The sequence below is a fragment of the Brevibacterium sp. genome, from assembly GCF_031179145.1.
Taxonomy (GTDB): domain Bacteria; phylum Actinomycetota; class Actinomycetes; order Actinomycetales; family Brevibacteriaceae; genus Brevibacterium.
In genome coordinates, this window is sequence record NZ_JAPSIB010000001.1 from 114,631 (window position 1) to 229,973 (window position 115,343).

General features: G+C 67.4%; 97 protein-coding genes and 6 tRNA genes (2 of these 103 only partly in view). 88 read left to right on the forward strand and 15 right to left on the reverse strand.

The features are described from left to right. From RIT73_RS00490 to zapE, 6 genes are all read left to right on the forward strand, one after another. Window positions 1-737 carry the 3' portion of a 16S rRNA (uracil(1498)-N(3))-methyltransferase gene (locus RIT73_RS00490; protein WP_309130089.1) on the forward strand. Its footprint begins 79 nt before the window's first position, so 737 of the gene's 816 nt are visible here — the last part of the coding sequence; its start codon lies off the left edge, out of view; its stop codon occupies window positions 735-737. A gap of 58 nt (window positions 738-795) precedes the next feature. After that, window positions 796-1,851, forward strand: coding sequence for a PhoH family protein (locus RIT73_RS00495; protein ID WP_309130090.1), 1,056 nt, complete (start codon window positions 796-798; stop codon window positions 1,849-1,851). Beyond that, entirely contained in the window at window positions 1,848-2,336 is a 489-nt protein-coding gene (ybeY, locus tag RIT73_RS00500; protein WP_309130091.1) for an rRNA maturation RNase YbeY, read from the forward strand. The genes RIT73_RS00495 and ybeY overlap by 4 nt, the downstream gene beginning before the upstream one ends. Before the next feature lie 3 nt (window positions 2,337-2,339). Next, complete coding sequence (locus RIT73_RS00505; RefSeq protein ID WP_309130092.1) at window positions 2,340-3,593, forward strand: hemolysin family protein; 1,254 nt, start codon at window positions 2,340-2,342, stop codon at window positions 3,591-3,593. 1 nt (window position 3,594) lies between these two features. Then, complete coding sequence (gene era / locus RIT73_RS00510; RefSeq protein ID WP_309130093.1) at window positions 3,595-4,530, forward strand: GTPase Era; 936 nt, start codon at window positions 3,595-3,597, stop codon at window positions 4,528-4,530. A gap of 103 nt (window positions 4,531-4,633) precedes the next feature. Then, window positions 4,634-5,647, forward strand: a complete 1,014-nt coding sequence (gene zapE, locus RIT73_RS00515; protein ID WP_309130094.1) for a cell division protein ZapE — start codon at window positions 4,634-4,636, stop codon at window positions 5,645-5,647. 116 nt (window positions 5,648-5,763) lie between these two features. Here zapE and RIT73_RS00520 read toward each other — a convergent pair whose 3' ends face one another. Then, window positions 5,764-6,123, reverse strand: a complete 360-nt coding sequence (locus RIT73_RS00520) for a PGPGW domain-containing protein (protein ID WP_309130095.1) — start codon at window positions 6,121-6,123, stop codon at window positions 5,764-5,766. A gap of 251 nt (window positions 6,124-6,374) precedes the next feature. On the opposite strand from RIT73_RS00520, the gene RIT73_RS00525 reads away from it, so the two are divergent. The 19 genes from RIT73_RS00525 to RIT73_RS00615 all read left to right on the forward strand — a co-directional run bounded on the left by RIT73_RS00525 (window position 6,375) and on the right by RIT73_RS00615 (window position 26,579). Beyond that, window positions 6,375-6,447: transfer RNA gene (locus RIT73_RS00525), tRNA-Gly, on the forward strand. Between the two features lie 26 nt (window positions 6,448-6,473). After that, window positions 6,474-6,544: transfer RNA gene (locus RIT73_RS00530), tRNA-Cys, on the forward strand. A 32-nt stretch (window positions 6,545-6,576) separates the two neighbouring features. Further along, window positions 6,577-6,648: transfer RNA gene (locus RIT73_RS00535), tRNA-Val, on the forward strand. A gap of 38 nt (window positions 6,649-6,686) precedes the next feature. Further along, a tRNA-Val gene (locus RIT73_RS00540) sits at window positions 6,687-6,758 on the forward strand. Between the two features lie 199 nt (window positions 6,759-6,957). Further along, entirely contained in the window at window positions 6,958-8,205 is a 1,248-nt protein-coding gene (locus RIT73_RS00545; RefSeq protein WP_309130096.1) for a hypothetical protein, read from the forward strand. A 123-nt stretch (window positions 8,206-8,328) separates the two neighbouring features. Further along, window positions 8,329-10,335: a threonine--tRNA ligase gene (thrS, locus tag RIT73_RS00550; protein ID WP_309130097.1), complete on the forward strand. Its 2,007-nt coding sequence runs from the start codon at window positions 8,329-8,331 to the stop codon at window positions 10,333-10,335. After that, on the forward strand, window positions 10,332-10,934 hold the full coding sequence (locus RIT73_RS00555) for an HIT domain-containing protein (protein WP_309130098.1): 603 nt from the start codon (window positions 10,332-10,334) through the stop codon (window positions 10,932-10,934). The genes thrS and RIT73_RS00555 overlap by 4 nt, the downstream gene beginning before the upstream one ends. Beyond that, a complete protein-coding gene (locus tag RIT73_RS00560; RefSeq protein ID WP_309130099.1) occupies window positions 10,922-13,108 on the forward strand; it encodes a S9 family peptidase in 2,187 nt (728 codons plus the stop codon). The genes RIT73_RS00555 and RIT73_RS00560 overlap by 13 nt, the downstream gene beginning before the upstream one ends. Window positions 13,109-13,112: 4 nt before the next feature. Beyond that, on the forward strand, window positions 13,113-13,733 hold the full coding sequence (pgsA, locus tag RIT73_RS00565) for a phosphatidylinositol phosphate synthase (protein ID WP_309130100.1): 621 nt from the start codon (window positions 13,113-13,115) through the stop codon (window positions 13,731-13,733). Next, window positions 13,720-14,199, forward strand: coding sequence for an NUDIX domain-containing protein (locus tag RIT73_RS00570; protein WP_309130101.1), 480 nt, complete (start codon window positions 13,720-13,722; stop codon window positions 14,197-14,199). Before pgsA ends, RIT73_RS00570 begins: the two co-directional genes overlap by 14 nt. 210 nt (window positions 14,200-14,409) lie before the next feature. Beyond that, window positions 14,410-15,162, forward strand: coding sequence for a YebC/PmpR family DNA-binding transcriptional regulator (locus RIT73_RS00575; protein ID WP_309130102.1), 753 nt, complete (start codon window positions 14,410-14,412; stop codon window positions 15,160-15,162). Beyond that, a complete protein-coding gene (gene ruvC / locus RIT73_RS00580; protein ID WP_309130103.1) occupies window positions 15,162-15,758 on the forward strand; it encodes a crossover junction endodeoxyribonuclease RuvC in 597 nt (198 codons plus the stop codon). Before RIT73_RS00575 ends, ruvC begins: the two co-directional genes overlap by 1 nt. Window positions 15,759-16,709: 951 nt before the next feature. After that, the gene (locus tag RIT73_RS00585; protein ID WP_309130104.1) at window positions 16,710-18,317 is read left to right on the forward strand and encodes a DUF222 domain-containing protein; all 1,608 of its coding nucleotides are present in this window, start codon (window positions 16,710-16,712) and stop codon (window positions 18,315-18,317) included. 215 nt (window positions 18,318-18,532) lie between these two features. Beyond that, the gene (gene ruvA, locus RIT73_RS00590) at window positions 18,533-19,129 is read left to right on the forward strand and encodes a Holliday junction branch migration protein RuvA (RefSeq protein ID WP_309130105.1); all 597 of its coding nucleotides are present in this window, start codon (window positions 18,533-18,535) and stop codon (window positions 19,127-19,129) included. A 59-nt stretch (window positions 19,130-19,188) separates the two neighbouring features. Beyond that, entirely contained in the window at window positions 19,189-20,244 is a 1,056-nt protein-coding gene (gene ruvB / locus RIT73_RS00595) for a Holliday junction branch migration DNA helicase RuvB (RefSeq protein WP_309130106.1), read from the forward strand. Between the two features lie 82 nt (window positions 20,245-20,326). Next, window positions 20,327-20,992: a preprotein translocase subunit YajC gene (gene yajC / locus RIT73_RS00600; RefSeq protein WP_309130107.1), complete on the forward strand. Its 666-nt coding sequence runs from the start codon at window positions 20,327-20,329 to the stop codon at window positions 20,990-20,992. An 88-nt stretch (window positions 20,993-21,080) separates the two neighbouring features. Beyond that, window positions 21,081-23,249: a protein translocase subunit SecD gene (secD, locus tag RIT73_RS00605; protein WP_309130367.1), complete on the forward strand. Its 2,169-nt coding sequence runs from the start codon at window positions 21,081-21,083 to the stop codon at window positions 23,247-23,249. Then, window positions 23,246-24,262 carry a protein translocase subunit SecF gene (gene secF / locus RIT73_RS00610; protein ID WP_309130108.1) on the forward strand — a complete coding sequence of 339 codons (1,017 nt, stop codon included), beginning with the start codon at window positions 23,246-23,248 and terminating at the stop codon, window positions 24,260-24,262. Before secD ends, secF begins: the two co-directional genes overlap by 4 nt. A 19-nt stretch (window positions 24,263-24,281) precedes the next feature. Then, on the forward strand, window positions 24,282-26,579 hold the full coding sequence (locus tag RIT73_RS00615) for a bifunctional (p)ppGpp synthetase/guanosine-3',5'-bis(diphosphate) 3'-pyrophosphohydrolase (RefSeq protein WP_309130109.1): 2,298 nt from the start codon (window positions 24,282-24,284) through the stop codon (window positions 26,577-26,579). A gap of 166 nt (window positions 26,580-26,745) precedes the next feature. Here the strand turns inward: RIT73_RS00615 and RIT73_RS00620 are convergent, their stop codons facing one another. Next, complete coding sequence (locus RIT73_RS00620; protein ID WP_309130110.1) at window positions 26,746-27,312, reverse strand: hypothetical protein; 567 nt, start codon at window positions 27,310-27,312, stop codon at window positions 26,746-26,748. A 191-nt stretch (window positions 27,313-27,503) separates the two neighbouring features. Continuing rightward, entirely contained in the window at window positions 27,504-28,853 is a 1,350-nt protein-coding gene (locus RIT73_RS00625) for a DUF349 domain-containing protein (protein ID WP_309130111.1), read from the reverse strand. A 115-nt stretch (window positions 28,854-28,968) separates the two neighbouring features. Here RIT73_RS00625 and RIT73_RS00630 point away from each other — a divergent pair, with 115 nt between their 5' ends. Together RIT73_RS00630 and hisS are read left to right on the forward strand one after the other, a co-directional pair. After that, on the forward strand, window positions 28,969-29,613 hold the full coding sequence (locus RIT73_RS00630; protein ID WP_309130112.1) for an MBL fold metallo-hydrolase: 645 nt from the start codon (window positions 28,969-28,971) through the stop codon (window positions 29,611-29,613). Between the two features lie 112 nt (window positions 29,614-29,725). Continuing rightward, entirely contained in the window at window positions 29,726-31,060 is a 1,335-nt protein-coding gene (gene hisS, locus RIT73_RS00635; protein WP_309130113.1) for a histidine--tRNA ligase, read from the forward strand. 58 nt (window positions 31,061-31,118) lie between these two features. Here hisS and RIT73_RS00640 read toward each other — a convergent pair whose 3' ends face one another. Further along, on the reverse strand, window positions 31,119-31,466 hold the full coding sequence (locus tag RIT73_RS00640; protein WP_309130114.1) for a metalloregulator ArsR/SmtB family transcription factor: 348 nt from the start codon (window positions 31,464-31,466) through the stop codon (window positions 31,119-31,121). 144 nt (window positions 31,467-31,610) lie between these two features. On the opposite strand from RIT73_RS00640, the gene aspS reads away from it, so the two are divergent. Next, window positions 31,611-33,392 carry an aspartate--tRNA ligase gene (gene aspS / locus RIT73_RS00645; protein WP_309130115.1) on the forward strand — a complete coding sequence of 594 codons (1,782 nt, stop codon included), beginning with the start codon at window positions 31,611-31,613 and terminating at the stop codon, window positions 33,390-33,392. 37 nt (window positions 33,393-33,429) lie between these two features. Next, window positions 33,430-35,166, forward strand: coding sequence for a replication-associated recombination protein A (locus RIT73_RS00650; RefSeq protein WP_309130116.1), 1,737 nt, complete (start codon window positions 33,430-33,432; stop codon window positions 35,164-35,166). A 52-nt stretch (window positions 35,167-35,218) separates the two neighbouring features. Here RIT73_RS00650 and RIT73_RS00655 read toward each other — a convergent pair whose 3' ends face one another. Genes RIT73_RS00655 through RIT73_RS00665 form a run of 3 tightly spaced genes read right to left on the reverse strand, consistent with a single transcriptional unit; the run spans window position 35,219 to window position 36,914 of the window. Then, complete coding sequence (locus RIT73_RS00655) at window positions 35,219-36,043, reverse strand: DUF899 family protein (protein WP_309130117.1); 825 nt, start codon at window positions 36,041-36,043, stop codon at window positions 35,219-35,221. Between the two features lie 35 nt (window positions 36,044-36,078). After that, entirely contained in the window at window positions 36,079-36,396 is a 318-nt protein-coding gene (locus tag RIT73_RS00660; protein WP_309130118.1) for a metalloregulator ArsR/SmtB family transcription factor, read from the reverse strand. Continuing rightward, on the reverse strand, window positions 36,393-36,914 hold the full coding sequence (locus RIT73_RS00665; RefSeq protein WP_309130119.1) for an SRPBCC domain-containing protein: 522 nt from the start codon (window positions 36,912-36,914) through the stop codon (window positions 36,393-36,395). The genes RIT73_RS00660 and RIT73_RS00665 overlap by 4 nt, the downstream gene beginning before the upstream one ends. 348 nt (window positions 36,915-37,262) lie before the next feature. On the opposite strand from RIT73_RS00665, the gene rpsD reads away from it, so the two are divergent. From rpsD to RIT73_RS00895, 46 genes are all read left to right on the forward strand, one after another. Next, window positions 37,263-37,862 carry a 30S ribosomal protein S4 gene (gene rpsD / locus RIT73_RS00670; protein ID WP_375294961.1) on the forward strand — a complete coding sequence of 200 codons (600 nt, stop codon included), beginning with the start codon at window positions 37,263-37,265 and terminating at the stop codon, window positions 37,860-37,862. A gap of 282 nt (window positions 37,863-38,144) precedes the next feature. After that, window positions 38,145-40,799 (forward strand): alanine--tRNA ligase, encoded by a 2,655-nt coding sequence (gene alaS / locus RIT73_RS00675; RefSeq protein ID WP_309130121.1) that lies wholly within the window; start codon window positions 38,145-38,147, stop codon window positions 40,797-40,799. After that, window positions 40,796-41,272, forward strand: coding sequence for a Holliday junction resolvase RuvX (gene ruvX / locus RIT73_RS00680; protein ID WP_309130122.1), 477 nt, complete (start codon window positions 40,796-40,798; stop codon window positions 41,270-41,272). Before alaS ends, ruvX begins: the two co-directional genes overlap by 4 nt. Beyond that, window positions 41,269-42,489, forward strand: a complete 1,221-nt coding sequence (mltG, locus tag RIT73_RS00685; protein WP_309130123.1) for an endolytic transglycosylase MltG — start codon at window positions 41,269-41,271, stop codon at window positions 42,487-42,489. Before ruvX ends, mltG begins: the two co-directional genes overlap by 4 nt. Continuing rightward, window positions 42,486-43,427 carry a shikimate dehydrogenase gene (locus RIT73_RS00690; protein WP_309130124.1) on the forward strand — a complete coding sequence of 314 codons (942 nt, stop codon included), beginning with the start codon at window positions 42,486-42,488 and terminating at the stop codon, window positions 43,425-43,427. The genes mltG and RIT73_RS00690 overlap by 4 nt, the downstream gene beginning before the upstream one ends. Window positions 43,428-43,434: 7 nt before the next feature. Then, window positions 43,435-44,136, forward strand: a complete 702-nt coding sequence (locus tag RIT73_RS00695; protein ID WP_309130125.1) for an A24 family peptidase — start codon at window positions 43,435-43,437, stop codon at window positions 44,134-44,136. 10 nt (window positions 44,137-44,146) lie between these two features. Beyond that, window positions 44,147-45,340, forward strand: a complete 1,194-nt coding sequence (gene aroC / locus RIT73_RS00700) for a chorismate synthase (RefSeq protein WP_309130126.1) — start codon at window positions 44,147-44,149, stop codon at window positions 45,338-45,340. Further along, entirely contained in the window at window positions 45,337-45,957 is a 621-nt protein-coding gene (locus RIT73_RS00705; protein WP_309130127.1) for a shikimate kinase, read from the forward strand. The genes aroC and RIT73_RS00705 overlap by 4 nt, the downstream gene beginning before the upstream one ends. Before the next feature lie 182 nt (window positions 45,958-46,139). Continuing rightward, complete coding sequence (gene aroB / locus RIT73_RS00710) at window positions 46,140-47,267, forward strand: 3-dehydroquinate synthase (protein ID WP_309130128.1); 1,128 nt, start codon at window positions 46,140-46,142, stop codon at window positions 47,265-47,267. A gap of 148 nt (window positions 47,268-47,415) precedes the next feature. Then, on the forward strand, window positions 47,416-47,976 hold the full coding sequence (gene efp / locus RIT73_RS00715; RefSeq protein WP_309130129.1) for an elongation factor P: 561 nt from the start codon (window positions 47,416-47,418) through the stop codon (window positions 47,974-47,976). Then, window positions 47,977-48,384 (forward strand): transcription antitermination factor NusB, encoded by a 408-nt coding sequence (gene nusB / locus RIT73_RS00720; RefSeq protein WP_309130130.1) that lies wholly within the window; start codon window positions 47,977-47,979, stop codon window positions 48,382-48,384. Window positions 48,385-48,519: 135 nt separating this feature from the next. Then, a complete protein-coding gene (pyrR, locus tag RIT73_RS00725) occupies window positions 48,520-49,071 on the forward strand; it encodes a bifunctional pyr operon transcriptional regulator/uracil phosphoribosyltransferase PyrR (RefSeq protein WP_309130131.1) in 552 nt (183 codons plus the stop codon). Then, window positions 49,068-50,048 (forward strand): aspartate carbamoyltransferase catalytic subunit, encoded by a 981-nt coding sequence (locus tag RIT73_RS00730; protein ID WP_309130132.1) that lies wholly within the window; start codon window positions 49,068-49,070, stop codon window positions 50,046-50,048. Before pyrR ends, RIT73_RS00730 begins: the two co-directional genes overlap by 4 nt. Next, entirely contained in the window at window positions 50,041-51,357 is a 1,317-nt protein-coding gene (locus tag RIT73_RS00735; RefSeq protein ID WP_309130133.1) for a dihydroorotase, read from the forward strand. Before RIT73_RS00730 ends, RIT73_RS00735 begins: the two co-directional genes overlap by 8 nt. Then, on the forward strand, window positions 51,342-51,836 hold the full coding sequence (locus RIT73_RS00740; RefSeq protein WP_309130134.1) for a hypothetical protein: 495 nt from the start codon (window positions 51,342-51,344) through the stop codon (window positions 51,834-51,836). The genes RIT73_RS00735 and RIT73_RS00740 overlap by 16 nt, the downstream gene beginning before the upstream one ends. Then, window positions 51,833-52,972: a glutamine-hydrolyzing carbamoyl-phosphate synthase small subunit gene (carA, locus tag RIT73_RS00745; RefSeq protein WP_309130135.1), complete on the forward strand. Its 1,140-nt coding sequence runs from the start codon at window positions 51,833-51,835 to the stop codon at window positions 52,970-52,972. The genes RIT73_RS00740 and carA overlap by 4 nt, the downstream gene beginning before the upstream one ends. Window positions 52,973-52,981: 9 nt before the next feature. Next, entirely contained in the window at window positions 52,982-56,257 is a 3,276-nt protein-coding gene (gene carB, locus RIT73_RS00750) for a carbamoyl-phosphate synthase large subunit (protein ID WP_309130136.1), read from the forward strand. After that, window positions 56,257-57,195: an orotidine-5'-phosphate decarboxylase gene (gene pyrF, locus RIT73_RS00755; protein WP_309130137.1), complete on the forward strand. Its 939-nt coding sequence runs from the start codon at window positions 56,257-56,259 to the stop codon at window positions 57,193-57,195. Before carB ends, pyrF begins: the two co-directional genes overlap by 1 nt. A 106-nt stretch (window positions 57,196-57,301) precedes the next feature. After that, window positions 57,302-57,628 carry an integration host factor, actinobacterial type gene (mihF, locus tag RIT73_RS00760; protein WP_309130138.1) on the forward strand — a complete coding sequence of 109 codons (327 nt, stop codon included), beginning with the start codon at window positions 57,302-57,304 and terminating at the stop codon, window positions 57,626-57,628. Between the two features lie 4 nt (window positions 57,629-57,632). Next, window positions 57,633-58,196 carry a guanylate kinase gene (gene gmk, locus RIT73_RS00765; protein ID WP_309130139.1) on the forward strand — a complete coding sequence of 188 codons (564 nt, stop codon included), beginning with the start codon at window positions 57,633-57,635 and terminating at the stop codon, window positions 58,194-58,196. Between the two features lie 13 nt (window positions 58,197-58,209). Continuing rightward, window positions 58,210-58,542, forward strand: coding sequence for a DNA-directed RNA polymerase subunit omega (gene rpoZ, locus RIT73_RS00770; RefSeq protein ID WP_309130140.1), 333 nt, complete (start codon window positions 58,210-58,212; stop codon window positions 58,540-58,542). After that, window positions 58,539-59,783 (forward strand): bifunctional phosphopantothenoylcysteine decarboxylase/phosphopantothenate--cysteine ligase CoaBC, encoded by a 1,245-nt coding sequence (gene coaBC, locus RIT73_RS00775; protein ID WP_309130141.1) that lies wholly within the window; start codon window positions 58,539-58,541, stop codon window positions 59,781-59,783. Before rpoZ ends, coaBC begins: the two co-directional genes overlap by 4 nt. Continuing rightward, window positions 59,780-60,982, forward strand: coding sequence for a methionine adenosyltransferase (gene metK / locus RIT73_RS00780; protein WP_309130142.1), 1,203 nt, complete (start codon window positions 59,780-59,782; stop codon window positions 60,980-60,982). The genes coaBC and metK overlap by 4 nt, the downstream gene beginning before the upstream one ends. Before the next feature lie 22 nt (window positions 60,983-61,004). Continuing rightward, a complete protein-coding gene (locus RIT73_RS00785; protein WP_309130143.1) occupies window positions 61,005-63,179 on the forward strand; it encodes a primosomal protein N' in 2,175 nt (724 codons plus the stop codon). Between the two features lie 65 nt (window positions 63,180-63,244). Further along, window positions 63,245-64,186, forward strand: a complete 942-nt coding sequence (locus tag RIT73_RS00790) for a methionyl-tRNA formyltransferase (RefSeq protein ID WP_309130144.1) — start codon at window positions 63,245-63,247, stop codon at window positions 64,184-64,186. Between the two features lie 3 nt (window positions 64,187-64,189). Continuing rightward, window positions 64,190-65,542, forward strand: a complete 1,353-nt coding sequence (locus RIT73_RS00795; RefSeq protein ID WP_309130145.1) for a transcription antitermination factor NusB — start codon at window positions 64,190-64,192, stop codon at window positions 65,540-65,542. After that, window positions 65,542-66,201: a ribulose-phosphate 3-epimerase gene (gene rpe, locus RIT73_RS00800; protein ID WP_375294955.1), complete on the forward strand. Its 660-nt coding sequence runs from the start codon at window positions 65,542-65,544 to the stop codon at window positions 66,199-66,201. Before RIT73_RS00795 ends, rpe begins: the two co-directional genes overlap by 1 nt. Before the next feature lie 126 nt (window positions 66,202-66,327). Further along, window positions 66,328-66,993, forward strand: a complete 666-nt coding sequence (locus RIT73_RS00805; protein WP_309130146.1) for a nicotinamide mononucleotide transporter family protein — start codon at window positions 66,328-66,330, stop codon at window positions 66,991-66,993. 46 nt (window positions 66,994-67,039) lie between these two features. Next, window positions 67,040-67,303 carry a phosphoribosyl-ATP diphosphatase gene (locus RIT73_RS00810; RefSeq protein WP_309130147.1) on the forward strand — a complete coding sequence of 88 codons (264 nt, stop codon included), beginning with the start codon at window positions 67,040-67,042 and terminating at the stop codon, window positions 67,301-67,303. A 32-nt stretch (window positions 67,304-67,335) separates the two neighbouring features. Beyond that, the gene (hisG, locus tag RIT73_RS00815; protein WP_309130148.1) at window positions 67,336-68,175 is read left to right on the forward strand and encodes an ATP phosphoribosyltransferase; all 840 of its coding nucleotides are present in this window, start codon (window positions 67,336-67,338) and stop codon (window positions 68,173-68,175) included. Beyond that, complete coding sequence (locus RIT73_RS00820; protein ID WP_309130149.1) at window positions 68,156-68,623, forward strand: PH domain-containing protein; 468 nt, start codon at window positions 68,156-68,158, stop codon at window positions 68,621-68,623. The genes hisG and RIT73_RS00820 overlap by 20 nt, the downstream gene beginning before the upstream one ends. 2 nt (window positions 68,624-68,625) lie before the next feature. After that, complete coding sequence (locus RIT73_RS00825; RefSeq protein ID WP_309130150.1) at window positions 68,626-69,822, forward strand: CaiB/BaiF CoA-transferase family protein; 1,197 nt, start codon at window positions 68,626-68,628, stop codon at window positions 69,820-69,822. A 36-nt stretch (window positions 69,823-69,858) separates the two neighbouring features. After that, window positions 69,859-71,376, forward strand: a complete 1,518-nt coding sequence (locus RIT73_RS00830) for a carboxyl transferase domain-containing protein (RefSeq protein WP_309130151.1) — start codon at window positions 69,859-69,861, stop codon at window positions 71,374-71,376. Further along, window positions 71,377-72,135, forward strand: coding sequence for an imidazole glycerol phosphate synthase subunit HisF (gene hisF / locus RIT73_RS00835; protein WP_309130152.1), 759 nt, complete (start codon window positions 71,377-71,379; stop codon window positions 72,133-72,135). After that, window positions 72,132-72,515: a phosphoribosyl-AMP cyclohydrolase gene (gene hisI / locus RIT73_RS00840; RefSeq protein WP_309130153.1), complete on the forward strand. Its 384-nt coding sequence runs from the start codon at window positions 72,132-72,134 to the stop codon at window positions 72,513-72,515. The genes hisF and hisI overlap by 4 nt, the downstream gene beginning before the upstream one ends. Further along, window positions 72,512-74,086: an anthranilate synthase component I gene (trpE, locus tag RIT73_RS00845; RefSeq protein WP_309130154.1), complete on the forward strand. Its 1,575-nt coding sequence runs from the start codon at window positions 72,512-72,514 to the stop codon at window positions 74,084-74,086. Before hisI ends, trpE begins: the two co-directional genes overlap by 4 nt. Beyond that, window positions 74,083-74,640: a Trp biosynthesis-associated membrane protein gene (locus RIT73_RS00850; RefSeq protein ID WP_309130155.1), complete on the forward strand. Its 558-nt coding sequence runs from the start codon at window positions 74,083-74,085 to the stop codon at window positions 74,638-74,640. Before trpE ends, RIT73_RS00850 begins: the two co-directional genes overlap by 4 nt. A 124-nt stretch (window positions 74,641-74,764) precedes the next feature. Next, complete coding sequence (locus RIT73_RS00855; protein WP_309130156.1) at window positions 74,765-75,055, forward strand: HGxxPAAW family protein; 291 nt, start codon at window positions 74,765-74,767, stop codon at window positions 75,053-75,055. Next, complete coding sequence (gene trpC, locus RIT73_RS00860; protein ID WP_309130157.1) at window positions 75,052-75,852, forward strand: indole-3-glycerol phosphate synthase TrpC; 801 nt, start codon at window positions 75,052-75,054, stop codon at window positions 75,850-75,852. Before RIT73_RS00855 ends, trpC begins: the two co-directional genes overlap by 4 nt. A 33-nt stretch (window positions 75,853-75,885) precedes the next feature. Then, complete coding sequence (trpB, locus tag RIT73_RS00865) at window positions 75,886-77,100, forward strand: tryptophan synthase subunit beta (protein ID WP_309130158.1); 1,215 nt, start codon at window positions 75,886-75,888, stop codon at window positions 77,098-77,100. Continuing rightward, a complete protein-coding gene (gene trpA / locus RIT73_RS00870) occupies window positions 77,097-77,888 on the forward strand; it encodes a tryptophan synthase subunit alpha (RefSeq protein WP_309130159.1) in 792 nt (263 codons plus the stop codon). Before trpB ends, trpA begins: the two co-directional genes overlap by 4 nt. Continuing rightward, the gene (gene lgt, locus RIT73_RS00875) at window positions 77,885-79,009 is read left to right on the forward strand and encodes a prolipoprotein diacylglyceryl transferase (protein ID WP_309130160.1); all 1,125 of its coding nucleotides are present in this window, start codon (window positions 77,885-77,887) and stop codon (window positions 79,007-79,009) included. The genes trpA and lgt overlap by 4 nt, the downstream gene beginning before the upstream one ends. Window positions 79,010-79,349: 340 nt before the next feature. Further along, window positions 79,350-83,966, forward strand: a complete 4,617-nt coding sequence (gene gltB / locus RIT73_RS00880; protein ID WP_309130161.1) for a glutamate synthase large subunit — start codon at window positions 79,350-79,352, stop codon at window positions 83,964-83,966. Beyond that, the gene (locus RIT73_RS00885; RefSeq protein ID WP_309130162.1) at window positions 83,959-85,398 is read left to right on the forward strand and encodes a glutamate synthase subunit beta; all 1,440 of its coding nucleotides are present in this window, start codon (window positions 83,959-83,961) and stop codon (window positions 85,396-85,398) included. Before gltB ends, RIT73_RS00885 begins: the two co-directional genes overlap by 8 nt. Before the next feature lie 112 nt (window positions 85,399-85,510). Further along, on the forward strand, window positions 85,511-87,049 hold the full coding sequence (pyk, locus tag RIT73_RS00890) for a pyruvate kinase (protein ID WP_309130163.1): 1,539 nt from the start codon (window positions 85,511-85,513) through the stop codon (window positions 87,047-87,049). Between the two features lie 185 nt (window positions 87,050-87,234). Continuing rightward, window positions 87,235-88,668 (forward strand): dicarboxylate/amino acid:cation symporter, encoded by a 1,434-nt coding sequence (locus tag RIT73_RS00895; protein ID WP_309130164.1) that lies wholly within the window; start codon window positions 87,235-87,237, stop codon window positions 88,666-88,668. A gap of 183 nt (window positions 88,669-88,851) precedes the next feature. On the opposite strand, the gene RIT73_RS00900 is transcribed toward RIT73_RS00895, so the two are convergent. From RIT73_RS00900 to RIT73_RS00915, 4 genes are read right to left on the reverse strand one after another with little or no spacing between them, the layout of a single operon-like run. Next, window positions 88,852-89,517 (reverse strand): response regulator transcription factor, encoded by a 666-nt coding sequence (locus tag RIT73_RS00900; protein ID WP_375294956.1) that lies wholly within the window; start codon window positions 89,515-89,517, stop codon window positions 88,852-88,854. Then, window positions 89,459-90,673 (reverse strand): histidine kinase, encoded by a 1,215-nt coding sequence (locus RIT73_RS00905; RefSeq protein WP_309130166.1) that lies wholly within the window; start codon window positions 90,671-90,673, stop codon window positions 89,459-89,461. Before RIT73_RS00905 ends, RIT73_RS00900 begins: the two co-directional genes overlap by 59 nt. Window positions 90,674-90,727: 54 nt before the next feature. Next, window positions 90,728-91,543, reverse strand: coding sequence for an ABC transporter permease (locus RIT73_RS00910; protein ID WP_309130167.1), 816 nt, complete (start codon window positions 91,541-91,543; stop codon window positions 90,728-90,730). Beyond that, complete coding sequence (locus tag RIT73_RS00915) at window positions 91,540-92,508, reverse strand: ABC transporter ATP-binding protein (protein WP_309130168.1); 969 nt, start codon at window positions 92,506-92,508, stop codon at window positions 91,540-91,542. Before RIT73_RS00915 ends, RIT73_RS00910 begins: the two co-directional genes overlap by 4 nt. Window positions 92,509-92,630: 122 nt before the next feature. Between RIT73_RS00915 and RIT73_RS00920 the strand changes: the two genes are divergently transcribed. Then, window positions 92,631-92,701: transfer RNA gene (locus RIT73_RS00920), tRNA-Gly, on the forward strand. A gap of 64 nt (window positions 92,702-92,765) precedes the next feature. Here the strand turns inward: RIT73_RS00920 and RIT73_RS00925 are convergent. Further along, window positions 92,766-92,847 (reverse strand) — tRNA-Leu (locus tag RIT73_RS00925). 184 nt (window positions 92,848-93,031) lie between these two features. On the opposite strand from RIT73_RS00925, the gene RIT73_RS00930 reads away from it, so the two are divergent. After that, a complete protein-coding gene (locus RIT73_RS00930) occupies window positions 93,032-93,613 on the forward strand; it encodes a response regulator (protein WP_309130169.1) in 582 nt (193 codons plus the stop codon). A gap of 103 nt (window positions 93,614-93,716) precedes the next feature. On the opposite strand, the gene RIT73_RS00935 is transcribed toward RIT73_RS00930, so the two are convergent. After that, the gene (locus tag RIT73_RS00935) at window positions 93,717-94,175 is read right to left on the reverse strand and encodes a hotdog fold thioesterase (protein ID WP_309130170.1); all 459 of its coding nucleotides are present in this window, start codon (window positions 94,173-94,175) and stop codon (window positions 93,717-93,719) included. Between the two features lie 41 nt (window positions 94,176-94,216). Between RIT73_RS00935 and polA the strand changes: the two genes are divergently transcribed. Beyond that, complete coding sequence (gene polA, locus RIT73_RS00940; protein ID WP_309130171.1) at window positions 94,217-96,880, forward strand: DNA polymerase I; 2,664 nt, start codon at window positions 94,217-94,219, stop codon at window positions 96,878-96,880. 59 nt (window positions 96,881-96,939) lie between these two features. Here the strand turns inward: polA and RIT73_RS00945 are convergent, their stop codons facing one another. Further along, entirely contained in the window at window positions 96,940-97,779 is an 840-nt protein-coding gene (locus RIT73_RS00945) for a class I SAM-dependent methyltransferase (protein WP_309130172.1), read from the reverse strand. Window positions 97,780-97,988: 209 nt separating this feature from the next. Here RIT73_RS00945 and rpsA point away from each other — a divergent pair, with 209 nt between their 5' ends. The 5 genes from rpsA to RIT73_RS00970 all read left to right on the forward strand — a co-directional run bounded on the left by rpsA (window position 97,989) and on the right by RIT73_RS00970 (window position 106,062). Further along, entirely contained in the window at window positions 97,989-99,467 is a 1,479-nt protein-coding gene (gene rpsA, locus RIT73_RS00950) for a 30S ribosomal protein S1 (protein ID WP_309130173.1), read from the forward strand. After that, a complete protein-coding gene (locus RIT73_RS00955) occupies window positions 99,445-101,325 on the forward strand; it encodes a hypothetical protein (protein ID WP_309130174.1) in 1,881 nt (626 codons plus the stop codon). The genes rpsA and RIT73_RS00955 overlap by 23 nt, the downstream gene beginning before the upstream one ends. Window positions 101,326-101,357: 32 nt before the next feature. Next, the gene (gene coaE, locus RIT73_RS00960) at window positions 101,358-102,515 is read left to right on the forward strand and encodes a dephospho-CoA kinase (protein ID WP_309130175.1); all 1,158 of its coding nucleotides are present in this window, start codon (window positions 101,358-101,360) and stop codon (window positions 102,513-102,515) included. Between the two features lie 158 nt (window positions 102,516-102,673). Beyond that, window positions 102,674-104,806, forward strand: a complete 2,133-nt coding sequence (gene uvrB, locus RIT73_RS00965; RefSeq protein WP_309130176.1) for an excinuclease ABC subunit UvrB — start codon at window positions 102,674-102,676, stop codon at window positions 104,804-104,806. A 200-nt stretch (window positions 104,807-105,006) separates the two neighbouring features. After that, complete coding sequence (locus tag RIT73_RS00970) at window positions 105,007-106,062, forward strand: TerC/Alx family metal homeostasis membrane protein (RefSeq protein ID WP_309130177.1); 1,056 nt, start codon at window positions 105,007-105,009, stop codon at window positions 106,060-106,062. A 139-nt stretch (window positions 106,063-106,201) separates the two neighbouring features. On the opposite strand, the gene RIT73_RS00975 is transcribed toward RIT73_RS00970, so the two are convergent. Beyond that, window positions 106,202-106,492, reverse strand: a complete 291-nt coding sequence (locus RIT73_RS00975; RefSeq protein ID WP_309130178.1) for a YciI family protein — start codon at window positions 106,490-106,492, stop codon at window positions 106,202-106,204. A gap of 67 nt (window positions 106,493-106,559) precedes the next feature. Between RIT73_RS00975 and RIT73_RS00980 the strand changes: the two genes are divergently transcribed. From RIT73_RS00980 to yvcK, 5 genes are all read left to right on the forward strand, one after another. After that, entirely contained in the window at window positions 106,560-109,052 is a 2,493-nt protein-coding gene (locus tag RIT73_RS00980) for a DUF3516 domain-containing protein (RefSeq protein WP_309130179.1), read from the forward strand. Between the two features lie 77 nt (window positions 109,053-109,129). Beyond that, on the forward strand, window positions 109,130-112,015 hold the full coding sequence (gene uvrA / locus RIT73_RS00985) for an excinuclease ABC subunit UvrA (protein WP_309130180.1): 2,886 nt from the start codon (window positions 109,130-109,132) through the stop codon (window positions 112,013-112,015). Further along, a complete protein-coding gene (gene uvrC, locus RIT73_RS00990) occupies window positions 112,008-113,864 on the forward strand; it encodes an excinuclease ABC subunit UvrC (protein ID WP_309130181.1) in 1,857 nt (618 codons plus the stop codon). Before uvrA ends, uvrC begins: the two co-directional genes overlap by 8 nt. A 130-nt stretch (window positions 113,865-113,994) precedes the next feature. Further along, window positions 113,995-114,891 (forward strand): RNase adapter RapZ, encoded by an 897-nt coding sequence (gene rapZ, locus RIT73_RS00995; protein ID WP_309130182.1) that lies wholly within the window; start codon window positions 113,995-113,997, stop codon window positions 114,889-114,891. Window position 114,892: 1 nt separating this feature from the next. Beyond that, window positions 114,893-115,343, forward strand: partial view of a uridine diphosphate-N-acetylglucosamine-binding protein YvcK gene (gene yvcK / locus RIT73_RS01000; RefSeq protein ID WP_309130183.1) — the 5' end (the start) only. Its footprint extends 545 nt past the window's final position; the window shows 451 of its 996 coding nt (coding positions 1-451); its start codon is at window positions 114,893-114,895; the stop codon falls past the right edge of the window.

Below are 115,343 nucleotides of genomic sequence, written 5' to 3' on the forward strand. Positions count from 1 at the left end.
CCGGCCACGCTGTGCGCGTGCGCAGGATCGGCCCCGGCGAGGAGCTCGAACTCGTCGACGGTGAGGGCACCCGAGTGCGCGCGACGGTGACCTCCGCCTCGGCGCACGAACTGCGCGTCGACGTCGCCTCTGTCAGCCGGTCGGAGGCGACTTCGCCCCGGCTGGTGCTCGTCCAGGCTCTGGCCAAGGGCGACCGTGATCTGCAGGCCATCGAACAGGCCACGGAGATCGGCGTCGACGAGGTGGTGCCCTGGGCCGCGGCACGCTCGATCGCGGATTGGCCCGAGAAGAAGCGGCACAAGATGGCCGCGAAGTGGGAGAACCTGCTCAGGGCAGCATCCCTCCAGGCCCGCCGGTCCCGTTTCCCCCTCCTGCACGACCTCGCGCGGGGCACCCGCCTCACCTCGTTCCTGACCGAGACCGACCGCGTGTTCGTCCTCCACGAGACCGCCGCACTCAGGCTCTCGCAGGCACTCGCCGCGGCGGACCTGCCACTCGCTTCGCCCGGCGCCGAGACCGCTTCGGCCAGGGCCGAGACCGCTTCGCCTGCTGCTGAGTCGGTCATCGAGCGCATCGTGCTCGTGGTCGGGCCCGAAGGCGGCATCTCCGACGCCGAACTGGAGGCACTGAGCTCAGCCGGCGCCACTCCGGTGCTGCTGGGGCCGACGATCCTGCGATCCTCCTCGGCGGGCCCGGCCGGGCTCGTCATGGCGCAGTGCGCACTCGGGCGGTGGTGACCGCGTTTCCCTCACATCTGCCGGTGACGAAGTACGATAGTGGCAGAGTGCAACCCATATGCAAAGGATCATCCTGAACACCTCCTCCCACCCCACGAACTCCGAGACCCCTGAGACCGAATCCTCGGACCGGGCGACACCGGCGGCCGATGCCGTTGCGGCCGACGACACCGTGCGTCTCGTCATCCCCGACTCGATCGACCTGGTCGAATTCTTCGGGCCCGGCGAGTCGAATGTGCGGAAGCTCGAACGGGTGTTCCCGAGCCTGGATCTGCACGTGCGGGCCAACCAGGTGCAGGTCAGCGGAGACCCGACCGAGGTCGCCCGTTTCGTCAGCCTCATCGGTGAGCTGAAGAAGCTGCACGGCTCCGGCCACCGCATCGACGAGGAGACGATCGACCGGGTGTCGTCGTTCTCCACCGAGGGCAAGGCCGCCTCGGCGGTGCTCGGAACGAACATCCTCTCCACCCGGGGCAAGTCGATCCGGCCCAAGACCATGGGCCAGCACGACTACGTCAAGGCGATCCGCAATCACACGATCACCTTCGGAATCGGACCCGCGGGAACGGGCAAGACGTACCTGGCGATGGCCATGGCCGTCAACGCCCTCCAGCACAAAGAGGTCTCGCGGATCATCCTCACCCGCCCCGCCGTCGAAGCCGGCGAGCGATTGGGCTTCCTCCCGGGGACGCTGAACGAGAAGATCGACCCCTACGTCCGGCCGCTCTACGACGCCCTGCACGACATGGTCGACCCCGAATCCATCCCGATGCTGATCGAGACCGGCACGATCGAGGTCGCTCCCTTGGCGTACATGCGCGGACGGACCCTCAACGACGCCTTCATCATCCTCGACGAGGCGCAGAACACCACGGGTGAGCAGATGAAGATGTTCCTCACCCGGCTCGGCTTCGGTTCGCGGATGGTCGTCACCGGAGACGTCTCGCAGATCGATCTGCCCGGCAACACCCGCAGCGGGCTCAAGGTCGTCCAGGAGATCCTCGACGGCATCGACGATCTCCAGTTCTGCTACCTCGGCAGCAAGGACGTGGTCCGGCACTCGCTGGTGACGAAGATCGTCGACGCCTACGACCTCTGGGGAGCTGCGAAATGAACACCGAGATCTCGAACGAGACCGACGCCGTGATCGACCTCGACGAGGTGGTCGCACTGACGGAGTACCTCGGCGACGCCCTGCACATGCACCCGGGCGCCGAACTCGCGGTGACGATGGTCGATGCGAAGGCGATGGAGGAGCTGCACATCAAGTGGATGGACCTCGACGGTCCCACCGATGTCATGTCCTTCCCCATGGACCAGCTGAGCCAGGGGCGTGAGGACGCTCCGACGGAGGGTCAGATGGGTGACATCATCATCTGCCCCGAGGTGGCCGCCAAGCAGGCCGCCACTGCCGGACATTCGACGATGGACGAGATCCTCCTGCTCACGGTCCACGGCTTCCTCCACCTGCTCGGTTACGACCATGGAGAGCCCGAGGAGCGCGCGGAGATGTTCGCACTCCAGCGGCACCTGCTGCTGACGTTCTTCGCCGCCCGCTACGACGGGCGCACCGACATCCCCGCACCCACCGAGGTCTGAGGCGTGCTCTGGCTGTTCCTCGGCGCGGGCCTCTGCCTCGTCGTCGCGGCGGCCCTGGCCGCCGTCGACTCAGCGCTGCTCAACGTCTCCCACAATGCGATCGAGGAGGCGAAGGAGGAGGGCCGCAAGTCGGCGCTGCGGGTCGAGCGGATCCTGGCCGACCTGCCGACGAACATCAATGTCGTCATCTTCGTCCGGCTCTTCCTCGAAGCCCTGGCCACTGTGCTCATCGTCCTCGCCTACGGGTCGATCCACACGGTGGGACCGGCTTTGGTGATCCTCGCGGTCCTCACTTCGTCGATCGCCGTGTTCATCGTCGCCGGCGTCTCTCCGCGCACGATCGGGCGGAGGCGATCCCTGGCGGTGTGCCTCAACCTCGGCTGGTTCGTGTCCATCCTGCTCGTCGTGCTCAAACCGCTGACGACGGTCCTCGTCTGGCTGGGAAACCTCCTCACCCCGGACCGGGTTTACAAGGACGGGCCGTTCGTCACTTCGGATCAGCTGCGCGACCTCGTCGAGAGGGCGAGCGAGTCCGATGTCATCGAGGACGGCGAACGCGAGATGATCCAATCCGTGTTCAACCTGTCCGAGACCTCGGCCAAGCAGGTGATGGTTCCCCGCACCGACCTCGTCACCGTGATCTCGGGGACCCCGCTGCACAAGGTGATGAACCTGTTTCTCCGCTCCGGCTTCTCCCGGATCCCGATCAGCGGTGAGGACCTCGACGACATCGAGGGAGTGGCGTACCTCAAGGACGTCGCCCGCCGGCTCCACGTCCACCCCGAGGACGCCGAGCGCCCCGTCGACATCCTCGCCAGGAGCGTGCTGTTCGTGCCCGAGACGAAACCCGTTGACGAGCTGCTCGCCCAGATGCAGGTCGACTCGACCCACCTGGCGATCCTCGTCGACGAGTACGGCGGGACCGCCGGCCTCGTCACGATCGAGGACATCGTCGAGGAGATCGTCGGGGAGATCGAGGACGAGTACGACACCAGCGACGATGAGCTCGCCGAAGCCGAGGACGGCAGTTTCATCATCAGCACGAGGATGTCGATCCAGGACTTCGCCGAGCACTTCGACGTCCGCATCGACTTCGACGACGTCAACAGCGTCGGCGGGCTGCTCACGAAGCTCATCGGCCGCGTGCCCATCGCCGGCTCGACCGCCCGCCTGGAGGGCCTGCGCATCGAGGCCCTGGAGGGCCAGGGCCGTCGCCACCGCATCACCCACGTTCGCGTCACCAAGGAAGAGGACTGAGATGGAATTTCGCACGGACTACCCCGAGGACTTCCGGGCCGGCTTCGCCTGCTTCGTGGGTCGCCCCAACACCGGCAAGTCGACGCTGACGAACGCTCTGGTCGGGGAGAAGGTGGCGATCACCTCGGCGAAGCCCCAGACCACCCGGCACACCATCCGCGGGATCGTCCACCGCGACGACCACCAGCTGATCGTCGTCGACACCCCGGGCCTGCACCGTCCTCGGACCCTGCTCGGGTCACGGCTCAACGACCTCGTGGCAGCGACCCTGAGCGAAGTCGACGTGATCGGCTTCTGCCTGCCGGCTGATGAGCCGATCGGCCCCGGCGACAAGTACATCGCCTCCCAGCTCGAGTTGCTCGACGGGCGGACCCCGATCGTCGCCATCGTCACGAAGGTCGACAAAGTGTCCCAGGAGCAGGTCGCCGAGGCGCTGCTGGCCGTCGGTCAGCTCGCGAACTTCGCCGACGTGGTTCCGGTCTCCGCCGTCGACGGGTTCCAGGTCGAGACGGTCGACACCGTGCTGACCTCGTACCTGCCGAAGTCGCCCCCGCTCTATCCCGAAGGAGAGCTCACCGACGAACCCGAAGAGGTGATGATCGCCGAGCTCGTCCGCGAAGCCGCCCTCGAAGGCGTCCGGGACGAACTTCCGCACTCCCTGGCCGTGCAGGTCGAGGAGATGTACCCGCGGGAGGGCCGCAGCGAGGACAATCCGCTGTGGAACATCCACGTCAACCTCTACGTGGAGCGGTCCAGCCAGAAGGCGATCATCATCGGCAAGGGAGGCAGCCGGCTCAAGGAGATCGGCTCGGAGTCCCGGCGCGGGATCGAGGCGCTGCTGGGCACCAAGGTGTTCCTTGATCTGCACGTCAAGATCGCCAAGGACTGGCAGCGCGATCCGAAGCAGCTCGGTCGGCTGGGCTTCGACTTCAGCTGAGGCGGTTCCCGGGCCACTGGGACGCGGCTTGCCCGGTGCGGTTCCCGGGACACTGGGACCCGCGGTTCTCGGGCCTGCCGGCTCCTGCAATAGACTTGGGCGAGTGAATGCCCAGCAGACTCTGATCGCACTCAGCGAACGCCATCCGCAGGTTGCGCCCGACGAACTCATCGCGGGCCTCGTACCGCCCCCGCAGTTCCACGACGTGTCCTTCGCGGGCTACCGCACCGATGATTCGGAGCCGTCCCAAGCGCGGGCGCGCAACAAGCTCGAGGAGTTCGTGGCGGACTCCCGCTCGGGAGGGTTCTTCTCGAAGCTGTTCGGGAAGGGCCAGGACGGGCCCAAGGGCGTCTACCTCGACGGGGGCTACGGAGTGGGTAAGACCCACCTGCTCGCCTCGGCGTGGCATGCAAATGAGAAGCCCGCGACCTTCGGAACGTTCGTCGAGTACACGAACCTCGTCGGGGCGCTCGGCTTCGCGCGTGCCCGCGATGACCTGTCAGGGATGAAGCTCGTGTGCATCGACGAGTTCGAACTCGACGATCCGGGCGACACAGTCCTCATGTCGCGGCTGATGCGTGAGCTCACCGACGCCGGGGTCAAGATCATCGCGACCTCCAACACTCTGCCGGGGGCGCTGGGGGAGGGCCGATTCGCCGCTCAGGACTTCCTGCGGGAGATCCAGGCCCTGGCGGACCAGTTCGAGGTCTTCCGCATCGACGGCCAGGACTACCGACAGCGGGCGCAGAGCGAGCCGGCGCCGCCGGTCCCCGCGGACGAGCTCGACGAGAGGACGGCGGAACTCGACGGCGTCGTGGCCCGCGACGACTTCGCGACCCTGCTCGCCCATCTGGCGACGGTCCATCCCTCCCGCTACGGGCGAATGGTCGACGGGGTCGACGCCGCGATCTGGGAGAACGTCGAGACCATCGAGGGGGAGAACGTGGCCCTGCGGTTCGTCGCCCTCGTGGACCGGCTGTACGACCGGGATGTGCGGATCGTCAACTCCGGCCAGGCTCTCGACAAGATCTTCACCCCCGAGGCGATCTCGGGCGGGTACCGGAAGAAGTACCTGCGCTGCCTCTCGCGCCTGACCGCGCTGTCGTCGAAGGACTGACCGCGCTGCCGCCCGCACCGGACGAGTGTCGTCGCAGCACGTGCGAGACGGCAGTGTGCCGAACCGAAGCACCGATCGCCCCGGCGGTCGGTTCTTCGCATCAGAGGTCGCTTCGCCTATTGCAGTTCGAGGCGGCGCAGGACTTCGAGCTGCGGAACCCAGTGCGGCAGGCCGAAGATGCTGATCGCGGCCCAGACGAGAACCGCGATGAAGACGGCGGTGACCCCACCCATCGTCCAGCGCACCCACACCGGCTGGGCCACGACCCAGTGGGACCATTTCTCCACATTGGTGCGCACGAAGTGCAGCACGTGCCTGGCCCAATGGAACTCTGTCGAGATGATGAACAGCCCGATGATGACGGTCAGCCAACCCGGACCCGGCAGGGGGACGAGTGCGAGTCCGATGAGAACGACGAAGGCGCCGAGGAGGGCGACGCAGAACCGGTAGGCCAGCGCCGTGTGCGGCTTCGACATGATGAGCCCCCTCCACCTCAGGAACGCGAGGCGGAGCTGTCTCCACGACCGACGGCCGTGCTTGTGATGGCGCGAGAGCCACCCCTTCGGCCGCTTGTTCTGAGGACTTCCGTTCACCTGACCAATATAGGTCGATCCACCTGAAAGCTTGATTTCAACGTGTGAGCACGATCACCCCGTTCTGATTTTGCGTCAGCGCCGACCTCCGTATAGAGTTATATCTCGTTGCCAGGGAAACCAGGCAGCGAAACGCGGATGTGGCTCAGTTGGTAGAGCATCACCTTGCCAAGGTGAGGGTCGCGGGTTCGAGTCCCGTCATCCGCTCGGAGGCGTCATGGCACTGCCTTGGCGGTGGCGTGGCCGAGAGGCGAGGCAGCGGCCTGCAAAGCCGTTTACACGGGTTCGAATCCCGTCGCCACCTCAGATCTTCCAGCGGAACACTGTTGGGAGTCAGCGCGATTGGCGCAGCGGTAGCGCGCTTCCTTCACACGGAAGAGGTCACTGGTTCGATCCCAGTATCGCGCACAGGGACCCTTGTGGTTCCGGTGCAACAAATGAATAGAGCGCGATTGGCGCAGCGGTAGCGCGCTTCCCTGACACGGAAGAGGTCACTGGTTCGATCCCAGTATCGCGCACAGTGGAAACCCCGGGCTTCGGCTCGGGGTTTCGTGCATTCACGCAATCCACGGCACAGGGCGTTCACTTCGCAAGGCGCATTCCCGCCCGGGCGCGGCCCGACCTGTGTCAGAACTGCAACGTGGACAGCATGCGATAACGAGCGAACTTGATAGTACGCTGGGAACAGCAATCGTCACCATAGACTTCGGAGCCCTCATGTCAACTCCTCAGAATCCCTATGAGCCGAATCGCGGCTCGGGGGATCAGAACTCCAACGATCAGCCTTCGAGTTCTCCTTCGCACTCGGACGGCAACCAGGGCAACGGCCAGACCGGTGGCTCGCAGCCGCAGTACGGGGGCTCGGACCAGCCGACTCGCTCGTACGATTCGAATCAGCACCAGGAGCCGACCCAGCAGTACGGTTCGCAGCCGCAGTACGGCTCCGCTTCCCCCTACGGTTCGCAGCCGAACTACGGCGGGGGCCAGAATGATTCGCAGGGGTACGGCCAGAACTCCTATGGTCAGAATCAGTACGACCCCAACCAGTACGGCGGGAGCTATGACCCGAATCAGGGTGGCTACGACCAGAACCAGTACGCTCAGCAGCCTGCCTACGCAGGAGCGGGAGGGTCCTCCGACCAGTTCGTCCCGGCCAACCCCAATGCGGCGTACGGCTCCTACCCTCCCGGAAGCATGGGCGGGAACACCTCGAAGAACATCTGGGGGATCCTCGCGCTCATCGCCGGCATCATCGGCATCGTCCTGTCGTGGGCTGTCTTCGGTGCGCTCTTCGGCATCGCCGGCCTGATCTTCGGTTTCATCGGCCTCGGCGCCGTGAAGAAGGGTCTCGCCACCAACCGGGGCATGAACATCTGGGGAATCATCCTCAGCGCGGTGGCGCTCCTCCTCTCGATCATCTTCCTCATCGGTTACATCGTCTTCGGCGCCTGGGTGTTCAATGAGGGATCGAAGGCCATCGAGAGCAGTTCGCCCTCGGCCCCGGCACCTGTCGACCCGTCCCAGCCGGGATTCGAATCGCCTCCGGGCTCCGAAGCCGCTCCTGCTCCCGTCGAAGGCGGCGAGGTCGAGATCGGCACCGACATCACGGCCGCTGTCAGTGTGAAGTCCGGCAAGGCCGGTCAGTACGCGGCGGGTGCCGAGGCGACGAACGGCGAGATCGCGATCGTCACGATGACGATCAAGAACAACAGCAGCACCGAGCTCGATCTGATCCTGGCGAATCTCACTGCCGAGAACGGCAGCGGGGCGACCTACCCGGACGTCTTCGATGAGAAGTACTCCGGCACCCTGGCGTTCGCTGACCCGGTGCCGGCGGGCGGAGAGGCGACCTATGAACTCGCCTACGCTGTCCCGACTTCCGAGATCGACCAGATCCACCTCAAGTTCTCCCTGCTCGACGACCTCGGCAAGGGCACGGAGTTCGAGTTCAGTAAAGCAGCCTGAACCCCGCAGGACCGGCTTGATGCATCACACCTTCTGGGTGGCAGTCGTGAGACTGCCACCCATTTGGTTTGGTACTAGACTCTAAGAGCGACTAACACCAACGTGAACGATCGGAGAGAATCAGTGGCAGACGGCATTGACTGCGCGGGCGAGAACATCCCCTGGAAACAGGGCCTGACCGGGACAGAAGTCTTCTCCGCGGACCGCACGGTCATTGCCATGTGGCTCAACGGCGAGCAGGCCGATCTCAGCCGGGAACTGTCTCCCGGTGACTCGATCTCTCCCATCACCATCGATTCCCCCGCAGGCCTCGACATTCTCCGTCACTCCGCGGCGCACGTGACGGCGCAGGCCGTGCAGGAACTGTTCCCCGGCAGCAAGCTCGGCATCGGTCCGTACATCACCGACGGCTACTACTTCGACTTCGACGTCGCCGAGCCCTTCACCCCCGAGGATCTCAAGGCCATCCAGAAGAAGGCCGCACAGATCGTCAAGTCGGGACAGACCTTCAACCGCGTCGTCGTCACCGAGGACGAAGCCCGCGAACGCATGGCGGATGAGCCCTATAAACTCGAGCTCATCGCGGACAAGGGCGCCGGCGAGGACGAATCGGCCGCCGTCGAGGTCGGCGCCGGCGATCTCACCGTCTACGAGAACGTCGACCGCAAGGGCGAGGTCGTGTGGCAGGACCTCTGCCGCGGGCCCCACCTGCCCAATACGAAGCTCATCGGCAACGGATTCGCCGTCACCCGCTCCTCGGCGGCGTATTGGCGCGGCGACCAGGCCAACGCCAGCCTGCAGCGTGTCTACGGCACCGCCTGGGCCTCGAAGGATGACCTCAAGGCCTACCAGGACCGTATCGCCGAGGCGGAGCGCCGCGACCACCGCAAGCTCGGTGCGGAACTCGACCTGTTCTCGTTCCCCGAGGAGCTCGGTTCCGGCCTGCCCGTGTTCCACCCCAAAGGCGGTGTGATCAAGCGCGAGATGGAGGACTACGTCCGCGCCCGCCACATCGAAGAGGGCTTCGAATACGTCGGCACCCCGCACATCTCCAAGGAGTCGCTCTACTACACCTCGGGCCACCTGCCGTACTACGGCGACAGCATGTTCCCGGCGCTGGCCGTCGACGAGGTGCGCGACGAATCCGGTGAGATCGTCAAGGAGGGTACGGCCTACCGTCTCAAGGCGATGAACTGCCCCATGCACAACCTCATCTACCGGTCACGGGGGCGGTCCTACCGCGAACTGCCGCTGCGGCTCTTCGAGTTCGGCACCGTCTACCGCAACGAGGCGTCGGGAGTCGTGCACGGCCTGACCCGTGTGCGCGCACTGACCCAGGACGACTCCCATTCGTACGTGACTCAGGAGGACGCCCCGAACGAGATCCGGCACCTGCTGGGCTTCGTGCTCAGCCTGCTCCGGGACTTCGGGCTCGACGACTTCTACCTCGAACTGTCCACCCGCGACGAGGACGGGAAGAAGAAGGACAAGTTCATCGGCTCCGACGAACAGTGGGCCGAGGCGACCCAGGTGCTCGAGGACGTTGCCAAGGAGACCGGGCTCGAGCTCGTCCCGGACCCCGGTGGTGCCGCATTCTACGGCCCCAAGGTCTCGGTGCAGGCCCGGGACGCCATCGGTCGGACCTGGCAGATGTCGACCGTGCAGCTCGACTTCAACCAGCCCGAGCGCTTCGGCCTGGAATACCAGGCCTCGGATGGCACCCGGAAGCAGCCGGTGATGATCCACTCGGCGAAGTTCGGTTCCATCGAGCGTTTCCTCGGCGTCCTCACCGAACACTACGCCGGGGCGTTCCCGGTCTGGCTCTCGCCGGTCCAGGTCACCTGCATTCCCGTGGCCGAGGAGTTCAACGACTACCTCGCCGAGGTGGCCGGCAAGCTCAAGGACGCCGGTGTCCGGGTCGAGGTCGACGACAGTGACGATCGATTCCCGAAGAAGATCCGCAACGCCTCGAAGTCGAAGGTGCCCTTCACCCTCATCGCCGGAGGCGACGACCGTGACGCCGGTGCCGTGTCGTTCCGCTTCCGCAACGGCGAACAGGACAACGGGGTGCCCGTCGACGAGGCCATCTCCCGCATTCTCAAAGCAATCGAGACGAAGGCCCAGGTATGACCGAGGGGGCAGACGCCGAAGCCGGTGCTGCCTGGGATCTGCGGGATGACCTCGACGAGGTCGACGTCGAGGCCGCAACGGGGTTCCCGGGTGAGCCCGACGGGTTCCAACGGCTGTGGACCCCGCACCGGATGGTCTACATCGGAGGGCAGGACAAGCCGAAGGACTCCGGCATCGCCGAGTGTCCCTTCTGCGATTCGCCGTCGAAGTCCGACGCCGAAGGGCTCATCGTGGCGCGCGGCGAAGAGGTGTACGCCGTTCTCAACCTCTACCCGTACAACCCCGGTCACCTGCTCATCTGCCCGTACCGGCACGTCGCCGACTACACGGATCTGACCGAGACCGAGACCACGGAGCTCGCACGATTCACGCAGAAGGCGATGCGGGTGATCCGCGCTGTCTCCTCACCCCACGGCTTCAACTTGGGGATGAACCAAGGGGGAGTGGCCGGAGCGGGCATCGCCGCACACCTCCATCAGCACGTGGTGCCGCGGTGGGGTGGCGATGCGAACTTCCTTCCCATCGTGGCGCAGACCAAAGCGCTGCCGCAGGTGCATGCAGATGTGCAGGCGGCACTGTCCAAGGAATGGAACAGATGATCCCCGACCAGCTCGACTCCCTCGCCGAGTACTCATCCCCAGTGGTGCGCGACACCGACGTCGTCATCGCCATCGCCCGTCCCGATCTCGAGACGAACAGCTACCTGTCCCAGCTGTACGCATTCTCGGGGGAGAAGCCGATCCGGATCAGCCACAACTGGCACGATTCCGCCCCAGTCGTCACCTCGGGGTGGTCGGGCTTCCTCAGTGCTCCTCGGAAGGAGGCCGCGCAGCTCTATGCGGGGCCGACACTCGAGACGACGCATCGGATCACCGACCACCACCTCGGCGTGAGCGAATTCGCCATCGACGAACAGGGAGCCCGGGCGGTCTATGTCGCGCGCATCGGCGAACCCGAGCGCTATGGCGCCGACGAGGACGTCTCCGCAGCCGAAGAGCCTCCCCGCCGGATCACCTCGGCGACCTATCTGAGCAATGGGATCGGCTACATCAGGGACCGTCCGGCGCGCGCATTCGTGGTCGACCTCGTCGACCCGGGACTGGGGAAGACCGGTGTCGAAGGCTCGGGAGAGGTGCACCAGTCGGCTCTCCTCGCCAACCCGGAGTCCGACGTCCACGACCCGCAGTTCTCTCCCGGAGGACACCGGATCAGTGTGATCTCCGCCGTCGAGCCCGATCGCGGCCACCCCGATCTCAGGACCACCGTGTGGCTGCTCGGCACCGACGCCCCGCAGGCGGTGGAGCTGCCGCGGCTGAGCGTGCAGCTGCACCGGTGGATCGACGACGACACCCTGCTGCTGATCGCCGCTGATCTCACCGCGCACGAACTCGACTTCGTCGCGCAGATGCCCGGCCTCTACGTCCACTCACTCGCCACCGGCGAGACGCGGAGGCTGACCGACCCCGAAACGGTGGCGGTCGCACAGATCCCGCCGGTGATCGTCGGCAGGGCTCAGCACGGCAGCGGGGCGGGCGGCAGTCGCCGGAACGGAGGCGCCGATCGTGACTCGGTCGTGGCCGTGATCGAGACCGACGGTGCGGCGCGACTCGCGCGGATTCCGCTGGCGGCGGAGAACCTTCCACTCGACGATCTCGAATACCTCACCGATGCCACCACGGTGGTCAACGGATTCGATCTGGACGGCGACGCGGTGGTGTTCACGGCCGTGACTCCGCAGTCGCCGGCCGTTGCAGCCCGGATCCCGCTGTCGGCGGGGACCGCCGCACCTGCGATCCTGCAGGACCATCCGGCGCCGAGCGGTTTCGTGCTGCCCGAGGTCGTCAGGGTCGAGGGCGAAGGCGGAACGGTCACCGGATGCCTCGCGAAGCCGGCAGGGGAGGGACCGTTCCCCGTCGTGCTCAACATTCATGGCGGGCCCTTCTCCCAGTACACCCACGGGTGGTTCGACGAAACGCAGGTGCTCACCTCGGCGGGCTATGCCGTCGTCTACGCGAACCCGCGCGGATCGAACGGTCGCACCCGGGCATGGGGCAAGGCAGTCCAAGGGAACATGGCAGAGCCCGCGATGCGCGACGTTCTCGCGGTCCTCGATCATGTGCTGGCCGCGAACCCGGACCTCGACGGCACCCGCCTCGGCGTCCAGGGCGGTTCCTACGGCGGTTTCCTCACTGCGATGATCATCGCGCACGAGCACCGCTTCCGGGCAGCGATCGTCGAACGAGGGTTCCTGGATCCGCGCAGCTTCATCGGCACCTCGGACATCGGGCGCTACTTCGCCGAGGAGTACACCTCACGTGACGCCGCCGCCATCGAGCGCCAATCGCCGCTCGCTCACACCGCCAAGGTTCGGACCCCGACTCTGGTGATGCATTCGGAGCTCGACTTCCGATGCCCGCTGGAACAGGCGCAGCAGTACTACGCCGCGCTGCAGCGGGCCGGGGTGAAGACGGAGCTGCTGGTCTTCCCGGGGGAGAACCACGAGCTCTCACGGTCCGGCCAGCCGCGACACCGGAAGCAGCGTTTCGACGCCATCCTCGAGTGGTGGGAGCGACACCTCGGCGGGTCGCGGTCCCCGGCTCCGGCCACAGTGGTGGAGGAGCTGGGGGAAGAGCTCGATGAGCTCGATCCCGAGCTGCTTCCGGAGGCTGCCGTGCCAACAGGTGTGGCTCTCGGGGCGCGAAGCTCTGACCCGGACGTCGCGCCGGGAGTGGAAGCGGCCGGGGCCGGGTCCGCGACTCCGACGGTTCGCTGATCCCATGCTCAATTCCATTGCCCGTGCGGCATTCACCCGACTCTTCCGACCGCTGGCGAAGCTGCTGCTGCGTGCCGGGCTGACTCCCGATGCGGTGACTGTCATCGGCACTCTCGGGGTGAGCGCGGGCGCATTGATCTTCTACCCGCTCGGGCACCTGTTCGTCGGCACCCTCGTGATCACCGTGTTCGTCTTCGGTGACATGCTCGACGGCATCATGGCGCGAGAATCCGGTCGGAACAGCCGCTGGGGAGCTTTCCTCGACTCGACGCTCGACCGGCTCGCCGACTCAGCCGTGTTCGTCGGCCTGGCGCTGTGGTACTTCCTCGGCGCCCAGGACGCGGTCACTGCGCTGCTGGCCCTGGGCTGCCTCGTCACAGGTTCGCTTGTGTCCTATGTGCGGGCTCGAGCCGAGGGTCTGGGCGTCCACGCCTCCGGCGGGATCGCCGAGCGCGCCGACCGCTTATTGGTCACATTGGTCGTCACCGGCTTGGTTGGGCTGGGACTTCCCGATATTGTTCTGTCGGTCGCCCTTGCCATTCTGATGATCGCCTGCTGCATCACCATCCTGCAGCGCATCACCTCTGTTCGTCGTCAACTCCTGGAGAACTATGAAGCCTCGTAAAGCCTCAAGGGTCGTGCTGCTCAATGAGCGTGACGAGGTTCTGCTGATTCGTGCTCAGGACCTCCTCACACCCACGCACCAGTGGTGGATGACCTGCGGCGGCGGCTCGGAGATGGGCGAGAGCCCGGCGCAGACGGCTGCGAGGGAACTGGCGGAGGAGACCGGCCTGGAATGCGAACCGAGCGAACTCATCGGACCACTGGCGATTCGCGATGAGATCTTCGAGTTCACCGAGAAGACCCTTCACCAGCACGAGACCTATTTCGCGTTCCGAACCACCGAGGACATCGAACTCGAGGATGCGGTGTGGACCGACATCGAGAAGCGCAGCCTGCTGGAATTCCGGTGGTGGTCCCGTGCGGACCTGCTCACGACGACGGAGACCGTCTATCCCAAGAATCTCGTCAGCCTGCTGGACATGGCCAAGGAAGGTTTGGTCCCCGAAGTTCCCGTGGTGATCGACTGAACTTCCGACGTCCGGGTTCGGCCCGGGCCGGGTTCTGTCCTCGCAGCCACCGCCTCGGCGCGATTCGGACTTCTGGGTACGGCCATGGCCGGATTCTGCCCTCGGAGCCACGCCTCGGCGCGCTTCCGACGTTCCTGCGTGCGCGCTTCGAACGTGGGGAAGTGGGGAGAGTATAGAATCGAAGGGCTTTATCTAGAGGAAGGAACACCAGTGTCAGGTCATTCCAAGTGGGCAACGACTAAACACAAGAAAGCTGCCATCGATGCCAAGCGCGGCAAACTCTTCGCCAAGCTGATCAAGAACATCGAGGTTGCCGCCCGAAACGGTGGACCTGATCCCGATGGCAACCCGACCCTCTTCGACGCGATCCAGAAGGCGAAGAAGAACTCGGTTCCCGCTGACAACATCACTCGCGCGGTCAAGCGCGGTGGCGGACTCGACGGTGGCGGAGTCAATTACGAGACCATCATGTACGAAGGCTATGCCGCCGGCGGCGTCGCTCTGCTCATCGAGTGCCTGACCGACAACCGCAATCGTGCTGCGTCCGAGGTTCGCGTGGCGGTCACCCGCAACGGCGGCTCGATGGCCGATCCCGGATCCGTGTCCTACAACTTCAACCGCAAGGGCGTCATCGTGGTGCCTGCTGAGGGCACCGACGAGGATGCGATCCTCGAGGCGACCCTGGACGCCGGTGCGGAAGAGGTCAAGGATCACAGCGAGACCTTCGAGGTCATCTGCGAGGCGACGGACCTGGTTGCCGTCCGCACCGCGTTGGTCGAAGCCGGAATCGACTATGACTCCGCCGACGCGTCGTTCGTCCCCGGACTCGAGGTGAGCCTCGATGCGGATACTGCTGTGAAGGTCTTCAGGCTCATCGACGCGCTCGAAGACAGCGACGAGGTTCAGAACGTGTACACCAACGCGGACGTCAGCGACGAGGTTCTGGCCGAGATCGACGCTTGATGCGCATCCTCGGTGTCGATCCCGGTCTGACCCGGTGCGGGTTGGGCATCATCGACACGCTGCCCGCGCGCAAAGCGAAGATCGTTGCGGTCGACGTCCTGCGGACGCCGTCTGCGGATTCCGTTGACTTGCGTCTGGGCAACCTCGCCGAGGCGTTCGATACCTGGTTGGACACGTATCGCCCCGATGTGGTGGCCATCGAGCGGGTGTTCGCCCGCAACGATGTGTCCACCATCATGGGAACGGCTCAGGTGTCCGGATTGACGATGGGGCTGGCCGCGAGGCGAGGGATCCCGGTGGCGATGCACACCCCGTCGGAGGTCAAGGCGGCGATCACCGGCTCAGGCCGGGCCGACAAGAAGCAGGTCACCAACATGGTGACGCGCATCCTCGGCCTCGACGCGCCCCCGAAGCCGGCCGACGCAGCCGACGCCCTGGCGATTGCGATCTGTCACTCATGGCGAGGAGCGATGAGTGCGCAGTCGACTCCCGGCACCAACAAGGACCTGACCGAGCGGAAGAGCGGCGGCAGGCAGGGCTCCGGACTGACCAAGGCGCAGGAGCAGTGGGCGCAGGCTCTGCGCCGGACGAAGTAGGCTCACGTCTGAACGAGAGTGAGAATCGGTAGTCGCGCGTAGGAAGCGGCGGGCGCACAGGAGGCGGCGGGCGTGGGCATCTTGTGCTCGGGTTCGATCAGGGGTCCTTAACCGGAGGGTTGAGGACCCCTTTGGCGTATCTGCCTGGGATGGGTGGGGGAGTGGATCCTGGGGGTGGGTCAGACCAGGGATCCGTTGCCGGCATCCGCGTCAGTGGCGGTTGCTAGCCTGATCTCATCGACAACAAATCGAGGACTGATGACGGTGAGGATAGGCGGAAGTGCACAGAAATGATTCTCCTCGCTCAAGAGCAACCACCTTGAATCAGACGCGCAATAAGACGAATTATCTTCGAAAAACGTTCTAGACAGATTCGATTCACAGGCCTTATAATTGACGTAAGCGGGCAACACAGACGTTGGCGAACGGAACGAGACCATGACTCTCACCCCCGACCGGAAGAAGCGGAGCAAGCGCTGTACCAGCGCGGCTCAAGGCTTCGATCCGGCCGGCGCCGACAGTGAAGAGTCGCCCGCTATCAAGTCCTTCGCTGCCCAGCCGAAGCGTGCTCCTCGGTCGCTGCGCGACCAACTCGAGGCGGCCGGTCTCGACCTGTCAGAACACCCCCTGGCCGACCGTTTCGACGCGATCCCGGCCATCCCTGCCGACGATGACGCGCACCCTGCAGAACCGGCGACTAGCGGAGGCACCGAAGGCCGGTCTGCCGGTCCCGCGCCCGTGTGCGACCCCGCGGCTGTCGAGGACGGTGCGTCACTCACGCCTCCTTCACCCCTCGCCGATTCGCCGGTTCTTTCTGGCACTGAAGGTCAGATCGCTGGCACTGAAGGTCAGATCGCTGGCTCCGCTTCCGAGGTCCCGGCGACCGGCCCCGCTCCCGATGCCCTGGCCACCACTGACCCGGACCTACGGTCTGAGTCTGATTCTGGACCGGTGGCGCATCCTCTCCTCACCGATCAGGCGTGGAGGGATCTGGCCCGCACCGCTCCGGAACTGACGGCGAGCATCGAATGCCTCGAGCATCTCAAGAACGAGTTACGGTCCTTCGACCGTCCGATGGGACCCGAGGAGGCGCTGCTGGTCATCGATGGAGTCGAAACCGCCACCCGCGTCCTTGAAGGCGTCTCCGCCCTGGCGTTGTCGGTCTTCGACCGGTGCGGGACCCCGACTGATCTCGGGGCGAAGACCACGAAAGCTCTCGTGCAGAATCGTCACCAGCTCACCGGTGCCGAAGCCACCCGCCGGACTGAGTTGGCCAAGAATATCGGCGGTCAGGTGTCGATGTCGGGGCAGGCAGTCGAACCGTTGTGTCCGGTCGTGGCTGAGAGTGTGCATGCCGGGGTGCTCTCGGCGGGGCAGGCGGGCGTCATCGGGGAGTGTTTGCAGAAGCTGCCGACCTGGGTCAGCCCCCAGGTCCGAGCAGAGACCGAGAAAACTCTGGTTGAGCATGCTCCGCAGGTGCGGGTGACGGACCTGCGAGTGATCTTCACCCGCCTCCTCGAGGAGATCGACCCGGACGGTCAGGAACCGGCCGATGCCGTGGATCGGTCGCGGTATCGGGTGAATTTGCGGGCTCGCCGGAATGGGGACTGGGACCTGTCCGGGTTGTTGGATGCGATCACCGGGGGAGTGCTCCATGGTCTGCTGACCTCACGGATCCAGACGGCCGAGAAGACGAACGACAGCAACGGTGCCGACGGTTCGCCGAGTGAGTGTGCAGCCGTCGGGGGCGCTGCAGACGCGGAGTCGGCTGGGCAGGAGATGTTGGAGATCTTCGATGCCGTCCTCAGCGGCGACCGGTATGACGCACCCCTGCTGCCAGCAGGATCGCCCGATGCCACCGATGCCACCGATGCCGCGGGTCGGGCGGGTTCCACCCTCGCGGATGACTCTGCTGGTGTTCCGGGTGGGGTGGGTGTGCGGGCGGATGGGACCCTGGTTGATGTTCGTGCCGAGCAGGGATCGGTGAAGAACCAGATCTATGAACGGTTCGCGACACTGATGTCACGTATCGATATGACCCGGGTCGCTGCTGGGGCCCCCTACGCTCTGGTGGTCACGGCGAAAGCCGAAGACCTCGCAAACCAGAAGGGTGCTGGTGTCACCGGGGTGGAGACTCCGGTGCCGATCAGTGAGTTGGTCGCGGGTGGTCTCAACGGGGCGGTGTTCTTCCACCTGATGAGCCGGCAGGCGAAGACAGTGCAGGTGGCGACGGAGAAACGGTTCGCCAATGCCAGGCAGATCGCGATCCTCACCGCTAGGGATCAGGGGTGTACGTTCCCGGGTTGTGAGACTCCGCCGGGGTGGTGCGATGTGCACCATATTGTGCCCTGGTCAGAAGGCGGGCTGACTGATGTCAATAATCTGACGTTGGCGTGTGGTCGGCATCATCACCTGATCGATAAGTCGGATTGGTATGCGGTGATGCTGGTCGATGGGCGGCCTGCGTGGGTGCCACCGGCGTCGGTTGATCCGGCCAGGGAGCCGATCCTGCATGCCCGGTTCATCGCCCGAGAGATCATCGACACCCTCTTCGATTGACGAGGAACCCCTGCGGGTGGGGGACAACTCCGCCCACAACTGCGCCCACAACTGCGCCCACAACTCAGCTTCGGCATTCAGGCGGTCAGTTCAACGGGGTCAGTCGAACGAAGAGTGGATGCCGTTGCCTGATACCGTCGGAATGTCGGACCGGGCGGCGGAAGGCATCCTGCTAACCTGGATTCGTACACGTGTTCCCACTCGAAAGGCAGTCCGTGATCAGTTTCCTCCGCGGTACGGTTCATCGCATCGCAGCTGACCACCTCGTCGTTCTCACGTACGGGGTCGGACGCAAAGTCCACGTGACACCGGACACCTTGTCCAAGACCCGTCACGGGGCGGACATCGAGCTGGTCACCACTCTCGTCGTCCGCGAGGACTCGATGACTCTGTTCGGGTTCGCCACCGAAGATGAGAATCACACTTTCGAAGTGCTCCTGTCGATCTCGGGAATCGGTCCCAGGCTGGCCATGGCGATCCTCGCGGTGATGGGACCCGATGAGCTGGCAGCCGCCATCTCGAATCAGGATGCCAATGCACTCACCCGAGTGCCCGGCATCGGCAAGAAGGGCGCTTCGCGCATCATCCTCGAACTCGAGAACAAACTGCCCAAGCTGGCTGCAACGTCGCCCGGCCCCCAGTTGTCGTTCGGTGGCAGCAATCAGCAGGTCGTCGATGCTCTCGTCGGCCTCGGCTGGAAGGAACCGCAGGCCGCCGAGGTGGTGCAGGAGGTCACCGATGACATCGGGACCGATGCCGGCACCTCGGTGATCCTCAAGGCCGCGCTGAAGATTCTCGGTGCACGGAAATGACACCGGCGGATCATCGGCGCCTCGGTGGTGCGGAGGATGTCATGGAAGGCGAAGAAGCCATGTCATACGAAATGGACTTCGGGGACCAAAGGCTGACCGGTGCGGAGGAGGAGCGCCTCGTCTCCGGTCAGGCCGAGTTCGCCGAGCAGGACGCGGAGGCCGCGCTGCGCCCCAAGGGTCTGCAGGACTTCATCGGCCAGCCGCAGGTTCGTGAACAGCTCTCACTCGTCCTCGACGCGGCGAAGGCACGGAACAAGGCTCCTGACCACGTGCTGCTCTCCGGGCCTCCTGGGCTGGGAAAGACAACCCTCGCCATGATCATCGCGCACGAGATGCAGACGAGTCTGCGAGTCACCTCGGGGCCGGCCGTCCAGCACGCCGGCGATCTCGCCGCGATTCTGTCGTCACTCGAGGAGGGCGAGGTCCTCTTCATCGATGAGATCCATCGCATGGCGCGAGCCGCCGAGGAGATGCTCTACGTTGCCATGGAGGACTTCCGGGTCGACGTGATCGTGGGCAAAGGTCCTGGAGCGACCGCGATCCCTCTGGATCTGCCGTCCTTCACTCTCGTCGGTGCCACCACCCGCTCGGGGCTGCTCCCGGCGCCGCTGCGTGATCGCTTCGGCTTCACCGGTCACCTCGACTTCTACTCCAGCTCCGATCTGCTCACGGTCCTCCACCGGTCTGCCCGGATGCTCGGCATCCAAGCCGACATCGAAGGACTGCGTGAGATCTCCACGCGTTCCCGGGGGACCCCGCGTATCGCCAACCGACTCCTGCGGCGGGTCCGCGACTGGGCTCAGGTCCGCGGAAGCGGGGTCATCGACAAGTCCGCTGCGCTCAAGGCGCTGAAGGTCTATGAGGTCGATGCCCTGGGACTCGACCGCCTCGACCGAGCTGTTCTCCAGGTTCTGTGCAAACGCTTCGGGGGAGGACCCGTCGGTCTGGGAACTCTCTCGGTCTCCGTCGGCGAGGAGGCGGATACGGTCGAGACGGTGTCCGAGCCGTACCTCGTGCGGGAGGGCCTGATCTCTCGCACACCACGCGGTCGAGTGGCCACCTCGGCGGCTTGGAAGCATCTGGGGATGCAGATCCCAGCAAACTATGAGTACTGATCCCAATGGATGGGTTCGCCTTGAGTCCTCGCGACGAACTAAGGTAGTGGACTGACTTGATTCTTATGAAAGGTAGAAATCTGTGGATTTACTGATCCCTCTCGCGCTTGCGGCGCTGTTGATCTTCTTCTTGTTCAATTCGCGACGTAAGCAGAAGGCACGCATGGAACAGATCAAGACGAATCTGGTTCCCGGCGCCACTGTGATGACGACCTTCGGTGTCTTCGGCACCGTCGTCTCCATCGACGAGGAGAACAACCAGGTGACGATCGAGTCCGGCCCCGGCACCACCCTGCGTGTCCACCGCCAGGCAATCGGCCAGATCGACACCCCTGCCACCGCAGTGCCTGCCGCCGGTGAGGCCGGTTCCGACGCACCCGGCGACGCCGCCGACGCGCCGGCGATCACCGACGCCGAGCTCGACGCCATGCTCGAGCGCAAGCGTGCCGAAGCCGCGGAAGCGGACACCGCGGGCGCGGGATCCGACGAAGGGCGGGGTGCGTCTGCGATCAACTCCGACGAAGCGCGCACCGGTGCGGACGACGTCCGCGACGAGGACTCGACCATCTCCGACTCGGAGCCGACCATCGGTCCCGACACGAAGACCGACGGGACCTCTGCGTCTGACGTCAAGGACACGGATAACAAGGACACCGAGGTCACGGGTGCCGACTCGGATGTTCCGGGAGCCGGAACCGAAGGGCCGGGACACGCTGCTCCCGGATCCGACGACGACAAGAAGAACTGATTCACTCACCCGAATCACCCACCCGATCGAAAGCTGACTCGTGTCCGACATTGAAGAAAAGCCACGTCCTGGTTTGCGCTTCCTGTGGCTGACGGTCGTGACGGCACTGCTCCTCGGCATTCTCGCCGCAGGAGTGGTGTGGTCCGACGCCACCACCAGCCCCAAGCTCGCCCTCGATCTCGAAGGCGGGACTTCGATCATCCTGGAGCCCCAGGTGTCGAAGGACACGGCGATCAGCAAGGAACAGCTCGATCAGGCTGTGGCGATCATCCGCCAGCGGGTCGACTCGACAGGTGTCTCGGAAGCCGAGATCACCACCCAGGGTGACCGCAACATCATCGTGAATCTCCCCGGCAACCCCGATGAGGAGACCCGCGAACTGGTCCGGTCCTCGGCGCAGCTGGTCTTCCGGCGCGTCGCCGTTGTCGGCGACCCCCGCTCCCAGGAACAGATCATGAAGGAGCAGGAGCAGGGCGGAGGACAGGGCGGTGATCCCTCCCAGGGGCTCTCCGACGAAGAGCGCAAGCGCCTCGAAGACCTGATCGGTGATTCCGGCGGTCAGGGCGATGCCGGTGCTCAGGGCAACTCCGAAGCAGGCACTCAGGGTGAGGAGCAGGCTCCGTCCGGCGGTGGCGAGGTCGTACGCGCCGGTGGCGCCACGACCGAATCCGCCAAACAAGCTCAGGGCACTCCGCCTGCCGACAGCGGACAGTCCAAGGTCACCGATTCGACCCCGCGGCCGCTCTTCGATCCAGAGAAGGACGCGGACAAGTGGCAGACCGAGAAGGTCATGCAGCGGTTCGGCGAACTCGACTGCACCGACCCGAGCAATCGCACCGGCGGTCAGCAGCTCCCTGCTGATGAGCCAGTCGTCTCCTGCGCGGAGGACGGACAGGCCAAATACATCCTCGGACCGGTGGAGCTCTCCGGAGACCACCTGGCGGACGCCAACTTCGGCTATGCCGCCGGAGCCAACGGCGTCCAGACGAACAATCCGGCGGTCAACATCGAGTTCGACGCGACGGGCCGTGAGATCTTCAAGCAGATCACCTCGGACATCACCGGCAAGCAGCAGCCCTACAACCAGTTCGCCATCGTTCTCGACGGACTCGTGCTCTCCGCGCCGACATCCAATGCAGTCATCACGGACGGCAATGCCGAGATCTCCGGCAACTTCACCCTCGACGAGGCGCAGACGCTGGCCAACCAGCTGAAGAACGGCTCCCTCCCGATCAGCTTCCAGGTCCAGAGCGAACAGCAGATCTCGCCGACCCTGGGCTCGAACTACCTGATGATCGGTCTGCTCACCGGCGTCGTCGGTCTGCTCCTCGTCGTCGTCTACTCGCTCCTGCAGTACCGGGTCCTCGGCCTGGTCACCGTCTCGAGCCTCGTCGTCGCCGGCGTCCTGACGTACCTGCTGCTGCTCATCGTCTCGTGGAGATACGGCTATCGGCTGTCCTTGGCAGGAGTGGCAGGCATCATCATCGGCATCGGCATGGCCGCTGACTCGTTCATCGTCTACTTCGAACGTGTTCGAGACGAACTGCGCAGCGGCCGGATGCTGCTGTCCGCCGTCGAAGTCGGTTGGGAACGCGCGAAGCGCACGATCTACGCCTCCAAGGCCGTCAACATGCTCGCCGCGGTGATCCTCTACATCCTGGCTGTCGGATCGGTGCGCGGCTTCGCGTTCACCCTCGGCCTGACCGTGATCGTCGACGTCCTCATCGTCTTCCTCTTCACCCACCCGATGCTCGAAGTGCTCGCCCGGACGAAGTTCTTCGGCGAGGGCCACCCGATGTCGGGTATGGATCCGCGCCTCCTCGGCGTGAAGCCGGCCGCTTACCGCGGTGCGTTGGGCATCGACCTTGATGACAGTGAGAAGAAGCCAGAGACGAAGCGTCGTGAGAAGGCTCGTGCGCGGAAGGTCGGCTTGGACGCCGAGGTGGCCGAAGGGTCCGTTCTGACCGAGGAGCGGGAGGGGGCTGTGGAGGCGCCCACGCGAGACGGCAAGGCCGCAAGCACGGCTGACACGGCGTCAGGCAAGGCCGACAGGTCGGCAAGCACGGCTGAGAAGGCGGCAAGCAAGTCCGGCAAGGCCGCAAGCAGAGCCAAGAAGCACGGCCCGGCGAAGAAGGACGCCTCGCGCAGGTCGGCGTCGGCCCCTGCCGGAGCGACCGCCATGTCGATCGCTGAACGGAAGGCGGCCGCGCAGAAGGCCGCAGAAGAGGCAGCACGCAACGAGGAGGCAGACAAGTGAAGAGGTTCTTCGCCTGGGGCAACCGCCTCCACAACGGTGAATCGTCGATCCCGTTCGTCGGGAAAGCCAAGCTCTGGCTGATGATCTCCGGCGCCCTGGTTCTGCTGTCATTGCTCGTTCCGCTGATCTCGGGGTTCAACCTCGGCATCGCGTTCCGCGGCGGCTCGCAGTTCCAGATCGACAACATCAGCGACACCTCGGCGACCAAGGGTGAGAGCATCGTCACCGAGGTCGCACCGGCGTCCGAGCCGCGTCTGACCCCGACGGGCGACACCGCGGTGAAGATCGAGACCAACCAGCTCTCGGACGCGCAGATGCAGGCAGTCCGCGACGCGCTGGTCGCCGGCTACGAGGTCCCGGCCGAGGACGTCACCTCGACGTTCGTCGGCCCGCAATGGGGCCAGGACGTGACCGAGAAGATGTTCCGCGCTCTCATCATCTTCGTCGCCATCGCCATGATCGTGATGGCACTGTACTTCCGCACCTGGAAGATGTCGTTGGCGGCGATCGTCGGTCTGTTCGTCGTCATGGTCGTGACGATGGGCATCTACTCCGTCACCGGGTTCGAAGTCACCCCCGAAGCCGTCATCGGCTTCCTCACGGTGCTGAGCTTCTCGCTCTACGACACGGTGGTGGTCTTCGACAAGATCCGGGAGAACACGACGCGGTTCCAGGACAAACGCGACCTCAAGTTCTCCGAGCTCGTCAACCTGGGCATCAACCAGACCACGGTTCGTTCGATCAACACCTCGGTCGTCTCGGTCCTCCCCATCGCATCGATTCTGTTCATCGGCGTGTTCATGCTGGGTGCGGGCACGCTGGTCGATATCTCTCTGTCGCTGTTCATCGGTACGATTGTCGCTGCAGCTTCGACCCTGTTCGTCGCCAGTCCTCTTTACGCTCTGCTCAGGGCGAACGAGCCCGCTGTCCGGGAACAGGAAGAAGCTGTGCGTGAACTACGATTGAGGAACGGAGCGGACGACGTTCCGCCGGTGATCCACGCCGAAGTCTGACCGGAAGAGAGGGGATGCCATGGCTTCTTCAGCTGAATCGCGCCGTCCGCGAGGCATCTCCCGCCTAGCCTGGTGGGCGGCCAGGGCGCAGAACAACCCTGGCTACCCGCGCGTCTTGGGCCCGATGATCCAGGCCCTGCAGGCGAACCACCCGAAAGCCGACACCGACCTGGTGGTCAGGGCCTACCAGGTCGCCGAGGTGGCCCACCGCGGTCAGAGCCGCAAGTCCGGCGATCCCTACATCACTCACCCGATCGCGGTCGCCACGATTCTTGCCGAGATCGGCATGCTGCCGGTGACACTGGCCGCTGCCCTCCTGCACGACACGGTGGAGGACACCGAGTACTCCCTCCAGCAGCTGACCGACGAGTTCGGCGCCGAAGTCGCCGCTATGGTCGACGGGGTCACGAAGCTCGACAAGCTCACCTACGGTCAGGCCGCGCAGTCGGAGACCGTGCGGAAGATGATCGTGGCGATGGCCAAGGACATCCGCGTCCTCGTGATCAAACTCGCCGATCGCCTGCACAACGCGCGCACGTGGCGGTTCGTCCCTGCGTCGTCGAGTGCCAAAAAGGCTCGTGAGACCCTCGAGATCTATGCCCCGCTGGCTCACCGGCTGGGCATGAACACGATCAAGTGGGAACTCGAGGATCTGTCCTTCCAAGTGCTCCACCCCAAGGTCTACGACGAGGTCGTCCGCCTCGTGGCCGACCGCGCCCCCGAACGCGAGAAGTACCTCTCGACGGTGTCGAAGGAGCTGCAGTCAGAGCTCGTGAAGTCCGGCATCGAATCCTCGATCACGGGTCGCCCCAAGCACTACTACTCGATCTACCAGAAGATGGTCGTCCGCGGGCACGAGTTCGCCGACATCTACGACCTCGTCGGTGTCCGGGTCCTCGTCGAGACCGTGCGCGAATGCTACGCGACCCTGGGAATCGTCCACTCCCGGTGGAGCCCGGTGCCCGGGCGGTTCAAGGACTACATCGCGATGCCGAAGTACAACATGTACCAGAGCCTGCACACCACGGTCATCGGTCCCAATGGCAAGCCCGTCGAGATCCAGATCCGCACCCACGAGATGGATCGCCGGGCCGAGTTCGGAGTCGCAGCGCACTGGAAGTACAAGGACCGGGGCAGCGCCTCCAAGGCGATCACCTCGAACACCGCCCGTTCGGTCAAGGTCTCCGACGCCGGCGAGGTCGACGATGCCGCATGGCTGCGCCAGCTGCTCGAATGGCAGCGCGAGGTCAGCGACCCCGACGAGTTCCTCGACAGCCTGCGCTACGAGGTGAACTCGAAGGAGGTCTACGTCTTCACCCCCAAGGGCGATGTGATGAGTCTGCCGGCGGGCGCCACACCCGTCGACTTCGCCTATGCCGTGCACACGGAGGTGGGTCATAAGACCATGGGCGCCCGGGTCAACGGCCGTCTCGTCGCTCTCGACACGGAGCTGAAGAACGGTGACTCCGTCGAGGTGTTCACCTCGAAGGACGAGAACGCCGGACCCAGCCGTGACTGGCTGGGCTTCGTCAAGAGCCCGCGTGCCCGCAGCAAGATCCGCCAGTGGTTCTCGAAGGAACGCCGCGAAGAGGCGATCGACAGCGGCCGCGAACAGCTGGCGCGTGCGATGCGCAGGCACAGTCTGTCCGCCTCGGCGCTGATGAATCAGGAGGCGCTGCAGACTGTCGCGAACGATCTGCGGCTCAACGACGTCTCCGCGCTCTACGCCTCCATCGGCAACGGCACGGTGTCCGCCGCCCACGTCACGGACCTGCTGGCCAAGGAAGTAGGCGCTGAGGAGGAGGTCTCGGTTCTCCCGCCGGCTCCTCGGAACCGCACCGGGCAGTCCTCCGGGCACCTGTCCTCCTCCGAAGGCGTCATCGTCAAGGGCGTCGACGATGTCCTCGTCAAACTCGCCCGATGCTGCACTCCGGTCCCGGGCGACGAGATCATCGGCTTCGTCACCCGCGGATCAGGAGTGTCCGTGCATCGTGTCGACTGTCCCAACGTCACTTCGCTCAAGCGGGAACCCGAGCGCCTGGTCGACGTCTCCTGGGGTGACAAGACGAGCGGCGTATACCTGGTCCAGATCCAGGTCGAGGCCCTCGACCGCTCGGGCCTGCTCTCCGACATCACCAAGACGCTCACCGACACCCACGTCAACATCCTCTCCGCCTCAGTGGCCACATCGAGGGCGAGGGTCGCCCAGTCGAAGTTCGTCTTCGAGATGAGCGATGCCAGTCATCTGGGCACCGTGCTGTCCGCAGTGCGCAAGGTCGAGGGCGTCTTCGACGTCTACCGCATCTCCGGAGGGTGAACGCGCGCAGCTTGGGCATTGGGAAGCGGGATGGGCTTCCCAGAGCCCAAGCTGGGAAGCGAGTTGGGCTTCAGCGTTCGAAAGCCGTTTGAGCTGTCGCTCTCGAAAGCTGGATGAGCGTCAGCGTTCGAACGCTGGAGGGGCTTGCGCGGTTGGTCGCCGGCGATCATTCGATCGATGCCCGGACCTGGGCGAAGATGTCGCGGATCTGCTGGATGTAGGGCCGCCGGGAGAGCCCTTCGAGGTAGAGGCTGAACCGCCGGCGCGCCGGCAGCGGCATCTCCTCGACGAGGTGTCTGACCGCGGGGATCGCCCTTTGCCGCCGGTCCTCGTCCTGACCGCGTGTTCTCGCGAAGGGAAGCAGGAGGTCGTAGAGCGTGCGATCTTCGGTGGTGATGTCGAGGCCGTTGATGGTCGTGCGGTCGTGGATGCTCAGCCGCAGCTCATGCACGACCGCGTCGGTGTCGTCGACGAATCGGCGCCGCGGATACGTGATGAACGACAGTGGGCTCGGGGCTCTGCCCAGACCCGTGTAGACCCACCAGGCGGTGGAATGTGAGAGCACGAGGCGAGGCGGCACTTCCGTGCGAAGAGCGTCGATCCGGTCCTCGGGGCCCAGCACCGCGCCGGTGCGCACCCAGGTCGACTCCGTCAGTCGGCTGAGCAGACCGTCCATCGTCAGCTCGGTGAGATGCTCGTAGCCGTAGTCCCGGAGATGAAACAACGCTTCCATGCAGCAACTATCGCGCTGCATGGAAGCGTTATCAAGAGCCCGGACGCGGCCTGTGGACACGCCTGCCACTCGTCCGCCGCGATCTGTGGACGACGGACACCTGACTGTCAGCCGAGCTCGACGGACGCCTGACTGTCAGCCGAGCTCGACGGACGCCTGACCGCCAGCTGAGCTCGGCGGACGCCAGACCGTCAGTTGAGTTCGGCGGCTGTGCGGGCGAGCTGGTCCCGCCAGGCACGACGGGCGTCGAGAGCGGCCTGCGCGTCGGCGACGGCCTTCTCATTCCCGCTCTCACGAGCCTTCTCGAGCTTGAGCTCGAGCTCTGTGATCGAATCGTCGAGCTGGCTCAGTGCTCCCGAGGTGCGTGCCTTGGTCTCCGGGTTGCTGCGCTTCCACGCCTCTTCCTCGGCCTCGGTCAGGGCCCGCTCGACCTCGCGCAGTCCGTTCTCCATCCGTGAGACGTCGGCGCGGGGCACCTTGCCCGCCTCTTCCCATTCGTCCTGGATCGCCCGCAGCTCCTTCTTCGCCGCAGCCGGATCCGTGATCGGCAGGAGCGCCTGTGCCCGTCCCAGCAGTGCTTCCTTGACCTCGAGGTTGCCCTTGTACTCCTCGTCGAGGGCGGCGTTCTCGGCGTCGCGGGCGGCGAAGAACACGTCCTGTGCGGCACGGAACCGCGCCCACAGGGCGTCGTCGTCCTTCCGGGATGCGCGCGGGGCGCGCTTCCACTGGTTCATCAGCTCCTTGAACTGGCTGGACACATGCCGGAAGTCGGTCGATCCGGACAGTCCCTCCGCCTCGGCGACGATCTTCTCCTTGATCCGCTTGCCTTCGGAGTTGAGCTTGTCGAGCTCGGCGAAATGCTCCTTGCGCTTGTGCTCAAAGGTGGTGCGCGCTTGGGAGAAGCGTCCCCAGAGCTCCTGGTCGAGCGCGCGGGGCAGCCTCGGGCCCGTCCGCTGCTTCTCCTTCCACAGGTCGAAGAGCTCACGCATCCGTGCCCCCGACTGCTTCCACTGGATCTTCTCCGGATCGCGACCGGCCAGGGCCTCGGCCTCGGTGACGAGCTCCTCGCGCTCCTCGACCGCTGCCAGCTTCGCGGCCTCGGCCTGCGCGGACTGCTGAGCCTCTCTGGACTTGGCGTCGGAGATCAGGGTGTCCAGGGTCGCCGACAGACCCTTGAGGTCTCCGACGGCATTCGCTTCGGGCAGCGTCTCCTGCAGTGCTTTCGCGGCGGCTGCGACATCGCGGCCGGGAGCGCCTGCTGAGAGTCGGTTGCGCAGGTGAGCTGCGTTCTCCACCAGTTCGACGTACTTCTTCGCGAAGTACTCGAGCGCGGCCTCTGCTCCGGCGTCGGGGTACTGTCCGACCGAGCGTTCGCCCTCCGCGGTGATGACGAAGACGTTGCCCTCGTCATCGGCTCGTCCATGAGCCATCGCGCGGTGGACTTCGGCATCGTGGTCCACTGTCGTTCCCGTCACGGCGGCCGCCTTGGGGCGGGGGAGCGACGAGGGACGAGGGACTGGCTTCGGTGTCGGGGTCGACATGTTTCTCACCTTGTTTCCATCGGTCGAACCGGCAGGGAATCCGTTCCCGGCCGATCACTCGATATTGACGTTATCCCAGCATAACGATCCGCAGGCCTGTCGTTAGACTCTGCCCATGGACGTATTTGTGACCCAGGCGGAATTCCTCGATGTCAACTGCTACGCGGTGCGCGCGGACGGCACGGACGAGTGCGTCTTCGTCGACGCCGGATTCGACTGTGCGCCCGGGCTGGAGCGGCTGGTCGCCGAGGAGCAGCTCGCCCCGCAGGCGGTCTTCCTCACCCACGGTCACCCCGATCACATCCTCGGCCTGACCACTGTGCTGGCCCGCTGGGATGTTCCGGTGCACCTCGGCACGCCCGATCACTACCGCCTCGAGAAACCGGCGGAGACCCTGAGCCCGCAGTTCGCACCGCTGCTCGAACCGCTCGTGCGCGACTGGAAGGCGCCCGCGGTCGCAGGGCTCGAGGACGGTCAGACCCTCGAGATCGCCGGCCTGAGCATCACCGCGGTCGCGGCCCCCGGGCACACCGAGGGATCGACGCTGCTGCGCGTGCGCGCGGACGGCGAGGAGGTCATCTTCACCGGTGACGTCGTCTTCGCCGGGGCGATGGGGCGGGTCGATCTGCCCGGAGGCGACGCCGAGGCGATGGCGGCGACACTGCGGGCGTTCACCACGCTGCCCGACGTTCCCATCTATCCTGGACACGGTCCACGCTCACGGGTCGGTCACGAATTGGCGACCAACCCCTTCCTCTGAGTCGGGCCGCACCACATCCGCGGACTCCTTCAACGTCCGCGGACCGCATTGACACGAGACCGCAGCCGACGCCGCACCGAGTTTCGCGCTGCACCCTTAAGTTAGGAGAACAATGGCGAAGTCAGCCCGCCTGTCCGGATTCCCGGAGAGGCTACCGGCCCAACGAGTGATCGAGAAGAAGATCATCGACATCCTCGACCACACCTTCGCCCTGCACGGATTCTCCTCCATCCACCACCGCGCGGTCGAACCTCTGAGCCAGCTGGCCAAGGACGGGGAGATCGACAAGGAGATCTTCGCCCTCTCCCGGCTCCACTCCGAGGGCGCCGATCGCAACCCCCTGGGTCTGCACTTCGACCTCACCGTGCCGCTGGCCCGCTACGTCGCGGACAATGCGGCCGAACTCGCCTTCCCCTTCAAAGCCACCCGCATCCAGCCGGTGTGGCGGGGCGAACGCCCCCAGCAGGGCCGGTACCGTGAGTTCATCCAGGCCGACATCGACGTCATCGCCGACACCGACCTCCCGGGCCACTTCGAGGTCGAGATCCCACTGGCCGTCGCTGACGCCTTCGCCCGGCTGGCGCCCCTCGGCGTGCCCGGCATCCGGATCGTCGTCAACGACCGCCGCCTTCTCGAAGGGTTCGCCCGCGGAATCGGGCTGGAGAACATCCAGGCAGTGCTGCGCTGCCTCGACAAGTACGACAAGGTCGGACCCGAGGAGGTCGCGAGGCTGCTCAGCATCGAAGCCGGAGCGGACGAGCGGCAGCAGCAGCTGTGCCTGACACTCGCGGCGATCGAATCGGACTCGCCCGACTTCGCCGACGAGGTGCGGGCGCTGGGCGTCGAGCACCCGCTCCTCGAGGAGGGCCTCGCATCCCTGACGACCATGCTCGCGGCCGCGCACGAACGCGCCCCCGGCGTCATCGTGGCGCAGCTGAAGATCGCCCGCGGCCTCGACTATTACACGGGAGCCGTCTACGAGACCCAGCTGCTCGGCCACGAAGAGCTCGGTTCCGTCGCCTCCGGAGGGCGATACGACTCACTGGCCAAGGTGGGCAAGAAGAACTACCCGGGAGTCGGGATGTCGATCGGCGTGTCACGGCTGATGGCTCACATCCTCGACCCCGAGACCGGCATCACCGCCACCCGCGGCACTCCGTCGGTGGTCGTGGTCGCCGTGACTGATGAGGAACGCCGCGCCGAGGCGGACGCCGTGGCCACGGCCCTGCGCTCCCGCGACATCGCCTGCGAGGTCTCACCGAGCGCGGCGAAGTTCGGGAAGCAGATCCGCTACGCCGAGAAGAGGGAGATCCCGTTCGTGTGGTTCACCGACGGTGAGGCCGGCCACGAGATCAAGGACATCCGCTCCGGCGAGCAGTCTGCCGCCGACCCCGAGACCTGGGAGCCAGCCGCCGCCGACCGCTGGCCGCGGGTCTACCGGGCCTGAGAGGTGCGCCCGGCGCCGGGAACGGGCCACATGAACCGCGGCCACTTCGGCGCTGGGCTCAGATCGGGTCCGGCGCCAGCGATCCGTCCGGAGCGATGTGATCGAAGATCTCGCGGACCATCGACACCACGTGCGGGTCGTCGACGGTGTAGAAGATCCTCCGGCCGTCCCGGCGGGAGGAGATCAGGCCGGCCAAGCGCATCTTCGCCAAGTGCTGACTCACCGTGGGCACGGCGGCGCCGATCGCCTCGGCGAGGGACGAGACGTCGAGTTCCTGGTTGACCAGGGTCCAGACCAGGCGCAGGCGGGTGCTCGATGCCAGCATCCGGAACGTCTCCGCGGCCACCTCGACCTGCGCCGAGGTGGGGGCGGAGTGGTGCTCCGAACTGAGATCTTCGACACTCATTGCATCCTCTTCTCGTGCCTGCGGGGGCGGATCGCTCACGTGCCTGCGGACGGGGCCGTCGCCCAGGCGGACGTGCGGGATCCGGTGACCGAGCGACTATCATTGTTCACGCGCTGCCACATAAACATCGTAAAGGAGCCCTACGTGCTGCGAAGCCACGAATCCGGAAGCCTGCGAGCCTCCCATGCAGGACAAACAGTCACCCTCTCAGGCTGGGTCGACCGTCGTCGCGATCACGGAGGCGTCGCCTTCATCGATCTGCGTGATGCTTCGGGAATCGTCCAGGTGGTGGTGCGCGAGGACGACGCCCATGCGCTGCGCAATGAGACTGTCGTCAAGGTCACCGGTACCGTCTCGCTGCGTCCCGAGGGCAACACGAACCCCAACCTGCCCACTGGTGAGATCGAGATCGTCGACACGAAGGTCGAGATCCTTGCCGAGGCCCAGGCTCTGCCGTTCCAGGTCTCCGACCATGCCGAGGACTCCGGCACCGTGGGCGAGGAGACCCGCCTGCGCTACCGCTACCTCGACCTGCGCCGGTCCGGCCCGGCGGCGACGATGCGCCTGCGCTCGGCCGTGAACAAGGCCGCCCGCAGCGTCCTCGACGAGCACGACTTCGTCGAGATCGAGACCCCGACCCTGACCCGGTCCACCCCGGAGGGCGCCCGCGACTTCCTCGTCCCCGCGCGCCTGCAGCCCGGATCCTGGTACGCACTCCCGCAGTCGCCGCAGCTGTTCAAACAGCTGCTGCAGGTGGCGGGCATGGAACGCTACTACCAGATCGCCCGCTGCTACCGCGACGAGGACTTCCGGGCCGACCGGCAGCCCGAGTTCACCCAGCTCGACATCGAGGCCTCCTTCGTCGAGCAGGAGGACGTGATCGCGCTGTCCGAGGAGATCCTCCGCGCCCTGTGGAAGCTCATCGGCTACGACATCGAGACCCCGATCCCGCACATCACCTATCACGAGGCGATGGAGAAGTACGGCAGCGACAAGCCCGACCTGCGCTTCGGCCTCGAGCTGCACAACCTCACCGCGTACTTCGCCGACACCCCGTTCCGGGTCTTCCAGGCGCCCTACGTCGGTTCGGTCGTCCACCCCGGCGGCGGCTCGCTGCCCCGCCGTCAGCTCGACGCCTGGCAGGATTGGGCGAAGCAGCGCGGCGCCAAGGGCCTGGCCTACGTCCTCGTCGGCGAGGACGGCACTCTGACCGGCCCCGTGGCCAAGAACATCTCCGAGGCCGAGAAAGCCGGGCTCGTTGAGGCCGCGGGCGCGAAGCCGGGCGACGCGATCTTCTTCGCCGCCGGTGACGCCTCGAGCTCACGGGCGCTGCTCGGTGCGGCCCGCCGCGAGATCGCCGAGCGCACCGGACTGATCAAGGAGGGCGACTGGGCCTTCGTGTGGGTCGTCGACGCACCCCTGTTCGAGCCCGCCGCCGAAGCCGTGGCCTCCGGTGACGTCGCTGTCGGCAGCGGCCAGTGGACAGCCGTCCACCACGCCTTCACCGCGCCGAAGCCGGAGTACCTCGACACCCTCGAGGAGGACCCGGGAGCAGCCCTGGCCTACGCCTACGACATCGTGTGCAACGGCAACGAGATCGGCGGCGGCTCGATCCGCATCCACCGCCGGGACGTCCAGGAGCGGGTGTTCCGGATCATGGGCATCTCCGACGAGGACGCACAGGAGAAGTTCGGCTTCCTCCTCGAGGCGTTCAAGTTCGGCGCACCCCCGCACGGTGGAATCGCCTTCGGCTGGGACCGCATCGTGTCCCTGCTGGCCGGCGTCGATTCGATCCGCGAGGTCATCGCCTTCCCGAAGACCGGCGCCGGATACGATCCGCTGACGCAGGCTCCGGCACCGATCACGCCCGAGCAGCGCGCCCAGGCCGGCGTCGACGCCGAACCGGAAGACGACGACGCCGAATAGTCGATGGCACCGAGCAGTTGATGACACAGGACGGACGATGACAGAGGGCCCTGACCTCTTCTCGACCGGCGGCCCGAGCCAGGATTCCCCTGGTCCGGGCGCCGGCCCTTCGGGAGCGGGATCTCAGCTCGGCCGTGCCCTCGACCCGTTGGCGGTGCGGATGCGTCCGCGCACCATCGCCGAGGTGGTCGGCCAGGAGCATCTGACGTTCCCCGGCTCGCCCCTGGTCCAGCTCGTCGAGGCGAGCGGGGGAGACCGCGCAGGAGCCTCCTCGGTGATCCTGTGGGGTCCGCCGGGAGTCGGCAAGACGACGCTGGCCCACGTCATCTCCCACGCTCCCGGGCGCACATTCGTCGAACTCTCGGCCATCACGGCCGGAGTCAAGGACGTGCGCCAGGTGATCGAGACCGCCCGCCGCGAACGCGAGATGTACGGTCGGACCACGGTGCTGTTCCTCGACGAGATCCACCGGTTCTCCAAGGCCCAGCAGGATGCCCTGCTGCCCGCGGTGGAGAACCGTCTCGTCGTCCTCGTCGCGGCGACCACGGAGAATCCGTCGTTCTCGGTCATCTCACCGCTGCTGTCGCGGTCCCTGCTGCTGACTCTGCGGCCGCTCGACGACGCGGCGATCGCGAAGCTGCTCGACCGCGCTGTGAGCAGCGAACGGGGACTCGCCGGACAGTTCGAGCTCGAGCCCGCTGGCAAGGACTTCATCGTCCGGATCGCGGGAGCCGATGCGAGGCGCTCCCTGACCGTCCTCGAGGCGGCCGCCGGGATTGCGGCGGCGCAGGCGAAGTTCGCGCAGAGCGCGGAGGAGTCAGAGAGCGCAGAGGAGTCAGAGAACACGGGGGAGTCAGAGAGCTCGGAGGGGTCAGAGAGCGCGGAGGGGTCAGAGAGCTCGGAGGGGTCAGAGAACATCGGGGACCCCGAGGATGCTGAGGAGGCCGACGCCTCGGCGGATGATGTCGGCTCGGCCGATGCTGCGGACGACGCTGCGGACGACGCTGCGGACTCTGTTGCGGACTCTGCTGCGGATGGCGAGACCAAGGGGGCCGAGGCCTCGGCAGACGGCACCTCGGCGGACGACGCCGGCCAGGACGACGCCGGCCAGGACGACGCCACGGGCGGCGGAGCCGCGCCGATCCTGATCACCGAGGCCGCGTGCGCCGAAGCCAGCAGCGAAACCGTGCTGCGCTACGACAAGAACGGCGATCAGCACTACGACGTCATCTCGGCGTTCATCAAATCGATCCGCGGCTCCGACGTCGACGCCGCTCTGCACTACCTCGCCCGCATGATCGTGGCCGGTGAGGACCCGCGCTTCATCGCCCGCCGGATCGTCATCTCCGCTGCCGAGGACATCGGGATGGCCGACCCGCAGGCCCTGCCGATCGCCGTCGCCGCCTCGACAGCGGTGGCGAACATCGGGATGCCCGAAGGTCGCATTCCCCTCGCCGAGGCGGTCACCTATCTCGCGATGGCCCCGAAGTCCAATGCCTCCTACCGCGCCATCGACGCGGCGATCGCCGACGTCAAGAACGGGTTCGCGGGCCAGGTGCCCCTCCACCTGCGTGACGCCCACTATCCGGGGGCCAAGGAGCTCGGCCACGGCAAGGGCTACAAGTACTCCCACGACTACCCACACGGCGTCGCCCCGCAGGACTACCTGCCGGACACGCTGACCGGGAAACGCTACTACGAGCCGACCGGCAACGGTCTCGAACGCTCCCTGCAGGAGAGACTCGAGACCCTGCAGCGGATTCTGCGCTCCTGAGACAGGTGAGCCGACCGGCGCCCTGACACGTTTCGGCGCAGTGGTCGGCGGATCAGGAGACGCTCAGGGCGTCGTCGAAGCCGGCCCGCAGACGTTGCCACTGGGCCGTGGGACGACCGTCGATGCGGGTGAGACCGTCGTGGTCGTACTGCGGCCATCCATCGGGGGAGTCTTCCCATGCTCCTTGGCGGCCCCAGACTGTCAGGTCCATCAGCCTGAAGTTGGTGTCCACCGCTTCGACCCCACGCAGCGTCGTCCAATAGGTCTCGAAGATCCGATCGCCTCGACGCACGTAGCAGACCAGATGCATCATGCCCTGAGTGCGGCCCTCCAACAGGGTGCCCAGCGAATCGGCCGCCGAATACAACGGCATCGACCATCCCATGAACTCGTGGTACTTCGCGCTCTCTGCGTACGGTCCCTGACTGAAGACCGCATAGGTGATGTCCCGGGCATGAAGGTAGGAGAGCTCGGACATCTGCGAATTGTTCCAGGTGCATCCTTCGCACTGTTCCGCGGCAGGACAGCCGGGATGCCACATCATGTAATAACTGATCAGCTGCGAGCGGCCGGCGAAGGCGTCGAGGAGAGGGACAGTGCCGGCCGGTCCGGTCAGCGGCGTGTCGGCCGGAACCTCCACCATGGGCAGTCGTCGTCGAGCGGCCGCAATGGCATCGGCCTCATGTGTATGCCGCTTCTCCCGGATCCTCAATTCCCGGATCTGTTCCTCGAACTCGTCCCGTGCGACGGCAGCCGGATAGGCGTTCTCGGTCGCGGGCCTCGTAGCGCTCAGCCGAACAGTGTCGCCGGGCGTGGTTTGAGCACCGGCGGGTGAGGCGCAGCATCGAGCATGAGCCTTCTCGGGGTTGTTCGTCATGGGTCATCCCTTCCTTGCAATGCAGTGGCGGTGGATCAGAGCTCTTCGGCGATGACCTTGATGGATTCCAGACGTCGCTGCCAGCGTTCTCCGATGGCATCGAGCTTCCGTGCGGCGGTGCTGAGCTCGGAGCCGAGCGCCCGGTATCTGCGGTGGCGCCCTTCCTGTCGGGAGGTCACCAACCCGACTGCCTCCAGCATGTCGAGGTGTTTGGCGATCGCTTGGCGCGATACCGGCATCTTCTCCGCGAGCTCGGAGGCGGAGGCGTCCTCATCTGCCAGGGCACTGAGAATGTCCCACCGGGTGGGATCGCCCAGCGCGTGGAAGATCGGGACCAGGTCGGGCGTGCTCATCGGGCCGCCTCCGCGGTCGTGTCGAACAGTGTGACGAGTTTGTCGAGTTGGAAGGTCCATCCCACAGTGTGGCTGTGCAGATTGCGGCGCGGATCGGTGGTGAGTTCGAAGCCGGTCTCCTCCACCGTGAGCACCGTGTCCTGGCCGTCCGGGCGCAGCGTGAAGGTGAATTCGGTGGCCGACTTCGGCGTGTACCGCGCCGGAGTCTGCGGTGCCGCCTCGTCGTTGTTCCACCGGTAAGTGATCGACCGTTCCTCGACGGACGCGACGACTGCGAACGGAATCGAGCCGGTCTCGTCGTCGGACCGCGCAGTTCCGCAGTGATGGTCGGGGTCATCGTCGAATCGCATGGTTCCGCAGCGGGTGCGGGTATCGATGTCGGTCTGTGCGAACCAGCGGCTGATGTGGCGTGGTTCCGTGACGGCTTTCCACACCCTGGCGGCGTCGGCGTGGATCCGGATCGTCCGTCTCACCGTGTATGACTCCTCATCGCAGTGAGCCGGTGGATTGGTGGTCATGGCCAGTTCTCCTTCCCGATACTTGGTGCAACTAAATTATTGCACCAAATGGACTTTGATGCAACCATGCGGTTGCATTGAGGGTGCTGAATGGTCCGCAGTCCGTATGGTGTGTCGCCGGGCTTTGGCGGGCAGAGGCTTTTGCGGAGAGGTCCGGCGATCGGGTAAGATGAACAGCTGTTGTGCCTGCACGCTGAAGGCGGTCGGTGCGAGCGGATCTCGACGCTCAATCCCTCTTTCTCAACCGGAGAAACAACAGTTCCGACAGGGGCGAGAACCTCAGGCCGGTCGGAACGATCCAGATGAATGAAAGGTTTCACAGTGCCAGCACCAGCACGTAACCGCCGGATGGCGCGCCTCTCGCGCGCACTCGGCATGCCGCTGACCCCGAAGGCGGAGAAGTACTTCGAGCGTCGTCCCTACCCTCCAGGTGAGCACGGCCGTGCTCGTCGTCGCAACGACAGCGACTACTCGGTCCGTCTCAAGGAGAAGCAGCGTCTGCGCGCCCAGTACGGCATCCGCGAGGCCCAGATGCTCAAGACCTACAAGGAAGCCAAGCGCCTTGAAGGCCTGACCGGTGAGAACCTGGTCGAGCTCCTCGAAATGCGTCTCGACGCTCTGGTCCTGCGCTCCGGCTTCGCCCGGACCATCGCCCAGGCCCGTCAGTTCGTCGTGCACCGTCACATCACCGTTGACGGACAGCGCGTGGACCGTCCGTCCTTCCGCGTCAAGGAAGGTCAGACCATCCAGGTCCACCCGAAGAGCGCGGAGACCGAGCCGTTCCAGATCGCCGCTGCCGGTGGTCACAAGGACGTCCTCCCCGCCGTTCCGGGTTACCTCAACGTCAACCTCGAAGGTCTGCAGTCGACCCTGCTTCGCCGCCCCAAGCGCAGCGAAGTTCCGGTCACCTGCGACGTTCAGCTGGTCGTCGAGCACTACTCGCGCTGATCGCCTGACCACAGCTGCCCGGAACGGTTTCGTTCCGGGCAGCTGTGCATTCACGGTCCGCTCGTGGATTCCGCTCGCGCCCGGTTGAGAATCCGCTCACGCACAGCCGATGAATCCGCTCGTGGCAGGCGCGGGTCGGCCACCTCGCATAATGCGCTCGACCCACTAAACTGTTCCCTGACACGCACCTCAGCCAGGACTCGCGCTTGAGCCGGTCCCTGATGTGCACCGAACGAGCACTCGCGGATGCGAGTGCGCACGCACCATTCGAAAGGCCCTTGGATGAAGACGGCAGAGATCAAGCAGCGCTGGTTGGACTACTTCGAGGCGAACGGTCACGCGGTGGTCCCCTCGGCGTCGGTGATCAGCTCCGACCCATCCATCCTGTTCAACATCGCGGGCATGGTCCAGTTCATCCCGTACCTGACCGGACGCGAGCCAGCACCCTTCCCGCGGGCCACCAGCGTGCAGAAGTGCGTGCGCACCGGTGACATCGAAGAGGTCGGCAAGACGACCCGCCACGGCACGTTCTTCCAGATGAACGGCAACTTCTCGTTCGGCGACTACTTCAAGCGCGATGCCATCCGGTTCGCCTGGGGACTGCTCACCCGCACCGTCGACGACGGGGGACTCGGGTTCGACCCGGACCGGCTCTGGGCCACTGTGCACGAGGACGACCTCGAGACCATCGACCTGTGGCTGCAGGAGACCTCCATCCCGCGTGAGCGGATCCAGACCCGCGGCAACGAGGACAACTTCTGGCACACCGGGCAGCCCGGCCCCGGCGGCTACTGCTCGGAGATCTACTACGACCGCGGCCCCGACTACGGCGTCGAAGGCGGACCCGTGGCCGACGAAGACCGGTACATCGAGATCTGGAACCTCGTGTTCATGGAGTTCGAGCTCTCCGCGGTCCGGTCCAAGGTCGACTTCGACATCGCCGGTGAGCTGCCGGCGAAGAACATCGACACCGGAATGGGTCTCGAGCGCGTCGCATTCCTGCTCCAGGGCGTCGAGAACATGTACGAGATCGATGAAGTTTTCCCCGTCATCGAAGCCGCCAGCAGGCTCTCCGGCCACGCCTACGGCGCCAAGGAATCCGAGGACGTGCAGATGCGCGTCGTCGCCGACCACGTGCGCTCGGCCCTCATCATCATCGGCGACGGAGTCCGTCCCGGCAACGAGGGCCGCGGCTACATCCTGCGCCGGCTCCTCCGTCGCGCCGTGCGGGCGATGCGCCTCCTCGGCGTCACCACCGAAGTGCTTCCCGAACTCCTGCCGGTGTCGATGGAGGCGATGAAGTCGTCCTACCCCGAACTCGACACCGACTTCGACCGGATCTCGCGCATCGCCTACGCGGAGGAGAAGGCGTTCCTGCGCACCCTCGAATCCGGCACCCAGCTGTTCGAGAATGCGGCGGCGTCGCTGCCTCAGGGTGAGAAGACTCTGAGCGGCGACATCGCCTTCGCACTCCACGACACCCACGGTTTCCCGATCGACCTGACCCTCGAGATGGCCGCCGAACACGGCGTGGCCGTCGACGAAGAGGGGTTCCGGGCGCTGATGACCGAGCAGCGCCAGCGGGCGAAGGCCGATGCGAAGGCGAAGAAGGGCGGCGGCCACACCGACCTCTCCGCATACTCCGCCCTGCTCGAGGAGGGCGCCCCGAAGTTCGTCGGCTACGACCAGCTCGACGCCGACTCCCGGGTGCGCGGCATCGTCGTCGACGGTGTCGCCCAGGAAGTGCTCGCCGAAGGCGAGACTGCGGACCTCATCCTCGACCTGACTCCGTTCTACGCCGAGTCCGGCGGTCAGCGCGCCGATGTGGGATTGATCAAGGGCGACGGCTTCACCGCGCGCGTCCTCGACGTGCAGAACCCGATCAAGGGTCTGCCCGTCCACCGGGTCGAGGTCCTCGAAGGTGAGATCCGCGTCGGCTCCGACGTGCTCGCCACTGTTGACCACGACCACCGTTTCCAGGGTTCGCAGGCCCACACCGCGACCCACCTCGTGCACGCGGCGCTGCGGGAGATCCTCGGCAGTCACGCGGTGCAGGCCGGTTCGCTCAACCAGCCCGGATACATGCGCTTCGACTACTCGTTCCCGGAGGCTCCGAGCCCGCAGATGAAGGCCGAGATCGAGGACGTCGCCAATCTCGCGGTGCGCTCGAACTATGAGGTCGGCACCGAGTACCTGCCCTTCGACGTGGCCCGGAAGTCCGGAGCCATGGCCCTGTTCGGGGAGAAGTACCCGAACGTCGTGCGCGTCGTCGACATCGGCGGTCCGTTCTCCCGTGAGCTCTGCGGAGGCACCCATGTGGCGGCTTCCTCCGAGGTGGGTCCGATCTCCGTGCTCTCCGAGGCCTCCGTGGGGTCGGGAGTCCGCCGGATCGAGGCCGCCGTGGGCATGGACGCCTTCCGGTCCCTGGCCGCTGAGCGGACCATCGTGTCCTCGCTCTCGGAGATGCTCAAGGTCCCCGGCCCCCACGTGCGCGACCGGGTGTCGGACCTGATGAGCAGGCTCAAGGACGCCGAGAAGGAGATCGCCCGACTGAAGTCCCAGCAGCTGCTGGCCCAGGCCGGTCAGTTCCTCGACAAGGCCGAGCGCGTCGGGTCGACCCTCTTCGTCGTCGCCGAACTCGGGGAGGTGGCGGCGGCGAACGACATCCGCACCGTGGTCACCGACCTGCGCTCCCGCGTCTCCGACCAGTCCGCCGTGGTCCTCGGCGTCGGCACCGGCAACTCCAAGCCCGTCGTCGTCATCGCCACCACCCCGGACTCCCGCGAGGCGGGCAACCAGGCCGGAAAGCTCGTCGGACTGGCGTGCCGTGAACTCGGCGGCGGAGGCGGCGGCAAGCCCGACCTCGCTCAGGGCGGCGGCACCGACGTCAGCGCGATCCCTGCCGCAGTCGCGGCGGTGAAGGCGGCATTGCAGTGAGCTTCCGCCGGGGCCGCAGGCTCGGCCTCGACATCGGCTCCGTCCGGATCGGGGTCGCCGCCAGTGACCCCGAGGGGATCCTCGCCACACCGCTGACGGTCGTGCGGCGCAGCGACGAGCCGGCGGCCCTGCGGCAGCTGGCCGAGGTCATCGCCGAATATGAGCCGATCGAGATCCTCGTCGGTGACCCGAAGTCACTCGATGGTCAGGCTCGGGCCGCGGCGGCGACCGCGCTCGAGTTCGCCCGCCGGATCGGGGAGACCACCGCGACGCCGATCCGCCTCGTCGACGAGCGCTTCACCACCGCCGAGGCCCATCAGGCCCTGGCCGCGGCGGGACGGAACTCCCGCCAGCGGCGTGAGATCGTCGACGCCCAGGCTGCTGTGATCATCCTGCAGCACGCTCTCGAATACGAGCACAACACCGGAGCTGCGGCAGGCCGAGTGATGCCGCCGACGGAGGGAGACGCGTGAACGAGAACCCCGGCGACCCGACCGACGAGACGGCAGGCGACTCCGCCGTCCCCGAAACCGGCCGGCCCGCAGGCGCGAGTTCGACCGACGACGGCGGCCTGATCGAGGACCTGGGGCTGTCCCGGGCCGAACTCAAGGCCAAGAAGCGGCGCCGGATGCTGCGGCGCCGGCGCACGACCGTCATCGTCACGATCTGCGTGCTCATCTTCGGGCTCGGTGGGATCTTCGCGTTCAAGTCCGCGGGCGGGGCGGTCAGCGATCTGCTCGGCCCCAAGGGCGACTACGAGGGTGAGGGCACGAGCGAGGTCTCCATCGAGATCCCGCCGGGAGCTTCCGCCCGATCCGTGGCCAACCAGCTCGTCGAGGAGGGCGTGATCATGAACTCCGAGCCGTTCCTCGACGAGATCGAGCGCCGCGACGTCACCATCAACGCGGGGCCGGTCATCATGCGCAAGGAGATGAGCTCGAAGGCCGCCGTCGAGGCGCTGGTCAACCCGATCGCGCCTCCGAAGATCACGATCGCCGAAGGCCGCAAGATCGACCAGATCAAGGCCACCATGGTCGAGTCGGGGATGAACGGCGAAGAGGTCGACAAGGCCATCGACGGCAAGAAGCCGAAGGACTACGGTCTCGACGTCGAGGCGCCCAGCCTCGAAGGGTACCTGTACCCGGCCACCTACGATCTGCGCAAGTCCAAGACGGCGGAGGACATCGTCCAGGAGATGGTCGACAAGACCGCCGCCGAGCTCGAGACGGCAGGCATCGAACTCTCCGACGCCAACCGGATCCTGACCCTGGCCAGTCTCGTCGAGATCGAATCTCCCGGTGACGAGGAGACGCGGAAGAAGGTCGCGCGGGTCTTCCTCAATCGCATCTCGGAGGATTCACAGACCGGCGGACTGCTGCAGTCGGACGCGACGGTGGCCTACATCCACGGCGCACGGGCAGACCTGACCACGACGGCGGAGGAGCGGAAGTCGGACAGCCCGTACAACACGTACAAGCAGCAGGGTCTGCCTCCCGGCCCGATCAACTCGCCGAGCGCAGGAGCGGTCGACGCCGCCCTCAATCCGGCCGACGGACCCTGGCAGTTCTTCGTCGCGACGAACCCGGATACGGGCGAGACGAAGTTCGCCGAGACCTATGAGGAGCACCAGAAGAACGTCGAGATCTATCGCAAATGGCTGCGCGAGCACCGGGACGAGAACGGGAAGTGACGATCACCGCAGCGGTCCTGGGCCGCCCGATCGCCCACTCGAAGTCACCGCTTCTCCACCGGGCGGCCTTCGCCGCGCTCGACCTCGACGGTGAGTACCTGCGCTTCGACGTCGGCGCGGAGGGACTTGAATCCTTCCTCTCGGCGCATCCCGACTTCACCGGGTTCTCACTGACGATGCCGCTCAAGGACCGGCTCGTGGAACTGGCCCGGCACTTCGACTGGGAGCTCGACGACACGGCAGCGCTGACCGGAGCCGGCAACACCCTGGTGCGCCGGGAATCGTCGACGCTCGTCGCGAACACCGACGTCCAGGGCATCGTCGCCGCCCTCGGCGCACCTCTGGCCACCGCGCGCGAGAGCGTCGGCCGGCCCGCGGGAGACTCCGCAGCCGGTGCCCGGACTGCCGTCATCCTCGGTGCGGGGGCGACCGCGCGCTCGGCAGCCGTCGCCTGCGCGAGGCTCGGCATCACCGAGGTCCAGTTCCTGGTCCGCAATCCCGACCGTGCGCAGAACGCGGTCTCGCTGTGCGCGGATCTCGGACTTCGCGCGAGCACCGGTCCGCTGACCGAGCTCACCCCGGCAGAGCTCCTCATCTCCACCCTCCCCGCCGAGGCGACCCCCGACCTGCGCTGGTCCCCGCAGATCCGCGGGGGAGTCGCTCTCGACGTCGCCTACGCCGCCTCGTCGGCCTTCCTGGCCACGGCGACCCGGCACGGAGTCACCCCCGTCTCAGGCACGGCCATGCTCGTCGGGCAGGCGGTCGAGCAGTTCATGATGTTCCTGGCGGCGGCAGGGGACCCAGCGGGAGCCGAGGTGCGACGGAGAGTCGCTGCCGCGATGCACGCGGCACTCGAGTCGGCGGATCCGCCGGCAGGTTCGGGCGGGCCGAGCACCTCGGAGCCCGCCGGCCCCGGCACCGGCTCCGTCGGGAGCTGAACCGGCCATGAGCGGGCTCGGGTGGCTCGTCGTTCTGACGCTTGTGATCAGTGCGGCGACGGGGCTCCTCATCGCCCGTGGTATGCGCTGGTGGATCGCGGATGCCGATCACGCCGACCTCCTCGCCGCCTCCCGCTGGTACCGGCCCGGGGTCCTCACCATCACCGGGGCCGTCCTCGGCGGCGGCGTCGCGTTCCTGTACCCCACCTCGGCGGGGTGGGGAATCGACATCGTCCTGCTCTCGCTCATCCTCGGGGCGAGTGCGGCCGCGACCCCGTTCCTCTTCATCGTCGACGTCCTCGTCCACCGTCTGCCCGACCGGCTCCTCTATCCGCTCATCGGACTCGAGCTGGCCGTGCTGATCCTCGGTGGGCAGAGCGGGGATCGCAGCATCTGGGTCTCCGCCCTCGTCGCGGCGATCGCCGCCACCGCGTTCTTCGGGCTGCTGTACCTGGCAGGCAGGCTCGTGCATGCGAGAACTCTGGGGCTCGGCGATGTGAAGCTCGCATTCGTCGTCGGCGCGGCCACGGGCGTGCACTCGGTCTGGGCACTGGCCGGCGTCTTCGTGGTGACGATGATCATCGCCGGTTCCGTCTCGCTCATCGCCGCGGCGCGGGCGGGCAGTCTGCGCGGGACCGTCATCGCCTTCGGGCCGGCGATGCTATCCGGTATGTGGCTCGGGTCCGTGGTCCACCGATTCCTTTTGTAGAATCGGTGGAATGTTGAGATGGCTTACCGCAGGCGAATCCCACGGCGAAGCGCTGGTCGGGATCATTGAGGGGCTCCCCGCCCATGTTCCCGTCACCAGGAGCGATATCCAGGCCAGTCTGGCCAGGCGCAGACTCGGCTACGGCCGCGGAGCGCGCATGAAGTTCGAAGCCGATGAGGTCCGCCTGCTCGGCGGCGTCCGCCACGGCCTGACGCTGGGCTCGCCCGTGGCGATCGAGGTCGGGAACACGGAATGGCCCAAGTGGGAAACCGTGATGAGCGCCGACCCCGTCGACGCCGACGAGCTCGAAGGGATGGCGCGCAACGCCCCCCTGACCCGCCCCCGCCCCGGACACGCCGACATCGTCGGGATGCAGAAGTACGGATTCGACGAGGCGCGACCGATCCTCGAACGCGCCTCGGCGCGGGAGACGGCGATGCGTGTGGCCCTGGGCACCGTGGCCGCGCAGTTCCTCGGCGAGCTCGGCATCGGCCTCGTCGCCCACACCGTGGCGATCGGCGGCGTGGAATCGGACGCGCCGACCGCGCTCCCGCAGGCTGCCGACGTCGACGCCCTCGACGCCGATCCCGTGCGCTGCTTCGACGCCGAGCTCTCGGCCCGCATGGTCGCCGAGATCGACTCGGCGAAGAAGGCCGGGGACACCCTCGGCGGCGTCGTCGAGGTCCTCGCCTACGGTCTGCCCCCGGGCTTGGGCTCCCATGTCCACTGGGATCGCCGGCTCGACTCCCGTCTGGCGGGAGCGCTGATGGGAATTCAGGCCATCAAGGGCGTCGAGGTGGGCGACGGCTTCCTCACCACCAGACGCCTCGGGTCCCAGGCTCACGACGAACTCGAGGTCGGTCCCGACGGCTTCCGCCGCGCCGGCAACCGGGCCGGCGGCACGGAGGGCGGAATGTCGACGGGCGGGCCGCTGCGGGTGCGCGCCGGGATGAAGCCCATCGCCACCGTGCCCCGGGCCCTGTCGACCGTCGACGTCACCACCGGCGAGGCCGCGAAGGCCAACCACCAGCGCTCCGACGTCTGCGCGGTTCCGGCCGCCGGGGTCGTCGCCGAGGCGATGGTCGCCCTGGTCCTGGCCGAAGCCGTGGTGGAGAAGTTCGGCGGAGACAGCGTGGCCGAAACGAAACGGAATCTGGACGGCTACCTGGCAGCCATTCCGGAGAACCTGCGCATCGGGCAATGACCGACAATCCGCTCCCGAAGCCGGTTCCCCCTGTCGAGCCGGTGCCCGCGGCCCAGTCCCGGATCGTGCTCACGGGCCCGCCGGCGGCAGGCAAGTCGACGATCGGCCGGCTTCTGGCCGAGCGGCTCGACCTGCCGCTCATCGACACCGACGCCCAGATCGTCGAGCGCCACGGCGTGATCGCCGAGATCTTCGTCGAACGCGGGGAGGACCACTTTCGTCGGATCGAGCGCGAGGTCGTGCGCAGAGCTCTGCGGCGCCTGCTCGACCGCCCGGGGATCGTGTCCCTGGGCGGAGGGGCCATCCTCAACCCCGGAACCCGCGCCCAACTGGGGCACCCGGCGATCAGGGTCGTGCACATCGACATCGACGCTGAGACCGTCGCGACCCGTCTCAACTCCCCGCACCGGCCGCTGCTGCGCGGGGGAGGCTCCCCGGTGGAGAACTGGAAGGCTCTGGTCAAGGAGCGCGAGCCGCTCTACGAACAGGTGGCGACCTTCCGGGTCCACGCCTCGAACTCACCGCCGTCGACGATCGTCAACCGGATCGTCGACGTCCTGACGAAACTGCAGCGCGCCGAGGAATACGCGAAGTACTCGACCCCGCCGGAGAGCTGAGGGCCGGACAGCTGTGGGCCGGAGAGCTGAGAGGCGGGGGCTGAGTCCCGGAGAGCCGGGAGTTGAGGGCCGGGGGCTGATCGCCGTGGCGAGGACCTGCCCGACCCCACCGGAGATCTCATCGCCGCGACGGGGATAGGCTTGGCCCAGCACCGAAGACGACCGAAGTGGGAAGAACGCAGATGACAGTGACAAGAATCGACGTCGACGCCGGCGGAAGCTACCCGGTCCTCGTGGGCCAGGGGCTGCTGGGACAGCTGCCGGAGCTGCTCGGCCCCCGGGCGGAGAAGGTCCTCGTCATCCACCCCCGAGCACTGCGGACGACCGGTGAGACGGTCCGCGACGACCTGCGCACGCTGGGCCTCGACGCGATCGTGGCCGAGATCCCCGACGCGGAGGAGGCCAAGCACATCCAGGTCGCCGCCTTCTGCTGGCAGGTGCTGGGACAGTCCGACTTCACCCGGACGGACGCCATCATCACCCTTGGCGGGGGAGCCGTGAGCGACCTCGGCGGATTCGTCGCAGCCACCTGGCTGCGCGGCATCTCCGTCATCCACATCCCGACCACGGTGCTCGGCATGGTCGACGCCTCGATCGGCGGCAAGACCGGCATCAACACCGCCGAGGGCAAGAACCTCGTCGGGTCCTTCCACGCCCCGGCCGGAGTCCTCGTCGACCTCGACACCCTGCGGACCCTGCCCGAGCACGAGCTCTTCACGGGACTCGCCGAGGTCGTCAAGACCGGGTTCATCGCCGACCCGGCGATCCTCGACCTCGTCGCCGAGCACTCGAAAGCCGAGATCGCCGAGGTGGACGGGCCGGTGCTGCGCGAGCTCATCGAACGCTCCATCGCGGTCAAGGCCGACGTCGTGTCCACGGACTTCAAGGAATCGGGACGGCGTGAGATCCTCAACTACGGCCACACCCTGGGCCACGCGATCGAGCACAAGGAACGCTACCAATGGCGCCACGGGGCGGCCGTGTCCGTGGGCATGGTGTTCGCCGCCGAGGTGGCCGCCATGGTCAAGAACCTGCCCACCGAGGTCGTCGACCTCCATCGCGAACTGCTGTCGAAGCTCGGCCTGCCCACCGGCTACCGCGCCGACGTCTGGCCGCAGCTGCTGGAGACGATGAAGCGGGACAAGAAGGCCCGCGGATCCATGCTGCGGATGGTCCTGCTGAGCGACATCGCCGCCCCTGCCACGGTCGAGATCCCCGACGTCTCCATCCTCCACACCGCCTACCAGGAGATCGGGGAGGAGTCCCCGCGGGTGCCGCTCGGCGGTGACCTGGGGCTGCGCGCCAAGTGAGATCGGCCACGCCCCCGCGCGCCCGAGCCGGGTGGCGTGCGGGGCACTCGTGAGCTTGATAGAATCGATGATTGGCAAAACTGCCTGCTCGCCCGGTCGCAGCTGCGACTGACAGGACGCGCAGAACTCAACCTTGAAGGACGGATCAGTGGCGACAACCAACGACCTGAAGAATGGCCTTGTGCTGAACCTCGACAACCAGCTGTGGCAGGTACTGGACTTCCAGCACGTCAAGCCAGGCAAAGGTCCGGCTTTCGTCCGCACCAAGCTCAAGCATGTGATCTCCGGCAAGATCATCGACAAGACGTTCAACGCCGGCACCAAGGTTGAGACCGCCAACGTCGACCGCCGCGACATGCAGTACCTCTACCACGACGGCACCGACTACGTGTTCATGGACGCCAAGGACTACGAGCAGGTCAACGTCTCAGGCGACCTGGTAGGCGCCGCCGCCGACTACATGCTCGAGAACCAGGACCTGCAGATCTCCTTCCACGACGGCACCCCGCTGTCTGTCGAACTGCCCGCCTCCGTCGAACTGACGATCACCCACACCGAACCCGGGCTGCAGGGCGATCGCTCCACCGGCGGTTCGAAGCCGGCCACCCTGGAGACCGGCGCCGAGATCCAGGTGCCGCTCTTCCTCGAAGAGGGCGTCAAGGTCAGGGTCGACACCCGCACCGGCGACTACCTGGGCCGCGTCAAGTAAGTGGCAGCACGAACCCGAGCGCGCCGCCGGGCCTTGGAGCTCCTCTTCGAGGCCGGGCAGCGCGGACTCACCCTCAGCGAGGTCGTGACCATGCGGTCGAACGACCCCGAATACCCGATGAAGCCCTACGCGGTGGAGATCGTCGACGGCATCTCCAGCCATCGGGAGGAGATCGACGAGATCATCTCGACCTACGCCCAGGGCTGGACCCTGGAGAGGATGCCCGCCGTCGACCGGGCTCTGCTCGAGATCGGCACCTGGGAGATCCTCTACAACGACGATGTCCCCGACAAGGCCGCCATCGACGAGGCGGTGTCCCTGGCCCGGCAGTTCTCGACCGATGACTCCCCGAAGTTCGTCTCCGGACTGCTCTCGCGGATCCTCGACGTCAAGCCGACGCTGACCTGAGGCAGCGCTCGGCCCTGAGGCGCGAATCTCGAGGGCCGCATTCCGGACGGGCGGAACGACCCCCGTCGGTCCGGGGCTACAATTCAATCCGAACACTCCTTTAACCACCGTCCGGAGAGACGGAGAAGGGGATCCATGACACAGCGAACCGTGCTCGACGCTGCGGACCTGCAGCGGGCGCTGACCCGCATCGCCCATGAGATCATCGAGGCGAACAAGGGCACCGAGAATCTCGTCCTGTTGGGCATCCCGCGCCGCGGAACCCCACTGGCAAGACGACTGGCCCGGCAGATCGCCACGATCGACGGCCACCCCGAACGCGCCGACGAACTCGTCGGCAGCCTCGACATCACGATGTACCGCGACGATCTGCGCTCGGGCGCCTACCGCGCCCCGGAGCCGACCACCATCCCGGCCGCCGGAGTGGACTCGAAGACCGTCGTCCTCGTCGACGACGTCCTCTACTCGGGCCGCACCATCCGCGCCGCCCTCGACGCCCTCTCCGACATCGGGCGCCCGGCCAAGGTCCGCCTGGCCGTCCTCGTCGACCGGGGCCACCGGGAGCTGCCGATCCGGGCCGACCATGTGGGCAAGAACCTGCCCACCTCGAGCAGTGAACGCGTCAACGTCAGTCTGGCCGAAACCGATGGGACCGACGCCGTGACGATCTCGGGAGGCCGTGAATGAAGCATCTGCTCGACACCGCCTCCCTGTCCCGCGCCGAGGCGATCTCGCTGCTCGACATCGCCGAGGAGATGGCTCTGGTCTCCGCCCGCGAGGTGAAGAAGCTGCCCGTCCTGCGCGGACGCACCGTCGTCAACCTGTTCTTCGAGGACTCGACCCGCACCCGGTTGTCATTCGAAGCCGCCGCCAAACGCCTGTCCGCCGACGTGCTCAACTTCTCCGCGAAGGGATCCTCCGTCTCCAAGGGGGAGAGCCTGCAGGACACCGTGCAGACGATCTCCGCGATGGGCGCCGACGCACTCGTCGTCCGCCACTCCGGCTCGGGCACCCCGCACCGGCTCGCCCACACCGGCTGGATCGACGTCCCCGTCATCAACGCCGGCGACGGCACCCACGAACACCCCACCCAGGCCCTGCTCGACGCCTTCACCCTGCGTCGTGCCCTCGGCGGATTCCCCGCCTCGGGGGCGGTCAAGGACGGACCGCGGGGACAGGGACTCGACGGGGCGAAGGTCGCGATCGTCGGTGACATCCTCCACTCCCGAGTCGCCCGCTCGAACGTCCATCTGCTCGCCCGCCTCGGCGCCGAGGTCCACCTCATCGCACCCCCGACCCTGCTCCCCTGGGGAGTCGAGACCTGGCCGGTGACGCTCCACTACGACTTCGACGAAGCGCTGCACCAGGTCGACTTCGCCGCACTGATGATGCTGCGCGTCCAGCACGAGCGGATGCATGAGTCCTTCTTCCCCAACGAACGTGAGTACTCCCGGCTGTGGGGACTGAGCGCGGCCCGCCTCGCGAGGCTGCCGCGTGAGACCTTCATCATGCACCCGGGGCCGATGAATCGCGGATTCGAGATCTCCGCCGCCGCCGCGGACTCCGACCGCACCCTCATCCTCGACCAGGTCGAGAACGGCGTGAGCGTGCGCATGGCAGTCCTGTACCGACTACTGACTGGTCAGGAGGACCACAATGAGTGAATATCTGATCCGGGGCGCGAACATCCTCGGGGGAGGCGCCGGCGACATCGCGATCAGGGACGGCCGGATCGTCGATCCCGAACTCCTCACCGCTGGCGGCGGCGCTGAGGTCATCGACGCCGAGGGGCTCATCGCCCTGCCCGGGCTCGTCGACATGCACACGCACCTGCGGGAGCCCGGCAAGGAGGACGCCGAGACGGTGCTGACGGGCTCGCAGTCCGCGGCCGCCGGCGGCTTCACCTGCGTCCATGCGATGGCCAACACCGCGCCCGTGGCAGACACCGCCGGAGTCGTCGAACAGGTGCACCGACTGGGCCGCGAAGCCGGCTACACGGAAGTCGTGCCCATCGGCGCGGTGACGATCGGTCTGGAGGGGAAGCAGCTGGCCGAACTCGGCGCCATGGCCCGCTCCGCCGCCCGCGTCCGGGTGTTCTCCGACGACGGCATCTGCGTCTGGGACCCACTGCTCATGCGCCGCGCGCTCGAATACGTCAAGACCTTCGACGGCGTCATCGCCCAGCACGCCCAGGAGCCGCGCCTGACCGAGGGCGCGCAGATGAACGAGGGCGTCGTCTCCGCCGAACTCGGACTGCCCGGCTGGCCCGCGGTCGCCGAGGAGTCGATTATCGCTCGCGACGTCCTGCTCGCCGAGCACGTCGGCTCCCGGCTCCACATCTGCCACGTCTCCACCGCCGGCAGCGTCGACATCGTCCGCTGGGCGAAGTCCCGCGGAGTGCAGGTCACCGCCGAGGTGACCCCGCACCATCTCATGCTCACCGACGAACTGGTCCGCACCTTCGACCCCGTCTACAAGGTCAACCCGCCGCTGCGCACCGACGCCGACGTCCAGGCGCTGCGCGAGGCGCTGGCGGACGGGACGATCGACGTCATCGGCACCGACCACGCCCCGCACACCGCTGAGCACAAGTGCAGCGAATGGACGGCCGCGGCGATGGGGATGGTCGGGATGGAGACGGCCCTGCCGATCGTCGTCGAGGCGATGGCAGACCACGACTTCGACCACGGCGACCTTGCCCGGGTGATGTCCCAGACCCCGGCCCGGATCACCGGGGCCTCGGGCCATGGCAGCCTCGAGATCGGGGCGAGCGCGAACATCGTCCTCATCGACCCGAACGCCCCGCACCGGATCGTGCCCGGCGAGCACGCGACGAAGGGCCGCAACAACCCCTTCGCCGGGCTCGAGGTCTCCACCCGGATCACCGACACCTTCTTCTACGGCCACCGGGTGCTCGCCGACGGCCGACTCACCACCCCGCACCCGGCAGGAGCATCGTGGACCGACCAGTAGCCGTCATCATCGTCGTCGCGGTTCTCATCCTCATCCTTCTCGCCCTGACCTGGGGCTGGAGCAGGAGGAAGCAGAGCCAGGCCGACGTTCCCCAACCCACGCGCCCACCGCTGGGCATCACCGCGGTGGCCGAACCGGTCGAGGGCTCGTACGTCTCGACCACCCTGGCCGGGCACCCGCTCGACCGCGTCGCCGTCCACGGGCTCGGCATCCGCACCTCGGGCGAGCTCGTCGTCACCGACGGGGGAGTCGTGCTGGACCTGGCCGGACGCGAGGACTTCCTCATCCCGCGCCGCGACATCGTGTCCGTCGACACCACCGCGGGGATGATCGGGAAGTTCGTCGAACGCGGCGGGATCGTGCGCATCACCTGGCGCCTGGGCCGGACCCTGGTCGACACCGGGTTTCGCGCCCGCTACTCCGCCCACACCACTCCAACTGTTGACCGTATCCGCGAAATGATCGAAGAGGCACAATGAGACTCTCCACCCCGCCTGCCGTCCTCGTCCTCGAAGACGGCCGTGTCTTCCACGGCTCCGCCTACGGGGCCATCGGCGAAACCCTCGGCGAAGCGGTCTTCGTCACCGCCATGTCCGGTTACCAGGAGACGCTGACCGACCCGTCCTACCACCGGCAGATCGTCATCCAGACCGCCCCGCACATCGGCAACACCGGGGTCAACGCCGCCGACGACGAGTCCGTGAAGTTCTGGGTCGCCGGCTACGTCGTCCGCGACGCCTCCCGCATCTCCTCGAACTGGCGTTCCGAGGGCGACCTCGAGACCCGCCTCGTCGACTCCGGCATCGTCGGGATCTCCGGGGTCGACACCCGGGCCCTGACCCTGCACCTGCGCGACAAGGGGGCGATGCGGATGGGCATCTTCTCCGGACCCGCCGCCGAAGCTCCCGAGACCGAACTGCTGAACAAGGTCCTCGAGTCCCCGCAGATGGCCGGCGCGAAGCTCGCCGAGGAGGTCTCCGTCACCGAGCCCATGCTCGTCCCCGCCCAGGGAGAGGCGAAGTTCCGCGTCGCCGCGCTCGACCTCGGCATCAAGGCGATGACTCCCCAGCGCCTGAGCGAACGCGGCATCGACGTCCACGTGCTCCCCGCGACGACGACGTTCGCCGACATCCAGGCGCTGGGCGTCGACGGCGTCTTCTTCTCCAACGGTCCCGGCGACCCGGCTACGGCGGATTCCCAGGTCGAACTGCTGCGCGAAGTGCTGGCCGCGAAGATCCCGTTCTTCGGCATCTGCTTCGGCAACCAGCTGCTCGGCCGGGCACTCGGCTTCGGCACCTTCAAGCTGCCCTTCGGCCACCGCGGCATCAACGTGCCCGTCATCGATCGCACCACCGACAAGGTCGAGATCACCTCGCAGAACCACGGCTTCGCCGTCGACGCCCCGCTCGAAGGGGAGACCCTGGCCCCCCACGACGCGGCCTTCGGGCGTGTCACCGTCTCCCACGTGTGCCTCAACGATGACGTGGTCGAAGGACTCCAGTGCCTCGACATCCCGGCCTTCTCGGTCCAGTTCCACCCCGAAGCGGCAGCCGGTCCGCACGACTCGAGCTACCTCTTCGACCGCTTCATCGACCTCATGTCCGCCAGAGCCTAAGGAACACCCATGCCACTGAGACAAGACCTCAACTCCGTTCTCGTCATCGGCTCCGGTCCCATCGTGATCGGCCAGGCCTGCGAATTCGACTACTCGGGCACCCAGGCCTGCCGTGTGCTGCGCGCCGAGGGCCTGCGGGTCATCCTCATCAACTCCAACCCGGCGACGATCATGACCGACCCGGAGGTCGCCGACGCCACCTACGTCGAACCGATCGACCCGCAGATCATCGAATCGATCATCGCCAAGGAACGCCCCGACGCGATCCTGCCGACCCTGGGCGGGCAGACCGCGCTCAACGCCGCAATCGCCCTGCACGACGCCGGCACCCTCGAGAAGTACGGCGTCGAGCTCATCGGTGCCGATGTCGAGGCCATCCAGCGCGGTGAGGACCGCCAGAAGTTCAAGGACATCGTCATCGACTGCGGCGCCGAGGTGGCCCGCTCCGCCATCTGCCACACCCTCGACGAGGCGATCGCCGCCGCGGAGGACCTCAACTACCCCGTCGTCGTCCGTCCCTCGTTCACCATGGGCGGCCTCGGCTCCGGAATGGCCTATGACGAATCGGACCTGCGCCGCATCGCCGGTGCCGGACTGTCCGACTCGATCACCCATGAGGTGCTCCTCGAGGAGTCGATCCTCGGGTGGAAGGAGTACGAGCTCGAACTCATGCGCGACCACAAGGACAATGTGGTCGTCGTCTGCTCGATCGAGAACGTCGACCCGGTCGGCGTCCACACCGGCGACTCCATCACCGTGGCCCCGTCGCTGACCCTGACCGACCGCGAATACCAGAAGATGCGCGACATCGGCATCGCCGTCATCCGAGCCGTGGGTGTGGACACCGGCGGCTGCAACATCCAGTTCGCCGTCGACCCCGCGACCGGCCGCATCGTCGTCATCGAGATGAACCCCCGCGTCTCGCGCTCCTCGGCGCTGGCATCGAAGGCGACCGGCTTCCCGATCGCGAAGATGGCGGCCAAGCTCGCCGTCGGCTACTCGCTCGACGAGATCCCCAATGACATCACCAAGGTCACCCCCGCCAGCTTCGAACCCACCCTCGACTACGTCGTGGTGAAGATCCCCCGCTTCACGTTCGAGAAGTTCCCGGCCGCGGACCCGACCCTGACGACGACCATGAAGTCCGTCGGCGAGGTGATGGCGCTGGGCCGCAACTTCACCTCCGCCCTGCAGAAGGCGATGCGCTCGATGGAGCAGAAGGGCTCCTCCTTCTCCTGGGACGACCTGCCCGACATCAGCGACGACGAGGTCAGGGAGGCCGTTCTCGAATCGATCTCCCACGCCACCGCCGATCGTCTCCATGCCGTGCAGCGCGGGCTGGCCGCAGGGCTGACCAACGCCGAGGTGTTCGCGGCGTGCGAGATCGACCCCTGGTTCCTCGATCAGATCGAGCTCATCAACGAGGTCGCCGAGCACATCCGCACCGCCGATGAGCTCGACGCCCTGGTGCTGCGGCTCGCGAAGGACCACGGGTTCTCCGACGAGCAGATCGCACGCCTGCGCAGCCTCGACACCGGCGTCGTCACCGGAGTCCGCCATGCGCTGCGGATCCGCCCGGTGTACAAAACTGTCGACACCTGCGCCGGAGAGTTCGCCGCCCACACCCCGTACCACTACTCGAGCTACGACCAGGAGACCGAGGTTGCTCCGCGGACGAGGCCGGCCGTGATCATCCTCGGATCCGGACCCAACCGGATCGGGCAGGGCATCGAGTTCGACTACTCGTGTGTGCACGCGACCATGGCCATCTCGGAGGCAGGCTTCGAGACGATCATGATCAACTGCAACCCGGAGACCGTGTCGACGGACTACGACACCGCAGACCGCCTCTACTTCGAGCCGCTGACCTTCGAAGATGTGATGGAGGTCTACCACGCCGAGGTGGCGGCCGGGCCCGTGCTCGGCGTCGTGTGCACCCTCGGCGGGCAGACCCCGCTGGGACTCGCCGACAAGCTCAAGGCGGCCGGGGTGCCCGTGCTCGGCACCCAGCCCGAAGCCATCGACCTCGCCGAGGACCGCGGGGAGTTCGGGGCCGTCCTCGACCGCGCCGGGCTCACCGCGCCCAAGCACGGCACCGCGGTCACCTCGGCGGAGGCAGCGGCCATTGCCGAGGAGATCGGCTACCCTGTCCTCGTCCGCCCCTCCTACGTGCTCGGCGGCCGCGGAATGCAGATCGTCTACGACCGCACCCAGCTGCTCGACTACATGGCCACGGCCACGGAGATCTCCGCGGACCGGCCGGTGCTCGTCGACCGGTTCCTCGAGGACGCCATCGAGATCGACGTCGACGCCCTCTACGACGGTGAGGACATCTTCATCGGCGGCATCATGGAGCACATCGAGGAGGCCGGAATCCACTCCGGCGACTCCGCCTGCGTGCTGCCGGCGCTGACCCTGGGCGAGGGCGTCATCGAGCGGGTGCGCAAGGCCACACGCGCGATCGCCGAGGGCACCAACGTGCGCGGGCTGCTCAACATCCAGTTCGCCATCACCGCCGACGTCCTCCATGTCATCGAGGCGAACCCGCGGGCCTCGCGCACCGTGCCGTTCGTGTCGAAGGCGACCGCCACGCAGCTGGCGAAGGCCGCAGCGCTCATCGCCGTCGGGCGGATGATCAGGGATCTGCGCGGGGATCTGCTGCCGGAGACCGGCGACGGATCCACACTGCCGTTCGACCACCCGATCTCCGTCAAGGAGGCCGTGCTGCCGTTCCGTCGCTTCCGGACGGTCGAGGGCAAGGTCGTCGACTCGGTCCTCGGCCCGGAGATGCGCTCGACCGGTGAGGTGATGGGCATCGACCGTGACTTCCCGACCGCATTCGCGAAGGGTCAGCTCGCCGCCTCGGTGAAGCTGCCGACCTCGGGCACCGTGTTCGTCTCCGTCGCCGACCGCGACAAGCGGGCCATGATCCTGCCGGTCAAGGAACTCGTCGACATGGGCTTCGACGTCGTCGCCACCACCGGCACCGCGGCCGTGCTCTCCCGCTACGGGATCACGACCTCGCAGGTGCACAAGCACTTCGAAGCCGATGAGACCGAGCCGACCGTCCTCGACTACCTGACCGCGGGGACCATCGACATGGTCATCAACGTCCCGTCGGGCCGGCAGGAACGCGCCGACGGCTACGAGATCCGGGCCGCGGCCACTGCACACTCGGTGCCGCTGATCACGACGGTCGCGGAGTTCGCGGCCGCCGTGACCGCCCTCGAGGTGGTCCGCGATCACAAGTTCGAGGTCAAGAGCCTCCAGGACTGGAGCGCCTGATGTTCGGGATGCGGCTGCAGGCGGCGATGGCCGAGCACGGTCCGGTCTGTGTGGGCATCGACCCTCACGACCACCTGCTCGACCTGTGGGGGCTGCCGCACACCGCGGCCGGCGTCCGCGAGTTCTCGCTGCGCACGGTGGCCGAGCTGGGGGGCGCCGTGGCCGCGGTCAAACCGCAGTCGGCGTTCTACGAATGCTACGGCTCCTCCGGCATCGCGGTGCTCGAGGAGACGCTGGCCGCGGCCCGTGAGGCAGGGCTGATCAGTGTCCTCGACGTCAAACGCGGGGACATCGGGTCGACCATGGCCGCCTATGCGCGCGCCTATCTCAGCCCCGAATCACACCTCGCCGCGGATGCGATCACGATCTCGCCGTATCTGGGCTTCGGGGCGCTGGAGCCGGCCTTCGACCTGGCCCAGACGCACGACCGGGGCGTCTTCGTCCTCGCGCTGACCTCGAATCCCGAGGGCAGAGAGGTCCAGCATGCCCACGGCGCCGAGGGGACTCCCGGCTTCGGCACCTCGGTGGCGGGATCGATCGTAGCGCAGGTCGCCGCGCGCAACGCCACCGAAGCCGGCGCGAGGCGCAGCGGCACCGAGGACTCCGCAGTGACGGACGGCACCGCGGTGACCGAGGGGTCCGGCGCCGTCGGCGCGGCCGCGGGACTGGGTCGCTGCGGCCTCGTCGTCGGGGCCACGATCGGCACCGCCGCCGCCTCCCTCGGCTTCGATCCCTCTGCCTGCGGAGGTCCCATCCTCGCCCCCGGAGTCGGAGCCCAGGGCGCCGGGGTCGCCGAGCTCGTCGAGGTCTTCGGCGTCGGGGCGCTGACCCGCAACCAGATCCTGGCGACCACCTCGCGGGCGGTCCTCGGAGCCGGGCCCGATGGGGTCCGGGAGGCCGCGAAGTTCCTCAACGACGCGCTGCGTGAGGTCGGCTGAAGAACTGCTCGGTTTATTTGAGCACTGCAGTGTCGGAGTCGACAGTTTTTGATTTAGACTGAAGCAACTTCCCTACCTGCCCGTTCATGGTGACAGAGGAGACAATGTGGCACTCGAACCTTTGACCCCGCAGCAGCGGTCGGCCGCGCTCGACAAAGCCTTCCGGGCGCGGCAGGCCCGCGCCGAGGTCAAGACGGAGCTGAAGTCCGGTCGCACCGATCTGGCGGCCGTGCTCAAGAAGGCCGAGTCGGACGAGGCACTGGCGAAGATGCGCGTCCTCGACCTGCTGCGGTCCCTTCCGGGCGTCGGCGATCGGCGCGCCGAAGCGGCGATGGAGGAAGTGGGCATCGCCGCATCACGACGGATCAAGGGCCTGGGTGTGCACCAGAAGACCGCCCTGTTGGAGAAATACTCGAAGGACCTGAAACAATAGCTTGGTGAAGAACAGACTGACCGTACTGGCGGGACCGACCGCCGTCGGAAAAGGCACCATCAGCACCTATATCAGAGAACATCATCCGGAGGTCTGGTTCTCCGTCTCCGCGACGACGCGGCCGAGGCGTCCGGGTGAGATCGATGGTGTTCATTATCACTTCATCAGCGACGACGAGTTCGACTCCCTCATCGCCGCCGACGAACTCCTCGAATACGCCGTCGTCCATGGCCGGCACCGCTACGGCACTCCCGCGAAGCCGGTGCGTGAGCAGCTGGAGAAGGGCTGCCCCTCCCTGCTCGAGATCGATCTGCAGGGAGCGCGCCAGGTCAAGGACAAGATGCCCGACGCCCTGTTCGTGTTCCTCGCCCCTCCCAGCTGGGAGGAGCTGGTGTCACGGCTGACGGGCCGAGGGACCGAGTCGCCCGCTGAGCAGGAGCGCCGTCTGGCCACCGCGAAGCAGGAACTGGCCGCGGAATCCGAGTTCGACGTCACCGTCGTCAATGACAGTGTTCGCACTGCCGCCGAAGAACTCATACAATTGATGGGTATATCCGCTTCCGATTAGATTGGAACACTCCTTGCCTGCACATCCTGAAGGCATCACCAATCCTCCGATTGATGATCTCCTGGCCGTCACCGGTTCGAAGTACGAACTCGTGTCTATCGCGGCTCAGCGAGCTCGCCAGATCAACGCGTACTACGCTCAGCTCCAGGAGGGGCTGCTGGAGAACGTGGGCCCCCTGGTCACCCCTGGGCCCCATGAGAAGCCTCTGTCCATCGCCCTGCGCGAGATCAACGAAGGCAAGATCGTGTCCCGGGAGGTCGCTCCTTCCGATTTCGGAGCACTCGAAGAGGAACCCGCCGCAGCACCGGCGAACAACGACGGCGCGATCGACTTCACCGACCAGTGAGGACCGTGCTCGGTGTCGCCGGAGGCATCGCCGCCTACAAGGCGTGCCATGTCATCCGGCGGCTGCGAGACCTCGGGCACTCCGTCAAGGTCGTGCCCACCGAAGCGGCGCTCAACTTCGTCGGCGCCGCCACCTTCGAAGCCCTGTCCGGGCAGACCGTGACCTCCGATGTCTTCGCCGAGGTCGACACGGTCAACCACGTCCGCATCGGGCAGGAGGCCGAACTCGTCATCATCGCCCCGGCCACCGCTAACACGATTGCGAAGATCGCGGCCGGGCTCGCCGATGACCTCTTGTCGGCCACCGTGCTCACCACCACCGCCGAGGTGGTCGTCGCGCCGGCCATGCACACCGAGATGTGGCTCAACCAGGCCACGGTTGCCAACATCGCGACCCTCCGGGCGCGCGGAATCCATGTCCTCGACCCCGCAGTCGGACGCCTCACCGGGCCCGACTCCGGTCCCGGGAGACTGCCCGAACCCGAAGAGATCGTCGATTTCGCTCTGGCCGCCGCTGATCGATCCGGACCGGCGGACCAGTCCGCACTCGCCGGCCGCAGCGTCGTCATCAGCGCCGGCGGGACCCGCGAGGCCCTCGACCCTGTGCGCTTCCTCGGCAACCGCTCGTCCGGCAAACAGGGCATCGCCCTGGCGAACGCCGCCGCAGCCGCAGGCGCCCACGTCCAGCTCGTCGCGGCCAACGTCGACTCCGGCCTCCTGACCGGCCTGCCCGCAGGCGTCGAGGTCACCCAGGTCGAATCGACCGAGCAGCTGCAGGAGGCCATGCGCGCCGCCCAGCCGGGAGCCGACGTCATCATCATGGCCGCCGCCGTCGCCGACTACCGTCCCGCCGACCGGGCCGGGGCGAAGATGAAGAAGTCCGCGGACGAAGGACTCCAGATCACTCTGGTGCAGAATCCCGACATCCTCGTCGGGCTCGTGCAGTCGCGCACCGACTCTCAGATCATCGTCGGCTTCGCCGCCGAGACCGGAGACGAGACTCACACCGCGGACGAGTACGCCCGTGAGAAGCTGGTCCGCAAAGGCGTCGACCTCCTCGTCTTCAATGACGTCTCCGACAACCGCGCCTTCGGCCACGACGACACGACCGTCCACGTCCTGGCCCCCTCGGAGACCGGCGTCGACGAGCTCGGAGAGTTCTCCGGCAGCAAGGACTCTGTGTCCGAAAAGGTCGTGCGCGTCATCGGAGCACGACTGCCTTCAGTAGAATCGACGCCGTGATCAATACCAATCTGCGCCTGTTCAGCTCCGAGTCCGTCACCGAGGGACACCCCGACAAGATCTGCGATCAGATCAGCGACGCGGTCCTCGACGACCTGCTGAGACAGGATCCCCACGCGAAGGTCGCAGTCGAGACGATGGTCACCACCGGTCTTGTCCATGTCGCCGGCGAGGTCAACACCCATGCCTACGCCGACGTCGCGGGGATCGTCCGCGACCTCATCACCGGAATCGGCTACGACTCCTCGGACAAGGGCTTCGACGGCAACTCGTGCGGAGTCTCGGTGTCCATCGGCTCCCAGTCCAGCGACATCCATTCCGGGGTGACGAACCCGCTCGACTTCCGCGATGCGCAGGTCACCGATCACGGCTCCAGCCTCGGTGCCGGCGACCAGGGACTCATGTTCGGGTACGCCGACAACGCCACTGACGTCCTGATGCCGCTGCCCATCCATCTGGCCTCGCGGATGGCGGAGAAGCTCAGCGAAGTGCGCAAGCTCGGTGTACTGGACTATCTGCGTCCCGACGGCAAGACCCAGCTGACGATCGGCTACGACGGCAACCGGGCGGTGACCATCGAGAACATCGTGGTCTCCACCCAGCATGCCGCCGGCGTCGACCAGCGGCAGCTCAAAGCCGAGATCCAGGAGCTCGTCATCGATCCCGTCGCCGACTCCGCCGGGCTCGAACGCCGCGGGGAGAACATCCACATCAACCCTGCCGGCCCCTTCGTCACGGGCGGCCCGATGGGCGATGCCGGACTGACCGGGCGCAAGATCATCGTCGACACCTACGGCGGCTACTCGCGCCACGGCGGGGGCGCGTTCTCCGGAAAGGACCCCTCGAAGGTCGACCGCTCCGCCGCTTACGCGATGCGCTGGGTGGCGAAGAACGTCGTCGCCGCAGGTCTCGCCGACCGCGCCGAGGTGCAGGTGTCCTATGCGATCGGCCGCGTCGATCCGATGGGCCTGTACGTCGAGACGTTCGGCACCGAGAAGGTCGACCCCAACGCGATCGCGAACGCCATCCGGGAGGTCTTCGATCTGCGCCCGGCGATGATCATCGACGAGCTCAACCTGCTCCGGCCGATCTACTCGCAGACCTCGACCTACGGCCACTTCGGCCGGCCCCTGCCCGAATTCACCTGGGAGTACACGGACCGCGCCGACGATCTGCTGCGCGCGGTGTCGTCGGCCTGATGGATGAACCATCCCCGGCTTGATGGATGAACCACTCCCGATAGACACCGGCACCTCCGCCCTCGGGCAGGTGCCCCTGGCGCTGGTCGATCCTGTGGCACACGTGCTCATCGATCATCCGGTGCCGCACCTGGCCCGGGTCTTCGACTACGCCGTTCCCGAGAAGTTCGCCGACACCGCCCGTCCCGGGGTGCGGGTGCGGGTGAAGTTCGCCGGCAGGCTCCGGGACGGGTTCCTCCTCGAGCGCCTCGATCACACCGATCATGTGGGTCCCCTGGCCCCGATCGACCGGATCACCAGCCCGCTGCAGGTCCTCACCCCCACTCTGCTCGCCCTGTGCGAGGCCGTCGCCATCCGCTATGCCGGAACGCTCCCGGACGTGCTCCGACTGGCGATCCCGCCCCGCCACGCCAGGGCGGAGAAGGCCATGCTGGCGGATGCGGTGAACGCTGAGGGGGGGTTCTCGCGGGATGACGCCGAGGCACCGACGAGCGCCGTCACCCGCCTCGGCGAGTGGATCGCCTCCCACGCCGAGGCCGTGCTCGACTCCGTGCCTGCGCCCGGCACCGGTGAATCACCGGCGGGCGAATCCCCGACCCACGATCCGACGGTCGGCGAGCCGACGGCTGACGGTGGCGACCCTCCGGCGACTGAACTTCAGGCCGACATCCCGAACGCCACCACGCCGACGGACGGCGCAGAGAGAGTGCGCATGCGCGCGGCGTTGAGCGTGGTGCCGGGGGAGACGCCCGGCCTCGGCTGGATCACCGCCGGTATTGAGGCCGCGCTCCCGGTCCTGAAGGCAGGGGAGTCGGTGCTGTGGCTCGTCCCCGACCATCGGGAGCTTGCCGTGCTGAGCTCGACGCTTGACCACCTGCGCGAGGACCACGGGCTGTTCGACTACTCCGTGCTCAACGCTGATCAGTCCCCGGCCCAGCGGTGGACGGCCTGGCTGCGGGGTCTGCTCGGACGCTCCCGACTGATGATCGGCACCCGGGCCGCGGCCTTCGCGCCGCTGAACGACCTGGGGCTGATCATCTGCCTCGACGACACGAACTCGAACTACCTCGACCAGCACGCCCCCTACCCCCATGCCCGGGAGGTGTGCCTGCTGCGTTCGGCGCAGGAGGAGACGGGACTGCTCTTCGTCTCTGCCGACCGCAGCCCCGAAGTGCAGAGACTGAGTGAGATCGGCTGGCTGCGCGACGTCAGCCCCACAGGACCCCAGCGTCGCAGCGGCGCCCCGCTCGTCTTCGTCCCCGACGAGGACCGCGACCCCTTCGCCTGGCAGCGCATCCCGAGCCGCGCCTGGGACCTCATGCAGTCCGCCCTCAAGCCCAAACGCGGCAGCACCGACTCGCCCGGACCGGTCCTCGTCCAGGTCCCACGATCCGGCTACTACCCGGTCTTCGCCTGCGCCCGCTGCCAGGAGGTCGCCCGCTGCCCGCGGTGCGAGGCGACGCTGACCACCCAGTCCGAGGTCGGACCCTTCGCCTGTCGGGCCTGCGGACATCACAGCGACACCTTCACCTGCTCCCGGTGCCGCTCCCACCAGGTCCGCTCCATCGTGCGCGGACGCACCCGAACGGTCGAGGAGCTGCGCCGCGCCCTGCCGGGGGTCGAGATCCTCGAATCCGGCGGTGAGGACATCCCCGTCGCCGTCGACGACGCGCCCCGGGTCGTCGTCGCGACGACCGGTGCCGAACCCTACGCTCTCGGCGGCTATGCCTGTGCCGTGCTGCTCGACAGCCTGTGGCCGGGGCCCTGGCTGCGCGCCACCGACGACGGCGTGTCCCGCCGGCTGCGGGCGGCCTCCCTCGTCCGATCCCGGGAGAACGGGGGAGCAGTCTACCTCGGCGAGGCCGACGAGGCGATCCGGAACGCCCTGACCACCTTCGACCCCATCACCTACATGTCGAGGCAGCTCGTCGACCGCCGGGAGCTGGGGTTCCCGCCCTACCGCCGCATCGTCGAACTGCGCGGCGGGCCCGCCGATCTCGACACCGTCCTCGCCGCCGTCGACCCCCTCGAGGAGCTGCTCCGGGAGGACGACGGTGAGGACCAGCGGGCGGTGGCGGCCTACCCGATCAGCGCCGGCGCCGAGGTGGGCCGCGACCTGGCTGCGATCACAGCCTCCCGTGCGGCCAAGAAGCTGCCCCAGGTGCACATCAGGATCGACGATCCCCGCTCCCTGTGACGATCCCCGAACGGTGACGATCCCTGACGCAGTGAGCTCACGAGCGGACCAGTAGACTGTCCCGCGTGGATATCGTCTTTGCCGGAACCCCGGACGTCGCCGTGCCTGCCCTCGACGCCTTCGCCGACTCCGGCCATCGCATCCGCGCAGTCCTCACCCGCCCCGACGCGCCGGTCGGACGCAAGCGGGTGCTCACACCGTCGGCGGTCAAGGCCCGCGCGCTCGAACTCGGCCTGCCCGTGATCGAAGCGAGCAGACTGCGCGGCGAGGTCATCGCCGAACTCCGCGAGCTCGAGGTCGATGCCGTCGCCGTCGTCGCCTACGGCGCGATCGCCGGACCTGCGGCACTCGGCACGGCCCGGCTCGGTTGGTTCAACCTCCACTTCTCCCTCCTCCCCGCGTACCGGGGAGCGGCACCCGTGCAGCGGGCGCTCATCGACGGTCGGGCCCGCAGCGGAGTCAGCGTCTTCCGCATCGACGAGGGGATGGACTCCGGTCCCGTGCTCAGGCAGCTCGAGATGCCGCTGGACCACCCCGACGCCGCCACCGCCCTCGACGACTACGCTCATCGCGGCGCCCCCGAACTCGTCGCCGCCTTCGACGACCTCGAAGCCGGCACCGCGACCCTCACGCCCCAGACCGGGGAGGCGAGCCACGCCGGGAAGATCGGCATCGACGATGCCCGCCTCGACTTCCGCCGGCCGGTGAGAACCCTCGTCGACCTCGCCCGGGGAGTCTCCCCGAGCCCCGGCGCCTGGGCCGAGCTCGACGGGAAGCGCACGAAGCTCTTCGGCCTCGCCGAGGTGACCCAGAGTCCCGAGGTGACCCAGAGTCCCGGAGTCCTCACCTCGTGGAACCGGACCGCGGTGCTGCGCTGCGGGGACGGCTGGGCGAGCGTGAGCGACATCCAGCCCTTCGGCAAGGGCCGGATGCCGGCGCTCGACTTCCTCCGCGGTCGCGGAGACGTCCAGTTCGACGAACCCATCCGCACCGACGAAGGAGCCTGAACCATGGCCGCGAAGAACCTGCCCCGCCGCATCGCGTGGGAAGTGCTCCTGGACGTCGCGACGAAGGACTCCTACGCGAACCTCCTGCTGCCCGCCAAACTCACCCGCACCCACCTGAGCACCCAGGATGCGGCCTTCACCACGGAATTGACCTATGGGGCGCTGCGCCAGCAGGAGTTCTACGACGCCGTCATCGCCCACGCCGCGAAGCGCGACGTGTCCACCATCGACCCCGAACCGCTCGCGGCCCTGCGGCTGGGCGCGCACCAGATCCTGTCGATGCGCGTGCCCGACCACGCCGCGCTGTCCGAGACCGTGGCCGTGGTGAAGAACAACGACCCCAAGACGGCGGGCTTCACCAACGCCGTGCTGCGCCGGGTCTCCGAGGCCGACCGCGACGAGTGGCTGCGCCGCCTGAGCGACGGCGCCACTCCGCTCGCCAGGCAGTCCATCGAACACTCCCACCCCGAGTGGATCATCCGTGCCATGACCCAGGCGCTCAAGGGCCACGGCCGCTCCGCCGAGGAGATCACCTCCCTGCTCGAAGCCGACAACGCCGCCGCCAAGGTGTCGCTGACCGCATTGCCGGGACTCTGCGAGCCGAGCGAGCTGCCCGGACGCGTGAGCGCGCTCTGTCCCATCTCGGTCACCCTCGACACCGGAATCCCGGGGACCATCTCCGCCGTCGCCGAGGGGCGCGCCCGGGTCCAGGACGAGGGCTCCGCGCTGGTGGCACTCGCTCTCGCCCACACCTCGGCGCCGGAGGGGACCTGGGCGGACCTGTGCGCGGGACCGGGCGGCAAGGCCGCGGTCCTGGCCGCGTGCACCCAGTCGAGCGGCACCACTCTCGACGCCTTCGACTCGAGCAAGCACCGGGTGAAACTGGTCCGCGACTCGACTCAGGCGCTGTCCAACGTGAGAACCCGGATCCAGGACGCCCGCGACGCCAGCGGCCCCTACGCGAAGGTCCTCGTCGACGTGCCCTGCTCCGGCCTCGGCGCGCTGCGGCGGCGACCAGAGGCTCGCTACCGGCGCACACCCGCCGACATCAACGCCCTGGCCACCCCGCAGCGCGAGATCCTCACCGCCGCCCTGAACGCCTGCGCCCCGGGCGGCGTGGTCGCCTACTCGACCTGCTCGCCCCACTACGCCGAGACGGTCCTCGTCGTCGACGACGTCCTGCGCGGCACCGACGCGCAAGTCCTCGACGCCCCGGCCGTGCTCGCCGAGATCACGGGCGGTGAGCCTGAGGACTTCGCCTCGGTGACCCGTGGCGATGGCCGCTACGCCCAGCTGTGGCCGCACGTGCACAATACTGATGGAATGTTCCTGGCCCTCCTGCGGAAAGCACCCTGATGATCGAGATCAACCCCAGCATCCTCAACTCCGACTTCTCCGATCTGCGCGGGGAGCTTGAGAAGATCCGCACCGCCGACATGGCGCACATCGACGTGATGGACAACCACTTCGTCCCCAACCTCACGTTCGGCCCGCCCGTGGTCGAGAGGATCAGGGCGATCAGCCCGATTCCGCTCGACGCGCACCTGATGATCGACGACGCCGACCGCAATGCGCCGGTCTACGCGGAGCTCGGCTGCGCCTCGGTGACCTTCCACGCCGAGGCGGTCCGAGCACCCGTGCGCCTGGCCAGGGAGATCCGCCGGCTCGGCGCCAAGTCCAGCCTCGCGCTCAAACCGGCCACCCCGATCGAACCATTCGTCGACCTCCTCGGCGAATTCGACCAGATCCTCATCATGACCGTCGAACCCGGGTTCGGCGGCCAGAAGTTCCTCGACGTATGCCTGCCGAAGATCCGCCGGACCCGGGAGGCGATCTCCGCGTCCGGACTCGAGATCAAGCTCCAGGTCGACGGGGGAGTGTCGAAGGACACCGTGACCCGCTGCGTCGAAGCCGGAGCCGACGTCCTCGTCGCCGGCTCCGCCGTCTACGGAGCCGAGGACGCGGGTACGGCGATCGCGGAGCTGCGCGAACTCGCCGCCGCCCACACGCATTGAACCTCTCACACGCATCGAACCTCCCACACGCATCGAACCTCCCACACGCATCGAACCTCCCACACGCGCTGACACGCCCACACGCACCGAACCGCCCGCGCCCGACCGAGAACTGAAGAGAGTCAGATGGAACTGTTCGACTGGCTGAACACCCCCGCATTCGAACTGCTGGGCAAGCCCGTCCCGTATTCGGACCTGTTCGGCAACATCTGCGCCCTGGCCACCGTGGTGCTCGCGCTGCGCCGGAACATCCTCTCGTGGCCGGTGCAGATACTGGGCTCCATCCTGCTCTTCTCCGCCAGCGTGTCCGCCGGGCTCGGCGGCAACGCCTCCCGGCAGGTCGTCATCATCGCGGCCGCGATCTGGGGGTGGACGCAGTGGCGGAATTCCCGCGCCGAAGCCGGCGAGGTCGTCGTCCGCTGGGCCAGCTGGAGGGAGCGTCTCCTCCTCATCGGCCTCCTCCTCGGCGGCACCGCGGCCTTCGGGTACATCCTCGATCTCGGCGGCTGGTCATGGAGCCCGTACCCCGACGCCTACATCTTCATCGGCTCGCTCGTCGCCATGTACGCCCAGGGGAAGGCGATCGTCGAATTCTGGTTCGTGTGGCTGGCCGTCGACCTCGTCGGCATCCCTCTGGCAGTCGCGGGCGGACTCGTGTTCTCCGGGGCCGTGTACCTGATCTTCCTCGTCATGGTCGTCATCGGATTCTTCGACTGGGCGCGCAGGTCACGGCAGACGATCTCCGCACCCCACCTCGGCGCCACCGAGATCACGCGTGGCGACACGGACTGACGCCCCGCCAGCAGGGACGTGCACGAAGATGTACTAGGCTTTGACTGTGAAGACCTTTGACTCTCTCTACGCCGAGCTCCTGCAGAAATCCGTCGACCGACCCGCAGGGTCGAAGACCGTTGCCGAGCTGGACGCGGGAGTCCATGCGATCGGGAAGAAGATCGTCGAGGAGGCGGCCGAAGTCTGGATGGCCGCCGAATACGAGACCGAGGCCGAACTCGCCGAGGAGATCTCCCAGCTGCTCTACCATCTGCAGGTGCTGATGATCTCCAAGGGACTGAGTCCCGACGACGTCAACGTCCACCTCTGAATCGCCCCGATCACGAACCGCAAAGGGACACCATGCTGCGTGTAGCCGTGCCGAACAAAGGCGCACTGTCCGAAGCCGCCACCGAGATGCTCAGCGAAGCCGGGTACTCCGCCCGCCGGACGAGCAAGACGCTCGTCCATCAGGACGAGATCAACCAGGTGGAGTTCTTCTACCTGCGCCCCCGCGACATCGCCGTCTACGTCGGCTCGGGAATCCTCGACGCCGGAATCACCGGGCGTGACCTGCTGCTCGAGTCGAAGGCTGACGCGCAGGAGGTCCTCGACCTCGGCTTCGGCGCCTCTCGCTTCTACTACGCCGGGGTGAAGGGGACCTACTCGGATCCCTCCGAGCTCGCCGGGTCCAGGATCGCCACGAGCTTCCCCCACCTCGTCGAAGCCGACCTTGCCGCCCGCGGGATCGACGCCACGACGGTCCAGCTCGACGGGGCGATCGAGGTCTCCATCCAGCTCGGCGTCGCCGACGCCATCGCCGACGTCGTCGAGACCGGCTCGACCCTGCGAGCCGCAGGGCTGGAGACCTTCGGTGAGCCGCTGCTCGAATCCGAAGCCGTGCTCGTCCAGCGCGACGGCGCCGCGGAGAAGATCGAGGTCCTCAAACGCCGCCTCGAATCCGTCATGGTCGCCCGCAGGTACGTGCTCGTCGACTACAACATCGAGGAGCGCCTCGTCCCCGAGGCGATCGGGCTCACGCCCGGGCTCGAATCCCCGACGGTCTCGCCCCTGCAGGAGACAGGGTGGGTGGCCGTGCGGGTGATGGTCTCGGCCCACGAGGTCAACAACGTCATGGACCGCCTCTATGCGGTCGGAGCGCGCGCGATTCTGGTGACGAACATTGGCGCCTGCCGAATCTGAGGCCGAGTTCTCGGTCTTCCGCCCCCGCCAGGTCAGGGTGATCTGCATCGTCGGGTCGATCGTCGTGCTCATCGGCTTCGCCACCCTGTCGGTGGCCCTGCTCGTCGTGGACTGGAAACCCTGGAAGCCGGTCGACATGATATGGATGAACCTGCTGGGCATCATCTTCGCTCTCGCCCTGTGGCGGGTGGGTGACATCCAGGCCAGACCGAGTCGGACCGGTCTCGTCGTGCGGAACATGGTGCGCACCCGGGAATTCGCCTGGGGCGAGATCATCGGGGTCTCGTTCGCCCCCGATGGGGATGATCCGTGGCCGCTGCTCGACCTGTCCGACGGCACCACATACGCGGTGATGGCGATCCAGCACGCGGACGGCCCCCGGGCCCATGCGGAATGTCAGCGACTGCGCAGGCTCATCGATGATCAGACCCCATCCAAGGAGGAATAGGAATGTCGGACGACACAGCAGCAGGTCCCCTGACCGGGTACACGGTCATCGACCTCTCGCGGGCACTGGCAGGACCGCATGCGGGAATGATGTTCGGCGATCTCGGCGCCCGGGTGATCAAGGTGGAGAACCCGGCCAAGGGCGACGACTCCCGCTCCTGGGGCCCTCCGTTCGTCGGACCCGAGGGCCAGGAGCAGGCGACCTACTTCTTCTCCTGCAATCGCAACAAGGAGTCCATCGCGCTCGACCTCAAGTCCGAGACCGGGGCTGCGACACTGCGTGAGCTCATCGCGCGGGCCGACATCCTCATCGAGAACTTCCGCTCCGGCGTCCTCGACCGCCTCGGCTTCTCCACCACAGCCTGCCTGGAGATCAACCCCCGCCTGGTGATCCTCTCGATCACCGGATTCGGCCACGACGGACCCGAGTCCTCTCGCGCCGGCTACGACCAGATCGCCCAGGGCGAGGCCGGCCTGATGTCCCTGACCGGCTCCGGCCCCGACGATCCGCAGCGAGTCGGCGTTCCGATCGCCGACCTCCTGGCCGGGATCTACGGCTCCTTCGGCGTGCTCGCCGCCCTCCTCGAACGCGAACGCACCGGCCGCGGCAAGGTCGTGCGCACCTCGCTCATCGCCGGCATGGTCGGAGTCCACGCCTTCCAGGGCACCCGCGCGACCGTGGCCGGCGAGGACCCGCAGCCCGGCGGCAACCACCACCCATCACTGTCCCCGTACGGACTGTTCAAATGCCGCGGCGGCGCCGTGCAGATCTCCGTCGGCAACGAGAGCCTGTGGCAGCGATTCTGCGCGGCCTTCGACATCGACCCCGCGACCGAGGGCATGGCCGACAATGCCGCTCGGGTGAACAACCGCTCGGAAGTCATCGAGCTCATCGAATCGAAGTTCGCCGATTACGAGGCGCCCGCCCTGCTCGAGAAGCTCAGTGCCGCCGGCATCCCCGCCGGCACGGTGCGCAGCCTGGCCGAGGTCTACTCCTGGGAGCAGGCGCTGTCCCAGGGGCTCAAGGTCTCCGTCGACCACCCCATCCTCGGCGACATCGACCTGCCCGGTCCGCCGCTGCGCTTCTTCGACGCCCACGGCGACGCAGAGGTCGAGACGACGAAGAAGTCCCACGACGCCCCGCCGCTGCTCGATGAGGACGCCGACGGGATCCTCGCCTGGCTCGAATGCGGGGACTGAGCTCGGCACCGGATCCCTGAAGACAAGGAGACAGCAGTGGCAGCACGACTGAACGCGCAAGAGCTCATCGAGATCGTCGTCGACGAAGGCTCTTTCCGATCGTGGGACACGACCCCGATCACCCCCGCCGGCGGCATCTCCGAGCAGTACGCGGCGGAGCTGGCCGCGGCCCGGGAGAAGTCCGGGGTCGACGAGGCGATCGTCACCGGTGAGGGCACAGTCCACGGCCGGCGGGTCGCCGTGGTCGTCGGGGAATTCCGTTTCCTCGCCGGGTCCATCGGCGTCGCCGCCGCCCAGCGCCTCGTCGATGCGATCGAACGGGCCACCCTCGAGGGCCTGCCGCTGCTCGCCGGTCCCGCCTCCGGGGGAACCCGGATGCAGGAGGGCACGGTGGCGTTCCTGTCGATGGTGAAGATCACCAACGCCGTCGTCGCCCACCGCCGCGCCGGTCTGCCTTACCTCGTCTACCTCCGCCATCCCACCACCGGCGGCGTCTTCGCCTCCTGGGGGTCGCTGGGCCACGTGACGGTGGCCGAGACGGGTTCGCTCATCGGCTTCCTCGGCCCCCGCGTGTTCGAAGCGCTCTACGGGGAGAAGTTCCCGGAGAACGTCCAGACCGGGGAGAACCTCCACCGCCACGGCATCATCGACGCCGTGATCGGACCCGACCGCATCCACACCACCGTCGCCCGCGTCCTCGACGTCCTGATGGGCGCCAAGGAGATCCCCGCGGCCGTCGCCGACCCGGACACATCCCCAGCCGTCGTCGACCCGGACTCGGACGCGTGGGCCGCGATCACCCGGTCCCGACGTCCCGAGCGGCCGGGAGTGCGCGATCTGCTGCGCACCGCGGCCAACACCGTCCTGCCGCTCAACGGCACCGGTGAGGGGGAGAAGGACCCCGGCCTGCTGCTGGCGCTGGCCAAGTTCGGCTCCGCCCCGTGCATCGTCCTCGGCCAGGACCGCTTCCGCCAGGACTCGCGCGCCCCGCTCGGCCCCGCGGCACTGCGGGAGGCCCGCCGCGGGATGCGGCTGGCGGCCGAGCTCGACCTGCCGCTCGTGACCATCATCGACACCCCCGGCGCCGCCCTGTCCAAATCCGCCGAGGAGGGCGGAATGGCCGGGGAGATCGCCCGCAGCCTCGCCGAGCTCGCGAACCTCGACGCCCCCTCGGTGTCCCTGATCATGGGTGAGGGGTCCGGCGGCGGCGCGCTGGCGCTGATGCCGACCGACCGGGTGCTCAGCGCCGAGAACGGCTGGCTGTCCCCGCTGCCTCCCGAGGGCGCCTCGGCGATCGTCCACCGGACCACCGACCGCGCGGCCGAGATGGCCCAGAGCCAGGGCGTCCACGCCCCGATGCTGCTGCACACCGGCGTCGTCGACCGCATCATCGCCGAGCACCCCGACGCCAGCGACGAACCGCTCGACTTCGTCGCCCGAGTCGGGGCCACCCTCGAACACGAGCTCATCGCCCTGATGCGCGAACCGTCCGCCCGTCGCCTCGCCCGCCGGATGGACCGGTACCGTGGGCTCGGAATCCAGAAGGAGGCCTGAATGGTTGCCGTGAGGATCATTCCCTGTCTCGACGTCGACGACGGTCGCGTCGTCAAAGGCGTGAAGTTCGCAGGCCTCCGCGACGCCGGGGATCCCGTCGAACTCGCCGCCGCCTACGGGGCATCGGGGGCGGACGAACTGACGTTCCTCGACGTCACCGCCAGCAGCGGAAACCGTGAGACCGTCCACGACATCGTCCGCGCCTGCGCCGAGCAGGTGTTCATCCCACTCACCGTGGGCGGGGGAGTCAGGACCGTCGCCGACGTCGACCGGCTCCTGCGCGATGGTGCCGACAAGGTCTCCGTCAACACCTCCGCGGTCGCGAACCCGGGGCTGATCAGCGACATCTCCCGGCACTTCGGCAACCAGGTCCTCGTCCTGTCCCTCGACGCCAGGCGCAGCCCGGAGACGGCCTCCGGGTTCGAGGTCACCATCCGCGGCGGGCGGGAGGGCACCGGTCGCTGTGCGATCGAGTGGATTCGCGAAGCCGCCGACCGCGGCGCCGGCGAGATCCTGCTCAACTCCATCGACGCCGACGGCACCCGTGACGGCTTCGACCTCGAGCTCATCGCCGCGGCCCGGGCTGCCGTCGATCTGCCCCTGATCGCCTCCGGGGGAGCGGGTCGTCTCGAGCACTTCGCCCCCGCCGTGGCCGCCGGCGCCGACGCCCTGCTCGCGGCCAGCGTGTTCCACTTCGGCACCCTGTCCATCGCAGAGGTGAAGGCGGCCCTGCGCGCGGAAGGGATCGAAGTCCGATGACCGACGTCGACGCCACACCCGAGAACTGGCGAGAGCTGATCACCCTCAACGAGGCCGGGCTGATCCCCGTCGTCGTGCAGGAGACCACCAGCAGGGACGTGCTGATGCTCGCCTGGATGGACGTCGAGGCGATCGAGCGGACCCTGAGCAGCGGCCGGGCCGTGTACTGGTCGCGGTCGCGGCAGGAGCACTGGGTGAAGGGAGAGACCTCGGGCCACATCCAGCGGGTGGTCTCCCTGAGCCTCGACTGCGACGCCGACGCGCTGCTCCTCGAAGTCGAGCAGACCGGGCCCGCATGCCACACCCTGACCCCCACGTGCTTCACCGGCAGGACCATCAGCACCTCCGGGGAACAGCCCCGACCCAAGGACGTGAAGTGACGACCGACACCGGATTGAGAATAAACCCCAGCCTCGAGGAGTTCCGCGCCTCGGGAGCGGCGCACCGGCTCGTGCCCGTGCACGCGAGCGTGCTCGCCGACGCGGAGACTCCGCTGAGCCTCTACCGCAAACTCACCGACGGCGGCTCCGGGAGCTTCCTGTTCGAATCCGCCGTCTCCGGGGCCTGGGCCAGGTACTCCTTCATCGGCTCCGCCCCCGTGGCCACCCTGCGCTCGACAGAGGACGGCTTCGACTGGGAGGGCACCCCGCCCGCCGGCGTCCCGACCGCGGGCAGTGTTCTCGACGCCGTCACCGCGACCCTCGAACTCCTCGCCGTCGAGAACTCCGAGCATGCGCTTCCGCCGATGGTCTCGAGCCTCGTCGGGTACTTCGGCTGGGACATCGTGCGAGAGTTCGAGAAGCTCGGCGCGGCGCGGGTCGATGAGCACCACCTGCCCACCGTTCAGCTGATGATCCCCGGCGACATCGCCGTCTACGATCACTACACGGGAATGGTCACCCTGGTCGCCAACGTGTTCAACGTCGACGGTGCGGACACCGGGATCGATGCTGCCTACGCGGCAGGCGCCGCCCGGGTCGAAGCCATGCTCGACCGGCTGCGAGCGCCCGCCCCGTCGGCGATCTCGAGCCCCCACTTCCCCGCCCCCGAGGTGAGGACCCGAACCGACCCGCAGGCGTACCTCGACGCGGTGCGGGTCGCCAAGCAGGACATCGTCGACGGGGAGATCTTCCAGGTCGTGCTCGGTCAGCGCTTCGACACCGATTGCGCCGCCGACCCGCTCACCGTCTACCGGATGCTGCGCCGGTCCAACCCCAGCCCCTTCATGTACCTGCTCAATCTCTCGGACGACGAGGGGAAGCCGGTGAGCATCGTCGGCTCCTCACCCGAAGCCCTCGTCACGGTCCGCTCCGGCACCGTGGTCACGCATCCGATCGCCGGTTCGCGTCCCCGCGGGGACAGCGCCGAGGAGGATGCCCGGCTCGCCCGCGAGCTCCTCGCCGACGAGAAGGAACGCGCCGAGCACCTGATGCTCGTCGACCTCGCCCGCAACGACCTCGCGAAGGTCTGCCGGGCCGGGACCATCGACGTCAGCGAATTCATGGAGATCGAGCGGTTCAGCCACATCATGCACATCTCCTCCACGGTGCGCGGTGAGCTCGCGCCCGGGCACGGGGCCGTCGACGTGCTCAAGGCCGCCTTCCCCGCCGGGACCCTCTCCGGCGCCCCGAAGCCGCGGGCGCTGCAGATCATCGACGAGCTCGAGGTCGTCGGCCGCGGGCTCTACGGCGGAGTCGTCGGCTACATGTCGTTCAACGGCGACCTCGACCTGGCGATCGCCATCCGGACCGGAGTGCTGCGGCGAGGCGTGATGAGCGTCTACGCCGGCGGCGGGATCGTCGCTGACTCCGTCCCCGAGCTCGAGTACCAGGAGTCGCGGAACAAGGCCGCTGCCGTGCTCTCCGCAGCTGCCGCTGCCTCCGTTCTGCACGTGCCGGAGCCGCCGCTGCGCGAGGCGCGACCCGCAGGCCGGGGAGCGAACGCCGAATGAAGATGTCGAAGTCACGCGGGGTCCTCATCGTCCTCCTCCTCGCGGGCATCCTCTGGGCCCTGAGCCTGAGCACCTGGCAGGCCGGGCCCCCCGGGGGAGGCACCCTGGGACCCGCCGGGGTCGCGACGCCCGAACAGGACGCCGCGGGACAGGCCTCGCCGGTCGCGACCGCCTGCGTCGCCGTCATCGCGGTGTGCGGGCTGCTGGCGGCCATGCTCGGGAGACTGGGACGCCTCGTCGTCCTCGGGCTCGCCGGTCTCGCGGCCCTCGGCTACGCCGCGACCGCGCTGAGCACCACGTTCCAGCCCGGGTCCACCGGCTGGGCGGTGGCCGGGATCCTCGCCGGGGTCTGCGCGGCCGGGGTCATCGTGACGGTGGCCTTCGCCTCGGCGCGGTGGACGAACTCGAACCGCTACGACCGCGACGCCCGGACAGCGGCCACGCCGGAGGAGTTCGACTCGACCGCCGCCTGGGATGCGCTCTCTCGCGGCGACGATCCCGACGCCCCCCGTGACGATCCCGACGCCCCCGGGAACGAACCGCAGGGCCGCTGACGGGCGCGCTCGACGCACCGGAGTCCGGTCGCCGGGCCGATACGGCACCTGTCATCGAAGCGTGTCACAATATAGGAAAGAACAACCAGCTGCATGCTGCAGGCACAGCTTGAGAAGGAGCACCATGTCGCAATCCGTCGCTCGCAACGGCGCCACCGATCTCGACAAGTCGACGATCGACTATTCCGTCATCGCCGATCCTGGCCACGGCAACTCGGTGGCCGCGTGGACCGGCGTGACCATCATGCTCATCGGCATCACGGTCGGCTGCGTGGGCTTCACGATCCACAACCCGATGATCACCTACATCGCCATCGGCATCGTCGTCGTCGGCCTCGTCGTCGGCCTGATCCTGCGGGCCGTGGGCCTGGGCAACAAGCCGTCCGAGCGCAGGCCGAACCCGCGCACCCAATGACGGTCCTCGACGACATCGTCGCCGGTGTCCGGGAGGACCTGGAGGCCCGGCGGCGCGAGGTCGGCCTGGACGAGATGATCGCCCGGGCACGAGACGCGGCGCCCGTGCGCGGCTTCGACCTCGACGCCGACTTCTCGGTCATCGCCGAGGTGAAGCGCCGGTCGCCTTCCCGCGGCGATCTCGCCCCGATCGCCGAGCCCGGCCGACTGGCCGGGCTCTACGCCGCCGGCGGTGCGAAGGCCATCAGCGTGCTCACCGAGAGCCGCCGCTTCTCCGGCAGCCTCGCCGACTTCGACGAGGTCCGCGCGGCCGTCGACGTCCCCCTCCTGCGCAAGGACTTCATGGTCGACGAATACCAGTTCTACGAGGCCCGGGCCCACGGCGCCGACCTCGTGCTGCTCATCGTCGCAGCCCTCGAGCCCGCGCAGCTGCGCGACTACCTCGACCTGTCCCGCGAACTGGGCATGACGGCCCTGGTCGAGACGCACGACACGTACGAACTCGAGATCGCCGCCGGACTCGACGCCCGGCTGATCGGCATCAACACTCGCAATCTCAAGGACCTCAGCGTCGACACGAACCGGTTCGCGCCCCTGGCCGAACTCGCCCCGACCGGTTGCACCCTCGTCGCCGAGTCGGGAGTGTCCGGACTGGTCGAGGTCGAGACCTATGCCGCAGCCGGGGCGCACGCGGTTCTCGTCGGCGAAGCCCTGGTCAAGGACGGCGACCCGGAGACCGCCGTCGCCCGCTACACCGCGACCGGAGCACGCATCCGCACTGCGGCCACCGCCCGATGAGCCGGTGACCATCCACCACAACGAAGGACAGCAATGACCGACCTGAGTCAGGAACAGGGACCCTACTTCGGTCCCTTCGGAGGCAGATTCATCCCCGAGGCGCTGATCCCCGCCTTGGACGAGATCGAGGAAACCTGGCGCAAGTCGCAAGTCGATCCCGAGTTCACCGAGGAGCTGCTGGAACTCCAGCGCAGCTACATCGGCAGGCCCAGCCTGCTGACGGAGGCCACCCGGTTCGCCGCTCACTGCGGCGGCGCGCGGGTGTTCCTCAAACGTGAGGATCTCAACCACACCGGCAGCCACAAGATCAACAACGCCCTGGCCCAGGCGCTGCTCGCCAAACGAATGGGCAAGACGCGCCTGATCGCGGAGACCGGCGCCGGCCAGCACGGCGTCGCCACCGCCACCGCCGCGGCTCTGCTCGACATGGAGTGCGAGGTCTACATGGGCGAGGAGGACACGCAGCGACAGGCCCTCAACGTCGCCCGCATGCGCCTGCTCGGGGCGAAGGTCAACGCCGTGTCCAACGGCACCCGCACGCTCAAGGACGCGATGAACGAGGCGATGCGCGACTGGGTCGCCAACGTCGCCCGCACCCACTACGTCATCGGCACCGTCGCCGGACCGCACCCGTTCCCCGCCATGGTCCGCTCCTTCCAGCGGGTCATCGGCGATGAGGCCCGCAATCAGATCCTCGAGGCCGCCGGACGCCTGCCCGACGCCGTCTGCGCGTGCGTGGGGGGCGGCTCGAACGCGATGGGCATCTTCGCGGCCTTCCTCGCCGACACCGAGGTGAGGATCTACGGCTTCGAAGCCGGTGGGGAGGGCGTCGAGACCGGTCGCCATGCCGCCCGATTCTCCGGTGGCCGCCCCGGAGTCCTCCATGGCTCCGCCACCTACATCCTCCAGGACTCAGACGGACAGACCCGCGCCTCCCACTCGATCTCGGCGGGTCTCGACTACCCCTCCGTGGGTCCCGAGCACTCCTACCTGCACGAGACCTCCCGCGTCATCTACGAACCGGTCGGCGACGAGGAGGCGATGGAGGCTATGCGCCTGCTCTCGCGCACCGAGGGCATCATCCCCGCCATCGAATCCGCCCACGCGCTGGCCGGAGCGATGCGGGTCGGGCGCGACTTCGGACCCGACGCCGTGCTGCTGGTCAACCTCTCCGGCCGCGGTGACAAGGACATGACGACGGCGGCCAAATGGTTCGACTACTTCGACGAAGGAGCAGTACAGGTATGACAACGCGCGGAGCCCGGACGGGCGCCACCCTTGACGCCGTCGACGAGCGGGGGGCCAAGGCCGCACTGATCGGCTACCTGCCCGTCGGCTTCCCCTCAGTCGAGGGATCGATCGAGGCGATGGTCGAACTCGTGCGCTCCGGCGCCGACATCGTCGAGGTGGGGATGCCCTACTCCGACCCCGGCATGGACGGTCCCGTCATCCAGCACGCCGTCGAGCGCGGCCTCGAGAACGGCGTCCGGACCAAGGACGTGTTCACCGCCGTGTCCGCCATCACCGAGGCGGGGGGAACCGCCGTCGTGATGAGCTACTGGAACCTCGTCCTGCAGTACGGCGTCGACGCCTTCGCCCGTGACCTCGACTCCGCCGGCGGAGCCGGGATCATCACCCCCGACCTGATTCCTGATGAGGCTCATGACTGGCTGGCCGCCTCGGATGCCTACGACCTCGACCGCATCTTCCTCGCCGCCCCTTCGTCGACGCCGGAGCGGATCGCCACGATCGTCGAGGCCAGCCGCGGATTCGTCTACGCCGCCTCGACCATGGGAGTGACCGGAGTCCGGTCCGAAGTCGACGACCACGCCCGGGATCTGGTCTCCCGGCTCAAAGAAGCCGGAGCCGCGCGTGCCTGCGTGGGCCTCGGCGTCTCCACCCGGGAACAGGCCGCCGAGGTCGCCGAGTACTCCGACGGCGTCATCGTCGGCTCCGCCCTCGTCAGGGCGCTCGAGGGCGGCGGCGTGAGAGAGCTCGCGGCGCTGACCGAGCAGCTCGCCGAGGGCTGTGCATGAGAGATCACCTCGCCGCGATCCCTTCTCCCGCATGGAGCGGTTTCAGCATCGGACCGTTGACGATCCACGCCTACGCCCTCTGCATCCTCACCGGCATCGTCCTCGCCCTGTGGCTGACCTCCAGGCGGTGGCGGTCGTTGGGCGGACACGAGGACGACCTGTGGAACATCGCGATCATCACGGTTCCGGCCGGGATCATCGGCGGACGGATCTACCACGTCTTCTCCACCCCGGACCCGTACTTCGGTCCCGGCGGCAATCCGATCGACGCGTTGAAGATCTGGAACGGGGGACTCGGCATCTGGGGCGCGGTGGCCCTGGGAATGCTCGCTGCCTGGGCGTGCGCCCGCTATCAGGGGATCCGGATCCTGCCGTTCCTCGACGCCGCGGCTCCCGGGCTCATCCTCGCCCAAGCGGTGGGCCGCTGGGGCAACTGGTTCAACCAGGAGCTCTTCGGCGCCCCCACCACGCTGCCGTGGGGGCTGCAGATCGACAAGTTCAGGGACGGGGCGCCCAACCCCAACTGGCCCGACCACTCCCTGCCCGCCGACACACTGTTCCACCCGACGTTCCTCTACGAGTCGGTCTGGAACCTCGTCGGCTGCCTCATCCTCATCGCCGCGGCGAAGAGGTTCCGACTCGGGCACGGACAGGTCTTCGCCCTCTACATCTGCTACTACACCCTCGGGCGCGTGTGGATCGAGGCCCTGCGCATCGATGATGCGGAGCTCGTCCTCGGACTGCGTCTGAACATCTGGACGTCGATCCTCGTGTTCGCCGTCGGCCTGGTCTGGTTCATCGCCTCGCGCCGCCGGCACAGGGAGCCCGAGACCGACGTCTACCTCCCCGGTGCCCGCGCCCTCGCCGGACGCGACGACGACGCCTCCGGCGGCGACTATGCCGGCCCGGCCTCGCCGGGTCGCGGACCGGATGCGGGCACCGGCTCACCCGAACCCGGGTCGACCGGGGCTGTCGAGGCGCGAGCCGATGACCGCCGGAAGTCCGACGAGGGGGACGAGCGGCGCGGATTCGGGTTCTTCGGGGCCGTCACCTCGGCGATCTCGATCATCCCCGACGTCGCGAACAAGGGCCGGTCGAACCGCGACGATCGCCGCCGCTGAGGGCCGGTCGCGGCGTGCCGGCCACCGCTTCTGAGGGCCGTCCGCCAGGCGCAAGCCACCGCTTCTGAGGGCCGGCCGACAGGCGCAAGCCACCGCTTCTGAGGGCCGGCCGACAGGCGCAAGCCACCGCTTCTGACCTGGGGTTTCCCACACGCTGAGACGCTTTGGTCCGCAAATCGGTCCTTTTCGGGTTCGGTGTCCCGTGCCTCATCGGTGTAAGTTGAGAAGCCGACAGTGAGAACCACGTCACTTCTGCGTCGCTGGACGATCTCCGCACGACGCTTCTCGACAACCAGGACAGCGTCGTCTTCTGGAAGAACCGACTATGTGAAGGCAGCCGATGTCCGAATCATCGACCCCGAACCGCCCGACCCCGAAAGCCCCGATCCGCGACGGACTCTACGATCCCTCGCTCGAACACGACAACTGCGGTCTGGCGCTCATCGTGCGCTACCGCGGCGGACCCGACCACGAGGTCGTCGCCCAAGCCCTTGAGGCCCTGCGCAAACTCGAACACCGCGGCGGCATCGGATCCGACGAAGGCACCGGCGACGGCGCCGGCATCACCGTCCAGGTTCCCGATTCCTTCTTCCGCCGCGAGCTCGGCGACGTCCTGCCCGCCCCCGGAGGCTACGCCGTCGGGACGGCATTCCTCGATCCCGATGCCCACCAGGCACAGGAGGACCTGTTCGCCCGCATCGCCGCCGAGGAGGGACTGCGGATACTCGCCTGGCGCGGCGTCCCGCACGAGGCGTCGATCCTCGGTGACATCGCGCGGCGCACCCAGCCCCTGCTCAAGCAGGTGTTCCTCGTCGGCGCCGACGAGTCACCGACCGTCGACCAGGACGATCTCGAACGCCGCGCCTTCCTGGCCCGGAAGCGGATCGGCAACCACGGCCTCTACTTCCCGTCCCTGTCGAGTCGCACCCTGACGTACAAGGGCATGCTCTCGACCGCGCAGCTCGGCGCCTTCTACCCCGATCTCGCCGATCCCGAGTTCCTCTCCCGGATCGCACTCGTCCACTCCCGCTTCTCCACCAACACCTTCCCGTCGTGGAAGCTCGCGCAGCCGTTCCGGCTCATCGCCCACAACGGTGAGATCAACACCGTGCGCGGCAACCGGAACTGGATGCGGGCCCGGGAATCGGCGCTCGGCTCCGATCTGCTCCAGCCCGCCGGCGCCCATGCCCTGCCCGATCCCGGACTCGAACGGATCAGCCCGATCGTCCCGCCGGACACCTCCGACTCCGGTTCGTTCGACACCGTCCTCGAGCTCATGGTCGCCGCAGGCCGGTCCCTGCCGCAGGCGCTGCTGATGATGATCCCCGAGGCCTGGCAGAACAACCCCGGCATGGGGGAGGCCCGCCGCGCCTTCTACGAGTACCACTCCCAGCTCATGGAGCCCTGGGACGGTCCCGCCTGCGTGGCCTTCACCGACGGGCGGATCGCCGGCGCCGTGCTCGATCGCAACGGACTGCGCCCGGCCCGCTACACCATGACCGAGGACACGGTCGTCCTGGCCAGCGAATCGGGCGTCGTCGACCTCGACGAGTCGCGGATCGTCGCGCGGGGCCGACTCACCCCGGGCCGCATGTTCCTCGTCGACACCGTCGAGGAGCGGATCGTCTCCGACACGGAGATCAAGAACCAGCTCGCCGCCGAGCACCCCTACGACGACTGGGTCGCGCAGTCGTCGAAGCGCCTCGGCGAACTGCCCACCCGCGTCCACATCACGCACCCGCAGTCGTCGGTGCGCCGGCGCCAGCAGACCTTCGGCTACACCGAGGAGGAGCTGCGGCTGCTCATCTCCCCGATGGCCGAGACCGGCGCGGAGCCTCTGGGCGCCATGGGCACGGACACCGCGATCGCCGCCCTGAGCAACCGCCCACGTCTGCTCTTCGACTACTTCTCCCAGAACTTCGCGCAGGTGACGAACCCGCCGCTCGACTCGATCCGCGAGTCCGTGGTGACGTCCATGGCCGCCGCAATCGGCCGGGAGGGCAACCTGCTCGAGAGCAGCCGGCCCGATTCGATGCACATCCTGCTCGATCGGCCGGTCATCGACAACGACGAACTCGCGGCGATCGTCCATCTCAAGGGCGCCCACCTCGGCGTCGGCGTCGACCGTCCGACCACGGTGCTCTCTGGCCTGTTCCCCGTCCGCGGCGGCGAGCGCGCGATGCAGCAGCGGATCGACGAGATCTGCGCCGAGGCCGATGCCGCGATGGACGCAGACGCCATGTTCCTCGTCATCAGCGACCGCGACTCAAGCTCTGAGCGCGCCCCGATCCCGTCCCTGCTGCTCACCTCCGCCCTCCATCACCACCTCGTGCGCCGGCGCTGCCGGACGCGGGCGAGCATCGTCGTCGAGGCCGGCGACGTGCGTGAGGTCCACCATGTCGCGACCCTGCTCGGCTTCGGCGCCTCCGCGGTCAACCCGTATCTCGTGATGGAGACCGCCGAGGTGCTCGTGCGCACCGGCCGCGTCACCGCCGTCTACCAGGAGCGGGCGGTGGCCAACATCCTCGACGCGCTCAACAAGGGCCTGATGAAGATCATGTCGAAGATGGGCATCTCCACGGTCCAGTCGTACAAGGGCGCCCAGACCTTCGAAGCGCTCGGACTCTCCGACGCCTTCATCTCCCGGTTCTTCACCGGCACCCCGCACCAGCTCGGCGGCCACGGCATCGAGCGGATCGCCGCCGATGTCCTCGCCCGCCACGCCGAGGCCTACCGTGACGACAGGCCCCGGCCCGCCCACCGCGAGCTCGAGGTGGGCGGGGAGTACCAGTGGCGGCGGGAGGGACCCGGCCACCTGTTCAACCCGGAGACCGTGTTCAAGCTCCAGCACGCCACCGCCTCGGCGCGCTACGACATCTTCAAGGAGTACACCTCGGCGATCGACGACCAGGCGCGGGAGCTGATGACCCTGCGCGGGCTGTTCCGGTTCGTGCCGAAGACCTCCGGTCCCATCGACATCGACGAAGTCGAGGATGTCGGCGCCATCATGAAACGGTTCTCGACCGGTGCCATGAGCTACGGCTCCCTGTCGCAGGAGGCCCACGAGACCCTGGCGATCGCGATGAACCGGATCGGCGGGAAGTCGAACACCGGCGAGGGCGGCGAGGACGTCGAGCGTCTGCTCGACCCCGAGCGCCGCTCCGCGATCAAACAGGTCGCCAGCGGTCGCTTCGGGGTGACCAGCCATTACCTGACGGCGGCCGACGACATCCAGATCAAGATGGCCCAGGGCGCGAAGCCCGGCGAGGGCGGCCAGCTGCCGGGCGAGAAGGTCTACCCCTGGATCGCGAAGACCCGGCATGCCACGCCCGGGGTCGGACTGATCTCGCCGCCGCCGCATCACGACATCTACTCCATCGAAGACCTCGCGCAGCTCATCCACGACCTGGGGAGGGCCAACGCCCGGGCCCGGGTCCACGTCAAACTGGTGTCGGGAATCGGCATCGGGACGGTCGCAGCGGGTGTGACGAAGGCCGGAGCCGACGTCGTGCTCGTGTCCGGACACGACGGCGGCACCGGGGCCAGCCCGCTCAACTCGCTCAAGCACGCCGGCACCCCCTGGGAGCTGGGCCTGGCCGAGACCCAGCAGACCCTCGTGCTCAACGGGCTGCGCCACCGGGTCAGCGTGCAGGTCGACGGCCAGCTCAAGACCGGACGCGACATCGTCATCGCCGCCCTGCTCGGGGCGGAGGAGTACGGCTTCGCCACCTCGGCGCTCGTCGTCGCCGGCTGCATCCTGATGCGCGTCTGCCACAAGGACACCTGCCCGGTCGGAGTGGCCACCCAGAACCCCGTCCTGCGGGAGCGCTTCCACGGCAAGGCCGAGCACGTCGTCAACTTCTTCACTTTCCTCGCCACCGAGGTCCGCGAGCTGCTCGCCGAACTCGGCTTCCGCAGCCTCGACGAGGCGATCGGCGCCGTCGAGCATCTCGCGATCGACCCCGACCGCGCCCGGGCGCTGGCCCCGGAGCTCGATCTGACGCCGATCCTCCAGTCCCCGCGGCCGGTCTCCGGGGCGGCGCCGATCCGGCGCAGCGCCGAGCGAGTCCACCGCGACTTCAGCGCCGAACTCGACGCCCGGCTGCTCGAGCAGGTCGGCGATGCGGTGAGGTCGGGCCTGCCGGTGCGGGTGAGCGCGGAGGTCGTCAACACCGATCGCAGCGTCGGCACCCTGCTCGGCCACCATCTGACGCTGGCCCACGCCGAGGCGGGGCTGTCCGATGACACGATCACCGTCGACCTCCACGGCACCGCGGGTCAGTCCCTCGGGGCGTTCCTGCCGGCCGGTATCACGCTCAGCCTCACCGGCGACGCCAACGACTACGTCGGCAAGGGGCTCTCGGGCGGCATCGTCACCGTCCGTCCGCACCCGGTCAACCCGGGCCGTCCGGAGCACAACGTCATCGCCGGCAACGTGCTCGCCTACGGCGCCACGGCAGGTCGCCTGTTCGTCTCCGGTCAGGTCGGGGAGCGCTTCCTCGTCCGCAACTCCGGCGTCGAAGCCGTGGTCGAGGGAATCGGCGACCACGGTCTCGAATACATGACCGGGGGAGTGGCCGTCATCCTCGGACCCACCGGCCGCAACTTCGCCGCAGGCATGTCCGGAGGCGTGGCCTACGTCCTCGACTTCAATTCCAGCCGACTCAATCCGAGTGAACGGGCGGCCGGCGTCTTCCGGTTCACCGGAGTCTCGGGGGAGGACATGAGCGTCCTCACCCGGCTCCTCGACGAACACGCCCGCCGCACCGACTCGCCGCTCGCGACCGAGCTGCTGACCGGATTGAGGCGCGGCGACGACGTCCTGTCGCGATTCACGAAGATCATTCCCGTCGCCTACTCGCACGTGGTGGGCATCCAGGCCGAGACGATCGCCGCCGGGGGAGCCCCCGACGGGGACGAGGCCTGGGCGAAGATCCTGGAGGTGACCCGTGGCTGATCCGCGCGGTTTCTTGAAGGTGCCGACCCGGGAGCTCCCGGCCCGTCGTCCCGTCCCCATCCGACTGCTCGACTATCGCGAGGTCTATGAAGCCGGCGACGGCGAGCAGCTGCGCCGTCAGGCCTCGCGCTGCATGGACTGCGGCATCCCGTTCTGCCATCAGGGCTGCCCGCTGGGCAATCTCATCCCCGAGTTCAACGACGCGATGTACCGCGGTGAGCTCGCCCGTGCCGTCGACATCCTCCATGCGACGAACAACTTCCCCGAATTCACCGGCCGCGCGTGCCCGGCGCCGTGCGAGAACGCCTGCGTGCTCGGCATCAACCAGCCCGCGGTGACGATCAAACAGGTCGAGGTGAGCATCGTCGACCAGGGCTTCGAGGCGGGACTCATCCAACCGGTGATCCCTGACCGCATCACCGGGCACACGGTCGCCGTGGTCGGATCGGGTCCGGCGGGCCTCGCCGCCGCCCAGCAGCTCACCCGCGCGGGGCACACCGTCGTCGTGTTCGAACGCGAGGACCGGATCGGGGGTCTGCTGCGCTACGGCATCCCGGACTTCAAACTCGAGAAGCACCACATCGACCGCAGACTGGAGCAGATGCGCGCCGAGGGCACCCGGTTCGAAACCTCCGTCGCGATCGGCACCGACATCTCGTTCGACGAACTGCGGGCCCGGTTCGACGCCGTTGTCCTGTGCACGGGAGCGACCGTGCCCCGTGACATGGATCTGCCGGGCCGTGAGCTGAAGGGCATCGAGTTCGCGATGGATTACCTCGTCCCATCCAACCGGGCCCAGGCCGGTGACGACGTCGACCTCATCGATGCCGAGGGCAAGCACGTCATCATCATCGGCGGCGGTGACACCGGGGCCGACTGCCTGGGCACCGCCTTGCGGCAGCAGGCCGCGAGCGTGACGACCCTGGCCATCGGCGAGCAGCCTCCCGCCGACCGGCCGGCCGAACAACCGTGGCCCACGGTGCCGCGCATCTTCGAGGTCCAGTCCTCCCACGAGGAGGGCGGCACGAGACGGTACCTGTCGTCGACGATCGGCTTCGAATCCGGCGCCGAGGGCCGGGTCACCGGTCTGCGGCTGTCGCGGACCCAGTTCGTCGACGGGGCGCGGATCCCGACCCCGGGGACCGAGCACACCCTCCCGGCCGATCTCGTGCTCCTCGCCCTGGGATTCTCCGGACCGGAGACGCAGGACTTCGAGCTCGACACCGACCGGGGTCGGTTCACGCGCTCGGGCGACTACTCCGCCACTGCGCCGGGAACCTTCGTCGCCGGAGACGCCGGTCGCGGACAGTCGCTCATCGTCTGGGCGATCGCCGAGGGCCGGGCCGCGGCGGCCGAGGTCGACGAGTACCTGATGGGGTCGACGCGCCTGCCGAGGCCGGTCGAACCGACAGCCGCAGCGTTCAAGTGTTAGACTGGGCATACCGCTCTACGGAAATACTTTTCCGTATCGCGGATACTATGTCCAAGACGAACGACCGGCCTCGGCGCTGAAGCCGAGTCGCGGTCCAGGTAGGGTGGTGTGCATGAGGCGTGCGAAGATTGTTGCAACTTTAGGTCCGAATCAGAACTCCTATGAAGAGATCCGTGCCCTGGTCGACGAGGGGGTGGACGTCGCCCGGTTCAACCTCAGCCACGGGGATCGTGCGGAGCACGAGGAGAAACTCGCCTGGGTCCGCCGCGCGGCCGCCGACACCGGTCGCGCCGTGGCCGTCCTCCTTGACCTGCAGGGTCCGAAGATCCGGGTCGGGCGATTCGCCAACGGGCGGGAGGAGCTCGTCGAAGGCGCCACGTTCACCATCACGAGCCGCGACGTCCCCGGCACCTCCGAGATCGTCAGCACGACGCTGTCGACCCTGCCGGGAGACGTCTCCGTCGGTGATCCGCTGCTCATCGACGACGGCCGTCTGCGCCTGCGAGCGACAGAGGTCACCGAGACCGACGTCGTCACCGAGGTCGAGATCGGCGGACCGATCTCGAACAACAAGGGCATCAACCTCCCCGGCGTTCCGGTCTCCGTTCCGGCGCTGTCGGAGAAGGACGTCGAAGACCTCAAGTGGGGCCTGCGCCTCGGTTTCGACTGGGTGGCGCTGTCGTTCGTCCGCAGCCCCGAGGATGCGGCCGACGTCCACGCGATCATGCGCGAGGTCGGCGTCAGCGCTCCGATCATCGCGAAGCTCGAGAAGCCCCAGGCCGTCGACCAGCTGGCGGAGATCATCGACGCCTTCGACGGGATCATGGTCGCCCGCGGCGACCTCGGCGTCGAGCTGCCGCTCGAGCAGGTGCCGATCGTGCAGAAGCGCGCGGTCGAGCTCGCCCGCCGGCAGGCCAAGCCCGTCATCGTCGCCACCCAGATGCTCGAGACGATGATCGACAACGCCCGGCCCACTCGCGCTGAGGCCAGTGACTGCGCCAACGCCGTCCTCGACGGTGCCGATGCGCTCATGCTCTCCGGCGAGACCTCTGTCGGTGCGCATTGGATGGAAGCGATCCGGACGATGAGCCGGATCATCGAATCGACCGAGGTCCACGGGCTCGATCGCATCCCCCCGCTGGGGACCGTTCCCCACACCAAGGGCGGGGCCGTCACCGCCGCGGCCGTGCGCATCGCCGAGCAGCTCGACATCGATCTCCTGTGCACGTTCTCCCAGACCGGCGACTCGGTGCGCCGGATGGCCAGGCTGCGCCCGGTGTGGCCGATCCTCGGCTTCACCCCCGATGCGCAGGTCCGCCACCAGTTGGCGCTGACCTGGGGAGTGCGCCCCTACCTCGTCAAGACGGTGCGCCACACGGACCAGATGGCCCGGCAGGTCGACGCCGTGCTGCTCGCCGACGGCACCGCCCGCGAAGGCGATCAGAGCATCATCGTCGCCGGTTCCCCTCCCGGGATCCCGGGGTCGACGAACGCCCTGCGCATCCACACGATGGGGGATGCCGCGAAGGGTGTGGCCGCGGCCTACGAGGACGACTCGGACAATGACGAGGACCCCTTGGCCGGTTACGGCATCGTCCCAGAATCGGCGGCGACCAACGAGATCCCCGTCGTCCCGGACTCCGGGCGCTGAGTGCGCCTGAACCCTGAGCGGGAACGCGCTCACGGTTCTGCTCAACACCGATAGACCACCCACTTCACCGGCGGTCGCCCCGGAAGGGGCGGCCGCCGGTGGCGTATCAGTGCGACATTCGTCACTCCGACTTGCGGAATTTCCCGGATTGCTCAACAGTTGTGTGGGTTGTGGAAAGGACATTCATGCGTTTACCCAAATGGAGCAGATCATTCGGAGTGCAGGTCACGATCGCACTCATCGCCGGAGTGGTGCTGGGCCTCATCGCCCGGTCGATCGGGCCCGTCAGTGAGGAGACCGACAACTGGCTCGGGCAGACCCTCGCGACGATCGGCGATTCGTACGTCACCCTGCTCAAAGCCGCGGTCGTTCCGCTCATCATCACGGCGATCATCGCCAGCATCGGCAACCTGCGGCGGGTGACGAACGCCGCCCGGCTGGCCGGCTCCACGCTGCTGTGGTTCGCCTTCACGGCGCTCATCGCCGTCATCATCGGCCTTCTCCTCGGCGTCGTCATGCAGCCCGGCGCCCACGCCGACACGGCGTCGCTGAGCGGCGCTGCACCCTCGCAGGAGGGCAGCTGGATCGCGTTCCTCACCGGGCTCATCCCCGCGAATGTCCTCGGCCTCGAGGTCGAGACCGGACAGGAGGCGGGCGGCCTCGTCTCCGAGGTCAACTTCAACGTCCTCCAGCTCATCATCGTCTCCGGTGCCATCGGCATCGCCGCCGTCAAGGTCGGCAAAGCGGCCGAACCCTTCCTCGAGTTCGTCGAGGCGGCCCTGGCCGTCGTGCAGAAGGTCGTGTGGTGGATCGTGCGCATCGCCCCGATCGGCACCCTCGGCCTGATCGGCAACGCCGTCAACTCCTACGGCTGGTCCACGATGGGTTCCCTGATGTGGTTCGTCGTCGCCGTCTACCTCGGCCTCGCGCTCGTCTTCTTCGTCGTCTACCCGAGCCTGGCCAAACTCAACGGCCTCTCGGCCCGGCAGTACTTCTCCGGCGTCTGGCCCGCTGCGCAGCTGGGATTCGTGTCCCGGTCCTCGATCGGCACGATGCCGGTGACGCAGAAGGTCGCCACCGACAACTTCGGCGTCCCGTCGGGCTATGCCGCCTTCGCCGTGCCCTTCGGTGCGACGACGAAGATGGACGGCTGCGCCGCCATCTACCCGGCCATCGCCGCGGTGTTCGTCGCGCAGTTCTTCGGCATCGACCTGGGCCCGGTGCAGTACTTCCTCATCGTCTTCGTCTCCGTCATCGGCTCCGCCGCGACGGCCGGCACGACCGGGGCGACGGTGATGCTCACCCTCACCCTGTCGACGCTGGGCCTTCCGCTCGAGGGCGTCGGACTGCTGCTGGCCATCGAGCCGATCGTCGACATGGGCCGCACCGCGCTCAACGTCACCGGTCAGGCCCTGGTGCCCGCGATCGTCGCCAAGCGCCACGGCATCCTCGACGTCGACCGCTATCACTCCCGCCGCATCGACGGCTACGTCCCGGTCGAGGAGACCGGCGTGGTCGACGCCGAGGCGGTCGCCGACGACGAGTCGATCGCCGCGTCGATCGCCGAGTCGGCCGAGCCCGCCGACGACGGATCACCGGCGCCGGCGAGCCGCAGGTGAGCCACGTCCGAGTCGCTCGCGCGGGCGAGCCGCCTGCACGGTCGAATGGGCGCACGTGAGCCGCATGCACGGCTGAACTTGCGCTGATCACCGAAGGACCCCGAACGTCGAGTTCGGGGTCCTTCGCGTACTCGGACGGTTCGGGGCCCTTCGCCTCCTGCCACGGCCTTCTCCGCCGCGGGCTCACAGCCAGCCGCGGTCGCGGGCGATGGTCGCCGCCTCCGTCCGCGTCGTCGCGTGGACCTTCCCGATCGCCGAGGACAGATGGTTGCGCACCGTCCCGGGCGACAGGAACAGTGACTTCGCGATCTGTCTCACCGGTGACCCGTCGAGGGCGCTGCGCAGGATCTGGCGCTCACGTTCGGTGAGCGGATTCTGTCCGGCCGACAGGGACTCGGTGAGCAGTTCGGGGTCGAAGGCCGGGGACCCGGAATGGACCCGGCGGACCGCCTCGGCGAGCTCTTCGGCCGGGGTGTCCTTGACGACGAATCCGCGCACTCCGGCCTCCAGCGCCCGCCGGAGGTACCCCGCCCGCCCGAAGGTGGTGACGATGAGCACCGCGCACTCGGGCCGGGTCTCGCGCAGGGTTTCGGCGGCCGTGAGACCGTCCACCTCGGGCATCTCGATGTCGAGGACCGCGACGTCGACGGCGTGCTCCGTGACAGCCTCGGCGACGCCCGCTCCCGAGTCGAGCTGGCACACGACCGAGATGTCGGGTTCGAGGTCGAGGAGGGCTGCCAGTCCGCCGCGGATCAGCGCCTGGTCATCGGCGAGGAGCACCCGGATGACGTCACTGCCCAAAGGCCACCTCCACACGAGTGCCCGGCCGTGTCCGGCCGGGGTCGGCATCGGTCACCCGGAGGTTCGCCGAGGCGGCCCGGGCGCGAGCCGACATGCCGGGGATCCCATGGCCGTCCCGACCGAGTGCTCCGCCGACCCCGTCGTCGACGACGACGAGGCGGTCGGGGTCGACGTCGATGCACACCCGCGTCGCCCGGGAATGGCGGATGATGTTGGTCACGGCCTCCCGCAGGCACGCGGCGAAGACCGCGTCCTTCTCTGGAGTCAGGGAGCTCAGGGCGGTCGCGGTTGGGAGCTCGGTCGCGATGTCGGCGGCCCGCAGGGCGCGGGCGGCAGCGGCGAGCTGCTCGTCGAGGGTCAGCGGGTCCGCATCCTCGCCGACCCGGTTGACCACGGACCGGGCTTCGGAGATCGAGGCGGCGATGAGTTCGTGGACCTCGTCGAGCTCGGCTTCGGCCCGGGCAGGTTCGGTGCGGATCAGTCGCCTGGCCAACTGCACCTTGACGCTCATCAGGGTCAGGGAGTGGCCGAGCGCATCGTGGACCTCCCGCCCGAATGCCTCGCGCTGCGCGGTCAGAGCCAGCTGCTCCTTGAGACCGCGTGTGCGGTCCTCGCGACCGCTGGCATAGCGGACGGCGAGGATGAAGCAGACCGAGACGACGAGCGGGATGAACGCCCAGGTGCGGTCTTCGGCGGGAGCGTAGAACCAGACGAGGACGAGGCCCAGGAGCACTACGCCGGCGGTCCCGGTGATCCCGACGGACCAATCATGACGGAACAGCCACAGGGCGCAGAGGAACGGCGCGGTGAGGACGATGTCGGTGCCGATCGACGGGACGCCTGCGACCAGGACGCCGAGCAGCACGCACTGGTAGAGCAGGGTATTGGCCCAGCGGGGGAGCATCGGGAGCGGACGCGTGTGGATGAACGCGACGAGGTAGATGACACAGAAGACGAGGAGCGCCGCGATCCCGAGCGTCTTCGTGCCCGGACCGAAGTCGGGCGACTGGAGGAGCTGCCAGGCGGGAAACGTGAGGAAGAACAGCCAGATCCCGGCCATGAGCAGGGTCTCCACCCGCTGCTCACGCGGGAGCACATCCGGGTAGGCGTCGCCGAGTCCGCTGGGCCGGCGCTGGTGCGGTTTCGCCTCCGGGCTGTCTCCGGCGTCGCGGCGGGGGAGGGGACCACCATCGTGGCTGTTCATCGTGGTCCCCTCCTCTCGGCGCTCACTCACCCCGGCTCTCATCGGCGACCCTGCTCACCGGGCGGTCCGGCGTCGCGCCGCCAGCCAGCAGATCGCGGCGAAGACGACGGTCCAGACGACTACGTTCATGATAACGGCGGCGAGAGAGTCCGGGGCGGGCACCTCGGCGCCCATCGGGATCGAGTGACCCTCCATCTGCGGCCAGCGGGCCAGGGTGGTCGCGCCGTAGACGGGGGTGAAGCGGGCGATCTCGAGCATCGTTCCCTGCAGGGGCATGAACAGATTGCCGAAGAAGGCGAGCAGGACGAGCAGGCCGCTGGCCACGGAGACGGCGGCCTCGGAGCGGAACAGCAGCGCGGAGGCCAGCCCGTAGAGGGCGAACGGCAGCGAACCGAGCAGAACGAGGGCGCCGGTGGCGGGCCAGGTCCAGCCGGCGTCGAATTCGGCGCCGGTCAGGGCTCCGACGGCGAAGACGGCGATGACGGGGGTGACCGACATGAGCAGCCCCACAGCGGTCTTGCCCGCCATGTACATCCCGTTGCTCAGGGCGGTCAGGCCCAGCTGCCGGCCCCATCCCTGCTGGCGCTCGACCGCGGCCGAGCCGGAGACCGCGGTCATCGCGGTGATGGCGCCGTAGACGGCCATCGAGGTCATCACGAAGGCGCTGCCGTTCCCGGACCCCAGGGGTTCGTCGCTGAGGCCCGAGGTGGCGCCGAAGATCAGGTACATGCCCAGCGGCAGGAAGACGATGAAGAAGGTGGCGGAGAACATCCGCACGGTGCGCAGGAAGTCCCAGCCGATGAAGCCGGTGAGGCGGGCGGACCCGGAGCGGGTCCGCGGTCCGGCGGGAGTGGCGGTGACGGTGGTCATGACTGCTCCTGTTCGGTGAGTTCGAGGAAGACGTCGTCGAGGGTGGCCCGCGCTATGCGCAGATCGTGCCCTCGACCGGTGGTCAGTATCGCGGCGGCCAGGGCGTCGGAATCCGCGGTGGTGAAGGTGACCTCGGCCCCCTGGACGCTGTCCACCTGTGCGTCATGGTCCCGGGCGAAGGACTCGGCGTCGCCCGGGACCGCGGACGCCGGGTCCGTGGCAGTCACCTCGGCGGCGGTCCACGTGCACGTCAGGGTCCGCGTGCGGGAGGCGGTGAGTTCGGCGACCGTGCCCTCGGCGTGGATCCGACCTGCGCGCATGAGCACGATGCGGTCAGCGAAGTCGGCGGCCTCGGTCAGGTAGTGGGTGGCGAAGACGATGGTGCGTCCGCGTTCGGCCTCGGCGTGCATCGTCGCCCAGAACTCGGCCCGGGCACGGACGTCCATGCCAGCCGTCGGCTCGTCGAGGAAGAGGAGCTCGGGCTCGGTGAGGATCGCCAGGGCGAAGCGCAGACGCTGCCGCTCTCCGCCGGAGCACTTGACGACCTTGCGCTTGGCCAGGGGTTCGAGCCCGGATCGGGCGAGCACGGTGTCGATGGGCAGGGGATTGAGATGGCAGGCGGAGACCATCTTCAGGGTCTCGCCGACGGTGAGGTCATCGAGGAGACCGCCGATCTGCAGGACCGCCGAGGCGCGGCCGAGCCCGACGGCGCGCGCCGGGTCCTGTCCGAGGATGCTGATGGTTCCCGAGGAGGGGGCGGTGAACCCGAGGGCCATGTCGAGGAGAGTCGTCTTCCCGGCGCCGTTGGGACCGAGGAGGGCGACGACCTCGCCGCGTTCGATCCGCAGGTCGACGCCGTCGACGGCGCGCACGGTGCCGAAGCGGCGGCGCACCTGCTTGGCCTCGAGCGCAGGGGAGGTGGTCTCACGGTCATGGACGAGGGTGGGAGCGAGGTTCGTGGTCATGGCTCCAGCCTCGTCGCCGCGGCGGTCGCGCGGAACTGCCATCCGTCACGGTCTGACCATGACAGTTGTCATGGCGCCGAGGTGCCGCACTGTCCGTGCAGTGCTGTACATTGGGAGTGTTCGCGGGCGTAGTTCATCGGTAGAACGTGACCTTCCCAAGGTCGAGAGGCGGGTTCGATTCCCGTCGCCCGCTCGAGATGGCAGAGGTTCGACACGACGAAGGCCGGTGGGAAACCCACCGGCCTTCGTCATTCCTGTACCGGATGTGGGACTCGAACCCACACGTCTTTCGACAATGCATTTTGAGTGCACCGCGTCTACCGATTCCGCCAATCCGGCCAGCGCGTAGTCAAGGATACGGCAGTCGCCGCCTGATGCACAATCGCACTCGACGGCGCTGTGGTCCGGCTCTCGTGGCTGTTTTCACAGAAGAAACCGCCTGCTGGCGCCCGGTGGGGCAGGGGGCCTGGTCTAGACTGGGGTCGTGCTTTCAAACAGCGAACAACCAACTTCAGATGAGTCCGTGCCGGTTCGGCGTGTGGTCGTAGCAGAAGACGAAGCGGTGATCCGTCTCGACATCGTCGAGATGCTGCGCGAAGTCGGCTACGACGTCGTCGGCGAGGCCGCGGACGGAGAATCCGCGATCCGCCTGGCCGAGGAGCTGCGTCCCGACCTCGTCGTGATGGACATCAAGATGCCGATCCTCGACGGAATCTCCGCCGCGGAGCGCATCGCCCGGGCCCGCATCGCCCCCGTCGTCCTCCTCACCGCGTTCTCGCAGAAGGAACTCGTCGAACGCGCCCGCGACGCCGGCGCCATGGCCTATGTGGTCAAGCCGTTCACCGCGGCCGATCTGCTGCCGGCCCTCGAGATCGCCCTCTCACGGCACGCCGAGATCAGCTCCCTGGAGTCCGAGATCTCCGACCTGACGGAACGCTTCGAGACCCGCAAGCTCGTCGAGCGCGCCAAGAGCCTGCTCCAGACCTCGATGGGTCTGAGCGAGCCGGAGGCGTTCCGGTGGATCCAGAAGACCTCGATGGATCGTCGTCTGACCATGCGCGAAGTCGCCGAGACCGTCCTCAAGCAGATCGGTTCGAAGAAGTAGTCGAACCCGACAACCAGCACCGCCGAAGCCTGCGACCCTGAGTCGCAGGCTTCGACTCATCCCGGCCGCGGCGTCACTTCGGCGCCGGCGTACGGCCGCAGCGTCACTTCGGCTCTGTCCGCAGGATCATGTTCGTGATCCGCACGATCGAGAGCAGGCGGCCCGCCTCGTCGCGCATCTTCACCTCATGGGAGACGATCGTGCGGCCCTGATGGAGCACCTCGGCGGTGCCGATGACGTGCCCCTCGCGGATCGCGCGCAGGTGCGTGGCATTGAGGTCGACGCCGACGACGTTCTTCCCGCCGGAGATGAGGAAGGAGTGCATCGACGCCAGTGACTCCGCCAGCACCACATGCGCACCGCCATGGAAGAGACCCATCGGCTGGGTGTTGCCCTCGACGGGAGCCGTCGCGCTCATGTGGTCATGTCCCAGATCGGTGAACTCGATCCCCATCCGCGCGACCAGACCGGTGCTCGCCTCCTCCTCGGCCAGCTGCCGAAGGAGGAGGCGGCACCCGTCCTCGTCGGTGTCTGCGGTGAGGGTGAGGGCCGGTCGGAACATGGTTCTCCTTCGCGTCGGTGTTGACCGTTAGGCTATGTCATGTGAGTCAAGCAAACGAATCCCTCCTGCTCATCGACGGACACTCCCTGGCCTACCGGGCATTCCACGCCCTGCCAGTCGAGAACTTCGCCACGAGCACCGGTCAGCCGACGAACGCCATCTACGGTTTCATCTCGATGCTCATCAACGTCCTCCGCGACGAAGCGCCCACCCACGTGGCCGTGGCCTTCGACCTCGGCCGGCAGACGTTCCGCCTCGAGGAGTACCCCGAGTACAAGGCCGGCCGGGCGAAGACGGCACCGGAGTTCCACCCGCAGATCGACCTCATCAAGGACATCGTCACGGCGATGGGGATCCGGGTCGTGACGAAGGAGGGCTTCGAAGCCGACGATGCGCTGGCGACGATGACCCGGATGGGCACCGAGGCCGGAGCCGCCGTCCAGGTGATGACCGGGGACAAGGACTCGTTCCAGCTGGCCGGTCCCGCGGTGACGATCCTCTACCCCAAGCGCGGAGTCAGCGATCTGGTGCGGATGACCCCCGCGGCGATCGAGGAGAAGTACGGGGTCACCCCCGCCAACTACCGCGGCCTCGCCGCTCTCGTCGGGGAGAAGGCCGACAACCTCCCTGGCGTTCCCGGGGTCGGCGACAAGACCGCGGCGAAATGGCTGCGCGCCCACGGCGACCTGCCCGGGGTCATCGCCAACGCCGAGTCCATCGGCGGCAAGGTCGGGGAGAAACTGCGGGAGAACCTCGACGCCGTCGAGCGCAACTACCGGCTCAACCGCCTCCTCGACGACCTCGACCTCGGCCTCGGCTATGCCGACCTGCGCTGGGGAGAAGGTGATCCGGCCGAGCTCTCCAGTCTTTTCGACCAGCTCGAGTTCCAGGCTCTCGGCAAGAGGCTGAGCGCGATCTTCGGTGAGACCGTCGCCGCCGAGGCGAGCGGACCCGAACGGGAGGTGACGATCGAGACCGTGACCGTCACGCGCCTGCTCGAGGCGATCGCCGACGCCGACATCCTCGCCGTCGATTCGGACGCCCGCTTCGTCCTCGGCCACGGCGATGTGCGCATCCTCGCCGTGTCCCACACCCCGACCGAAGCGTTCGTCGCCGACATCGCCGAGGCGAGCGAAGCCGAGATCGCCGCGCTCGGCACCGCCCTGCGCGCGAAAGCCCTCATCCTCCACAGCGCGAAGACGCAGATCAAGGCCTGGCGATCGCTGGGGATCACCGTCGACGCGATCGCCGGGGACACGGCCCTGGCCGCGTACCTGCTGGTGCCCGACGCCCGCACCTACGAACTGTCCCAGATCGCCGCGGAACGTGCGGGCATCGATCTCGCCGAGGCAGTCACCGGGGCCCCGCAGCTCGCCCTCGACCTTGAGACCGACGAGACCGCGCAGACGCTGGGCCGGCGCGCCGCCGCTCTCCTCGAGGTCCACGAGGTGCTTGCCGCCGCGGTCGATACGGCGAACATGAATCAGGTCTACCGCGACATCGAACTCCCGCTCGTGCCGGTGCTCGCCGATATGGAGATCTCCGGCATCGCCATCGACGAGCAGGGGCTGCGCGACCTCATCGACGACTTCACGCAGCAGGCGATCGCCAGCGCGGAGCTCGCCTATGCCGCGATCGGGCACGAGGTCAACCTCGGTTCGCCCAAGCAGTTGCAGGCGGTCCTGTTCGACGAGCTCGACATGCCGAAGACGAAGAAGACGAAGACGGGGTACACGACCGACGCCGAGGCGCTGGCCGAGCTCTTCGTCAAGACCGAGCACCCGTTCCTCGCGCATCTGCTCGCCAACCGGGACGCCACGAAGCTCAAGCAGACCGTCGTGGGACTGCAGAAGACCGTGGCCGACGACGGGCGCATCCACACCACGTATCAGCAGACGGTGGCGGCGACCGGGCGTCTGTCCTCGCTCGACCCGAACCTGCAGAACATTCCGGTGCGGACCGAATCGGGCCGGCGCATCCGCAACATCTTCGTCGCTGATCCGCACGTCGCAGGGGCTCTGCTCCTGACCGCCGACTACTCGCAGATCGAGATGCGGATCATGGCCCACCTGTCCGGTGACGCCGCACTCATCCAGGCCTTCCGGGAAGGGGAGGACCTGCACTCCTATGTCGGTTCGAAGGTCTTCGGCGTCGGCATCGACGAGGTCGACTCCGCGATGCGCTCGAAGGTCAAGGCGATGTCCTACGGACTGGTCTACGGACTCTCGGCCTACGGCCTGTCCCGCCAGCTGGCGATCGGCGTCGACGAGGCGAAGGCCCTGATGAGTCAGTACTTCGAACGCTTCGGGTCGGTCAAGGAGTACCTCGACGAGATTGTCGAACAGGCTCGGGTGAAGGGCTTCACGGAGACGATCATGGGACGTCGGCGGTACCTGCCCGCACTCCACAGCGACCGCCGGCAGCTGCGCGACATGGCCGAACGCGCCGCCCTCAACGCCCCGATCCAGGGGTCGGCGGCCGACATCATGAAGATCGCGATGCTGCGCGTCGCCGACCGGCTGGCCGGCCATCGGTCCCGGATGCTGCTCCAGGTCCATGACGAGATCATCGTCGACCTCCACCCGGAGGAGGGCGACGAGGTCAAGGCGATCGTCACCGAGGAGATGGGTTCGGCCTTCGAGCTCGACGTCCCCCTCGACGTCAACCTCGGCACCGGAACCTCCTGGCACGCCGCCGCCCACTGAGGCGGCAGGGTCGTGTCCTCGGCCTCACCGGGTCGTGCGTTTCAGTCCTGTCGTGCGCGTCAGTCCTTGTGCAGGGTCGTCGAGAAGATCACGGTGCCGGGCATCAGGGCCCCGCGCAGGGGAGACCAGCCGCCCCAGGCGGTCTGATTCGACTCCGGCCACTCCGGTTCGGTCACGGAGTCGATCGTGAAGCCGGCGGTCACCAGCAGACTGACCCAGTCGCCCACCGTGCGGTGGTGCTCGGCGTAGACCGGCTGCCCCTCGGAGGAGATCTCGACGTACGGGGTCCGGTCGAAGTAGGAGTACTCGACGGTCAGCCCCGCCTCGCCGGGGACGTCGGGGAACATCCAGCGGATCGGGTGGGTCGTCGAGAACACCCACCGGCCGCCGGGACGGACGACGCGGGCCACCTCGGCGAGGACCACCTCGGCGTCCTTGACGAAGGGCAGGGCGCCGTAGGAGGAGAACGCGATGTCGAAGCTGTTCGAGGCGAACGGCAGCTGCCGGGCGTCGGCGTGGAGGAACGTCGGGGGAGTGGCGTCGGCGCTGAGCGGGTGCTCCCGCTGGAGGAGGGAGGCCTGCTCGAGCATGCCGGCGGACACATCGACTCCGGTGGCGATCGCTCCCTGCTCGGCGAGCCAGCGTGAGCACTGCCCGGCCCCGCAGCCGACCTCGAGGATCTGCTTGCGCCGTACCTCGCCGAGGAGGCCGAGATCGGATTCGTGGATGCCCTCGGGACCCCACATGAACTCCGAGGCGCCGAGGAAGCTGCCGTGTTCGGCGAGGTAGTCCTCGGCCGAATTGTCCCAGTAGCTCCTGTTCGCCCGCACCGAGGCTTCCTCATCGATGGGCAGGTATCCGCCGCTGACGACCTCCGTCCGATAACTTCCGTCGCTCATCGTTCCTCCGTGGCGGATAATTTTTTTCGACGGCGTGCATTCACGCCGTGGATGATGCTAGTATTGACAACCGTATGCGCTTATGCATGCGAGTCCAAAATCGTAATCGAGACCGGAGACGTACCCTCGGGCCGAACTCATGACGATCTCATGACCAAGCTCCAAGAGTATCGGATCTGGACCATAATTCCATCGGAGTCCCTACCTATATGACCACCACCACGCCGGAATCGGTGCAGCCGAAGCAGGTCGCTGTCAACGACATCGGAACCGCTGAGGACTTTCTCGCCGCCGTCGACGAGACGATCAAATACTTCAACGATGGCGACATCGTCGAGGGCACCGTCGTCAAGGTCGATCGCGACGAAGTCCTCGTCGACATCGGATACAAGACGGAAGGCGTCGTCCTTTCACGTGAACTCTCCATCAAGCACGATGTCGATCCCGGCGAAGTCGTCGAGGTCGGGGACGAGATCGAGGCCCTCGTTCTTCAGAAGGAAGACAAAGAAGGCCGCCTCATGCTGTCCAAGAAGCGTGCGCAGTACGAGCGCGCCTGGGGCGACATCGAGAAGATCAAGGAAGAGGACGGAGTCGTCACCGGCACCGTCATCGAGGTCGTCAAGGGCGGCCTGATCGTCGACATCGGACTGCGCGGCTTCCTGCCCGCCTCGCTCGTCGAGATGCGCCGTGTCCGCGATCTGGCTCCTTACATCGGCCAGCAGGTCGAAGCCAAGATCATCGAACTGGACAAGAACCGCAACAACGTCGTTCTGTCCCGTCGCGCCTGGCTCGAGCAGACCCAGTCCGAGGTTCGCCACACCTTCCTGCAGACCCTGCAGAAGGGCCAGGTGCGTCCCGGTGTCGTCTCCTCGATCGTCAACTTCGGTGCGTTCGTCGACCTCGGTGGTGTCGATGGACTCGTCCACGTCTCCGAACTCTCCTGGAAGCACATCGATCACCCCGGTGAGGTCGTCACCGTCGGTGACGAGGTCACCGTCGAGGTCCTCGACGTCGACATGGACCGCGAACGCGTCTCCCTCTCGCTCAAGGCGACCCAAGAAGACCCGTGGCAGCACTTCGCCCGCACCCACGTCATCGGTCAGATCGTTCCCGGCAAGGTCACCAAGCTGGTTCCCTTCGGTGCGTTCGTGCGCGTCGAGGACGGCATCGAAGGCCTCGTCCACATCTCCGAACTCGCCGTTCGCCACGTGGATCTGCCGGAGCAGGTCGTCTCCGTCGACGAGACCATCTACGTCAAGGTCATCGACATCGACCTCGAACGTCGCCGCATCTCGCTGTCGCTGAAGCAGGCGAACGAAGGCGTCGACCCCGAGGCCGAAGAGTTCCTCGACCCGGCTCTCTACGGCATGCCGCAGGAGTACGACGAAGAGGGCAACTACAAGTACCCCGAAGGCTTCGATCCCGAGACCAACGAATGGATGGAAGGCTTCGAAGCACAGCGCGAGATCTGGGAGCAGCAGTACGCCGCCGCCCAGGCCCGCTGGGAAGAGCACAAGAAGCAGGTCGCCAAGGCTGCGGCTGCGGACGCCGAAGCAGGCGCCGCGGACTCCGCCGTCGAAGCGGCTCCGGCCACCGGATCGTTCTCCTCGGAAGAGGCGGCCGACGAGGGCACCCTGGCCAGCGACGAAGCTCTTGCCGCACTGCGTGAGAAGCTTGCAGGCAGCTGACAGCAGCACTCACGAGGGCTCCCGGTTCACCGACCGGGGGCCCTTCGTGTATGTGCCCTCCGCACGCGCCCGGCTGCGGCCGTGGCTCTTCTACGTCCTGGCGCTGACACTGGCCTCGGTGGGCGTCTTCTCCCAGCTCGCCGCCGACCCGGGGTCTCTGGTGTACGCGGGCAACGACGACTCCTCACTGTTCATCTGGTGGATCGGCCACGCCGCCGAGGTGGTCGCCTCCGCGCTCGGGTTCGGACACGGCGGGATCAGCGGCGACGGCCTCCTCCACACCGAGGCGATGAACGCGGCCGCCGGGGGAGTCAACGGCGCCTGGAACACCTCGCTGCTGGGCATCGCCCTCCTGCTCACCCCGGTCACCTGGACCGCCGGCCCGATCGTCAGCTATAACCTGCTGATCCTCGCCATCCCGGTCCTCAACTCCGTGGCCACCGCGATCCTGTTCCGCCGGTTCCTGACTCGCCTGCCCGCATTCGTCGCCGCGGCCGGGGTCGGCTTCTCCAGCTACACGATCGCTCAGCTCTCCGGCCATCCCAACCTCGCCTTCGCCGTCACGCCTCCGCTCGTCGCCGCCTGTGTCCTCGGATTCCTCACCCTGCCGCGGGCATCCCTGAGGTCCCGCCGACGGTCCCGCAGGTTCTGGCTGCTGTGCGCCGGCCTCGGTGCGCTCCTGGGGTTCCAGTTCTACGTCTCCACCGAGGTTCTGGCCGGCACCTTCCTCGCCGTCCTGTGCTTCCTGCCCTGCCTGGCGATCGCCCGCCGGTTCCCGGCCGCCGCGTGGCTGAACTTGGTCCGCGGGGGACTGCTCGCCTCGGCTCTGGCGCTGCTCCTGGCCCTGCCGCTGCTGCTGACGATGACCGGCCCCAACGCCCCGAGCGGGGCGATCCGGCCCCACGGAGTCTGGAACACCGATCTCCTCGACCCGATTATCCCCGCCGGCCCTCCGCTGCTCGGCACGGGCTCCTCCCCGATCCCGCGCGTGCTGCCGCTCGACACCGCCGAGATCGGCGGCTACCTCGGCATCCCGGCGCTTCTGGCCTGCGCCCTCATCGTCATCGGGCTGTGGAGGACACGGTTCCGTGCGGTCCTCGCCACCGCCTCGGCGACGGGCATCCTCGTCTTCGTCCTCTCGCTCGGATCTCCCGTCCTCCTCGGAGGCCGCGTCCTGCTCCCCACCGGGCCGTTCGCCCTCATCGAGGCGATCCCCGTCCTCATGAACCTCCTGCCCATGCGGCTGGTCATCCACTCCGTCATCGCGGCGTTCGCGATCCTCGGCGTCGGCCTGCAGTGGGCGCTCGAGAAGCGGCGGAGCCGCGCCGGGCAAGGTCTGCTGGCGCTGCTCGCGGTGGCGGCGGTGTGTGTGCTCCCGGCCCCGCAGACCGCCCGCGAGGTCTATGTGCCCGAGTTCCATCACGGCGGCGGCGCCGAGGCTGTTCCGGCCGGCTCCGTCGTCAAGACCATTCCCCGCCCCCTGGCCTGGGCACAGCCCCACGCCGACGAGGCAATGGTGTGGCAAGCCGTCACCGGTTTCCGCTACCGGGAGACGGGAGGCTACTTCATCGGTTCCTCCGCCGAGTCCCCGCTCATCTACTCCGCCCCCGAGGACGCCCTCGACCGGATGCTCGGCGACACACCGCTCAGCGGCGGCGCGGGCCTGCCCGACCCCGACAGCGCCGAGGTGCGCGCCGCAGTCGATGAGCTGCGCGGATCCGGAGTCGACTACGTGATGTTCGCTCCCGAGTCTCCCGTGGTCGCCGACCCCGGTGCCCTCGCCGAGTTCCTCGACGCCTGCCTCGGCCCACCGACTGTCAGCGACCAGGGGGTGCGGGTGTACCCGCTGGCTCGATAGTCTGAGTCCATGCGGAAGATCGGATTGGGCCCATGCTGAAGATCGGACTGACCGGGGGGATCGGCGCGGGGAAGTCGAGTGTGTCGGCGATCCTCGCCGAACGTGGGGCCGTCATCGTCGACGCCGACGCGATCGCGCGGGAGGTCGTGGCGGTGGGGGAGCCGCTGCTCGACGAGCTCGCGCGCGCCTTCGGCAGACAGGTGCTCACGCCCGACGGCGAACTCGACCGAGCCGCCTTGGCCGCCGCGGCGTTCGCCGACGCGGAGTCGACCCAAGTCCTCAACTCCCTCATGCACCCGGCGATCAGGGAGCGCACGCTCGAGCACTTCGCCCGGAACGCCGACGCCGACATCGTCGTCCATGACGTCGCCCTGCTGGTTGAGAACGACATGGCCCCCGACTACCACCTGAGTCTGCTCGTCGACGTGCCCGCCCCGATCCGCCTCGAGCGGCTGCAGGGCGCCCGCGGGATGGACCGGGCCGACGCCGAGGCGCGCATCGCCCGGCAGGCCACCGACGAACAGCGCTGGGCCGTCTGCGACATCGTCATCGACAACAGCGGGTCGCTCGAGGACACCCGCCGTGCCGTCGGCCGGCTCGTCGACGAGCGGCTGCTGCCCTACGCCGCGAATCTGCGCGGCCGGCGGCGGGCGCCACGCCCGGCGCCCGACCTGACGCCACCCGGCGCCGTCGACTGGGCGAATCAGGCCCGGCGCATCATCGAGAAGCTGCGGCGCGGAACCGGAGACCGGTACCCGATCGAGCACATCGGCTCCACGGCGGTCCCCGGCCTTCCGGCCAAGGACGTCATCGACCTGCAGCTGCTCGTTCCCGACCTCGGGACCGCGGCGGAGCTTGGCGTTCGCCTCGCCGAACTCGGCTATCCCGGCGAAGAGGGGTTCGACCACCTCGGCGAGGACGGTCGGGAGCCCAAGCGCTTCCATGCCAATGCCGACCCGGGACGGGCAGTCAACCTTCACGTGCGGGCACGGGATTCGGCGGGGGCACGGTTCGCCCGCGCCTTCCGTGACCTGCTGCGGGATGACAGGTGCGAACGCGACCGCTATGCCCGGCTCAAACAGGAGGTCATCGCCGAGCACGGCGCCGACCCGGATCGCTGCGCCGAGACGAAGGAGCCGTACTTCCTCAGCCTGCGCCGCCGGCTCGTGCCCGAGAGTTTCCCCGGGTGACGGCCGTGTCCGACCGCGCCTGAGTGCTCAAGGCAGGACGGCTGTCGAAGATGGGGACCGGTGCCGAGCTGCTCGCCGACGGCTCCATCGGGGATGTCTGCCTCGGAGGCGGCTGAAGCCCATGGTGCTGCGTCAGGGGCGGGCGCTAGGGTTGGAGCATGAACGCAGAACGTCCCCTGCCGGCCATCGGTCACCGTCCCGATGTGTCCCGCACCGTCGCCCCGTTCGAGGTCGTCTCCGAATACTCACCATCCGGAGATCAGCCGGCGGCGATCAAGGAGATCGCCCGCCGGCTCGACGACGGGGAGAAGGACATCGTCCTCCTCGGCGCCACCGGCACCGGAAAGTCCGCGACCACCGCCTGGCTCGTCGAGCAGGTGCAGCGCCCGACACTGATCATGGCGCCGAACAAGACCTTGGCGGCGCAGCTGGCGAACGAGTTCCGCCAGCTGCTGCCGAACAACGCCGTCGAGTACTTCGTCTCCTACTACGACTACTACCAGCCGGAGGCCTACGTCCCGCAGACGGACACCTTCATCGAGAAGGACTCCTCGATCAACGACGAGGTCGAACGCCTCCGGCACTCCGCGACGAACTCGCTGCTCACCCGTCGTGATGTCGTCGTGGTGTCCACCGTCTCCTGCATCTACGGTCTCGGCACTCCGGAGGAGTACGTCGACCGGATGGTGACGCTCAAGCGCGGACAGGAATGCGACCGGGACGAGCTGCTCAAGCGATTCGTGTCGATGCAATACGCTCGCAATGACATGGCCTTCACCCGGGGCACCTTCCGGGTGCGGGGCGACACGGTCGAGATCATCCCGCAGTACGAGGAACTGGCCCTGCGGATCGAGTTCTTCGGCGACGAGATCGAATCCCTGCAGACCCTCCACCCGCTGACCGGCGAGATCATCCGCGACGAAGAGACGCTCCACGTCTTCCCGGCCACCCACTACGTGGCGGGAGAGAACCGGATGGCGCGGGCGATCAGCGAGATCGAGGAGGAGCTGCAGAGCCGACTGAGCGAATTCGAGGCGCAGAACAAGCTCCTCGAGGCCCAGCGCCTGAAGATGCGCACGAGCTACGACCTCGAGATGATGGAATCGATGGGATTCACCTCGGGGATCGAGAACTACTCCCGGCACATCGACGGCCGACCGCCGGGCTCGGCGCCGAACTGCCTCCTCGACTACTTCCCGGAGGACTTCCTGCTCGTCATCGACGAATCCCACGTCACCGTGCCGCAGATCGGCGGCATGTACGAAGGCGACATGTCCCGGAAGCGGACGCTCGTCGAACACGGCTTCCGGCTGCCGAGTGCGATGGACAACAGACCGTTGAAGTTCGACGAGTTCCGCGAGCGGGTCGGTCAGACCGTGTATCTGTCCGCCACTCCGGGCAAGTTCGAGCTCGAACGCGGCAACGGCTTCGTCGAGCAGATCATCCGTCCCACCGCGCTCGTCGACCCCGAGGTCATCGTCAAACCGACGAAGGGGCAGATCGACGATCTCCTCGACGAGATCAGGACCCGCGTGGAGCGCAACGAACGCGTGCTCGTGACCACGCTGACGAAGAAGATGGCCGAGGACCTCACCGACTATCTGCTCGAACACGATGTGCGCGTCCAGTACCTGCACTCCGACGTCGACACCCTGCGCCGCGTCGAGCTGCTGACGGAGCTGCGCGGCGGCGAGTTCGACGTTCTCGTCGGCATCAACCTGCTCCGCGAGGGCCTCGACCTCCCGGAGGTCTCGCTCGTGGCGATCCTCGACGCGGACAAGGAGGGATTCCTCCGCTCGGCCACCTCCCTGATCCAGACGATCGGCCGTGCCGCCCGAAACATCAACGGCGAGGTCCACATGTACGCGGACACGATCACCCGCTCCATGCGGGAAGCCATCGACGAGACGAACAGGCGCCGGGAGAAGCAGCGACGGCACAACGAAGAGCACGGGATCGACCCGACCCCGCTGGTCAAGAAGATCGCCGACATCACCGAGCGGCTGCAGCGGGAGGACGCCGACACCCGCGAGCTCCTCACCGAGTTCGACTACGGCAAGGGCCGACGCGGGTTCAACTCGACGCTGACCGACGAGCAGCGCCAGGCCTCCGGCAAGACCGGGACGCTGCGACCTCCGGCAGCGGACCTCACCGAGCTCATCGAGTCGCTGACCAGTCAGATGCATTCCGCAGCCGCCGAGCTGCAGTTCGAGCTCGCTGCCCGCCTCCGGGACGAGCTCTCGGAGCTCAAGCAGGAGCTGCGGCAGATGAAGGAAGCGGGTCACGCCTGAGCTCACGGCACGCATGTGCACCGATCTCGGGTGTGAGACTATACTGGTCTGGTTGACGAAAGGGAGTATCCCGTCCATCCGCGCTCGTCATCACGACCCGTCTGCGGTCCGGGCGCGGAGCGCACGCCGCCGCTGTCCAGCGGTCATCGCGTGGGAGAGACTTTCGACACGGTTACACACCGTCTCCACGAAAGGCATCAATGGACACCCTGTCATCCACCCTCGCAGCCGGAGGCGACGCCGCAGCAGCCGGCGGGTCGGTCATTCCCATGTGGTTCATGATCACCTCGAGCATCGTCGTCGTCGCCATCCTCGTCTTCGATCTCCTCCTGGTCGTCAAACGACCGCACGTGCCCTCGATGAGGGAAGCGGGCATCTGGGTCGGCTTCTACGTCTTCCTCGCCCTCCTCTTCGCGGGGTCTCTCTTCGCGATCGGAGACGCGCAGCACGGCAGCGAGTTCCTCACCGGTTGGCTGCTCGAATACTCCCTGAGCGTCGACAACCTGTTCGTCTTCATCATCATCATGGGCAGCTTCTCGGTGCCTCGGAAGTACCAGCAGGAAGTGCTGATGGTGGGCATCATCATCGCCATCATCTTCCGCGGAATCTTCATCATCGCCGGAGCGGCGATCATCAGCGCTTTCGTCGAGGTGTTCTTCCTCTTCGGCATCTTCCTCCTCATCGTCGCCTACCGGCAGGCCTTCAGCAGCGAGGACGAAGGTGACGGTGAGAACGGCCTCATCCGCCTGCTCCGCAAGCGGATCAACGTGGTCGACGAATACCACGGCAACAAGCTCCGGGTGACGATCGGGGACACCAAGTACTGGACTCCCATGTTCATCGTGTTCATCGCGATCGGATCCACGGACGTCATGTTCGCTCTCGACTCGATCCCCGCGATCTTCGGTGTCACGCAGAACGCGTTCCTGGTCTTCACGGCCAATGTCTTCGCCCTGATGGGACTGCGCCAGCTCTACTTCCTGCTCGGCGGGCTCGTCGACAAGCTCGTCTATCTCCACTACGGAATCGCGGCGATCCTGGCCTTCATCGGAGTCAAGCTCGTCATCCACGCCCTCCACGCGACCGATTGGGAGTTCCTGTCCTGGGGCCACTCGATCCCGGAGGTGCCCACCTGGCTGTCACTGAGCTTCATCGTCCTCGCCATGGCGGTGGCGACGATCGCCTCGCTGATGAAGATGAAGAAGGACGGAGTGTCGTTCCGGGATTCCGCGCAGTCGGAGACCCCTCACGACTGATCTGTGCCCGATTCGGCGACGGTGCGATCGCCGACAGGACGACTGTGCGCAGGTGCCTCTCGAATCGTGAGAGGCACCTGCGCACAGGTGTTCAGATGGTCGTCGTTCAGGCCGACAGGAAGTTCAGGTGGTCGACATTTCAGTTGGCCGCCAGGGGGCCGAACACCGGGGTCCAACCGCGGACAGAGGTCTCGGCGATGACTCCGATGGACGCATAGGGATCGTCCGCCAGCAGGCGGGTGATCTCCTGCTTGTCGGCGGCCTGCATGATGAGGAGTCCACCTGGGGTCGGTTCGTCGTCCAGAGGTCCGGAAGCCAGAACGGTCCCGGCTTCGTGCAGCTGCGACTGCCATTCCCGGTGCGCCGGACGATGGGCCATCCTCGTCTCCGTATCGGGTCCGTAGACGTAGGTGACTGCGAAAACTGGCATCGGGGTTCCTCCGGGCTTGCGACAATAGGATGAAATCAGTCTAAACGGAAAGGTCTGTGTATCGCCCGTGGTGCGCTTGCAGGAGATCCCGGCAGAATTCGCCGATGAGGACGCGGTCTATGAAGCCTTCGGGCAGTACTGCGATGAGCTGGGCATCGAACCCTATGCGGCTCAGGACGAGGCGATCCTGTCCATCCTCGCCGGCGACAACACGATCGTCGCCACTCCGACGGGATCGGGGAAGTCGCTCGTCGCGCTGTTCGCGCTCTACCAGTCCTTCACCCGCGGCATCCGCGCCTACTACACAGCCCCGCTCAAGGCGCTGGTGAGCGAGAAGTTCTTCGGCCTCATCGAGGCGTTCGGGGCGGAGAACGTCGGCATGATCACCGGTGACTCGACGGTCAACGGCGATGCCCCGATCATCTGCGCGACCGCGGAGATCCTGGCGAACCAGGCGCTGCGCGAAGGCGGGCTCCTCGACGTCGGCCTCGTCGTGATGGATGAGTTCCACTACTTCGCCGACCCCACCCGAGGCTGGGCCTGGCAGGTCCCGCTGCTCGAACTGCCGCAGTCGCAGTTCGTCCTGATGTCGGCGACCCTCGGGGACACGACGGAGATCTGCCGGACCATGGAGGAGACCACCGGTCGCGACAGCTCCGTCGTCACCTCCGCCCAGCGTCCCGTGCCGCTCGACTACGAATACTCGACGGAGACTCTCTCCGACACCTTGCGGGCGCTCGTGCGCGGCGACAAGGCTCCCGTCTACGTCGTGTCGTTCGCCCAGGCCGCGGCGGTGGAGCTGGCCACCGGCCTGCTCTCGGTCGACCTCGCCTCCAAGGAGCAGAAGGCGGCGATCGCCTCGGCGCTGGGGGGCTTCCGCTTCGCCAAGGGATTCGGTCAGACCCTGCGCCGACTGCTGCTCCACGGCGTCGGGGTCCACCACGCCGGAATGCTGCCGAAGTACCGGCGCCTGGTCGAACAGCTCGCACTCAAAGGCCTCCTCCTCGTCATCTCCGGCACCGACACCCTCGGGGTGGGCATCAACGTTCCCATCCGCTCCGTGCTCCTGACCGGGCTGGCCAAGTTCGACGGTCGGAAGATGCGCCGGCTCAGCGTCCGCGAGTTCCAGCAGCTCGCCGGTCGCGCCGGTCGCGCCGGATTCGACACTCGCGGCTACGTCATCGCGCAGGCCCCCGAGCACGTGATCGAGAACCTGCGCGCCGAGGCGAAGGCGGAGACCGATGGGAAGAAGCGGAAGAAGGTGAAGAAGAAGTCCGCGCCGGCCGGGTTCGTCGGGTGGTCGGAGGAGACGTTCCGGCGGCTCATCGACTCCGAGGCCGAGTCCCTGCGGTCCCGGATGCGCATCGACCATTCGACGATCCTCAACCTCGTCGCCCGCCCCGGATCCGACGTGTCGACCATCGCTGGCTTCATCGACAAGACCCACGAGAGCCGGGAGAGGCACCTCGACCTCAAGCTCACCGCCCTGAAGATCGGGCGCTCCCTGATCGACGCCGGGCTCATCGTCGAACGCGGCGGACAGCTGGTCCCGACCGCGGACCTCGGGCCGCAGTTCGCCCTCAACCAGCCCCTGGCTCCGTTCGTGCTCGCCGCCCTCGACCTCCTCGAACCCGAGGACGAGACCCACGCCCTCGACGTCGTGTCCGTCGTCGAGGCCGCCACTCCGGTGCCGTTCGCGATCCTCAAGGGACAGCTCGATCGGATCAAACGCGACACCCTGGCCGAGCTCAAGGCCGAAGGCGTCGACTACCAGGACCGGAAGGCGATCCTCGACGAGGTCGAGGCACCGAAACCCCTGGCCGACGTCCTCGAACCCTCCTTCGAGCACTTCGTGGAGACCCACCCGTGGCTGCGCGGCGGCTTCCTCGAACCGAAGTCGATCGTGCGCGACATGCTCGAACAGGCGATGGGCTTCAGCCAGTTCGTCTCCTACTACTCGCTCGACCGCGCCGAGGGCAGCCTGCTGCGCTACCTCACCGACGTGTTCCGAGCACTGACCCACAACGTCCCCGGCGACCGGCGGACGGAGGAGCTGTCGACGATCATCGAATGGCTGGGGGAGACCATCGCCCGCACCGACTCGAGCCTGCTCGACGAATGGCGCACCCTGCAGGGCTTGAGCCCGTCCGACTTCGCCGATGAGGAGCTGCCGGACCTCGATCGGAGATTCTCCGAGAACACGAAGGTCTTCACCGCCGAGATCCGCAATGCCCTGTTCCACCGGGTGCTGCTGGCCGAGCGAGCCGACTACCAGGAGCTCGGCCGACTCGACGCCGACAGCGGCTTCGACGCGGCAGCCTGGGAGAACGTGATCGAGGACTTCTACGACGAATACGGGGACCTGCGCATCGACGGCAGGGCCCGGGGCCGGGAATACATCACGATCGAACCCGGTTCATCCATCTGGACCGTGCGTCAGACCCTGGCCGATCCCGAGGACAACCGGGATTGGGCGATCGACGCCGAGGTGGATGTCGCGGCCAGTGACGCAGCCGGCGAGATCGTGCTCAGGATCGTGAAAGTCGGGGAGATCGGCTGAATCGCGATCCCCGATCGTTCAAGTCGGGTTCGGCGAGCACAGCTCATGTCAGACCCGCGTAATACAGTGGACAGGTGATGAAAACTAACAGTGGTCAGCGATCGACAGGCGTGTCCCATCTCGACACCCTGTGGGTCAAGGGTGCACGCGCTCACAATCTCAAGAACGTGGAGATCGCCCTGCCTCGCGACTCCATGGTCGTCTTCACCGGGCTGTCAGGGTCCGGGAAGTCCTCCCTGGCCTTCGACACGATCTTCGCCGAGGGGCAGCGACGCTACGTCGAGTCCCTGTCCTCCTACGCCCGGATGTTCCTCGGGCAGATGGACAAACCGGACGTCGACTTCATCGAAGGGCTGTCCCCGGCGGTGTCGATCGACCAGAAATCGACCTCGCGCAACCCCCGCTCCACCGTCGGCACCATCACCGAGGTCTACGACTTCCTCCGCCTGCTCTGGGCGCGCATCGGTGTCCCGCACTGTCCGGTCTGCGGTGAGGTCATCACCAAGCAGACGCCGCAGCAGATCGTCGACCAGCTCCTCGAACTCGAGGAGCGGACGAAGTTCATGGTGCTCGCCCCCGTCGTGCGCTCCCGCAAGGGCGAGTTCGTCGACCTGTTCACCGACCTGCAGTCGAAGGGCTTCGCCCGCGCGATCGTCGACGGCGACCAGGTCAACCTCAGCGACCCCCCGCAGCTGGACAAGAAGTACAAGCACACGATCTCCGTCGTCGTCGACCGACTCGTCGCGAAACCGGGGATGCGTCCGCGCCTGACCGACTCCGTGGAGACCGCACTGGGACTCTCCGACGGCCGCATCGACGTCGACCTCGTCGATCAGGGCATCGTCCGCACCTTCTCCGAGCACATGTCCTGTCCCAATGAGCACCCCCTGACCGTCGACGAGATCGAACCGCGCACCTTCTCCTTCAACTCCCCGTTCGGCGCCTGTCCCACCTGCGACGGCATCGGCACCCGGCTCCAGGTCGACGAAAGCCTCGTCGTCCCCGACGACGACCTCAGCCTCGGCGAGGGGGCGATCGCCCCCTGGTCCGGCGGGAAGCAGGTCTCGAAGTACTTCAACCGGCTGCTGGGCGGCCTCGGCAACGAACTCGGCTTCGATCTGAAGACCCCTTGGAAGGATCTCACCGCTGCCCAGCGCACCGCGATCCTCACCGGCAAGGACTACGAGGTCCACGTCAAGTACAAGAACCGGTTCGGGCGCGAACGCACCTACTCGACCGGTTTCGAAGGCGTCTACCAGTACATCCAGCGCAAACACGAGGAGACCGAGTCCGACTGGTCCCGGGAGCGCTACGAGTCGTACATGCGCGAGATTCCGTGTGCCAGCTGCCAGGGCACCCGGCTCAAACCGGAGGCCCTGGCCGTCAAGGTCGGCGGACGGTCGATCGCCGAGGTGGCAGAGCTCGCGCTCGACGAAGCCGCCGAGTTCCTCGGGGCGATGGAGCTGTCGGGCCGGGACGCGGCCGTGGCCGCACAGGTGATGAAGGAGATCAACGCCCGACTCGGCTTCCTCCTCGATGTCGGCCTCGAATACCTCAGCCTCAACCGCGCCGCGGGCACGCTCTCCGGCGGCGAGGCGCAGCGGATCCGACTGGCCACGCAGATCGGCTCAGGCCTCGTCGGCGTCCTCTACGTCCTCGACGAGCCCTCGATCGGTCTCCACCAGCGCGACAACCGCCGCCTCATCGACACGCTGATCAAGCTCCGCGACCTCGGGAACACGCTCATCGTCGTCGAACACGACGAGGACACCATCGCCTCGGCGGACTGGATCGTCGACATCGGTCCGGGCGCGGGCGAGCACGGGGGAGAGGTCATCTACTCCGGGCCCGTCGCCGGGCTGACCGACGCCGAGCGCTCGATCACCGGAGCCTATCTCGCCGGCCGGCGCGCGATCCAGATCCCGACCACCCGCCGCAGCTTCGACAAGGATCGGGTCGTGACGGTGGAGAGGGCGAGCGAGAACAACCTTCGCAATGTCACGGTCTCCTTCCCACTGGGAGTGCTGACCGCGGTCACCGGAGTCTCCGGGTCCGGCAAGTCCACGTTGGTCAACGAGATCCTCTACACCCAGATGGCCAACGTCCTCAACGGTGCCTCCCGGGTGCCCGGACGGCACAAGAGGGTGACGGGGCTGGACAACCTCGACAAAGTCGTCCACGTCGACCAATCGCCGATCGGCCGCACCCCGCGCTCCAACCCGGCCACCTACACCGGAGTGTTCGACCACGTCCGCCGCCTGTTCGCCGAGACCGAATCGGCGAAGGTGCGCGGCTACCAGCCGGGCCGGTTCTCCTTCAACGTCAAGGGCGGCCGCTGCGAGAACTGCTCCGGCGACGGCACGATCAAGATCGAGATGAACTTCCTCCCCGACGTCTACGTCCCCTGCGAGGTCTGCGGCGGCGCCCGGTACAACCGGGAGACCCTCGAGGTCACGTTCAAGGGCAAGTCCATCGCCGAGGTGCTCGAGATGCCGATCGAGGAGGCCGCGGACTTCTTCGCCGCCATCCCGGCCATCTCCCGGCACCTGAAGACGCTCGTCGACGTCGGGCTCGGCTATGTCCGCCTGGGCCAGCCGGCCACGACGCTGTCCGGCGGCGAGGCACAGCGGGTCAAGCTCGCGGCAGAGCTCCAGAAGCGCTCCCGCGGGCGCACCGTCTACGTGCTCGACGAACCGACCACCGGACTGCACTTCGAGGACATCTCCAAGCTGCTCCACGTGCTCCAGGGCCTCGTCGACAAGGGCAACACCGTCATCGTCATCGAGCACAACCTCGACGTCATCGCGAATGCCGACCATGTCATCGACCTCGGGCCCGAGGGCGGCCGAGGCGGCGGACAGGTCATCGCCCAGGGGACGCCGGAGGAGGTCGCGGGCAACCCGAAGAGCCACACCGGCCGATTCCTCGCCGAGATGCTGGATCGAGAGAGCGTCCGTGGCTGATCCGGCAAGCTATCGCCCGGCCACGGGCAGCATTCCGACCTCGGCCGGGGTCTACAAGTTCCGCGATCCCGACCGGCGGGTCATCTACGTCGGCAAGGCGAAGAACCTCCGCAACCGGCTCAATTCGTACTTCTCCAATCCGGCCCTGCTGCACCCGCGGACCTCGACGATGGTGCACACGGCGGCCTCGGTCGAATGGACCGTCGTCGACACCGAGGTCGAGGCCCTCCAGCTGGAGTGGACCTGGATCAACGAGTTCAACCCGCGGTTCAACGTCATGTTCCGCGACGACAAGTCCTACCCGTACCTCGCGATCACGATGAACGACGAGGTCCCGCGGGCGTTCATCACTCGCGGGAAGCGGCGGAAGGGGATCCGGTACTTCGGTCCCTTCGCGCAGGTGTGGGCGATCCGGGACACCCTGGATCTGCTCCTCAAGGCGTTTCCGATGCGCACCTGCACCTCAGGGGTGTTCCGCCGGGCCGAACGCAGCGGTCGCCCGTGCCTGCTCGGCTACATCGACAAATGCGCGGCCCCCTGCGTGGGACAGATCAGCATCGAGGGCCATCGACAACTCGCTCAGTCCGTCGCCGACTTCATGTCGGGCAACACCGGCAAGTTCCTCAGCCACCGGCAGAAGGAGATGGCCGCCGCCGCGTCCGAGCTCGACTATGAACGCGCCGCCCGCCTGCGCGACGAGATCACGGCCCTGCAGAAGGTGCTCGACAAGTCCGCCGTGGTGCTCTCGGTCAACGCCGACTGCGACGTCTTCGCCCTCGTCACCGAGGAGCTCGAGGCCTCCGTCCAGGTCTTCCATGTCCGGCAGGGGAGGATCAGGGGGCAGCGGGGCTGGATCATCGAACGCTCCGACGACCATGCGTCACCGGAGTTGACGACCGACTACCTGCGGCAGGCGTACACGGGCCTCGACGCCGAGGCGATTCCGCGCGAGATCCTCGTCGACACCCCTCCCGCCGACCAGGAATCGCTGGAACGCTGGCTGAGCGAGCAGCGCGGAGCCAAGGTCACGGTCCGGGTGCCCGAACGCGGTGAGAAGAGAGCCGTGCTCGAGACGGTGGCGAAGAACGCCAAGGAAGCCCTCATCCAGCACAAGCTCAAACGCTCCTCGGACCTCACGACCCGCAGCACCGCGCTCAAGGAGATCCAGGAGCATCTGGGCCTGCCCGAGGCGCCGTTGCGCATCGAATGCATCGACATCTCCCATACGCAGGGCTCGAACGTCGTGGCCAGTCTCGTCGTGTTCGAGGACGGGATGGCGAAGAAGCGCGACTACCGCCACTTCGCCATCCACGGGGAGGCGGCCACGGACGACACCGCCTCGATGTACGACGTGGTGTCCCGGAGGTTCTCCCGTTACCTCGAGGCGCTGAGCGAGGCGGAGCCCGACGAGCGCTTCGGCTATCGTCCGAGCCTCCTCGTCGTCGACGGCGCCGCCCCACAGGTGGCCGCCGCCACCCGGGCGCTGGCGGACCTCGGCATCGTCGACATCTCCGTGGTCGGGCTGGCCAAACGCCTCGAGGAGGTGTGGGTGCCCGACGATCCGTTCCCGGTCATCCTGCCGCGCAACTCCGAGGGCCTGTTCCTCATGCAGCGCCTGCGCGACGAAGCCCACCGCTTCGCCATCAGCTACCACCGGTCGAAGCGCGCGAAGGCGATGACGAGCTCCGTCCTCGACGAGATCCCCGGCCTCGGCGAATCCAAACGCAGCGCGCTGCTGCGCCACTTCGGATCGGTGAAGAAGGTCAGGGCCGCGAGCGTCGAGGAGATCTGCGAGGTCAAGGGGATCGGACCGGCGCTGGCCGAGAAGATCGTCCACGCGCTCGAGTGACCCTGCCCCGGCTTCCGCACCGATCACCCCCGGTCTCGGCACCGGCCACCCGGCCTCCGCGCCGCGCGGACTGCAATAGAGTAGACCTCGAGCAGCACAACGATGACCCGATGCGGGCCAAGGAGGACGTGTGAACGCACAGGCAGAATCGAGCGGATCCGAGCACTCGGTCGAGGTGGTTCTCGTGACCGGGATGTCGGGGGCGGGACGGACGTCGGTGGCCAATGTCCTCGAGGACATGGACTGGTACGTCGTCGACAACCTCCCGCCGCAGATGATGCGTCCGCTCGTTGAGCTCATCGCCCGTGCCGAAGGGGCGCTGCCGAAGATCGCGATCGTCACCGACTCGAAGGGGCGCGCGAAGTACGGTGAGCTCGAGTCCACGATCAGCGACTTCCTCGATCAGGGGCTGTCCCTGCGCGTGCTCTACCTGGAGGCGTCCGACGAGGTCCTCGTGCGCCGGTTCGAATCGGTGCGCAGGCCGCACCCACTGCAGGGCGAGGGCACTCTGCTCGAGGGGATCGAGGCGGAACGGGACTCCATGCAGGCGCTCAAACGTCGCGCCGACATCATCATCGACACCTCCGATCTCAACGTCCATCAGCTGACCACCGAGGTGCGGCGCCGGTTCGCCACCGAGGACGTGCCGCTGCTGCGCCTGACCGTGATGAGCTTCGGGTTCAAGTACGGACTGCCGAAGGACGCCGATCACGTCGCCGACGTCCGCTTCCTCCCCAACCCCTACTGGATCTCCCACCTGCGCGGCCACAACGGCCTCGACTCGGCCGTGTCCGACTACGTGCTCGGTCAGAACGGAGCCGAGGAGTTCATCGAACGCTACACCGAGACGCTCGACGTCGTCGCCCAGGGCTACCTGCGCGAGGGTCGCGGCTACGCGCTCATCGGCATCGGCTGCACCGGCGGCAAGCACCGTTCGGTGGCGATCAGCGAACGCATCGCCAAGGCACTGGCGGCGAAGTCGGGGATCCCGGTGTCGGTGCGTCACCGGGACCTGGGGAGAGAATGAGATGAAGACCGAGGACCTGCCGCAGATCTCACCTGCAGTGAAGGACAAGGGACCCAAGATCGTCTCCTTCGGCGGCGGTCACGGACTGTATGCGGCACTGCGCGCCTTCCGGCTGCTCACCGAATCGCTGACCGCCGTCGTCACCGTCGCCGACGACGGCGGCTCCTCGGGACGGCTGCGCGACGAGCTCGGCGGGCTGCCGCCGGGGGACCTGCGGATGGCGCTGGCGGCGCTGTGCGACGACGGGAACTGGGGCCGGACCTGGCGGGACGTGATCCAGCACCGCTTCGCCTCCACCGGAGACCTCAACGGACACTCCGTGGGCAACCTGCTCATCGCCGCCCTGTGGCAGATCCACGGCGACCATGTCGCCGGTCTCGACTGGATGGCCAAGCTCCTGCGCGCCCACGGCCGGGTGCTGCCGATGTCGTCGGTGCCGCTGACGATCGAGG

Coding starts and splice junctions, on each gene's coding strand:
- RIT73_RS00495 (WP_309130090.1), top strand. CDS start 796: ATGCAAAGGATCATCCTGAACACCTCCTCCCACCCCACGAACTCCGAG.
- ybeY (WP_309130091.1), top strand. CDS start 1,848: ATGAACACCGAGATCTCGAACGAGACCGACGCCGTGATCGACCTCGAC.
- era (WP_309130093.1), top strand. CDS start 3,595: ATGGAATTTCGCACGGACTACCCCGAGGACTTCCGGGCCGGCTTCGCC.
- RIT73_RS00520 (WP_309130095.1), bottom strand. CDS start 6,123: ATGTCGAAGCCGCACACGGCGCTGGCCTACCGGTTCTGCGTCGCCCTC.
- RIT73_RS00545 (WP_309130096.1), top strand. CDS start 6,958: ATGTCAACTCCTCAGAATCCCTATGAGCCGAATCGCGGCTCGGGGGAT.
- RIT73_RS00555 (WP_309130098.1), top strand. CDS start 10,332: ATGACCGAGGGGGCAGACGCCGAAGCCGGTGCTGCCTGGGATCTGCGG.
- RIT73_RS00560 (WP_309130099.1), top strand. CDS start 10,922: ATGGAACAGATGATCCCCGACCAGCTCGACTCCCTCGCCGAGTACTCA.
- pgsA (WP_309130100.1), top strand. CDS start 13,113: ATGCTCAATTCCATTGCCCGTGCGGCATTCACCCGACTCTTCCGACCG.
- RIT73_RS00570 (WP_309130101.1), top strand. CDS start 13,720: ATGAAGCCTCGTAAAGCCTCAAGGGTCGTGCTGCTCAATGAGCGTGAC.
- ruvC (WP_309130103.1), top strand. CDS start 15,162: ATGCGCATCCTCGGTGTCGATCCCGGTCTGACCCGGTGCGGGTTGGGC.
- ruvB (WP_309130106.1), top strand. CDS start 19,189: ATGTCATACGAAATGGACTTCGGGGACCAAAGGCTGACCGGTGCGGAG.
- RIT73_RS00615 (WP_309130109.1), top strand. CDS start 24,282: ATGGCTTCTTCAGCTGAATCGCGCCGTCCGCGAGGCATCTCCCGCCTA.
- RIT73_RS00620 (WP_309130110.1), bottom strand. CDS start 27,312: ATGGAAGCGTTGTTTCATCTCCGGGACTACGGCTACGAGCATCTCACC.
- RIT73_RS00625 (WP_309130111.1), bottom strand. CDS start 28,853: ATGTCGACCCCGACACCGAAGCCAGTCCCTCGTCCCTCGTCGCTCCCC.
- RIT73_RS00630 (WP_309130112.1), top strand. CDS start 28,969: ATGGACGTATTTGTGACCCAGGCGGAATTCCTCGATGTCAACTGCTAC.
- hisS (WP_309130113.1), top strand. CDS start 29,726: ATGGCGAAGTCAGCCCGCCTGTCCGGATTCCCGGAGAGGCTACCGGCC.
- RIT73_RS00640 (WP_309130114.1), bottom strand. CDS start 31,466: ATGAGTGTCGAAGATCTCAGTTCGGAGCACCACTCCGCCCCCACCTCG.
- RIT73_RS00650 (WP_309130116.1), top strand. CDS start 33,430: ATGACAGAGGGCCCTGACCTCTTCTCGACCGGCGGCCCGAGCCAGGAT.
- RIT73_RS00655 (WP_309130117.1), bottom strand. CDS start 36,043: ATGACGAACAACCCCGAGAAGGCTCATGCTCGATGCTGCGCCTCACCC.
- RIT73_RS00660 (WP_309130118.1), bottom strand. CDS start 36,396: ATGAGCACGCCCGACCTGGTCCCGATCTTCCACGCGCTGGGCGATCCC.
- RIT73_RS00665 (WP_309130119.1), bottom strand. CDS start 36,914: ATGACCACCAATCCACCGGCTCACTGCGATGAGGAGTCATACACGGTG.
- rpsD (WP_375294961.1), top strand. CDS start 37,263: ATGGCGCGCCTCTCGCGCGCACTCGGCATGCCGCTGACCCCGAAGGCG.
- alaS (WP_309130121.1), top strand. CDS start 38,145: ATGAAGACGGCAGAGATCAAGCAGCGCTGGTTGGACTACTTCGAGGCG.
- RIT73_RS00695 (WP_309130125.1), top strand. CDS start 43,435: ATGAGCGGGCTCGGGTGGCTCGTCGTTCTGACGCTTGTGATCAGTGCG.
- aroC (WP_309130126.1), top strand. CDS start 44,147: ATGTTGAGATGGCTTACCGCAGGCGAATCCCACGGCGAAGCGCTGGTC.
- RIT73_RS00705 (WP_309130127.1), top strand. CDS start 45,337: ATGACCGACAATCCGCTCCCGAAGCCGGTTCCCCCTGTCGAGCCGGTG.
- aroB (WP_309130128.1), top strand. CDS start 46,140: ATGACAGTGACAAGAATCGACGTCGACGCCGGCGGAAGCTACCCGGTC.
- pyrR (WP_309130131.1), top strand. CDS start 48,520: ATGACACAGCGAACCGTGCTCGACGCTGCGGACCTGCAGCGGGCGCTG.
- RIT73_RS00730 (WP_309130132.1), top strand. CDS start 49,068: ATGAAGCATCTGCTCGACACCGCCTCCCTGTCCCGCGCCGAGGCGATC.
- RIT73_RS00735 (WP_309130133.1), top strand. CDS start 50,041: ATGAGTGAATATCTGATCCGGGGCGCGAACATCCTCGGGGGAGGCGCC.
- carA (WP_309130135.1), top strand. CDS start 51,833: ATGAGACTCTCCACCCCGCCTGCCGTCCTCGTCCTCGAAGACGGCCGT.
- carB (WP_309130136.1), top strand. CDS start 52,982: ATGCCACTGAGACAAGACCTCAACTCCGTTCTCGTCATCGGCTCCGGT.
- pyrF (WP_309130137.1), top strand. CDS start 56,257: ATGTTCGGGATGCGGCTGCAGGCGGCGATGGCCGAGCACGGTCCGGTC.
- RIT73_RS00785 (WP_309130143.1), top strand. CDS start 61,005: ATGGATGAACCACTCCCGATAGACACCGGCACCTCCGCCCTCGGGCAG.
- RIT73_RS00795 (WP_309130145.1), top strand. CDS start 64,190: ATGGCCGCGAAGAACCTGCCCCGCCGCATCGCGTGGGAAGTGCTCCTG.
- rpe (WP_375294955.1), top strand. CDS start 65,542: ATGATCGAGATCAACCCCAGCATCCTCAACTCCGACTTCTCCGATCTG.
- RIT73_RS00805 (WP_309130146.1), top strand. CDS start 66,328: ATGGAACTGTTCGACTGGCTGAACACCCCCGCATTCGAACTGCTGGGC.
- hisG (WP_309130148.1), top strand. CDS start 67,336: ATGCTGCGTGTAGCCGTGCCGAACAAAGGCGCACTGTCCGAAGCCGCC.
- RIT73_RS00825 (WP_309130150.1), top strand. CDS start 68,626: ATGTCGGACGACACAGCAGCAGGTCCCCTGACCGGGTACACGGTCATC.
- hisF (WP_309130152.1), top strand. CDS start 71,377: ATGGTTGCCGTGAGGATCATTCCCTGTCTCGACGTCGACGACGGTCGC.
- hisI (WP_309130153.1), top strand. CDS start 72,132: ATGACCGACGTCGACGCCACACCCGAGAACTGGCGAGAGCTGATCACC.
- RIT73_RS00850 (WP_309130155.1), top strand. CDS start 74,083: ATGAAGATGTCGAAGTCACGCGGGGTCCTCATCGTCCTCCTCCTCGCG.
- RIT73_RS00855 (WP_309130156.1), top strand. CDS start 74,765: ATGTCGCAATCCGTCGCTCGCAACGGCGCCACCGATCTCGACAAGTCG.
- trpC (WP_309130157.1), top strand. CDS start 75,052: ATGACGGTCCTCGACGACATCGTCGCCGGTGTCCGGGAGGACCTGGAG.
- trpB (WP_309130158.1), top strand. CDS start 75,886: ATGACCGACCTGAGTCAGGAACAGGGACCCTACTTCGGTCCCTTCGGA.
- trpA (WP_309130159.1), top strand. CDS start 77,097: ATGACAACGCGCGGAGCCCGGACGGGCGCCACCCTTGACGCCGTCGAC.
- lgt (WP_309130160.1), top strand. CDS start 77,885: ATGAGAGATCACCTCGCCGCGATCCCTTCTCCCGCATGGAGCGGTTTC.
- gltB (WP_309130161.1), top strand. CDS start 79,350: ATGTCCGAATCATCGACCCCGAACCGCCCGACCCCGAAAGCCCCGATC.
- pyk (WP_309130163.1), top strand. CDS start 85,511: ATGAGGCGTGCGAAGATTGTTGCAACTTTAGGTCCGAATCAGAACTCC.
- RIT73_RS00895 (WP_309130164.1), top strand. CDS start 87,235: ATGCGTTTACCCAAATGGAGCAGATCATTCGGAGTGCAGGTCACGATC.
- RIT73_RS00900 (WP_375294956.1), bottom strand. CDS start 89,517: ATGCCGACCCCGGCCGGACACGGCCGGGCACTCGTGTGGAGGTGGCCT.
- RIT73_RS00905 (WP_309130166.1), bottom strand. CDS start 90,673: ATGAACAGCCACGATGGTGGTCCCCTCCCCCGCCGCGACGCCGGAGAC.
- RIT73_RS00910 (WP_309130167.1), bottom strand. CDS start 91,543: ATGACCACCGTCACCGCCACTCCCGCCGGACCGCGGACCCGCTCCGGG.
- RIT73_RS00915 (WP_309130168.1), bottom strand. CDS start 92,508: ATGACCACGAACCTCGCTCCCACCCTCGTCCATGACCGTGAGACCACC.
- RIT73_RS00935 (WP_309130170.1), bottom strand. CDS start 94,175: ATGTTCCGACCGGCCCTCACCCTCACCGCAGACACCGACGAGGACGGG.
- RIT73_RS00945 (WP_309130172.1), bottom strand. CDS start 97,779: ATGAGCGACGGAAGTTATCGGACGGAGGTCGTCAGCGGCGGATACCTG.
- rpsA (WP_309130173.1), top strand. CDS start 97,989: ATGACCACCACCACGCCGGAATCGGTGCAGCCGAAGCAGGTCGCTGTC.
- coaE (WP_309130175.1), top strand. CDS start 101,358: ATGCTGAAGATCGGACTGACCGGGGGGATCGGCGCGGGGAAGTCGAGT.
- uvrB (WP_309130176.1), top strand. CDS start 102,674: ATGAACGCAGAACGTCCCCTGCCGGCCATCGGTCACCGTCCCGATGTG.
- RIT73_RS00970 (WP_309130177.1), top strand. CDS start 105,007: ATGGACACCCTGTCATCCACCCTCGCAGCCGGAGGCGACGCCGCAGCA.
- RIT73_RS00975 (WP_309130178.1), bottom strand. CDS start 106,492: ATGCCAGTTTTCGCAGTCACCTACGTCTACGGACCCGATACGGAGACG.
- uvrA (WP_309130180.1), top strand. CDS start 109,130: ATGAAAACTAACAGTGGTCAGCGATCGACAGGCGTGTCCCATCTCGAC.